Source organism: Metabacillus sp. 84 (assembly GCF_050107715.1).
GTDB lineage: Bacteria > Bacillota > Bacilli > Bacillales > Bacillaceae > Metabacillus_B.
Genome location: NZ_JBNILN010000008.1, coordinates 1 through 113,948 on the forward strand (window position 1 = coordinate 1; position 113,948 = coordinate 113,948).

At 44.2% G+C, this 113,948-nt stretch carries 122 protein-coding genes, 10 tRNA genes, 1 rRNA gene and 1 riboswitch (1 of these 134 running past the window's edge); of the genes, 26 read left to right on the plus strand and 107 right to left on the minus strand.

Features of this window, described 5'->3' with window-relative positions; translation table 11 throughout:
• The 17 genes from ACQCV8_RS13930 to ACQCV8_RS14010 all read right to left on the minus strand — a co-directional run.
• A 16S ribosomal RNA gene (locus tag ACQCV8_RS13930) occupies positions 1-98 on the minus strand; the annotation flags it as partial.
• Between the two features lie 87 nt (positions 99-185).
• A tRNA-Gly gene (locus ACQCV8_RS13935) sits at positions 186-259 on the minus strand.
• A 19-nt stretch (positions 260-278) separates the two neighbouring features.
• A tRNA-Pro gene (locus ACQCV8_RS13940) sits at positions 279-355 on the minus strand.
• 25 nt (positions 356-380) lie between these two features.
• Positions 381-457: transfer RNA gene (locus ACQCV8_RS13945), tRNA-Arg, on the minus strand.
• Between the two features lie 480 nt (positions 458-937).
• Entirely contained in the window at positions 938-1,909 is a 972-nt protein-coding gene (locus ACQCV8_RS13950) for a TraB/GumN family protein (RefSeq protein WP_426845334.1), read from the minus strand.
• Between the two features lie 106 nt (positions 1,910-2,015).
• Positions 2,016-2,675 carry a hypothetical protein gene (locus tag ACQCV8_RS13955; RefSeq protein WP_426845336.1) on the minus strand — a complete coding sequence of 220 codons (660 nt, stop codon included), beginning with the start codon at positions 2,673-2,675 and terminating at the stop codon, positions 2,016-2,018.
• 23 nt (positions 2,676-2,698) lie between these two features.
• The gene (locus tag ACQCV8_RS13960; protein ID WP_426845338.1) at positions 2,699-3,244 is read right to left on the minus strand and encodes a DUF4097 family beta strand repeat-containing protein; all 546 of its coding nucleotides are present in this window, start codon (positions 3,242-3,244) and stop codon (positions 2,699-2,701) included.
• Between the two features lie 20 nt (positions 3,245-3,264).
• Positions 3,265-3,549, minus strand: a complete 285-nt coding sequence (locus tag ACQCV8_RS13965) for a hypothetical protein (protein WP_426845340.1) — start codon at positions 3,547-3,549, stop codon at positions 3,265-3,267.
• 179 nt (positions 3,550-3,728) lie between these two features.
• Positions 3,729-4,328, minus strand: coding sequence for a TetR/AcrR family transcriptional regulator (locus ACQCV8_RS13970; protein WP_426845342.1), 600 nt, complete (start codon positions 4,326-4,328; stop codon positions 3,729-3,731).
• Positions 4,329-4,517: 189 nt separating this feature from the next.
• Positions 4,518-4,600: transfer RNA gene (locus ACQCV8_RS13975), tRNA-Leu, on the minus strand.
• A 20-nt stretch (positions 4,601-4,620) separates the two neighbouring features.
• Positions 4,621-4,702: transfer RNA gene (locus tag ACQCV8_RS13980), tRNA-Leu, on the minus strand.
• A 14-nt stretch (positions 4,703-4,716) separates the two neighbouring features.
• A tRNA-Lys gene (locus tag ACQCV8_RS13985) sits at positions 4,717-4,792 on the minus strand.
• Positions 4,793-4,795: 3 nt separating this feature from the next.
• Positions 4,796-4,870 (minus strand) — tRNA-Gln (locus ACQCV8_RS13990).
• 81 nt (positions 4,871-4,951) lie between these two features.
• A tRNA-Glu gene (locus ACQCV8_RS13995) sits at positions 4,952-5,023 on the minus strand.
• Positions 5,024-5,037: 14 nt separating this feature from the next.
• Positions 5,038-5,128, minus strand: a tRNA-Ser gene (locus tag ACQCV8_RS14000).
• Between the two features lie 24 nt (positions 5,129-5,152).
• Positions 5,153-5,227 (minus strand) — tRNA-Asn (locus ACQCV8_RS14005).
• A 139-nt stretch (positions 5,228-5,366) separates the two neighbouring features.
• On the minus strand, positions 5,367-5,816 hold the full coding sequence (locus ACQCV8_RS14010; protein ID WP_426845344.1) for a SprT family protein: 450 nt from the start codon (positions 5,814-5,816) through the stop codon (positions 5,367-5,369).
• 108 nt (positions 5,817-5,924) lie between these two features.
• On the opposite strand from ACQCV8_RS14010, the gene cmpA reads away from it, so the two are divergent.
• Entirely contained in the window at positions 5,925-6,035 is a 111-nt protein-coding gene (gene cmpA / locus ACQCV8_RS14015) for a cortex morphogenetic protein CmpA (RefSeq protein ID WP_426845345.1), read from the plus strand.
• Between the two features lie 223 nt (positions 6,036-6,258).
• On the opposite strand, the gene ACQCV8_RS14020 is transcribed toward cmpA, so the two are convergent.
• The 14 genes from ACQCV8_RS14020 to acpS all read right to left on the minus strand — a co-directional run bounded on the left by ACQCV8_RS14020 (position 6,259) and on the right by acpS (position 17,557).
• A complete protein-coding gene (locus ACQCV8_RS14020) occupies positions 6,259-8,421 on the minus strand; it encodes a Tex family protein (RefSeq protein WP_426845577.1) in 2,163 nt (720 codons plus the stop codon).
• Positions 8,422-8,524: 103 nt separating this feature from the next.
• Positions 8,525-9,124 carry a PP2C family serine/threonine-protein phosphatase gene (locus ACQCV8_RS14025; RefSeq protein WP_426845347.1) on the minus strand — a complete coding sequence of 200 codons (600 nt, stop codon included), beginning with the start codon at positions 9,122-9,124 and terminating at the stop codon, positions 8,525-8,527.
• Positions 9,121-9,912: an RNA polymerase sigma factor SigB gene (gene sigB, locus ACQCV8_RS14030; protein ID WP_426845349.1), complete on the minus strand. Its 792-nt coding sequence runs from the start codon at positions 9,910-9,912 to the stop codon at positions 9,121-9,123. Before sigB ends, ACQCV8_RS14025 begins: the two co-directional genes overlap by 4 nt.
• Complete coding sequence (rsbW, locus tag ACQCV8_RS14035) at positions 9,878-10,360, minus strand: anti-sigma B factor RsbW (RefSeq protein ID WP_426845351.1); 483 nt, start codon at positions 10,358-10,360, stop codon at positions 9,878-9,880. Before rsbW ends, sigB begins: the two co-directional genes overlap by 35 nt.
• A complete protein-coding gene (locus ACQCV8_RS14040; RefSeq protein ID WP_426845353.1) occupies positions 10,357-10,689 on the minus strand; it encodes an anti-sigma factor antagonist in 333 nt (110 codons plus the stop codon). Before ACQCV8_RS14040 ends, rsbW begins: the two co-directional genes overlap by 4 nt.
• 62 nt (positions 10,690-10,751) lie before the next feature.
• Positions 10,752-11,759: a PP2C family protein-serine/threonine phosphatase gene (locus tag ACQCV8_RS14045; protein WP_426845355.1), complete on the minus strand. Its 1,008-nt coding sequence runs from the start codon at positions 11,757-11,759 to the stop codon at positions 10,752-10,754.
• 10 nt (positions 11,760-11,769) lie between these two features.
• Positions 11,770-12,171, minus strand: coding sequence for an anti-sigma regulatory factor (locus ACQCV8_RS14050; RefSeq protein ID WP_123913334.1), 402 nt, complete (start codon positions 12,169-12,171; stop codon positions 11,770-11,772).
• A 3-nt stretch (positions 12,172-12,174) separates the two neighbouring features.
• Complete coding sequence (locus ACQCV8_RS14055; RefSeq protein ID WP_123913333.1) at positions 12,175-12,540, minus strand: STAS domain-containing protein; 366 nt, start codon at positions 12,538-12,540, stop codon at positions 12,175-12,177.
• A complete protein-coding gene (locus ACQCV8_RS14060) occupies positions 12,537-13,373 on the minus strand; it encodes an STAS domain-containing protein (RefSeq protein ID WP_426845358.1) in 837 nt (278 codons plus the stop codon). Before ACQCV8_RS14060 ends, ACQCV8_RS14055 begins: the two co-directional genes overlap by 4 nt.
• Positions 13,374-13,595: 222 nt before the next feature.
• On the minus strand, positions 13,596-13,946 hold the full coding sequence (gene ndoA / locus ACQCV8_RS14065; protein WP_035404386.1) for a type II toxin-antitoxin system endoribonuclease NdoA: 351 nt from the start codon (positions 13,944-13,946) through the stop codon (positions 13,596-13,598).
• 4 nt (positions 13,947-13,950) lie between these two features.
• Entirely contained in the window at positions 13,951-14,232 is a 282-nt protein-coding gene (locus tag ACQCV8_RS14070; RefSeq protein ID WP_035404384.1) for a CopG family ribbon-helix-helix protein, read from the minus strand.
• Between the two features lie 133 nt (positions 14,233-14,365).
• Positions 14,366-15,544, minus strand: a complete 1,179-nt coding sequence (gene alr, locus ACQCV8_RS14075) for an alanine racemase (protein ID WP_426845360.1) — start codon at positions 15,542-15,544, stop codon at positions 14,366-14,368.
• A gap of 530 nt (positions 15,545-16,074) precedes the next feature.
• Positions 16,075-17,088, minus strand: coding sequence for a LolA family protein (locus tag ACQCV8_RS14080; RefSeq protein WP_426845362.1), 1,014 nt, complete (start codon positions 17,086-17,088; stop codon positions 16,075-16,077).
• 103 nt (positions 17,089-17,191) lie between these two features.
• Positions 17,192-17,557 carry a holo-ACP synthase gene (gene acpS / locus ACQCV8_RS14085; RefSeq protein ID WP_426845364.1) on the minus strand — a complete coding sequence of 122 codons (366 nt, stop codon included), beginning with the start codon at positions 17,555-17,557 and terminating at the stop codon, positions 17,192-17,194.
• Between the two features lie 70 nt (positions 17,558-17,627).
• Here acpS and ACQCV8_RS14090 point away from each other — a divergent pair, with 70 nt between their 5' ends.
• Positions 17,628-18,218 carry a rhomboid family intramembrane serine protease gene (locus ACQCV8_RS14090; RefSeq protein ID WP_426845366.1) on the plus strand — a complete coding sequence of 197 codons (591 nt, stop codon included), beginning with the start codon at positions 17,628-17,630 and terminating at the stop codon, positions 18,216-18,218.
• A 49-nt stretch (positions 18,219-18,267) separates the two neighbouring features.
• Here the strand turns inward: ACQCV8_RS14090 and ACQCV8_RS14095 are convergent, their stop codons facing one another.
• The 7 genes from ACQCV8_RS14095 to ACQCV8_RS14125 form a co-directional block, all read right to left on the minus strand.
• Complete coding sequence (locus ACQCV8_RS14095; RefSeq protein ID WP_426845368.1) at positions 18,268-19,761, minus strand: PH domain-containing protein; 1,494 nt, start codon at positions 19,759-19,761, stop codon at positions 18,268-18,270.
• Positions 19,748-20,227 (minus strand): PH domain-containing protein, encoded by a 480-nt coding sequence (locus ACQCV8_RS14100; protein ID WP_426845370.1) that lies wholly within the window; start codon positions 20,225-20,227, stop codon positions 19,748-19,750. The genes ACQCV8_RS14095 and ACQCV8_RS14100 overlap by 14 nt, the downstream gene beginning before the upstream one ends.
• Positions 20,228-20,306: 79 nt before the next feature.
• Positions 20,307-21,269 (minus strand): UV DNA damage repair endonuclease UvsE, encoded by a 963-nt coding sequence (gene uvsE, locus ACQCV8_RS14105; RefSeq protein ID WP_426845372.1) that lies wholly within the window; start codon positions 21,267-21,269, stop codon positions 20,307-20,309.
• A gap of 265 nt (positions 21,270-21,534) precedes the next feature.
• On the minus strand, positions 21,535-23,031 hold the full coding sequence (locus ACQCV8_RS14110; RefSeq protein ID WP_426845374.1) for a DEAD/DEAH box helicase: 1,497 nt from the start codon (positions 23,029-23,031) through the stop codon (positions 21,535-21,537).
• Between the two features lie 161 nt (positions 23,032-23,192).
• Positions 23,193-23,918: an alpha/beta hydrolase gene (locus ACQCV8_RS14115; protein WP_426845376.1), complete on the minus strand. Its 726-nt coding sequence runs from the start codon at positions 23,916-23,918 to the stop codon at positions 23,193-23,195.
• Positions 23,919-23,996: 78 nt separating this feature from the next.
• Positions 23,997-25,376: a UDP-N-acetylmuramoyl-tripeptide--D-alanyl-D-alanine ligase gene (locus ACQCV8_RS14120; protein WP_426845378.1), complete on the minus strand. Its 1,380-nt coding sequence runs from the start codon at positions 25,374-25,376 to the stop codon at positions 23,997-23,999.
• Between the two features lie 97 nt (positions 25,377-25,473).
• On the minus strand, positions 25,474-26,565 hold the full coding sequence (locus tag ACQCV8_RS14125) for a D-alanine--D-alanine ligase (RefSeq protein ID WP_426845380.1): 1,092 nt from the start codon (positions 26,563-26,565) through the stop codon (positions 25,474-25,476).
• Positions 26,566-26,762: 197 nt separating this feature from the next.
• Between ACQCV8_RS14125 and ACQCV8_RS14130 the strand changes: the two genes are divergently transcribed.
• The 6 genes from ACQCV8_RS14130 (at position 26,763) to ACQCV8_RS14155 (ending at position 31,069) form a co-directional block, all read left to right on the plus strand.
• Complete coding sequence (locus ACQCV8_RS14130; protein WP_426845382.1) at positions 26,763-27,080, plus strand: thioredoxin family protein; 318 nt, start codon at positions 26,763-26,765, stop codon at positions 27,078-27,080.
• Positions 27,081-27,204: 124 nt separating this feature from the next.
• A riboswitch (SAM riboswitch) is annotated at positions 27,205-27,320 on the plus strand.
• Between the two features lie 89 nt (positions 27,321-27,409).
• On the plus strand, positions 27,410-27,946 hold the full coding sequence (gene msrA, locus ACQCV8_RS14135) for a peptide-methionine (S)-S-oxide reductase MsrA (RefSeq protein ID WP_426845384.1): 537 nt from the start codon (positions 27,410-27,412) through the stop codon (positions 27,944-27,946).
• Between the two features lie 93 nt (positions 27,947-28,039).
• Positions 28,040-29,572: an FAD-dependent oxidoreductase gene (locus ACQCV8_RS14140; RefSeq protein WP_426845386.1), complete on the plus strand. Its 1,533-nt coding sequence runs from the start codon at positions 28,040-28,042 to the stop codon at positions 29,570-29,572.
• Positions 29,573-29,645: 73 nt separating this feature from the next.
• Positions 29,646-30,095: a MarR family winged helix-turn-helix transcriptional regulator gene (locus tag ACQCV8_RS14145; RefSeq protein WP_426845388.1), complete on the plus strand. Its 450-nt coding sequence runs from the start codon at positions 29,646-29,648 to the stop codon at positions 30,093-30,095.
• The gene (locus tag ACQCV8_RS14150; RefSeq protein WP_426845390.1) at positions 30,092-30,517 is read left to right on the plus strand and encodes an organic hydroperoxide resistance protein; all 426 of its coding nucleotides are present in this window, start codon (positions 30,092-30,094) and stop codon (positions 30,515-30,517) included. The genes ACQCV8_RS14145 and ACQCV8_RS14150 overlap by 4 nt, the downstream gene beginning before the upstream one ends.
• A 90-nt stretch (positions 30,518-30,607) precedes the next feature.
• Positions 30,608-31,069: a hypothetical protein gene (locus ACQCV8_RS14155; RefSeq protein WP_426845392.1), complete on the plus strand. Its 462-nt coding sequence runs from the start codon at positions 30,608-30,610 to the stop codon at positions 31,067-31,069.
• Positions 31,070-31,602: 533 nt separating this feature from the next.
• Here ACQCV8_RS14155 and ACQCV8_RS14160 read toward each other — a convergent pair.
• Both ACQCV8_RS14160 and ACQCV8_RS14165 read right to left on the minus strand, forming a co-directional pair.
• Positions 31,603-32,211, minus strand: a complete 609-nt coding sequence (locus ACQCV8_RS14160; RefSeq protein ID WP_426845394.1) for a class I SAM-dependent methyltransferase — start codon at positions 32,209-32,211, stop codon at positions 31,603-31,605.
• Between the two features lie 72 nt (positions 32,212-32,283).
• Positions 32,284-32,757 carry a GNAT family N-acetyltransferase gene (locus ACQCV8_RS14165; RefSeq protein ID WP_426845579.1) on the minus strand — a complete coding sequence of 158 codons (474 nt, stop codon included), beginning with the start codon at positions 32,755-32,757 and terminating at the stop codon, positions 32,284-32,286.
• A 77-nt stretch (positions 32,758-32,834) separates the two neighbouring features.
• Here ACQCV8_RS14165 and ACQCV8_RS14170 point away from each other — a divergent pair, with 77 nt between their 5' ends.
• Positions 32,835-33,881 (plus strand): NAD(P)/FAD-dependent oxidoreductase, encoded by a 1,047-nt coding sequence (locus ACQCV8_RS14170; protein ID WP_426845396.1) that lies wholly within the window; start codon positions 32,835-32,837, stop codon positions 33,879-33,881.
• On the opposite strand, the gene ACQCV8_RS14175 is transcribed toward ACQCV8_RS14170, so the two are convergent.
• The 17 genes from ACQCV8_RS14175 to ACQCV8_RS14255 all read right to left on the minus strand — a co-directional run bounded on the left by ACQCV8_RS14175 (position 33,850) and on the right by ACQCV8_RS14255 (position 50,511).
• Positions 33,850-34,425, minus strand: a complete 576-nt coding sequence (locus tag ACQCV8_RS14175; protein ID WP_426845398.1) for a DUF4184 family protein — start codon at positions 34,423-34,425, stop codon at positions 33,850-33,852. The genes ACQCV8_RS14170 and ACQCV8_RS14175 overlap by 32 nt on opposite strands.
• A gap of 205 nt (positions 34,426-34,630) precedes the next feature.
• Positions 34,631-35,296, minus strand: a complete 666-nt coding sequence (locus ACQCV8_RS14180; RefSeq protein ID WP_426845400.1) for a vWA domain-containing protein — start codon at positions 35,294-35,296, stop codon at positions 34,631-34,633.
• Positions 35,297-35,314: 18 nt separating this feature from the next.
• Complete coding sequence (locus tag ACQCV8_RS14185) at positions 35,315-36,412, minus strand: toxic anion resistance protein (protein ID WP_426845401.1); 1,098 nt, start codon at positions 36,410-36,412, stop codon at positions 35,315-35,317.
• Between the two features lie 9 nt (positions 36,413-36,421).
• Complete coding sequence (locus tag ACQCV8_RS14190; protein WP_426845403.1) at positions 36,422-38,029, minus strand: YceG family protein; 1,608 nt, start codon at positions 38,027-38,029, stop codon at positions 36,422-36,424.
• A gap of 36 nt (positions 38,030-38,065) precedes the next feature.
• Positions 38,066-38,881, minus strand: coding sequence for an HAD hydrolase family protein (locus tag ACQCV8_RS14195; RefSeq protein WP_426845405.1), 816 nt, complete (start codon positions 38,879-38,881; stop codon positions 38,066-38,068).
• Entirely contained in the window at positions 38,881-39,996 is a 1,116-nt protein-coding gene (locus tag ACQCV8_RS14200) for a cysteine protease StiP family protein (protein ID WP_426845407.1), read from the minus strand. Before ACQCV8_RS14200 ends, ACQCV8_RS14195 begins: the two co-directional genes overlap by 1 nt.
• The gene (locus ACQCV8_RS14205; protein ID WP_426845409.1) at positions 39,986-41,392 is read right to left on the minus strand and encodes a phosphoribosyltransferase family protein; all 1,407 of its coding nucleotides are present in this window, start codon (positions 41,390-41,392) and stop codon (positions 39,986-39,988) included. Before ACQCV8_RS14205 ends, ACQCV8_RS14200 begins: the two co-directional genes overlap by 11 nt.
• Complete coding sequence (locus tag ACQCV8_RS14210; protein ID WP_426845411.1) at positions 41,319-42,548, minus strand: HpcH/HpaI aldolase/citrate lyase family protein; 1,230 nt, start codon at positions 42,546-42,548, stop codon at positions 41,319-41,321. The genes ACQCV8_RS14205 and ACQCV8_RS14210 overlap by 74 nt, the downstream gene beginning before the upstream one ends.
• 86 nt (positions 42,549-42,634) lie before the next feature.
• Positions 42,635-43,213, minus strand: a complete 579-nt coding sequence (locus ACQCV8_RS14215) for a TerD family protein (RefSeq protein WP_426845413.1) — start codon at positions 43,211-43,213, stop codon at positions 42,635-42,637.
• A gap of 166 nt (positions 43,214-43,379) precedes the next feature.
• Positions 43,380-43,958, minus strand: coding sequence for a TerD family protein (locus ACQCV8_RS14220; RefSeq protein ID WP_426845415.1), 579 nt, complete (start codon positions 43,956-43,958; stop codon positions 43,380-43,382).
• Positions 43,959-44,004: 46 nt separating this feature from the next.
• Positions 44,005-44,601, minus strand: coding sequence for a TerD family protein (locus tag ACQCV8_RS14225; protein ID WP_426845417.1), 597 nt, complete (start codon positions 44,599-44,601; stop codon positions 44,005-44,007).
• A gap of 943 nt (positions 44,602-45,544) precedes the next feature.
• Positions 45,545-46,618 (minus strand): ABC transporter substrate-binding protein, encoded by a 1,074-nt coding sequence (locus tag ACQCV8_RS14230; RefSeq protein ID WP_426845418.1) that lies wholly within the window; start codon positions 46,616-46,618, stop codon positions 45,545-45,547.
• The gene (locus ACQCV8_RS14235; RefSeq protein WP_426845420.1) at positions 46,615-47,418 is read right to left on the minus strand and encodes an ABC transporter permease; all 804 of its coding nucleotides are present in this window, start codon (positions 47,416-47,418) and stop codon (positions 46,615-46,617) included. The genes ACQCV8_RS14230 and ACQCV8_RS14235 overlap by 4 nt, the downstream gene beginning before the upstream one ends.
• Entirely contained in the window at positions 47,415-48,218 is an 804-nt protein-coding gene (locus tag ACQCV8_RS14240) for an ABC transporter permease (RefSeq protein ID WP_426845422.1), read from the minus strand. The genes ACQCV8_RS14235 and ACQCV8_RS14240 overlap by 4 nt, the downstream gene beginning before the upstream one ends.
• A complete protein-coding gene (locus tag ACQCV8_RS14245; protein ID WP_426845424.1) occupies positions 48,208-49,311 on the minus strand; it encodes an ABC transporter ATP-binding protein in 1,104 nt (367 codons plus the stop codon). The genes ACQCV8_RS14240 and ACQCV8_RS14245 overlap by 11 nt, the downstream gene beginning before the upstream one ends.
• A 35-nt stretch (positions 49,312-49,346) precedes the next feature.
• Positions 49,347-49,889, minus strand: coding sequence for a helix-turn-helix domain-containing protein (locus ACQCV8_RS14250; protein WP_426845426.1), 543 nt, complete (start codon positions 49,887-49,889; stop codon positions 49,347-49,349).
• A gap of 334 nt (positions 49,890-50,223) precedes the next feature.
• Positions 50,224-50,511 (minus strand): putative quinol monooxygenase, encoded by a 288-nt coding sequence (locus tag ACQCV8_RS14255; protein WP_426845428.1) that lies wholly within the window; start codon positions 50,509-50,511, stop codon positions 50,224-50,226.
• Between the two features lie 153 nt (positions 50,512-50,664).
• Here ACQCV8_RS14255 and ACQCV8_RS14260 point away from each other — a divergent pair, with 153 nt between their 5' ends.
• Positions 50,665-51,831, plus strand: a complete 1,167-nt coding sequence (locus ACQCV8_RS14260; protein WP_426845430.1) for an iron-containing alcohol dehydrogenase — start codon at positions 50,665-50,667, stop codon at positions 51,829-51,831.
• A gap of 43 nt (positions 51,832-51,874) precedes the next feature.
• Here the strand turns inward: ACQCV8_RS14260 and ACQCV8_RS14265 are convergent, their stop codons facing one another.
• Positions 51,875-52,612, minus strand: coding sequence for an AAA family ATPase (locus ACQCV8_RS14265; RefSeq protein ID WP_426845432.1), 738 nt, complete (start codon positions 52,610-52,612; stop codon positions 51,875-51,877).
• A 163-nt stretch (positions 52,613-52,775) separates the two neighbouring features.
• Here ACQCV8_RS14265 and ACQCV8_RS14270 point away from each other — a divergent pair, with 163 nt between their 5' ends.
• From ACQCV8_RS14270 to ACQCV8_RS14280, 3 genes are all read left to right on the plus strand, one after another.
• The gene (locus tag ACQCV8_RS14270) at positions 52,776-53,270 is read left to right on the plus strand and encodes a DinB family protein (RefSeq protein WP_426845433.1); all 495 of its coding nucleotides are present in this window, start codon (positions 52,776-52,778) and stop codon (positions 53,268-53,270) included.
• A gap of 45 nt (positions 53,271-53,315) precedes the next feature.
• A complete protein-coding gene (locus tag ACQCV8_RS14275; protein WP_426845435.1) occupies positions 53,316-53,813 on the plus strand; it encodes a metallophosphoesterase family protein in 498 nt (165 codons plus the stop codon).
• A gap of 71 nt (positions 53,814-53,884) precedes the next feature.
• On the plus strand, positions 53,885-54,286 hold the full coding sequence (locus tag ACQCV8_RS14280) for a cytosolic protein (protein ID WP_426845437.1): 402 nt from the start codon (positions 53,885-53,887) through the stop codon (positions 54,284-54,286).
• Between the two features lie 33 nt (positions 54,287-54,319).
• Here the strand turns inward: ACQCV8_RS14280 and ACQCV8_RS14285 are convergent, their stop codons facing one another.
• A complete protein-coding gene (locus tag ACQCV8_RS14285) occupies positions 54,320-54,622 on the minus strand; it encodes a DUF6509 family protein (protein WP_426845439.1) in 303 nt (100 codons plus the stop codon).
• 139 nt (positions 54,623-54,761) lie between these two features.
• Here ACQCV8_RS14285 and ACQCV8_RS14290 point away from each other — a divergent pair, with 139 nt between their 5' ends.
• Positions 54,762-54,935, plus strand: coding sequence for a YozQ family protein (locus ACQCV8_RS14290; protein ID WP_426845441.1), 174 nt, complete (start codon positions 54,762-54,764; stop codon positions 54,933-54,935).
• A 125-nt stretch (positions 54,936-55,060) separates the two neighbouring features.
• Positions 55,061-56,383 carry a short-chain fatty acid transporter gene (locus ACQCV8_RS14295; RefSeq protein ID WP_426845443.1) on the plus strand — a complete coding sequence of 441 codons (1,323 nt, stop codon included), beginning with the start codon at positions 55,061-55,063 and terminating at the stop codon, positions 56,381-56,383.
• 545 nt (positions 56,384-56,928) lie between these two features.
• On the opposite strand, the gene ACQCV8_RS14300 is transcribed toward ACQCV8_RS14295, so the two are convergent.
• The 6 genes from ACQCV8_RS14300 to ACQCV8_RS14325 all read right to left on the minus strand — a co-directional run bounded on the left by ACQCV8_RS14300 (position 56,929) and on the right by ACQCV8_RS14325 (position 59,864).
• Positions 56,929-57,084, minus strand: coding sequence for a DUF1540 domain-containing protein (locus ACQCV8_RS14300; RefSeq protein WP_426845445.1), 156 nt, complete (start codon positions 57,082-57,084; stop codon positions 56,929-56,931).
• A gap of 245 nt (positions 57,085-57,329) precedes the next feature.
• Positions 57,330-57,767, minus strand: coding sequence for an OsmC family protein (locus ACQCV8_RS14305; RefSeq protein ID WP_426845446.1), 438 nt, complete (start codon positions 57,765-57,767; stop codon positions 57,330-57,332).
• An 88-nt stretch (positions 57,768-57,855) separates the two neighbouring features.
• The gene (locus ACQCV8_RS14310; RefSeq protein WP_426845448.1) at positions 57,856-58,038 is read right to left on the minus strand and encodes a hypothetical protein; all 183 of its coding nucleotides are present in this window, start codon (positions 58,036-58,038) and stop codon (positions 57,856-57,858) included.
• A complete protein-coding gene (locus tag ACQCV8_RS14315) occupies positions 58,032-58,394 on the minus strand; it encodes a TetR/AcrR family transcriptional regulator (RefSeq protein ID WP_426845581.1) in 363 nt (120 codons plus the stop codon). Before ACQCV8_RS14315 ends, ACQCV8_RS14310 begins: the two co-directional genes overlap by 7 nt.
• 52 nt (positions 58,395-58,446) lie before the next feature.
• Positions 58,447-59,094 (minus strand): DsbA family oxidoreductase, encoded by a 648-nt coding sequence (locus tag ACQCV8_RS14320; RefSeq protein WP_426845450.1) that lies wholly within the window; start codon positions 59,092-59,094, stop codon positions 58,447-58,449.
• A gap of 125 nt (positions 59,095-59,219) precedes the next feature.
• Positions 59,220-59,864: an SDR family oxidoreductase gene (locus ACQCV8_RS14325; RefSeq protein ID WP_426845451.1), complete on the minus strand. Its 645-nt coding sequence runs from the start codon at positions 59,862-59,864 to the stop codon at positions 59,220-59,222.
• A gap of 155 nt (positions 59,865-60,019) precedes the next feature.
• On the opposite strand from ACQCV8_RS14325, the gene ACQCV8_RS14330 reads away from it, so the two are divergent.
• A complete protein-coding gene (locus tag ACQCV8_RS14330) occupies positions 60,020-61,363 on the plus strand; it encodes an MDR family MFS transporter (RefSeq protein WP_426845453.1) in 1,344 nt (447 codons plus the stop codon).
• A gap of 24 nt (positions 61,364-61,387) precedes the next feature.
• Here the strand turns inward: ACQCV8_RS14330 and ACQCV8_RS14335 are convergent, their stop codons facing one another.
• On the minus strand, positions 61,388-63,463 hold the full coding sequence (locus tag ACQCV8_RS14335) for a class I SAM-dependent methyltransferase (protein ID WP_426845455.1): 2,076 nt from the start codon (positions 63,461-63,463) through the stop codon (positions 61,388-61,390).
• A gap of 120 nt (positions 63,464-63,583) precedes the next feature.
• Between ACQCV8_RS14335 and ACQCV8_RS14340 the strand changes: the two genes are divergently transcribed.
• Entirely contained in the window at positions 63,584-63,943 is a 360-nt protein-coding gene (locus tag ACQCV8_RS14340; protein WP_426845457.1) for a DUF948 domain-containing protein, read from the plus strand.
• 178 nt (positions 63,944-64,121) lie between these two features.
• On the opposite strand, the gene ACQCV8_RS14345 is transcribed toward ACQCV8_RS14340, so the two are convergent.
• The 3 genes from ACQCV8_RS14345 to ACQCV8_RS14355 form a co-directional block, all read right to left on the minus strand.
• A complete protein-coding gene (locus ACQCV8_RS14345; protein ID WP_426845459.1) occupies positions 64,122-67,277 on the minus strand; it encodes an efflux RND transporter permease subunit in 3,156 nt (1,051 codons plus the stop codon).
• Positions 67,278-67,378: 101 nt separating this feature from the next.
• Positions 67,379-68,740 (minus strand): sensor histidine kinase, encoded by a 1,362-nt coding sequence (locus ACQCV8_RS14350; RefSeq protein ID WP_426845461.1) that lies wholly within the window; start codon positions 68,738-68,740, stop codon positions 67,379-67,381.
• A complete protein-coding gene (locus ACQCV8_RS14355) occupies positions 68,737-69,411 on the minus strand; it encodes a response regulator transcription factor (protein WP_426845463.1) in 675 nt (224 codons plus the stop codon). The genes ACQCV8_RS14350 and ACQCV8_RS14355 overlap by 4 nt, the downstream gene beginning before the upstream one ends.
• A gap of 197 nt (positions 69,412-69,608) precedes the next feature.
• Here ACQCV8_RS14355 and ACQCV8_RS14360 point away from each other — a divergent pair, with 197 nt between their 5' ends.
• Positions 69,609-70,940 carry an FAD-dependent oxidoreductase gene (locus ACQCV8_RS14360; protein WP_426845465.1) on the plus strand — a complete coding sequence of 444 codons (1,332 nt, stop codon included), beginning with the start codon at positions 69,609-69,611 and terminating at the stop codon, positions 70,938-70,940.
• Between the two features lie 433 nt (positions 70,941-71,373).
• On the opposite strand, the gene ACQCV8_RS14365 is transcribed toward ACQCV8_RS14360, so the two are convergent.
• From ACQCV8_RS14365 to ACQCV8_RS14375, 3 genes are read right to left on the minus strand one after another with little or no spacing between them, the layout of a single operon-like run.
• Positions 71,374-72,561, minus strand: coding sequence for a methyl-accepting chemotaxis protein (locus ACQCV8_RS14365; RefSeq protein ID WP_426845466.1), 1,188 nt, complete (start codon positions 72,559-72,561; stop codon positions 71,374-71,376).
• A complete protein-coding gene (locus ACQCV8_RS14370; protein ID WP_426845468.1) occupies positions 72,558-73,154 on the minus strand; it encodes an ECF transporter S component in 597 nt (198 codons plus the stop codon). Before ACQCV8_RS14370 ends, ACQCV8_RS14365 begins: the two co-directional genes overlap by 4 nt.
• Before the next feature lie 49 nt (positions 73,155-73,203).
• Complete coding sequence (locus tag ACQCV8_RS14375; protein WP_426845470.1) at positions 73,204-73,755, minus strand: DICT sensory domain-containing protein; 552 nt, start codon at positions 73,753-73,755, stop codon at positions 73,204-73,206.
• A 241-nt stretch (positions 73,756-73,996) separates the two neighbouring features.
• Between ACQCV8_RS14375 and ACQCV8_RS14380 the strand changes: the two genes are divergently transcribed.
• Positions 73,997-75,229 (plus strand): glycosyl hydrolase family 28-related protein, encoded by a 1,233-nt coding sequence (locus tag ACQCV8_RS14380; RefSeq protein WP_426845472.1) that lies wholly within the window; start codon positions 73,997-73,999, stop codon positions 75,227-75,229.
• A gap of 108 nt (positions 75,230-75,337) precedes the next feature.
• On the opposite strand, the gene ACQCV8_RS14385 is transcribed toward ACQCV8_RS14380, so the two are convergent.
• The 3 genes from ACQCV8_RS14385 to ACQCV8_RS14395 are packed head-to-tail and all read right to left on the minus strand — an operon-like array spanning position 75,338 to position 78,383.
• Positions 75,338-75,691, minus strand: coding sequence for a VOC family protein (locus tag ACQCV8_RS14385; RefSeq protein ID WP_426845474.1), 354 nt, complete (start codon positions 75,689-75,691; stop codon positions 75,338-75,340).
• 36 nt (positions 75,692-75,727) lie between these two features.
• Positions 75,728-76,489 (minus strand): ABC transporter ATP-binding protein, encoded by a 762-nt coding sequence (locus ACQCV8_RS14390; RefSeq protein WP_426845475.1) that lies wholly within the window; start codon positions 76,487-76,489, stop codon positions 75,728-75,730.
• Between the two features lie 13 nt (positions 76,490-76,502).
• Positions 76,503-78,383 carry an FtsX-like permease family protein gene (locus tag ACQCV8_RS14395; RefSeq protein ID WP_426845477.1) on the minus strand — a complete coding sequence of 627 codons (1,881 nt, stop codon included), beginning with the start codon at positions 78,381-78,383 and terminating at the stop codon, positions 76,503-76,505.
• 252 nt (positions 78,384-78,635) lie between these two features.
• Here ACQCV8_RS14395 and hmpA point away from each other — a divergent pair, with 252 nt between their 5' ends.
• Entirely contained in the window at positions 78,636-79,829 is a 1,194-nt protein-coding gene (gene hmpA / locus ACQCV8_RS14400; protein ID WP_426845479.1) for an NO-inducible flavohemoprotein, read from the plus strand.
• 320 nt (positions 79,830-80,149) lie between these two features.
• Here hmpA and ACQCV8_RS14405 read toward each other — a convergent pair whose 3' ends face one another.
• The 19 genes from ACQCV8_RS14405 to ACQCV8_RS14495 form a co-directional block, all read right to left on the minus strand.
• Entirely contained in the window at positions 80,150-80,815 is a 666-nt protein-coding gene (locus ACQCV8_RS14405; RefSeq protein ID WP_426845481.1) for a type 1 glutamine amidotransferase domain-containing protein, read from the minus strand.
• A 302-nt stretch (positions 80,816-81,117) separates the two neighbouring features.
• A complete protein-coding gene (locus tag ACQCV8_RS14410; protein WP_426845483.1) occupies positions 81,118-81,633 on the minus strand; it encodes an AAA family ATPase in 516 nt (171 codons plus the stop codon).
• Positions 81,630-82,016 (minus strand): VOC family protein, encoded by a 387-nt coding sequence (locus tag ACQCV8_RS14415; protein WP_426845485.1) that lies wholly within the window; start codon positions 82,014-82,016, stop codon positions 81,630-81,632. The genes ACQCV8_RS14410 and ACQCV8_RS14415 overlap by 4 nt, the downstream gene beginning before the upstream one ends.
• A gap of 290 nt (positions 82,017-82,306) precedes the next feature.
• Positions 82,307-83,722, minus strand: a complete 1,416-nt coding sequence (locus ACQCV8_RS14420; RefSeq protein WP_426845487.1) for a Na+/H+ antiporter NhaC family protein — start codon at positions 83,720-83,722, stop codon at positions 82,307-82,309.
• 29 nt (positions 83,723-83,751) lie between these two features.
• On the minus strand, positions 83,752-84,498 hold the full coding sequence (locus ACQCV8_RS14425) for a hypothetical protein (protein WP_426845489.1): 747 nt from the start codon (positions 84,496-84,498) through the stop codon (positions 83,752-83,754).
• 13 nt (positions 84,499-84,511) lie between these two features.
• Positions 84,512-84,937, minus strand: coding sequence for a hypothetical protein (locus ACQCV8_RS14430; protein WP_426845491.1), 426 nt, complete (start codon positions 84,935-84,937; stop codon positions 84,512-84,514).
• 3 nt (positions 84,938-84,940) lie between these two features.
• A complete protein-coding gene (locus ACQCV8_RS14435; protein WP_426845492.1) occupies positions 84,941-85,144 on the minus strand; it encodes a helix-turn-helix transcriptional regulator in 204 nt (67 codons plus the stop codon).
• A gap of 130 nt (positions 85,145-85,274) precedes the next feature.
• Complete coding sequence (locus ACQCV8_RS14440) at positions 85,275-85,865, minus strand: TlpA family protein disulfide reductase (RefSeq protein WP_426845494.1); 591 nt, start codon at positions 85,863-85,865, stop codon at positions 85,275-85,277.
• Complete coding sequence (locus ACQCV8_RS14445; RefSeq protein ID WP_426845496.1) at positions 85,862-86,473, minus strand: hypothetical protein; 612 nt, start codon at positions 86,471-86,473, stop codon at positions 85,862-85,864. Before ACQCV8_RS14445 ends, ACQCV8_RS14440 begins: the two co-directional genes overlap by 4 nt.
• Positions 86,470-86,865: an OsmC family protein gene (locus tag ACQCV8_RS14450; protein ID WP_426845498.1), complete on the minus strand. Its 396-nt coding sequence runs from the start codon at positions 86,863-86,865 to the stop codon at positions 86,470-86,472. Before ACQCV8_RS14450 ends, ACQCV8_RS14445 begins: the two co-directional genes overlap by 4 nt.
• A gap of 65 nt (positions 86,866-86,930) precedes the next feature.
• Entirely contained in the window at positions 86,931-87,992 is a 1,062-nt protein-coding gene (locus ACQCV8_RS14455; protein WP_426845500.1) for a sensor histidine kinase, read from the minus strand.
• Positions 87,979-88,674, minus strand: a complete 696-nt coding sequence (locus ACQCV8_RS14460) for a response regulator transcription factor (RefSeq protein WP_426845502.1) — start codon at positions 88,672-88,674, stop codon at positions 87,979-87,981. The genes ACQCV8_RS14455 and ACQCV8_RS14460 overlap by 14 nt, the downstream gene beginning before the upstream one ends.
• Positions 88,675-88,688: 14 nt before the next feature.
• A complete protein-coding gene (locus ACQCV8_RS14465; RefSeq protein WP_426845504.1) occupies positions 88,689-89,402 on the minus strand; it encodes a cytochrome c biogenesis CcdA family protein in 714 nt (237 codons plus the stop codon).
• Positions 89,403-89,441: 39 nt separating this feature from the next.
• Positions 89,442-90,056: a class I SAM-dependent methyltransferase gene (locus tag ACQCV8_RS14470; RefSeq protein WP_426845506.1), complete on the minus strand. Its 615-nt coding sequence runs from the start codon at positions 90,054-90,056 to the stop codon at positions 89,442-89,444.
• A 113-nt stretch (positions 90,057-90,169) separates the two neighbouring features.
• A complete protein-coding gene (locus ACQCV8_RS14475) occupies positions 90,170-91,576 on the minus strand; it encodes a rhodanese-like domain-containing protein (protein ID WP_426845508.1) in 1,407 nt (468 codons plus the stop codon).
• Positions 91,577-91,643: 67 nt separating this feature from the next.
• Positions 91,644-92,429, minus strand: a complete 786-nt coding sequence (locus tag ACQCV8_RS14480; protein WP_426845510.1) for a sulfite exporter TauE/SafE family protein — start codon at positions 92,427-92,429, stop codon at positions 91,644-91,646.
• A gap of 48 nt (positions 92,430-92,477) precedes the next feature.
• On the minus strand, positions 92,478-92,777 hold the full coding sequence (locus tag ACQCV8_RS14485) for a rhodanese-like domain-containing protein (RefSeq protein WP_426845512.1): 300 nt from the start codon (positions 92,775-92,777) through the stop codon (positions 92,478-92,480).
• A 13-nt stretch (positions 92,778-92,790) separates the two neighbouring features.
• Positions 92,791-93,150 (minus strand): rhodanese-like domain-containing protein, encoded by a 360-nt coding sequence (locus ACQCV8_RS14490; protein WP_426845514.1) that lies wholly within the window; start codon positions 93,148-93,150, stop codon positions 92,791-92,793.
• 429 nt (positions 93,151-93,579) lie between these two features.
• Complete coding sequence (locus ACQCV8_RS14495) at positions 93,580-93,978, minus strand: hypothetical protein (RefSeq protein WP_426845516.1); 399 nt, start codon at positions 93,976-93,978, stop codon at positions 93,580-93,582.
• A gap of 259 nt (positions 93,979-94,237) precedes the next feature.
• Here ACQCV8_RS14495 and ACQCV8_RS14500 point away from each other — a divergent pair, with 259 nt between their 5' ends.
• The 3 genes from ACQCV8_RS14500 (at position 94,238) to ACQCV8_RS14510 (ending at position 97,126) form a co-directional block, all read left to right on the plus strand.
• Positions 94,238-94,495: a general stress protein gene (locus tag ACQCV8_RS14500; RefSeq protein WP_426845518.1), complete on the plus strand. Its 258-nt coding sequence runs from the start codon at positions 94,238-94,240 to the stop codon at positions 94,493-94,495.
• Positions 94,496-94,641: 146 nt separating this feature from the next.
• A complete protein-coding gene (gvpT, locus tag ACQCV8_RS14505) occupies positions 94,642-95,559 on the plus strand; it encodes a GvpT/GvpP family gas vesicle accessory protein (protein WP_426845520.1) in 918 nt (305 codons plus the stop codon).
• A gap of 271 nt (positions 95,560-95,830) precedes the next feature.
• The gene (locus tag ACQCV8_RS14510; protein WP_426845522.1) at positions 95,831-97,126 is read left to right on the plus strand and encodes a DUF5068 domain-containing protein; all 1,296 of its coding nucleotides are present in this window, start codon (positions 95,831-95,833) and stop codon (positions 97,124-97,126) included.
• A 93-nt stretch (positions 97,127-97,219) separates the two neighbouring features.
• Here the strand turns inward: ACQCV8_RS14510 and ACQCV8_RS14515 are convergent, their stop codons facing one another.
• Both ACQCV8_RS14515 and ACQCV8_RS14520 read right to left on the minus strand, forming a co-directional pair.
• Complete coding sequence (locus tag ACQCV8_RS14515; protein ID WP_426845523.1) at positions 97,220-97,399, minus strand: hypothetical protein; 180 nt, start codon at positions 97,397-97,399, stop codon at positions 97,220-97,222.
• Between the two features lie 293 nt (positions 97,400-97,692).
• Positions 97,693-98,115 carry a YbaN family protein gene (locus tag ACQCV8_RS14520; RefSeq protein WP_426845525.1) on the minus strand — a complete coding sequence of 141 codons (423 nt, stop codon included), beginning with the start codon at positions 98,113-98,115 and terminating at the stop codon, positions 97,693-97,695.
• Positions 98,116-98,797: 682 nt separating this feature from the next.
• On the opposite strand from ACQCV8_RS14520, the gene ACQCV8_RS14525 reads away from it, so the two are divergent.
• Complete coding sequence (locus tag ACQCV8_RS14525; RefSeq protein ID WP_426845527.1) at positions 98,798-99,274, plus strand: DUF2975 domain-containing protein; 477 nt, start codon at positions 98,798-98,800, stop codon at positions 99,272-99,274.
• Between the two features lie 9 nt (positions 99,275-99,283).
• Positions 99,284-99,493, plus strand: coding sequence for a helix-turn-helix domain-containing protein (locus ACQCV8_RS14530; RefSeq protein ID WP_155113881.1), 210 nt, complete (start codon positions 99,284-99,286; stop codon positions 99,491-99,493).
• Between the two features lie 708 nt (positions 99,494-100,201).
• Here ACQCV8_RS14530 and ACQCV8_RS14535 read toward each other — a convergent pair.
• The 5 genes from ACQCV8_RS14535 to ACQCV8_RS14555 all read right to left on the minus strand — a co-directional run bounded on the left by ACQCV8_RS14535 (position 100,202) and on the right by ACQCV8_RS14555 (position 107,935).
• Entirely contained in the window at positions 100,202-101,824 is a 1,623-nt protein-coding gene (locus tag ACQCV8_RS14535) for a UvrD-helicase domain-containing protein (protein WP_426845529.1), read from the minus strand.
• Entirely contained in the window at positions 101,808-103,586 is a 1,779-nt protein-coding gene (locus ACQCV8_RS14540; protein ID WP_426845531.1) for an ATP-dependent nuclease, read from the minus strand. Before ACQCV8_RS14540 ends, ACQCV8_RS14535 begins: the two co-directional genes overlap by 17 nt.
• 45 nt (positions 103,587-103,631) lie before the next feature.
• Positions 103,632-104,462 carry an abortive infection family protein gene (locus ACQCV8_RS14545; RefSeq protein WP_426845533.1) on the minus strand — a complete coding sequence of 277 codons (831 nt, stop codon included), beginning with the start codon at positions 104,460-104,462 and terminating at the stop codon, positions 103,632-103,634.
• Between the two features lie 103 nt (positions 104,463-104,565).
• The gene (locus ACQCV8_RS14550; protein ID WP_426845535.1) at positions 104,566-106,095 is read right to left on the minus strand and encodes a Tn7-like element transposition protein TnsE; all 1,530 of its coding nucleotides are present in this window, start codon (positions 106,093-106,095) and stop codon (positions 104,566-104,568) included.
• A complete protein-coding gene (locus tag ACQCV8_RS14555) occupies positions 106,076-107,935 on the minus strand; it encodes a TnsD family transposase (protein ID WP_426845583.1) in 1,860 nt (619 codons plus the stop codon). The genes ACQCV8_RS14550 and ACQCV8_RS14555 overlap by 20 nt, the downstream gene beginning before the upstream one ends.
• A gap of 256 nt (positions 107,936-108,191) precedes the next feature.
• Here ACQCV8_RS14555 and ACQCV8_RS14560 point away from each other — a divergent pair, with 256 nt between their 5' ends.
• Positions 108,192-109,355 carry an iron-containing alcohol dehydrogenase gene (locus ACQCV8_RS14560; RefSeq protein ID WP_426845537.1) on the plus strand — a complete coding sequence of 388 codons (1,164 nt, stop codon included), beginning with the start codon at positions 108,192-108,194 and terminating at the stop codon, positions 109,353-109,355.
• A 103-nt stretch (positions 109,356-109,458) separates the two neighbouring features.
• On the opposite strand, the gene ACQCV8_RS14565 is transcribed toward ACQCV8_RS14560, so the two are convergent.
• From ACQCV8_RS14565 to ACQCV8_RS14590, 6 genes are all read right to left on the minus strand, one after another.
• A complete protein-coding gene (locus ACQCV8_RS14565) occupies positions 109,459-110,625 on the minus strand; it encodes an iron-containing alcohol dehydrogenase (protein ID WP_426845539.1) in 1,167 nt (388 codons plus the stop codon).
• Between the two features lie 96 nt (positions 110,626-110,721).
• Complete coding sequence (locus ACQCV8_RS14570) at positions 110,722-111,123, minus strand: MerR family transcriptional regulator (RefSeq protein WP_426845541.1); 402 nt, start codon at positions 111,121-111,123, stop codon at positions 110,722-110,724.
• A gap of 5 nt (positions 111,124-111,128) precedes the next feature.
• A complete protein-coding gene (locus ACQCV8_RS14575; protein WP_426845543.1) occupies positions 111,129-112,439 on the minus strand; it encodes a lysine N(6)-hydroxylase/L-ornithine N(5)-oxygenase family protein in 1,311 nt (436 codons plus the stop codon).
• On the minus strand, positions 112,436-112,921 hold the full coding sequence (locus ACQCV8_RS14580; protein WP_426845545.1) for a DMT family transporter: 486 nt from the start codon (positions 112,919-112,921) through the stop codon (positions 112,436-112,438). The genes ACQCV8_RS14575 and ACQCV8_RS14580 overlap by 4 nt, the downstream gene beginning before the upstream one ends.
• Positions 112,922-112,934: 13 nt before the next feature.
• The gene (locus tag ACQCV8_RS14585; protein ID WP_426845547.1) at positions 112,935-113,366 is read right to left on the minus strand and encodes a DMT family transporter; all 432 of its coding nucleotides are present in this window, start codon (positions 113,364-113,366) and stop codon (positions 112,935-112,937) included.
• 500 nt (positions 113,367-113,866) lie between these two features.
• Positions 113,867-113,948 carry the end of a LysR family transcriptional regulator gene (locus tag ACQCV8_RS14590; RefSeq protein ID WP_426845549.1) on the minus strand. 761 nt of this gene lie beyond the right edge of the window, so the window shows 82 of its 843 coding nt (coding positions 762-843); its start codon lies off the right edge, out of view; it ends in the stop codon at positions 113,867-113,869.

Genomic DNA, 113,948 nt, shown 5'->3' on the forward strand with positions numbered 1-113,948 from the left:
ACCCGTCCGCCGCTGACCTCCGAAGAGGTCCGCTCGACTTGCATGTATTAGGCACGCCGCCAGCGTTCGTCCTGAGCCAGGATCAAACTCTCCAAAAAGTAGTTTGACTAGCTCTTGTTTAAAACTTCAGAATTAACGTTGGCACTTCGATTTGTTTAGTTTTCAAAGATCATTTTTAAGTAAATTGGAGCGGGTGATGGGAATCGAACCCACGACATCAGCTTGGAAGGCTGAGGTTTTACCATTAAACTACACCCGCATATAATATGTATACTTTCTGGTCGGGAAGACAGGATTCGAACCTGCGACCCCTTGGTCCCAAACCAAGTGCTCTACCAAGCTGAGCTACTTCCCGCTACCGCAAGTTTAAAAATTTATATTGGCGCGCCCGAGAGGAGTCGAACCCCTAACCTTTTGATCCGTAGTCAAACGCTCTATCCAATTGAGCTACGGGCGCATCGGCGACTTATACATAATATCAATTTTTCGATTTCTTGTCAACATTTTTTTAAAATGCTTTTTTCGTCTGGCCGAGAATAGGTAAAACTCTAACCTTCTAATCAAAAGCCAAAAGCGCTGTGTGCGCATCGGCGACTTACATATAATATCAAATCGCTTTTTACTTGTCAACATCAATTTTCAAAATGTTTTTAGCGCGGCCAGGAATAGCCGAACCCTCCCTCCGCTTCCACACCATCTCTATTATGATAACCATCATAGAATCTGACAGCACCGCTCCATTCAATTATCATTCTTTGTCTGTGTACTTACATTATTAAAAAACCCTCTCTTCTGGAACTTACTTTAGCAAGAAGCGCTGCGGCCGGCACATCCTGAATGATGAAAATTCAATCTATGTTCGTCTTAGGCAATTATTATATTGATAGCTTAAAAAGACTGCATCCTATGAATGATCCAGTCTTTTCCCCATTAACCGTTAATAGATTCGTTCAATATTATATCCTTTGTCTTCAAGCTCACCCGGAACGCTCGGATTAATCAAAACATGAGCTGAACCAATCATAGCAAAGTAGGTCTGCCCGTCATCTTTCTTTAAGATTTCATCAAGCTTATTTGCCATATTGATATTACGGGTATCATTCATCTCCCGTTTATATTCTTCTCCAATTTCCCTGAAACTTTCCGAAACCTGATCAGTAAAAGCATCCTCTTTGCCTTGAATCCAGTTATACCCTAATCGGTTTAATGAAGCTGCTGCCTCGTCGTGACCGTTTATGGAACTCTCCAGCATCCGCACTTGTGTTTCCATACTAAAATTACTAAGCACTTTATTTTGAATTTCAACGCTTTCTAATTCAACGATATCTTTTTTATCCACTAAAGAACGTTTAAGAAAATATAAATCAACCCCCTGCTCTGGAGCCAGATCACTTTTCTTCACACTAATCTGACTTAACAAACTCTCCACAAACCACGGCTGAAAGCTGTTATAATCTTCTATCGCCATATCATTCTCTTCAAATATATCAGAGAGCCCGGCATAAGACTTCTCAGATAAAACGCCTTTCAGAGTCGTGGCATCCTTGAACATAGCGAGTTTGTTCATTTCTTCTTCCTCTACTTTCACCTCAAGCATATTGACCTCCGGAAGGACAACATCTGAACTCTCGTAGGCTTCTTCAATTTCAGCAGCAAGCGGATAAAAGTCTTCATGACCCAAGTGTGAGGTTCCTTGCACATATATGGTTGTCTCTCCATTCGTTACTTTCCATAAGAACCCCCCATCGGCATCATAATCTGGTGCAGTTTCCCTTACTTTCTTAGTGATCGATTGCTGATTTAATTCTTCTTTTTCTAATGGAACATCATTATTACTGGCACACCCAGCAAGTAATACTGTACCCAATAGAAAGTAAATTAGCGATGTGAATTTTGACATGTCGTTCATCACTCTCTCCTTTTTTTCATAGGAAAGCTCAAGGCCCTTCTACAAGGCTGAGCCTTGAAGAACCCCTGGATGCGTAAATAAATTGACTCACACGTGCTCCTGCCTTCTACAAGTTCCCGTCTAGCAATGCATTCCAGCGCAGTCTCGTTGCACGCTCCACGCTCCCTGCCGCGGCGCATAAACCGAGTCCAATGTTGATCCACACCGGCAGGGTAATAGGTGAGTTGAAGGTCCCGAAGCGCTGAGCGATCTCGGGTACCTGAGTGACCGCATCGAGGATCTGAGGGATGGCTAGAACCATCGGAACAATGAGCATAATCAGCGAAATGAAACGGATCCAGCGGCTCAAACCGGGGTGTTCGCGATCGAGACGCGCACGCCGTCCTTCAGCAGAACTCTCATCCGGGATAAGCTGGTGCACCGTACCTTCGTCGGTTACGAAATGGCAGCGTCTAAGGCCAAAAACCGTGGACGCTACTTCGATCGTTCCTCCAGCCACGGGGAAGGCGGCAGGTAGTTTAGACTCGGCGTAATGTTTGCCATCGAGGTAAAGGTGGGCAGTTCCTTTATCATCATTTGCAGAGAAAAACTGCTGCCAATACGGGACGTCAACTGCGAACACTTCTTGCCGGCCGGCATCGTTTGTCAATGTGAGGTAAAACAGTGCACGGGATAGCGGCTGCCACCAGCGGAACTCCTTTAGCGGACGCCCATTACCGACCTTGACCCGTCGCGCTGCTTTACGTCTGCGTATCTCTTTGAACATTTCTTCAACTCCCTTTTGTATATTTATATTGGCGAAACCCTGCCAATCCGAATATCACCCGAAACTGTCCTTACCTTAATAACGTCTGTCGTCCCTTGAGGGGATTCGGGCGCTGTGATGTTTCCGGAAGTGGTCTTCAAGACAAAAAATCCTTTGAACTCCGGATCGGGTGACAAAGTCACATCTCCGCTGCGAGCGGAGATATCCATGCTATCCGAACGCTGCCCCGTTACATTAACGTTGCCGGAAGTGGACTGCACTGCCAGAGTGCCCTTCAGCCCATCCACCTTGATATCGCCGGAGTGCATCTGGATTTTCGCATCCCCCTGGATTCGCTCCGCCGTAATATCCCCGGACTTCGAGGTTAACTTCAACCGCCCGGCGCTGATAGCTTCCGTGCGCAGTTTCCCCGAAGAAACGGACAGGTCGATATTTTCTGCCTTTAAACCAGTAAAGCTGGTGTCGCCGAAGTTCGCTTTATAGCCGATCTGCAGCAGTCTGGTTTTATCCGACAGCGCTACAATTACCTTCGTCTTAATAGACTTATAGGCAGGTGCTACTAATTTCACATCCTTTTGCAGTTGAAGTTCTAAAGTATTTCCTGTGATCTCTGTTTTTTTAACTCATCGATCGTGTTTTGCTGCATATTGCCGCTGACTTCCACATAGTTGGTGTCATTGGGGCTGGCGATGAACTCCATGTTCACGTCATATTCGCTCTCGATGGTGAGCGCACTCAATTTGTCCTGTGTAAACTTCCATTTTTGCTCGTGCGCGGCCAACTTGTCGACATAATTTAGCGGCTGACAAGCCGTTCCAGCGAAGCTCAAGACAATCAGTGCGATCCCCAGCAGGCACCTCTTTTTATTGCTCAAGAAAAACTCTCTCCTTTAAAATCACTTTCTATAGTCTGTTTAGTGAATAACTAATTTAAATATTGGTTAACCAATCAGTTTTTAGGGATAAATAGATAGTCAATCCTTCTGTTCATAAAGAGTGTAAGAAAGCCTTACACTCTATCTGGATTAAAATGAGCTTTCTTTATCAAACAAATTTATTTAATCATTTTCAAAATGTTTTCCTTTACCTTTTCACTGTAATCTTTAAATCCTAAATCATTTTCATTTCGAGGCAAGGACACGGCTAATGAAATAGCCCCCCTGATCATCATCCCAACTGCCCTGCTATCAAAATCACTAAATTCATTTGATTTTTTTCCTTCAGAAAGGATCTCCTCTAACCAAACTTGCACTTCTTCCTCTGGATTCATTTCCATCCGAAAATATGGGACATTGTCCGGTGTGCGTACATTAAAAACGATCTCAAATAATGCAGTGATATTTCCGCGGTATTTATCCCGGTACTCTATGCCCGCTTCTACAAACGCCATTAATTTCCCCAAATACGTTTGTTCATTTTCTACTCTTCCCTTAATAAAAGCTTTCTCATCTTCAACCAAATAGACGAGGATATTGTTCATTAAATCCTCTTTACCTGAGAAATGATATGAAATCAGTCCTGTACTGGTCTTTGCTTTACTGGCTATTTTAGAGAGGCTTGTGTTTACATAACCACTATCTCTCAATACCTCTATAGCAGCTTTAATAATTTGCTCTTTGCGCGCATCAGCTATTAAATACTGTTTGTTTTTCATCCATTCTCCGCCTTAGTGAATTTGATTGCTTATTTTTTATCTTGATTGACTGTTCAGTTTTTATTTTAAACGCACCTGATACTCCTGTCAAGATTACAACAGGGTCAGCTTGTTCGGAAATAAAAAAGTACCAAAGCTTATAGAAGCCCTGGTACTTAGTGTTTTGATAAAATTTTAACACGTTTATGATGCGGCCGAGAAGAGTCGAACTTCCACGGGGTTGCCCCCACTAGGCCCTCAACCTAGCGCGTCTGCCATTCCGCCACGACCGCTTGAATTAGTAAGAGTAAAATGCGGGTGAAGGGAGTCGAACCCCCACGCCCGAAGGCGCCAGATCCTAAGTCTGGTGCGTCTGCCAATTCCGCCACACCCGCGTATAAAAATAAAATGGTGAGCCATGAAGGACTCGAACCTTCGACCCTCTGATTAAAAGTCAGATGCTCTACCGACTGAGCTAATGGCTCGGATGGCTGGGCTAGCTGGATTCGAACCAACGCATGACGGAGTCAAAGTCCGTTGCCTTACCGCTTGGCTATAGCCCATTGCTTATAGATGGCTCAGGCTGAGAACAATGCCTCAATTTCCCGGCCGGCTTTGAAAAATAGCTGCCATAAAATAAAAAATGACCCGTACGGGATTCGAACCCGTGTTACCGCCGTGAAAGGGCGGTGTCTTAACCGCTTGACCAACGGGCCGTATTAATAATAGATGGCGGAGAAGGAGGGATTTGAACCCTCGCGCCGCTTACGCGACCTACACCCTTAGCAGGGGCGCCTCTTCAGCCACTTGAGTACTTCCCCATCCGTGTGCTGACTGAAATAATATGGCTCCGCAGGCAGGACTCGAACCTGCGACCGATCGGTTAACAGCCGATAGCTCTACCACTGAGCTACTGCGGAATAATAAACAGCAGACTTCTTTGATTATAGACAAATTATGACTAAAAGTCAATGCTCGTAAGAAAATTACTTTTAAATGAAGCTCGTCTTCCCCGACGGCTTTTATAATTTATCATATAACCCCGCTTCCAGTCAACCTTTAAATCATGTGTCTGATTGGACCGCCGCATTTCCCGCAAACATACTTTCGCGTATCCATTCTCCTTTTTCGCTCATAGCGCTGGAGACAGGAATTGCATTTATATAAATGGATGGTTTTCACCGCTTTTGCAGCTTGAATAGGGGTACAAAATCTCGGAGCTCCAACTTCTGCGAGCAGGTGTCTGAAGTCTCTATCCCGATGGCGGTACCCTTTTCCTTCAAGATGAAGGTGGTAATGGCACAGCTCATGTTTAATGATCCCCTCGAGCTCTTCTTCGCCATGCTCAATAAGTTGCTTCGGGTTGATCTCTATGTCATGGGAGGAGAGCATATATCTTCCCCCGGTTGAACGCAGTCTGTTATTGAAGACAGCTTTATGGGTAAATGGTTTATTAAAACAGCTGGAAGAGATTTCTTCCACTAACGCCTGAAGCTTTTGCTGATCCATTGATAACACCTTTCTATTACCGGTCTTGGGCTAAGAACAGGACATTTCCTCCATGCATACACTAGCTAATACCCATACTCCATTATAACGATTAAGGAGGTATGAGCAATGCCGTCCTGGCTTAAAAATCAGATGATGAGAGCCTTTTATGAAAAAAATCATTACCAGATCAAGCTCCTGAATCAATGCTGGTATTTTTACAGAAAAAAACACTGCTGAAAGGAAGCAGTGTTGGCCTTGCGATAAAAATAAGGTGATCGGCCAAAAATCGCCGGCTGAAAGTGGCTGGTCATCCAGCCGGGAAAAGTTTTTCGGGTGGGAACCTCGACTGTTTGGCTGGCAGAGTACTTGGGTCATATGGAAGAGCCCTTTAGCGACGAACCGTGCAGGTGTTCTTGTTCCGGGTACAATTGATGCCGACGAAAATCATGCACTCTATTTGCTATTGACCGGAGAGCATCGTCAGTGAAACCCTGCCCTTTTGAACATCCACCGAGTCCACCCATACAGTTACGACATCGCCAACGCTTACCACATCCAGCGGATGCTTTACATATTGCCGGCTAAGCTTCGAAATATGGACCAATCCGTCCTGTTTTACCCCAATATCGATAAATGCGCCGAAATCCACGACATTTCTAACAGTACCCTGGAGCTCCAGCCCTTTGCTCAAATCTTCAAGCTTTAAAACGTTCTTCTTCAGCAATGGTTTTGCCGCCTCATCCCTCGGGTCACGGCCGGGCTGAATTAAAGCGTCACATATATCTTTAAGAGTAAGCTCGCCTATTCCAAATTCTGCTGCCGTCTCCTTAAGATTCAAACCTTGTATTTGTTCTTTTAGATTTGCGCTTCCCAAATCTTCAGCGGAAGCACCGAGGCGCTTAAGCAGGCCTGATACTTCTTTATAGCTCTCCGGATGAATGGACGTGCGGTCCAAAGGCTGGTCTCCGTCTATAATTCTCAGGAACCCTACCGCCTGTTCGTATGTTTTCGCTCCCAGTCGGGGAATTCCTTTCAGCTGGGTCCTGTTTGTAATTTTTCCAAGCTCTTCTCTTTTCTTCACAATGTTCTGTGCCACTGTTTTTGACAGCCCTGATACATATTGAAGAAGAGCAGGGGATGCGGTGTTTACGTTGACACCTACTCTGTTAACTACAGTTTCCACGACAAATGTAAGGGAGTCATTCAGGTTTTTCTGACTGACATCATGCTGGTATTGACCGACTCCAACAGACTTTGGATCGATTTTCACCAGCTCTGCAAGGGGATCCTGGAGCCTTCGGGCTATTGATACAGCACTTCTTTCTTCTACTTTTAAATCAGGGAATTCTTCTCTTGCTAAATCAGATGCGGAATAAACACTTGCTCCTGCCTCATTGACAATCAGATAGGCAACGTCTTTGCCGGACTGTTCAATCGCATCTGCCACAAGCTGTTCGCTTTCTCTTGAAGCTGTTCCATTTCCTACAGCTATCACTTCAACGTTATGGGCATCGATTAATTTAAGTATGGCTTTGAGCGCTTCCTCCCGCTTATTCACTGGTGCATGAGGATAGATGACGCCAATATGCTCCACTTTACCGGTCTCTGTAACTACGGCCAGCTTGCAGCCAGTACGATAAGCGGGATCCAGCCCAAGTACGACTCTCCCTTTTAAAGGCGGCTGCAAAAGGAGATTTCGTAAGTTTTCTGAAAAAATGTGGATAGCCTGTGCGTCCGCTTTTTCGGTCAGCTCTTTTCTGATTTCTCTTTCCACGGATGGTTCGATCAGGCGCTTATATGCATCCTCTATCGCTTCTTCCATGAGCTGTTTAACAGAGGTTTGTTTAGATCCGAGCTGTTTTTTGAATAAGTAGGAAAGGATTTGGTCGGCTGGCGGATTGACCACTACTCTTAGTATCCCTTCTTTTTCCCCGCGGTTCATGGCTAATACCCGATGCGGTGCAGCCTTATGTACAGGTTCCTCGTACTCATAATACATTTCGTATACATTTTTTTCGTCTTTCGCCGGGTCTTTAGCAGATGTAGCAAGGATGCCCTTTTTTAAGGTTTGCTCCCGGATCCAATTTCGGTAAACCGGTTCATCTGCAACCTTTTCCGCTACAATATCCTTCGCACCTTCTAAGGCAGCTTCAGCTGTTTCAACTTCTTTATCAGGATTAATAAAGCTTTTCGCCTTTTCCAGCGGCTCTTCAGAGGCTGGAAGCTGGATTAGCCATTCAGCCAGCGGTTCCAGCCCCTTTTCCTTTGCAACTGTGGCCTTTGTGCGCCGTTTTTGCTTAAAAGGCCGGTACAGATCTTCCACTTGCTGAAGCTTGACTGCGGACGAGATTTCGCTCTTCAATTCACCAGTGAGCTTTCCCTGCTCCTCGATTAGCCGGATTACCTCTTCCTTACGGTTTTCGAGGTTCAGCATGTATTGCCATGACTCAGATATGTCGCGGATTTGCACTTCATCAAGCGCACCCGTTTTTTCTTTCCGGTAGCGTGCTATAAAAGGAACTGTATTCCCTTCCTCCAACAAATCAATCACACTTTTCACTTGTTTATAAGGGATTCCCAAATTTTCATTTAATACTTTCAGTAAACGTTCCTGATTTTCCAGTTCCATAATACATCCTCCGATAACTGAGATGGTTCTATCATATCAAAAATAGCAGGGACTTAAGCAATTGCAAAATAAATAGCCGGTAAATTTTTTAAGCTCGTTAAAAAATTTGACCGGCTATATAAGTGAGATCATCATCGCGATCTTCCGTATGGGACATTAACGCTTCAGAAATGTCTTCTACCGTCGCATAGTCACGCAGAAGTGACTTTATGGCAGATACCTTTAAGCCATCTGAATGGACAATGAATTTTGCACCTGGCTGATATTGGTAGGAGTTTACTTTAAATTTTTGAGGTTTGCCGGACATGTAACCGAGGACGGGCAGTGGATAGACGAAGTCTCCTGCAGGATTGTACATGACAAAACGTATATTGCCAATCGATCCATAAGCTAGCCGCTGATCGGAAAACGTCATTTTAAATATGGATACCGTAGCGCCCCGCTTCGTTTTCAGTTCCTCATTGCAGCGGATTAGCAGCTGGTTTATGTCTTCTTCATGGTATCTTTCCACTATATCACTGATGGCCTGCGAAGATTCATGAGCCAGTTCCCCGCTTCCCAGTCCATCCGCCAATACACAAACGAAGTACTTATCCGTTGTTTTCATAAAAAAACTGTCGCCGCACTGGGACTTTCCTTTTTTCTGCAGCTGAAAAGCCAGAGCTTGAATGCGTTCGTTCGTTTCACGGACGATCATTGATAATACTCCACTGACTTATCAGCTGCCAGAGCTTCCTTCAGCTTATGAATGGCTCTCCTTTGAAGGCGTGAAACATGCATTTGCGAGATACCCAGTTCTTCGCCAGCTTCTTTTTGGCTTTTATTGTCGATAAACGTAAGCTGGATAATTTGTTTTTCCCGTTCAGATAAAACGTGAAGAACGCTTTCCAGCATCATTCGCTGATTAACCCGTTCAAATCCGTCATCCTGAGAACCGACGATATCCAGGATGGTAACGGTGCTGCCGTCAGGATCCGCTTCAATGGAGTGATCAACGGAAAGCGCCTGATAGCTTTTTCCCATCTCCATCGTTTCAAGGACCTCTTCCTCTGTCACCTGAAGATAATCTGCTATTTCATAAACTTTCGGTGAGCGCTGCAGACTGTTTGTCAGTTCATCTACAGCTGCTTTAATCTTCGGTCCGAGCTCTTTTATTCTTCTTGGCACATGAACGCTCCACGTCTTATCGCGCAGAAACCGCTTGATTTCCCCGATAATGGTTGGAATCGCAAAAGCCTCGAAGGATTTTCCGACCTCTGAGTCGTATCTTCTGATAGCGCCTAAAAGACCGATCATTCCTACCTGCAGCAGGTCTTCGTGAAAACTTTTACCGCGGGAATATTTCTTAGCCAGCGTTTCCACAAGCCCTCTGTAGTGATGGACAAGATCCGTCTGAGCCTGGTCATCCTGTGTTTCCTGGTAAGCGGTTATCAGTTCGTTTACTTGCTCCTTAGTTAGCTTCGTAGTTTGTGATGGTTGTGTCATGATTCACCCGCTCCCCATTTAAGAACTTGGTTAAAAATACGGTGACTCCTGTGCTGATTTGCACCCGGACCTCATCCATGAGCGTTTCCATCAAGTAAAGGCCTAACCCTCCTTCCGGCAGGGAATCTACACTGGAACCTGAAGAATAAGGCCCTAACTCCTTTTTCTTCTCTTCAAAATTGAAGCTTTGTCCAGTATCAGAAACCATTACTTCAAGCCGGTCTTCATATAACCCAAAACCAATGGTTACTTCACCTTTATCTACATTTTTATAAGCATGCTGCACTGCGTTCGTGCACGCTTCGCTTGTGGCAATTTTCAAATCTTCAATTTCATCATATGAGTAACCCATGCGGCTCGCAATGCCGGAAAGTGTAAGCCTTACAATGCCAACATATTCTGGTCTTGCAGGAATCTTCATTTCAATGTAGTCCACAATTGAATTCATTGTACCCCACCCTCTGCTTTTGATGAAATATCGATGATGTCATTAAGACCTGTGATTGTGAATAGTCTTTCCAGACGTTCTGATAACTCGACAAGCTGCAGTTCGCCGTTATTCTTGCGCACATTTTTGAGGAGTCCAACAAATACTCCGAGCCCTGTGCTGTCCATATACGAAACATCCCGGAGATTGATGACAAGCTTCGGTTCGCTTTCATCTGCTAGCGGGAGGAGTTCCTCTCTAAGCTTTGGAGCTGTATAAGCGTCAATTTCACCAGCAACCGTTACCTTCGTGTGCTGATCCATATTTTCAATAACTGTCTTTAAATTCATCTATAGTCACCTCAGACCAATACAATTTATGCTACTAGTTTCCTACCCTTTGCCATAAACTATTAAACATTTCTGCGGATAATAATAAAGGTAAAATCATCCCTTAATTGAAAGTCCTGCATAGATAAGAATTCCTTATAAATCGTGTCTGCAATTTTCTGAGCCGGCAGATGCTCATATTTTCTGATCATGTCAGTAATATGACTTCTCTCAACAAACTCTTCCTCCGATTTGCTTTCGGAGACGCCATCTGACAGCAGAACGACCATATCTCCTTTTTCTACCTTAAGGTCATACTGCATGTACTTCACATTCTGGTCAACGCCAAGCACAAGACCTTTTGCATCCAGATCAGCAAAACGGTCTTTTTCCTTGCAGTAATAAAATCCCGGCTCATGGCCGGCTGAAGCATAGGAAAACTCGTGGGAGTGAAGATCATACATTCCATAGAACATCGTGATAAACATACTCGGGTCCACATTCTGTTCTACTACCCGGTTTAAATTTTCCAAAACATACCCAGGATCTTTCCTTGATTCGGGAAGACTGTCCATTGTGTATTTGATCATCGACATACAAAGGGCAGCCGGGATGCCTTTCCCAATCACATCCGCCAGCGCTATACTAATATGTTTGTCATCCTGGACAAAATGATGATAATCTCCGTTCATCTGTTTGGACGGAATGCTTACAGCTCCGATATCGAGAGCATCGCACACAGGAATTTTCGTTTCAAGCAGGGTCTGCTGAACATTGGCAGCAATCTCAATCTCAGATTTAATCTCCAGCTGCTTATCCCTTAAAATCTGATGCTCCTGATAAGCAAGCCCGTATCCTATCATCACTTCAAGAAGGAAATCCAGGGAATTCAGGACATCATTTTGGATGTCCGGATACAGTTCCTGAAGGACCTTCCTGTGTATGCTGACAATCTCTTCAGGCGGAATTTGCTGCTGCAGCGTCTGCCTGCTGAATTTCTGCCCCTGATAAAGTGCCGTCTCTGTCATCTCATTTATATAATTATGAAGCAATTCACGATACTTCGTTTCTACAACTTCCTTGAATTCCATAATCAGCCTCCTAGCGAAGCCATTTGACCGCCCTTATGTCGGTCCCTTCTCCAGCAGCAGACTGAATGTTAAACTCATCCATCAGCCGTTTCACACCTGGCAACCCGGCGCCAAGTCCTCCTGAGGTCGAAAATCCATCTTCCATTACCTTTCTGATATCAGGAATTCCAGGACCGCTATCAATGGCTATTATTTTCAGTCCTCTTTTGCCGTATTCTTCTATTTGTTCTATACAAAGCTGGCCCTGGCCGGCATATAGATAAATGTTTCTTGCCAATTCAGAGATGGCGGTGGTTATTCTTGCCTGGTCGACCGTTCCGAAGCCAAGCTCCTTCGCTACATTGCGCCCCAGCTGCCGCGCTGCAACGATATCCCACTCAGTCACTATTTTCACGCAGGATTGGTTGTCCATTGGCTATTCCCCCAATTCCTGCTGAAGTGTCTCAAGTCCTTTTTCTAAATCTAGTGCGGTTTTTACATCCTCCAGCTGAATGCCGAGCTCAATCAGCGTTATAGCTACAGCAGGCTGGATGCCTGTAAGAACAACCGCTGCGCCCATTAATTTGGACATGCTGATCACATCTCCAAGAACCTTGGCGATAAACGAATCAATCACATCAACAGAAGTCAGATCAATGACGACTCCATTTGCTCCTGTTTCGTGAATTTTGTGAAGCAGATCTTCCTGGAATTGCAGAGCGGTTTGATCATCCAGCTCCCATTGTATGGAAATGAGCAGACAATCTTTTAATTTAAGGATAGGTATTCTAGGCGTTCTCATTCTGATTCCCCCGTTGAAACAATATTTCTATTGGTCATTTCCAATGCCGCTTCAATACCTTTTTGAAGTGAATTTTTCGTCGTAATCTGATTTAGGCTGATTCCGAGATTCACAATTGTCTGAGCGATTTCCGGGCGAATACCGACAAGAAGGCACTTTGCCCCTACCAGCCGAACCGCTTCTGATGCCTGAATGATATGGTGAGCGACCATTGTATCCACTACCGGTACGCCGGTTATATCGATCAGCACGACTTGCGAGCGGTGCTTTACAACGCCATCGAGCAGATTTTCCATGATTCGTTTCGCTCTTTCAGTATCAATCGTGCCGACTAAAGGCATGACCGTTATATGTTCGAAAACAGGAATAAGAGGGGCGGATAATTCCTGCAGGGCAATTTTCTGCAGTGAGACCGTCCTTTCCCATGAAGATGCATATTCAAAAAGCAGTTCTTCTGACAATGGGGAGAATTCCCGGTCAAATTCCCAGACCAATTGCATCTTGCGGTCTTCTGAAGCGTCCTTTGTCATGCCGGAAAAAATAATGATGCCGAGCTTCTTCATTCCTTTTGTGATAAAAGTAAGCGACCAGCCTGCCTGAACCAGGCGCGCAGTGAACCCGGAAAGAAGATCATCCAGGCTTTCAGCGGACCCTTCCATATACTGAAGAAGAATACTCAAAAACTCCTGCGCTGTTTTACGGTAGGCTGATTCAGACATAAGCTCTGAATATTTACGGTCATCCAGCTCTTTAAGCGCTTCATGCCATTCTTCAAGGATTTCCGTCTGGTTCCCGCGTATATAATCTGCAATTGATTGGTCCTTCTGCGCCATGTTAAACCCCCCTTATTCCCGATAGGTTAAATAACCATACTGCTCATATTATACCTATTTATGTAAACAAAAAAAAGGAATCTGCCGGTAAAACTTGTTTCCAACTTGTGGGCTTTTGGCTAATCCCAGTCGTAGCCCGGCCCCGCTTCCCTTAATAGAATAAAATATAGTAAAAAGGAAGCTGCCGGATAGAGCAGCTCCCTTTTTTCCATTCGTATGTGCTTAAAAGTCAATAAGTCCGAGGCTAATCTGTAAGGCTTCGTCCACTTTATCCATCATTTCATCATCAAGATGAGTAATCTTATCCGTTAGTCTCTGTTTATCTATGGTACGGATTTGCTCAAGCAAAATGACAGAATCCCGTTCAAACCCATAGCGCTTTGCATCAATCTCGACATGAGTCGGCAATTTTGCCTTTTGAATCTGAGCAGTTATCGCTGCAACAATGACAGTAGGACTAAACCGGTTCCCGATATCGTTTTGAATGATTAAAACTGGACGAACGCCACCCTGTTCAGAACCCACCACAGGAGATAAATCAGCAAAATAAACGTCGCCGCGTTTAACAATCAAAGGATCAACCTCCGCTTACTAAGCGGTCTACGGTATGATCAGCCTCTGATTCTGCCATGAAAGCTTCGGAAGCAATATTGAGGTTAATCTTGGCCATTTCCATGTATCCGCGTCTCATGGATTCACGGATTTGGCGTTTTTTGCGTTCACGAAGATACATTTTTGTCGCCTGATAAATAAGCTCGCTTCGATTTCCGTTCTCTTGTTTGACAAGACTGTCCAATTCTGACACTAATGTCTGCGGTAAGCGGATCATAATTTCAGTCGTTGCGCTGGATTCAGACACAAACATACACCTCCACCAAACTTGCACACCCGTTATTCAATTCCATAGTCAATCATACCACTATTCATGAGAGAAGCAAACTATTTTCTAAATTGTCTCTTAATGGAAAGCAGCCATGACCAAGCCCTATCCATCAGCCTTTCGAAGCTGAATGTGATTGGATAATGGGGTTCCTAACTTCCATTATACTCTTATTCCGCAAAAACATACGGGGGACTCGGGCCGACAAAATACAAGGGATTTCGTAATTAATCGTTTCGAGGCGGTCTGCTATTTCGTCAATCGGAATATATTCTTCTGCCTGTCTTCCAATCAGCGTAACTTTAGTCCCCTCCGGCATTTTTTCCGGAAGCCTGATCATACACTGATCCATGCAAATTCTGCCGATTATTTGAACCCGCTTTCCCCCTGCAATTACCTCCGACTCTTTCAGCTGCCGCAGCCAGCCGTCCGCATAGCCGACCGGCAGCGTCCCGATCCACTCATCTTCCTGCGCTGTATAAGTGGCACCGTAGCTTACCTTTCCGCCCTTTGGAAGCTTTTTAACATGAACGATTTTCGTATGGAGCGAAAGGGCCTCTTGCAGCGAATAGGGAAGCTCTTTATTCATTTCCTTTGAAGGGGACAGGCCATACATCGCAATTCCAAGTCTGACAGTATTAAAAATACGGTCCTTAAACCGGAGACCGGCCGCACTGTTGGCACAGTGAATCAGCCATTCTTTATTGCTGATCCCTCCCAAAAGCTTTTTAAAAGCAGCAAATTGGCAGTCGGTATAATCTGATTCCAGCTCATCCGCTGCAGCAAAGTGAGTAAAGATTCCACGGACGCTGAGACTCGAAGAATCGGCAGCAAACTGAATGAGTTCGTCCAATTCCTCTTTTTCAGTAATCCCAAGCCTCCCCATGCCTGTATCCAGCTTAATATGAAATTGAAGAACTCCTTCTTTTGCAAACTGCTCTGCCTTTTTTACCCATTCCAGTGAGATTGCTGTGAGTGTGATGTCATAGTCTATGCTTACCTGAACATCCTCTGGTCTTGAAGCACCCAGAACAAGAATCGGCACCTTCATCCCTTTTTCTCTTAAGGAAATAGCTTCATCTACGAATGCTACAGCAAGCATATCAGCCCCTGCTTCAAGAGCGGCACAGGCAACTTCATAATCTCCATGCCCATATGCATTTGCCTTAACAACCGCAATGACCGTCCCTTCCCCTCCAAGATGCTCCACCATGCTCTTTACATTGTATTCAATGGCGTCCAAATTAATTTCTGCCCAAGTATCACGGTAAAAAGAAACATTCTCATTCATTCCCTGCTCATCCTCCGCCAAAATTTAACCTATTAACGATTATCCGATTCCGGCACTGCACTTGTCAAACAGAGGGCTGGAACGGAAATGATTTTCCGGCGAAGGCGTTTACTGAGATTACCCGGCCTTGTTTATGAACCAAACGTTTTAAGAACAGTGCAGCAGAATGACTGAACGATTGGCTGGCCAGATCGCCCTGTCTGATGCCTCCGACCCCTGCTGCGTTAAAGGACAGGGGGACAGAGGCAGAATCGCCGCATCCTTACTCCCACAGCTATATTTGGTCATGGGGGACAGAGGAATTCAAGCAGACATAAGCCGGGTCGGAGGCAGCCTCCGACCCCATTTTTCAGGCTTTTCAGGGACAGAGCATAGACTTCGCAAACCCCAGTCCTGCAAGGTGCACATCAAAGCGGTGTCGGAGGTTTGGCGCTTTAGTGGGGCGGGGGACGGAGGAAAGGCCATTTATTAAACCCTCCAGCAGGCGTAAAAAAAGTGCCTAGAGCCAGCTCTAAGCACTTTTTCGCACGTTATTTCGCTGCCTGACCTTGTACGGACCTCGCCGCATCCATCATTTCATCCTGTGTCATATCCTCGGAGGCAATCATGTATTCCACCCCGTCGGCAATCCAGGAGATGGAGTTTTCTGTAATCGTCCCGACTGTAAATCCGAGATCAGCCGGGTCCCCGCTTACTGCAACCGCCTTCGCGGAAGCCGGGGATACACGGGCTCTTTCCTGAATCATCGTAAAGGACTTCTCACCGCCAAATGTCATGACAATGCGCTTCCCGTTGCTTGTTTCAAGCTCTTTTTCCTGAATGAGCTTGACCCCTTCAGGGAATTCCATCGGATATTTGACAGCAAAAGGCTCTTTGTTCACTGGCGCTGCTGCCGGCATATCCATCATTCCGTAGGACATGTTTTTCTCCATATTAAAGGAATCTTTATCAAAGGAAGGATTAAATTCAAAGTTTTTGAACTCTACGGTCATAAGAGCGTTGCGGTCCGGGTCCATCACCTTTACACTCGCTGGTGACAGATCCTTCTTATTGAAGGTGATTTCCTGCATTGGAAGCATTGAATTGTTTTGATAATTGGTTTTTGTTTCGAATACATACTGCTTATCTGTTGCCTTGAAAACTGCTTTTTTATCGGCGATCACATCTTTTACGAGGGATTCAAACAGATAGGCCTGGCTGCTGTTTTTCGGCCACTCGCTTTGGAAACGGAAGCTTTTGTTCAGTGCCGGCGTCAAAACATAGACACCTTCTTCATTCCGGAGAATCATCTGGCTCTGTTCTTTAGCCGGGTTTTTCAAATTGACGCGGTAAAAGGATGGCTCTTTAAACCAGATTTCCACATCATATACCTGCGGCTCGCTTCCCGTCTGCAGCGTCATTTTCGCATTGGTTTTGTAGCTTTTCAGCTCCTCTACCTTCTTATCCAGCCCCTTGACCACGTCATTCTGGGATTTGTCCCCGCATGCAGACAATAGAAAAACAGCCATAAGTCCTGCAAGCAATAACCATAAGCTTCTTTTCACCCTTTTTCAGCCCCTTTGTTTTATCTCACAGAAAAACAGTGTTTAACACTTGTCTCTCTCATTCCGATACAAATATATGAGGCGGAGCGGGTGAATATGCAGACTAGCTTGACAGGCTCTCGAGGATAATCTGTGCGGCAGCATATTCTTTCGTATGGGTAATGGAAACGTGAACGGCTGTTCCGCCTAAGTGCGGGGATTCAGCAACCGGTTTGCCGCTTTTTTCTTTTGTGATTTGAATATCCTGAAAGCTTAGCGATTTTCCAATGCCGAGGCCGGATGCTTTAGCAAAAGCTTCTTTTCCCGCAAACCGGCCTGCCAGAAATTCTGTCCTCCGCAAACCTTTTAACCCCCGGTAAATCTTCAGCTCTTTTTCGCCTAGAATACGTTCTGCGAAACGGGGCTGCCGATCCTCCAAAGCCCGTATTCTGTTGATTTCCACTATATCCAGTCCAATTCCTGTAATCATCGGGTCCCCCTGTACTATTCAGCCAATCGCTCCATATAAATGAAGTAACCCTCGAAAGGAGCGAGTCCGATTGTTTATTCGTAACGAAAGCTTTTCATCCTATCTTTCCAAATTTCCGTTAACCTCTTTTATAATAGGTCTGCACATTCTGATCTGGGGATTCTTTTCCCTCCCTTTTCAGGACAGCCCTTATTGGTTTTCACAGGCAGATGGGTTCAACTCTGCCATTGCACACGGCCAGTGGTGGAGGCTGATCACTCCAATTTTTCTTCACGCAGGCTTTACCCATCTCCTGTTTAATTCGTTTTCACTTGCTGTTGCAGCACCGCCGCTTGAAGAGATGCTTGGCAAGGCGAGGCTCGCTTTACTCTATGCCGGATCCGGGATCGCCGCAAATGCAGCGACCTTTATCCTTCTCCCGCCGGAGTACAGCCATGTCGGTGCATCCGGAGCCATTTTCGGACTGTTCGGATGCTGGCTGTTTATGGCATTAAACCGTAAAAACCGGATCAGCCCTGCACAATCACAAATCCTTTTTATCATTTTAGCCATGAGCCTTGCCGCATCATTCCTCTCTCCGTCCGTTAATGTGACTGCTCATATCTTTGGATTGGCAGCAGGGTTTGGGCTCTCTGCGCTTTTGTTGAAAAGAGATATTTGAAGAAAAAAAGCGTTTGCCCGCTTGCGGAAACAAACGCTGCTATCTTCTCTCAATCCTTTCCGCTGTCCGCATTGCCGCCCGCCCGCTCCGGGGGTCTGTTCGAATACCAGTCATAGAGGACGATTCCATCCTCAAGATCCAGATCTTTCACCGAAAAATGAGCCCCGAGCACATTTGCCATGGCCGAAGTCTTCACTGTTACAAGCTTCTGCCGTTTTTGAAAAACGGTTTGATTCACTTGAAGCTGCTGCATCCTTTTAATAGGGAGAATCACAGAGGATCTGGATATCGCCCTCATATAAAGAATCAGCTGCTCCTCTTCCAGCCGGTAGCCCGAATCCCTGTGGGCGAAATAGCCGAATAGCGCAGAAAGCGGAAGCAGGATGAGAGAAAGCCATCCCCAAGGCGGAAACATATAAATGATGATGCCCGCAGGGATAATAAAAGGCCATCCGTATCGAAGCAAATACTTTCTGAGCGCTCTTTTCGGAACCGGGACTTTTTCAGTCCGGTACGCGTATTGCGGCAAAAATGACTCCAGCAAGGAACCAATTTGATTGGTTTTGACGAACGGAAAGATAGCGGCGGATAAACCGTCAGCGTCCTGCTTTCCCCCTGCACAAATCAGCTGGACAGTTGCATAGCCAAGCGGCTGCCGCAAAGGATTCTCGGTAATTTTAACAGCTTGAATCCTTTTGATGGGAATGGTCAGCTGGTTTTTTTCCAGAAGTCCTCTTGAGATGATAAAATCATCGCCTCTTCGTTCCATTGTGAAATTCGCATACTTCAATAAAATACCTGCCATACTCAATAGCCAGGCCAGGAGAAATCCAAGAAAAATCAGAAAGGCTAGAAAGGGGATTCCCGCAGAGGTCAATGATTCAAACCGCTTCAGGATGGACTCAACCGGCAGCAATTCATCGATCTGGGAGCCGAACGCAAAAACCGCTGAGACAACAACCCCTATTCCGCTGCTGGTAGCCGCCCCAATCAGCAATTCTTTACCGGTCATTTTATACGTCTTCCGTTTTTCCTCTCCGGCATTGCATTCAGGTGCAGCATCCTCCATTTCCTCGGGCCCAGCCTTAATTTTTATCTTTCTCTCGCTCAGCTCCTTCTGAATGGCCGCTGCTTCGGATTTTGATATGGCTGTAAGCTCTATTTCCGCTTCAGCCCCGCCGCTCGCCGTTTCAATTTCAAGCTTGACAAGACCGAACAGCTGCTGAATAATTCCCGCACGGGTGTTAATGGTTTGCACTCTTTCAATCGGCACAAAACGCTTCTGCTTTACAAACAGCCCCTGCTCAACCCGGAGCTCGTCCTCTTCAATTCTATATGTAAACTTCAGCCACTTAATCACACTGAACACGATGAGCACCACCAGAAACAGTCCTGCCCCGGCATATAAAAGGAGGCCGAGCATGCCAGGTGCGCGGTTAACAAAGATAAAGATTACAAGCGGAATAATCATATCCTTCAAAAGCTTTAAAAAGTTGATGATCGCTGCTGCCGGATGGAGCCGCTTCGGTTCAGACATCATCATCGGTCACCCTGGCGAGCCTCGAAATAAAGTCCCTCAGACGGTCCGCCTCCTCCATGTCCAATGCCGGAATTTCATGCTTCGTAGCAGCGGTGGAAATTTCTACAGTGGCAAGTTCGTATTTCCTCAAAAGCGGCCCCTGCTTCGTATCCACATGCTGAACACGCACCATCGGAATTATGGTTCTTTGCACATTAAGCCATCCATGCTGCAAATCGATTTCATGCTCATGAACCTCGTACCTCCAAAAACGCTGTCGGTACATAGGCACGAGCCACACTCCGATCACCAAATACAGCAGCGTACCTGCTGCTCCTATCATAGCCGTCCAAAACGGCCATACGCCGTAGGCAATTAAAAAACCAATTCCAACATCCGCCAAGATGAAGACTAAAGCTGTTAACAGGCCGGTTATCTGCCAGACCGTCCTGGCCTTTCTGCTGATTTGATGCTGCGGTCTCTCTCTCATTTCCGATTCCCCCTCCTGTATGAAATACGGTTTAAAAAAGAAAAAAGTTCCTCATTTTCCATTGTACGGGCAAAGGCCTTCACTTCCAATAAAAACTGCTTCCATCCACTTTTTCAAAGGATGACTCGGATTTTAAATCCTCCATCAGTCTGAACAGAGCCCCATCCTTCTGTTTGGCCTCAACCATACAGTCAATGTGGCTCGCACTCCCCTTTACACCATTTAAAAAATCAGCAAACATTTGAGGATCGACAAAATCAGAATGAGCCCTGAATTCTTTCTCACTCCTCGGACTTGAGATATGCATCTTTACAGGAAGACTCGAATGCTTCCAGGTTTCCAAGCCTCGAAGCCAGTCCTCTTCCCATTCGGGTGATTCATGATGAGCAAGATGATGATGGTAGTCGAACACGAACGGGATTCCAAGCTTTTCGCATAAATAAAGAACATCTTTCGCATGGAAAGCTGAATCATCGTTCTCAAGCATAATCAGTTTTTGAAGGGAATGCGGAACAAACCCCCAGTTGTGAATAAACTGCTCCAAAGCCTTGTCCTTGTCTTTATGTGCTCCACCTGTATGCAGAACACACCGGTGCTCTTCATTAATGCCCATCGCCTTAAGCATGTCCCGGTGCATCTTCAGCGTCTGCAGCGCATTTTTCAAAATCTCCGGTTTAGAGGAATTCATCAGCACAAAATGATCCGGATGAAAGTCTGTTCTCATCGGATGCTTTGACAAAAATCGGGACACGTCCGCAAACTCGGGCAGCAAGGGCGTCATAAAATCCCAATCCTTTAGCTCAGGATGATTCGCAAGCGGCACAAGCCTTGAGCTGAAACGAAAAAAATGAATCTCACTCCAAGCGTTATGCTTCAGCAGCCTCAAACAGTTCCGAATGTTCTCAAGCGCAATCCTTTCGAGCTTTAGCAGCGCTGCCTCCCGATTCTTCAATCGGCTAAATTGAGCATACGTCATCGTTTTGGATGGGGAAGCGTTGTGAAGCTCAGAACTCATGGCTGCGTAACCTAACCGGATATACATACGGAAACCGGCCTCCTCTTATCTGATTTTAGTTAGTATGTCCAGAAAGGAGTGACGTCAGGAGTCTGGAGGCGAGTTTAAAAACAGAAGGATGATAGCGGGTGACAGCCTTCCGGTACTTTCCAGCAGTGGACCATATATCCAGCCGGCCTGCTGCTGTAAGGGCACTCAAGTAAAAGCGCCCTGGTGCTGATGAAGACCCACACTCCGCTTACTGATCAAAAAAAAACAGCACCCGTCAATCGGAGTGCTGTTTTACTGGTGATTAGTTAGAGTAAGCTTTGTTTTTGCTGCCGCTTGTGCCGCTTCTTCTTTGCTGGGAACGGCCTTTATCATTGTAAGAACGGTTGCCTTTTTTCGCTCCGCTGCGCTGGCTGTTGTAGCCGTCGCGGCGATTGCGGTTGCCTCCGCCTGAGCCTTTTCCGCCGCCGCGTTTAGAGAATGCAGGCGGTTCGTCTGTCAATTTGATCGGAGTTTGATCCGGCTCTTTTGTCATAAGTTTGATGACTGCTGATACAACTGCTTCTGCATCGAATTCTTCGAGAAGCTGAGTTGCTGCTTTTGAATAGTAGGAAAGGTTTCCTTCTTCAATAACAGAACGAATTTTCTCGGAGGTCATCGTTTGCTGGCCTTCAAGTGCCTGGTCAAGAGTTGGAGGATTCATTTTGTCCATTTTGCGTTTTGTTGTACGCTCAATGCTTTTCAGCATATCCATTTCTCTTGATGTAATGAATGTCATGGCCATACCGGTTTTTCCTGCACGTCCGGTACGTCCGATACGGTGAACATAGCTTTCAGGATCCTGAGGCACATCGAAGTTGTAAACGTGAGTAACGCCGGAAATATCCAATCCGCGCGCTGCTACATCCGTTGCAACGAGTACGTCAATATTTCCTGTTTTAAATTTGCGGAGCGCGGACATTCTGCGTGCCTGGCTCAGGTCACCATGAATGCCTTCAGCTGTATATCCGCGAAGGTTAAGAGCTTCTGTCAGTTCATCTACACGGCGCTTCGTACGTCCGAAAACGATCGCAAGCTCCGGAGACTGGATGTCCAAAAGGCGTGTCAGAACATCAAATTTCTGTTTTTCATGTGTATTAATGTAAAATTGCTGAATGTTTGGAGTCGTTACTTCTTTCGCTTGTACTTTCACAACTTCAGGATCTTTCATGAATCGTTCCGCAATGCGGCGGATTGGATCCGGCATTGTCGCTGAGAAAAGAAGAGTTTGATGATTATCAGGAACATTGGAAAGGATGGATTCGATATCTTCAATGAATCCCATGTTCAGCATTTCATCTGCTTCGTCAAGAACGACTGTATGCACGCCGTCCAATTTTAATGTTTTGCGGTTGATGTGATCAAGCAAACGTCCAGGTGTTCCCACGATGATATGAGGATTTTTCTTCAGCGCACGGATTTGACGGCTGATGTCCTGTCCTCCATAGATAGGAAGAACGCGGGAGCGCTTGTAGTAGCTTAGCTTGTAAAGCTCTTCAGATACTTGAACCGCAAGCTCGCGAGTCGGTGCGATAATGATCGCTTGGATGTTTTGGTTTTCAGGCTCGATTTTTTCGATTAACGGTAAGCCGAATGCTGCAGTTTTACCTGTACCGGTTTGCGCCTGTCCAATAATGTCTTTCCCTTGAAGGCCTAGAGGAATGGTTTGGGCTTGAATCGGGGTCGCCTCTTCGAAACCCATTTTGTTAATTGCCTTCATTAGACTTTCGCTTAAACCTAGATCTTGAAACTTTGTATTCAAATTTATTCATACTCCTTTATTTATCCAGTCTTCTCAGACTTAGTTATAGTCTTCACAGACTTAAGTTCCAGTTCATATCTTCTTTTAAGAAGCCCGTAAACACTTAAATTTAATCATACCATGATATGACACTGAATACAATCAGGTAAAAAATCCAATATTTATCCCTCTTGTTTTTGGTGCTCTCGTCTGTGAGAGGGTGTGATTCCGAGGAACTCCCCGGCTTCTTCTGCCAATGCTTCAAAGTCCCCCCCGTGGCAGACTAAATGCTTTGAGGAAGGGAGGAAACACAGTTTTTTCTTTTGTGAGCCGATTTTTTTGTACAGAAAATGGGCGCTTTTCACCGGCACAATCCCGTCGCATTCGCCTTGAACAATCAATACGGGGATGCGAATACCAGGAAGCCTTGGCTTTACATAGTTTACCAGTTTTCGGAATTGCAGGGTAGCCATAATCGGAGTTTCCAGTATTTTTTTTCGATAGCGCAAGTAGATTTCATTTTCATGGAGGAGGCCTTTGAAGCGATCCTGGACCATTCCCCGGATATCTTTAATGAACTGCCGAGGATTCACATAATAAGCGGCTGCACTAAGGAGAATGAGTTTTTTAACCGGATATTTCTCAGCCAGATAGGAAGCGATCATGCCTCCCATGGAAAAACCAATAACATATACTTCCCCGCAATGCTCCAAAAGGCTCTTCAATTCTTCTTCCGCACAGTCAATCCAGTTTTCAAAAGCAATTCCTTTGAGCGAGTCCGAATCGCCGTGCCCCGGAAGGCATGGCGTTCGAACCTCCCAATCGGTATTCTTTCTGACATAATCAGCAAGCGGCTCTACCTCATAGGGGGCACCCGTAAATCCATGTATGAACAGACAGCCATTCATCCTATCCCTCCCATAATAAACCTCATATACAGGTTTACCCGTCCGGGGAGAAAATAAAAATGTTTTCCGGGGCTTTTTTTATTCCTTCTCTTCTTTTAGTGCATCTACCGCTTCTTCCAGCCTCATGCCTCTTGATGCCTTGACAAGGAACAGGTCACCTGGCCGGGCAAATCGTTTTACGGCAGCAATCAGATCCGACTTATCTGTAAAGCTTTCTACCTCTCCAGCAGATAATTTCCTTGCCGCTCCCTCTGCTATCTTTTCGCCGAGGACTCCATAGGTGAACACACGGTCGATTTTGCCTTTGGTGATATGTTCGCCTGTTTCCAGATGAAATTCAGCCTCATTTTCACCCAGCTCAAGCATATCCCCAAGAATCAGGATTTTACGTGCATATCCCTCAAGATCTTCTGTTAACGTAATCGCAGCCTTCATCGAGGTGGGGCTTGCATTGTATGCATCATTGATGACGGTCCAGCCTTTAGCACATTTAGTCAGCTCAAGTCTCATAGAAGTCATGGCAAGCTTGCTTAATCCGCTTTTGATATCCGAATCACTAACCCCCAAATGACGGGCGGCCGCAATCGCGGCAAGCGCATTCCATACGTTATGCTTTCCCAGAACCGGAATCATAAACCGTTCTCCCCCGGGCTGTGCGGTAAACGCCACACCTTCATCTGACTGAACGATGTCTGCCGGATATAAGCTGTTGGTGGCCTTATCTCCGAAGGTGACGGTTTTTATCTCCATTAAAGGCACTCTTTCCTGAAGCAAAGGTTCATCTCCAAAATAAAAAAGAATTCCATCCTCCTTTAAGCCGGAAACTATTTCAAGCTTTGCTTCTGCAATGCCTTCTCTGGAACCAAGTTCCATCATGTGGGATTCTCCGATATTGGTGATTATGGCTGCATCCGGGCAGGCAAGATTTGATAAAAACTCAATTTCGCCCCGGGAGCTCATCCCCATCTCCAGCACGGCCACTTCCGTATCCTCCGGCATGGAAAGCAGGGTGAGAGGAAGTCCGATATGGTTGTTAAAATTCCCTTTAGTTTTATGTACTTTATACGCTGAAGAAAGTGCAGAGGCGAGCAGATCCTTGGTGGTCGTTTTTCCATTGCTCCCCGTTACTCCGGCTATCTTGACGTTAAGCTGTTCTTTGTAGGATTTAGCCAATGTCTGGAGTGCTACGAGCGTATCGTCCACAAAAATCACAGGGGCATTTTCAGGCGGATTCGGCTCGTTCCTATCCCAAAGGACAGCTTCTGCACCTTCACTGAGAGCCTTGCCGGCAAAGCGGTGGCCGTTAAAGTTTTCCCCTGTAATCGGTACAAACAGCGAGCCGGGGAGGATGCTCCGCGAATCGGTCGAAACACCGTTTACGGATTTTTCTTCAAAAGAATCAGACAGGCCTTCTCCGCCCGCCATCCTTTGAATATCTTTTAATGTTCTTTGTATCATACGGTTATCTCCCTTCAGAAAGAGGCCGGCTTCCCTCTGCCTCAATGAACCTCCTGAAGCAGACTCAATAGGCAGCGGGCAGCCAGCCGCTCAATGATTAAAATGTATGCTTAATCTGCTGTTTCTCTTCATGCCGTTCAATGGCCAGGGAAACGAGTTTTTCTATAAGCTGAGGGTATTCAAGACCCGTGTGCTTCCAAAGCAGCGGGAACATGCTGAACGGGGTGAAGCCCGGCATCGTATTAACCTCATTTATTAAAGCTCTGCCATCCTCAGTCAAAAAGAAGTCGGCACGCACAAGACCTGAGCCATCGATCGCTTTAAAGGCTGCAACGGCCATTTTTTCAATCATCTCGTATTCACTGTCCGTCACTTTAGCCGGAATCATCATATCGGTGTCACCGTCAACGTATTTCGCTTTATAATCGTAGAATTCCTTTTTAGGAGCGATTTCTCCTGTTACGGAACATTGCGGTTCATCATTTCCGATTACCCCTACTTCAATTTCGCGTCCAATGATTCCTTCTTCAATGATAATTTTACGGTCATAGGAGAAAGCTTCCTCAAAAGCCGCTTCCAGCTCTTCACGGTTTTTGCATTTGCTGATTCCAACGCTTGAGCCAAGATTAGCGGGTTTTACAAAGCATGGGTAGCCGAGGTTGTTTTCAACCTTCGCATAAACAGTTTCCGGATCTTTTTTCCATTCGCTGCGGATCAGCCATACATAATCGGCTTGCGCAAGACCAGCCTGGGCAAATAGATTTTTCATAACGACTTTATCCATGCCCGCCGCTGAAGCAAGCACTCCGTTTCCAACGTACGGAAGGTTCATCAGTTCAAGCATGCCCTGGATCGTTCCATCTTCCCCATTAGGTCCATGAAGAAGCGGAAAAATGACATCAAACGGCTTCTCCTCCTGGTCAGCAGATGCAGACGGAAACAGCTCTGCATTCAGAGCAGACGGCATAATCGCCTTCCCTTCAGAATCGCCAAGCTTCAGGGCAGATACACTGGATGCCGGCTCATACAGCTGTGCACCGCGGATCCATTCTCCCTTTTCTGTAATATAAATAGGATGTATATCAAATTGCTTGAGATCCAGCGCTTTAATAACAGCAAGTGCTGTTTGCAATGAGACTTGATGTTCTGCGGATTTTCCACCGTATACAAGCCCGAGTTTAATTTTCATGTTTTATTTCCCCCTCAATCTTTCACGTACACGTTTTTTTCATCACTCTTCCTATTTTATCATTTTCCAGCCTGTTTGTTATCTTTGGCCCTGCAATTCTTTTATAGCATTCGAACATCTGTAAACTTTTGTGCGAAATCAAAATGTCGTTTATTTCTGCAGTTTGTATTAAAATAGGGGCAGGAGGGATTATGCATATGGAAAAAATTACATCAACCGAACAATTCGAAAAGCTCATTTCATCTGATAAGGAAGTTCTCGTTAAATTCTTCGCTGACTGGTGTCCCGATTGCACGCGAATGAACTTTTTCATTGATGAAATTCTTGAAGAATATAAGGACTTTCAATGGTTCGAGATCAATAAGGATGAGTTCCCTGAAATAGCTGAAAAATATCAGGTTATGGGAATTCCAAGCATTCTTATTTTCAAAAACGGCGAAAAGCTCGGTCACTTGCACAGCGCCAATGCCAAAACACCTGATCAGGTTCGTGAATTTCTTACAGAAAAACTTTAAGCACAAGCTCCGGCTTGTGTTTTTTGCTTTCCGATCAAACAACCTTTTGCGCGGGTTGGGCAGCACGAGTAAGAATCCTTGACTTTCCTTTCAATCAGTTTTATGCTCGTTTTAATTTCATTCACTCTTATCGAGAGAGGCGGAGGGACATGGCCCTGCGAAGCCTCGGCAGCGGATCACGGCAAATGTGAAACCGTGCTAATTCCTGCGGGCATATGCTTTTTGCCCGGCAGATGAGAGAAGAGCCGGTCTGCTTTTCAGATTATTCCCCCCTCTTCTGCTCAGGAAGAGGGGTTTTTACAGTTTCTTAAATCAAAGGAGGAAAAGACATGACTGCCATTCAAATTGAAACGGCAACATTTGCGGGAGGCTGCTTTTGGTGCATGGTAAAACCATTTGATGAACTTCCCGGAATTCACGGGATCGTTTCCGGATACACAGGCGGGCACATCGATAACCCATCATACGAGCAAGTAAAATCCGGAACATCAGGGCACGCCGAAGCCGTTCAAATCCGGTACAATCCAGAGGTTTTCCCATACGAAAAACTGCTTGAGCTCTACTGGCAGCAAATTGACCCTACGGATGATGAGGGCCAATTTATCGACCGCGGGGAATCTTACCGGGCCATTATTTTCTATCATACGGAAGAACAGCGCCAGGCTGCCGAAGCTTCAAAACAGCTCCTGGCTGAAAGCGGAAAATTTAAAGAACCGATCGTAACCCCAATCAAGGAAGCAAGTGCCTTCTATCCGGCTGAAGAGCATCATCAGGGCTTTTACAAAAAAAACCCTGAAAAATACAAGCAGGAGCGTGAGGAATCCGGACGCGAGGCTTTTATCAATCAGAATTGGAAAAATCGTTAAGAGTGCGGAAATCCGCACTCTTTTTATTTTGGTACATGATTTTCTTGATGTTGGAAAAATTATCTTAGAGTACATATCGAAGGAGGCTTTCCCTTGTCTACTAAATCAATCCCTTCATCCCCTGAACCTTTTTGGAGAGAATCAGCCGGGCTTCCCTCCTTTCCAAAGCTTGATAAAAATCTCGATACGGATGCAGTTGTTGTCGGAGGCGGCATCACCGGAATCACAGCTGCCTACTTACTTGCCAAAGAAGGAGTTAACGTCGTCCTGCTTGAAGCCGATGGGCTGCTGAACGGAACAACCGGCCATACAACAGCCAAAATCACCACCCAGCATGACCTGATCTATGATGAGCTGATTCAGCAAATCGGGGAAGAAAAAGCAAAAAAATACTTTGCTGCGAACCATGAGGCGCTCGAGTTTATGAGAGATTATGCAGCAGGTGTTTCCTGTGATTTTTCAAACCAGGATGCCTATATTTATACAGCAGAGAGCAAAAATGCCACGAAGCTTGAAAAAGAATACAAAGCCTACGTCAAACTCGGAATCGATTGCGGGATGGCAGACTCAATCCCTTTTGACCTGCCTATTAAAAATGCCATTCTGATAAAAAATCAGGCCCAGTTCCACCCTCTTTCCTATTTAGGCCACATGACAGGTGAGCTGCAAAAGATGGGAGTGGAAATCTACGAAAATACAGTTGCCGTAGATGCGGAGGTTTTTGAGGGAGGAGCAAAGGTCAGAACGAGGGACGGCTTCGAAGTCAAGGCCAAGCACGCTCTTTCCTGCTCCCATTTTCCTTTTTTTGATGGAAACGGCTTTTATTTCGCACGAATGTATGCGGAAAGATCCTATGTCCTGGGCGTTAAAACAAGGAAGCCTTATCCGGGCGGAATGTATTTAAGTGCGGACAATCCGACCCGCTCAATCCGCTCAACTCCAATGGACGGTGAGGATCTCATTCTCATTGGCGGGGATAGCCATAAAACCGGCCAGGGATTCGATACGCAAAAACATTACGAAGCCCTTGAGCTGTTTGGAAAAGTCCATTTAGGGCTAAAAGAAGCTGTGTATAAGTGGTCTGCACAGGATTTAATTACCCTGGATAAAATTCCTTATGTCGGTCCGGTGACAAAAGGGAAGCCGTCCGTTCTGGCTGCATCAGGCTACCGCAAATGGGGAATGACAAACGGCACGGCCGCTGCCATGATGATGAGGGATATGGTGCTCGAGAGAGAGAATCCTTATCAGGAGGTGTTCTGCCCTTCCCGATTCATTGCAGACCCAAGCATCAAAACATTTCTTGTCCAAAATGCCAATGTAGCCGGACACTTAATTGGAGGAAAGCTGGACTTTGGTTCACGAAAAAAAATCGAAGAACTGCGCAATGATGAAGGCGCCCTCGTCTCCTATAAAGGCCAAAAAGCCGCCGCCTACAAGGATCAGCAAGGCTGCCTGCATCTGGTGGACTCAACCTGCACCCACTTAGGCTGCGAGGTTGAATGGAACCGCGGGGACAGGTCCTGGGATTGTCCATGCCACGGCTCACGCTTTTCCACTGACGGAGAAGTCATGGAGGGCCCCGCAGACAAGCCTCTTAAAAAATTGCAGATGGACGAAGCATAATAATTGTGCTTTCTATCTAAATCGGATACAATTCGATTGTGCACAACTTATTTAACGAAGGAAGACCATGATCATGGAGAACAGCCAAAAACTCAAGCTTGAAAACCAATTGTGCTTTGCTCTGTATGCCAGCTCAAAGGAAATTTCAAGCCTTTACAGACCGATCCTAGAACCTCTCAACCTAACCTTTCCGCAATACCTGGTCATGCTGGTTTTATGGGAACATCCAAGCCTGACGGTTAAAGAAATCGGCGGGCACCTTATGCTCGACTCCGGTACTCTGACCCCCATGCTTAAACGGCTGGAAGCAGCCGGACTTGTAGCAAGAACCAGGGCAAAAGAGGACGAGCGCAAAGTGACGATTAGTTTGACGGCGAAAGGGGAAAGTCTAAAAACAGAAGCAGCCTGCATCCCGGATGAGGTAGCCCCGAAACTTGGACTATCTGTTGAGGAATATCAGCTACTTCTGAAAACCTTAAAAAACCTGACGATTCATCTAAAACAAGGAGGAAACGAATTATGAATGCACTTTATACGGCAACTGCAACGGCAACAGGCGGACGCGAAGGACGAATCCAATCTTCAGACGGACAGCTTGATTTCCCTGTCTCAATGCCAAAAGGCCTCGGAGGCCAAGGCGGAGAAGGCACAAACCCTGAGCAGCTTTTCGCAGCCGGATATTCTGCCTGCTTCGACAGCGCCCTAAACCTCGTCATCCGTCAAAAGAAAATCAAAACGGAAGGCACAAAGGTTACAGCTAACGTTTCCATCGGCAAAGATGAAGCAGACGGCGGATTTAAACTAGAGGTTGAATTGGAAGCAATCGTCAAAGGTGTGGACGATGCAACCGCACAGGAGCTAATTGAAGCTGCTCACCAGGTTTGCCCATACTCTAAAGCTACCCGCGGCAACATTGATGTAAATTTATCCGGCAAAGCTGAATAATCAGCAGATTGCCATGCAAAAGCTGAACCCTCTGAACGGGTTCAGCTTTTTTGCTGTTGCTGGGGTTTGGGGTTGGCTGGGGGTGTGGCTTTGATTGGGGCTGTGGCTTTGATTGGGGCTGTGCCTCCGACTGGGGATGCGGCCTTGATTGGGGCTGCGGTTGCGATTGGGGATGCGGCTTTGATTGGGGCTGTGGGTGCGATTGGGGATGCGGCTTTGATTGGGGCTGTGCCTCCGACTGGGGATGCGGCCTTGATTGGAACTGTGCATCCGACTGGGGGTGTGGCCTTGATTGGGGCTGCGGTTGCGATTGGGGATGCGGCCTTGATTGGAGCTGTGGTTGCGATTGGGGATGCGGCCTTGATTGGGGCTGTGGTTGCGATTGGGGATGCGGCCTTGATTGGGGCTGCGGTTGCGATTGGGGATGCGGCCTTGATTGGAGCTGTGCCTCCGTCCCCTGTTACGGTAAAGCACCAGGGGGCGGAGGCAGAACCTTCTCACACTTACTCTCCCAGCGGTTTTGACGCTAAGGGGTCAGAGCAAAACTGGTAGACATAATTGGGGACGGAGGCGTGCTCCGACCCCTTTTTTTGTCTTTTCGGGGACGGAGAGGAAACCTTGTGATCCATTGGGCTGCAAGGCGTCTTACAAACTGGGGACGGAGGTTTAGTGCTTTAGCAGAGTGAGGGTCGGAGGTCAGGAGGTTAAAATATAAGTTAACCAGGCGCGGCGGTGCCGGAGCTTTTCCACTGTAAAGGAACGGGGGACAGAGACTTGATGCTGTCAGCCCTTGTACTTCAAGCCTCTGCGGATCAGGTGCCGGAGCTTTAGTACGGCAGCGAAAGTGGGGCCAGGCACGGTGCCTGGCCCCTGCTGCTTTAACGCAGAGCGGGACGGAGACTGCTCCTTCTAAAACCTTGCCGGACAATGGATTGGAAAGATGGTGCCGAAGCTTTAGTTCTTTATCAGAGTGCGGGCCAGACCCCGCCAAGTGCTCTGCCCCCGCCAATTCAAGGATTCTCCCTATATACAGCGCGCAGACCCCGCCACCATATACGTACGTAGCCACAGGCCACCCCTTCCCTTTACCGCAGCGGTTTCCGGGCCGTCACACAGACGGTCATCTCTGGCTTCACCCGTTTGAATTTCATTGACATTTTTTCGAATCCGCACGCACGCATGTCGTCATAGATTTGTTTTCCGAACATTTTTGTTTTGTTGGGGCTCGCGTTTTCCTCCCGGGGCTGCATGGTTATGGCAATGCTGCCTCCCGGAATGAGGGCCTCGTATAATGAAGCCAGCCCTGTTCTCGGTTCATCCCAAATGGTGTAGTTATTAACTGATAGAATCTTGTGATAGGAGTGATCCGGCAGATTCGCTTTTCCCACATCCGCTGCCATGAGTTCGCTTTTGCCTGCATCTATATATTCTTTTAGCCTCACTGATGCCTGCTCTTTCATTGTTTCAGAAATATCGAGACCATCCGCTTTAAGGACAGGATATCTGGATAGAATGTATTCGAGCGCATAACCGGGCCCGTATCCCACTTCCAGCACTTTGTCCCCCCGGCGGATTCCGAGGCGGGAAATGGTCCATTTGTTGATGAATTTATTTTCCTGGGCCATAATCTTTCCAGTCACGACCCCAATCCATCCTTTAGGCTTGCTGAAGTTCTTTTTAATTATGCTGAACATGAACGCACCTCTTCGTTTCGTTTTACTTATTACTATCACGAAACGGCTCCGTTTAAACAAAAGCGCGAATACTTAAACGAGAATTTTGTGCATGCGGAAGTTTTTCAGCTGAACTCCCTGTCTTTCTGCGATGCGGGGCTGAAGAACATGAAAGCCGCTTTTTTCAAAAAAGGGCCGGGCCGTTATGCTGGCATCCGTTGTGATCCGGCTCACTCCAAGCTCCTCGGCGCTTTTCTCCAGCTCTCTCAATAACGCTCCTGCCGTCCCCTTTCTCTGGAACGAGCTTCCCACATACATATGGTCCAAATATCCCTGGCTCGTCATATCGCAAAAGCCCATTATCCCATCCCGTCCTTCAGCTACCCGAACGATATTGGCGGAAAACGCCTTCCTCAACCGTTCCGTTACTGCGTTGCGTTCGCTTTCAGGCGCCCATGCCTCAAGCTGGTCAGCCGAATAGTCAGATGACGGAATGCTATGGACAGCATCATAGAACAAAGAAACGATATTCGTTAAATCATCGTGTTGATAGGCTCTTATTTTCATCAAATAAAACCTTCTTTCTTGCTATGAATTTAAGATTCAGCCAAAATGAAGAGATGATCTTGCAGAGGGGGCAGTATATGAAAAGGATTATTCTCGCAGGCGGGGGACATGCCCATCTGGCCGGTATTTCAAAAGGAGCCTTATCCTCATTGGCAGACTCCGAGGTTATTCTGATTTCTCCTTCCCGTTACCAATACTACTCCGGTATGTTTTCCGGTTTTACTGAAGGAATTTATACGGAAGAAGAAATCCGCATTGATTTGGCAGCCCTCGCCGAGAAGCATAAGTTTACGTTTTTAGAAGAAAAGGTGACTTTCATTTCTGCAGCCGGCAAAAAAGTCCACACTGATTCAGGCAATCAATACGCTTACGATTGGCTTTCGATCGATATTGGTTCCAGTCAGAAAACCGCTTCCTCCATTCTGCCGGTAAAACCGAACTATTCCTTTCCTGACACCATCCGGTCTTTCCGTGAAGGCCGGTCTCCGGTGATTGCCGGAGCAGGCGCTTCCGGAGTGGAGCTTTCTTTAGCGGCTGCAGCATACAGGAGAAAATCCGGTAACAGGTCTCCTGTTACACTGATCAGCGGCGGCTCCCTCCTGTCCCCTTCACACTCTGACCGGCTGCAGAAGATTTGCGAATCAAAAGGAGTGCGCGTTCTGTTAAACAAGAAAGCCAGCTTGAGTTCAGCTGGAGCTGTTGAAGCAGATGGTGAGAGGATTCCATTTTCGGACTTGCTGTGGCTTAGCGGTCCTGAAGCACCAGCTCTTTTCAGAGAATCCAAGATGAGGGTGGACGAGCGCGGGTTTATCCTCGTGGATAAACAGTTATCTTACAATGAATCGATTTTTGCAGCCGGAGACTGTGCGTCCATCGACTGTTACCCTAAGCTTCCGAAAAACGGGGTGTATGCGGTCCGGCAATCGGAAGTTCTTTGGAAAAATCTGTACAGGGCGATTCAAGGCGAGGAGCTGGTTTCCTTTAAACCCCAGAAGCGGTTTCTCGGAATAGTATCCACCGGTGACCGGGAAGGCTTTCTCACGTACGGCGGGCTTCATTATCATGGAAAAACCGCATGGAAGCTCAAGCACGCTATTGACCGGAGGTATATGAATTCTTTTTAATCCGCCGTTTTTCCCGGATTTTTCCGATAAGTAAATAGAGAACTGCAATGGCAATCAGGACGCTGTTCATCAGGCTGAATTCACGGCCGAAAAAATCGCGGTCGTAATAGGAAATAGGGCCTCTAAAAATATAATCACTGATTGGATAAAAAACCGGAACCGCGTCCTGCACATGCGTAAGCAGATCAATCAGAATATGACCGAGCCAGCCGTAAGCAAAGGCAAGCCAGCCATTCAGCCATATTTTGCGGGAAATGGCAGCAATGATCACAAAGGCAGCCGTCCAGATGAAAAGGGAATGGCCACCCTGTCTCAAGACAATCGTAACAGGCTCATCGAACAGTCCATGAACCGCCTCTCTAAGGGAAAAAGCGGTCTCGTTCAGTCCAAGCCAGTTCATCAGAATATTTTTGAGCAGCAAATAAAAAAACATAATGAAGTAAATAAAGTCCGGGGCCATGCTCCCAATCACAAAATACTTTAAAGCCTGCTTTTTTTTGCGGAATATCATGTATGTCCAAAAGCCGTGGTGGAGCGTATTCAACGGGAAGGACCTCCTGATTCGTATTTATAATCATTTTAAGACTTGCTGCTGAGGTAGACAAATTTCAGAAGGTTTCTGCAGCTTATCGAATGCTCCTGGCCTAAGACCTGTTTTCAGCAGCAGTCAACGCGGTTCGGAATCCAGGAGGCATATGGGACATCTACAGAAAAACGCCCGGGTGCATCCCCAAGCGCTTTGCTTCTCCCTATAGCACGCCTTTCCTTTTTGCCTCTTCAATCCAGGAAGGAAATTCGTGGAGCAGCTGATTGTACAGCTGTTCGTCTGAAATGCTTTCAGGATCCTGGATATGAAAAAAGTTGGCGTTGTCGATAAAACGGCCTTCCATGGAATCAAGGTTTTCAAGCACTTCAAAATTGCTGTCGCCGATTCCGACAAATTGCCAGAAGATTGGCTGGTCAGAGGATTCGATGACCGGTTTTTTTATGGTCTTTTTGCACCCGCCATCATTAATGAACACGACAAATGCCGGATCCTTACTTGATTCCTCCCTCGTATATTTCCGGATTACATCCTCCATAACGGGGGGTTCATCGTTTCGGCCAAACTTATGAATAAGGGAATCGGATAAAATGACGTTTTCAACGTATTGATTAAAATCTCTTTCGGTAACCGGCTTCAGTCTGGCAAACTCGTTGTCATAAACCCATACATCGAGCATGCCATCGTCGTCGAACTGGCTCGCTACCGCAAGGATCCGTTCAACTACTTTTTGAACCGTCCCATTCCTATACAGCTTCCTCATGGATCCTGAGATATCAAGCACAAGGCCGACTCTGGCTGTTACACCGCTCAGCTGCTTTTTTTCAAGGACAATTTGGACATTTTTCTTCAGCAGGTTAATAGAGTTCATCCGATTTTCCCCTTCCCTTTAGCGCTGCTGTTCGAGGCGCTTAAAATTTTCCTGAAGCTGCTCGATCCGGACTTTTCCTTCCTCCCGCATCTTTTTATTTTCATCTTCAATGGCTTTCGTTTCCTGCATCCCTTTCATGATGATGCTCCACGTTTCTTCCATTGTTTCGATCTTAATGCTCGGGCTGCCGGCCATTCTGGCAATGTCGGTGCTTTGCTTGGAAATGTTCTGGGCGTTTTTCAAAAGCATTTCATTGGTTCTCTTGTCCAATTCACTCATGGATTGGGCTACGAGATTTTGCCTTTTTGCTGCGATTGCATTGATCAAACCGGTTTTGAAAATCGGAATGGTCGTCACGAATGCGGAATTGATTTTTGCAATCAGCTTCGTATTTCCTCTTTGAAGGAGACGGATTTGAGGGGCGGCCTGATAGGCAACCTGCTTGGCCATCTCCAGATCATATACTCGCTGCTCCATCAGTTCGATCGCGTTTTTCAGCGTATCCAGTTCCATGCCCGCGAGCTGGTTCCCGGTAGCTGCTTTGCTCTCGAGCTCAGGCACTCTGGCGCGCAGCTCTTCCGTTTTCATTTCTCCTGCCACAATGTACTTCTCAAGTTCTGTGTAATATTGAAAGTTCTGCTCATACAGCTGTTCCAGCGTCTGTGTAGAGCCTTTCATTTCATTTTCGTATTTCATGATTTCAACATACACCTTGTCAATTTCAGAGCCCATTGTCTGATATTTTGAAAACAGCTTGTCCATCACCTTCTGGCCCCGGTTAAAAACTTTCGCCATCAGGCCTTTTTTCTCCACGAAATCCTTGCTGTCAAAGCGGTCCATGATTTTCCCAAGATGCTTTAGCAGGGCGCTGGATTCTTCCATGCTGCTTGATTTGATCGTATTCAGAATCCTTCCGGAAAACGCTGATATTTCGTTCGCGGGCTCTTTTCCGTACTCAAGGAGTGCCAGCTGGTTTTTATGATCGATGTTCTTGGCGAGCTTCTGTACCTCGGGTTCTTTTCTCAGCGTTGCTTTTATTTCATTCGTTCCCTTTTCAAGAAGCTCTTCTTTTTTTTCCAGGTTCATCGTCTGCAATTCGTTCGTATTCACAGTCATTCCTCCATTCTAAAACCATTTTTTAAACATCTTTTTAATCAGAGAAGCTTCTTTAAACTCTTCTTCAAAGCTGACGTCCTCCAGCCAGTGGATATCAAAGCAGCCTTCTTGAATATATAGCTCCAGATCATTTTGTCCCGGCGGATTAAATACGATGATATCCATCCCCAGCTCATTCATTAACAAAACGAGTGCAGCGTCAGATCGGCTGAAGGGTCCGTTTTTTTCCATGTTGTAAAGGACCATCTTCGGTATATCCTGAGCATAGTCAAATTTCTGGACGAGCTTTAACAGATCCGGGGGAAGGTATAGAGCCTGGTTAAACAAATAAAGCTGTGTCTGGTATTCGGTTTCGTGATCAGGTGCCTTCAGCTTTGGATAGGCGCAGCAACGGGAAATGGCGGCGGCCAGGCCTTGCTGCAGCCCGGTGGGAAGCTCCTTATAGGACCACCAGTTACTCGACATCATCTTCTCCGGATCCAGTCGCCCGTCGCTGCCGAGGGCAGCCTGGAAATGAAAATGGTTATTCCCGGGAATCGTTTTGGTGAAGGGAAAGGACCGGATTGTCCAGGCCAGCTCATGATCGGTGACGTCTTGTACTCTGGCCCAATATTCCTTTCTGTTCTTAGAAACACCTGCTACTTTTGCGAAGAGAGCCGGAATTTGCACCGTTTGACCCGAAGCTTCAAAATTCGGCCGGATAAATGCTTTTTCCTTCATCAGAATAAATAATTCGTCATACGTTGTTTTAAGCGTGATGGATTGAGGGATGTAAGAGCGGAATTGCCATGGTTTATAAAGCATTGAATCATCTGAATGGAGCATCTGCTCAATTTCCTTTGAAGCGCGGAAGGCAACCGTACCTTTTCGGACTGGCTTTTGATGCGGAAAAGGAAGCGGTTTTCCTTTGGAACCGAGCCGGATTTTGCTGGTCTGCTTTTCATCCGGATCGTATGGAGCGAGTATATCCGAGCCTTCCGGATGGAAAACGAGCACATCCGCACCAATTAGAATCAAATAGTAAAGAAAATACGCTTCGCTTTTGGACGCATCGCCATACCAGATCATTTTCGGCGGCTCCTCTGTCAGGCCTGCATTCCAGGAAGCAAGATGGTTATGGCTCCATTTTATCAGATCCGTAAACACCCTTCTGAACTCAGGGTGCAAAAAACCGCTGTCATGGCTTGCCTTAAAATGCTCAAGCAAGGTTTTCCAGCTCTCGCGATAGTGGACAGCCAGAGCCTGATTTTCCGCTTTTGGCATCAGACTCTCCCCTTGCATAAAGGCGACGAGGCGATTGACAGAGAGGCCATTTTCTTCAGTATTGATCATTAATACCCGTTGAATGGCCTGAAAGAGCTCCTGCTGAATGGACTTATCCAGCCCTTCGCTCAGCAATACGACGGAAAGCTCTTCCTCATGAACGAGGCCGTAGAGGACTTCCTGATACTCATCTTCATCGGGATACGTTCCGAGAATACGGAAAGCTGTCTGAGTAAAGGACAGCTCTTCTTCAGAATGCAGGAAGGAATTCCGGCGGGATAATGGCGTTTTGAACAAACTAAGCCAGTCCTTCTCATTTATATCGGCTTTGATTGGTCTGATTTTTTTTACCATTTCCCTCATCCTTTCCTGTCCTTTTGAATCTGCCCGTTATCGCTGGACAGCGTTTAAATGATGATCCGTTTTTTCCAGAACGCCGGCGAGAATTTCTTCTGATGCTAAAATGCCTTCCCGTTCCGTTCTGGTGATCTTCCCTTGCGAATCCTGTCCCTTTTCCTGCAGCTCTCCATGCCTTGGGGCAAACGCATAATCAGCATTCTCAAGCAGGCACAAATCGAGAAGAGAATCTCCCGCTGCCGAGACCGTATCTTCCCCGACCAGATTTTTAATGTACTCAATTGCCGCCCACTTGCTGACCGGCTTTGGCACAAAATACAGCTTTCTTCCCTGCATGGAATGGGTCCAGCCTGCTTCACTAAGCCACTGTGTAAAGGACTCGAGTTCAGCGGGTATTTTTTCTCTGTCGATGATGCAGTAGCTGAACAGGTCATCAGCTGTTCTCTGCTTTAATACCCACTCTTCATGAACGATTTCCTGAAATTTTTCAAGCATTTCTTCTCGCGGCATACCGTCTTTCAGCTGTTCGGCAATCCTCGCATTCCAGCCGGAATCAGGAGTGCCGTTTATCAGGATGTTTCCGCCATTGCTCGTGACTGCATATTCGGCTGCAAGCTCTGACTGAAAAATGGATATGCGTTTAAACTGCTCGATTGTCCTTGTCGTCACAGGAACGAACAAAGCTTTTTCAGAAACCTGCTTAAGCAGGGAGATCGCCTTATGAGTCATAAAGGAAATTTCTTTGCCGTCAAGCACTTCAATAAGGCGGATGTCCTCTTCTGCAGCCTCGTGTCTGAAAGACCTTCTTGAATAAATCAGGGTCTGGTCAAGATCGCTTGCGAATAACATCAGCTTTCCTCCTTCAGAGGCTTAATTAGTCCGCAGCACGAGTAGGACATGTCCGGATAAACCTCAATGGGTACATTCCGTTCCTCCGCAAGCAGGCGAATATGCCCAAGCTCCGGATTTTCAGCGCTTTTCACAAGAATTTTCCAAGGGACCCTGCGCAGGAGCACTCTTGTCGTTTCCCCTACACCCGGTTTGATCAGATTGATGTTTTCAATCCCATAGTCATCCTGAATTTTTTTGATATCCGCAAGCCCCTTCCAGGTTGGCTCGCTGACATGATGGCTATCCAGATGCCTGTCTACTTCTTCTTTTACAAGCGGATATTGCTTAGTAATCGTCTCAATAAAATACAAGGACAAGTCTTCTTCTTCCAGCTCGCGGTAATATTTGGCACCGTGGTAATCATCGGGTCCGATGTATGCGCTGTTCAATACGGTACGGCTGACAAGCCCGGATACGGTCGAATTCAGGCAGGCACTCGGAATAAGGAAATCACCTCTCGTTCCGTAAATGGAAACGCAATACCCCGGGTCCGCAAGAACGGCCATGGTGTCGCTTACGTTCGTTCCGTACTTTTTGTTTAAATGGGCGGCAGCCTCGTTCAATTCTTTTTTAATTGCGCCTTTTCCCGTCCAGCCGTCCACAAACTGAATGGATTCTGAAGGGTGATTTTCAAAAATGTATTTCATCGCGTTCTCATCGATTCCGCGTCCGCGGATGATCGAAACACTGTAATGGGGGACATCAATCTCATATTTAAATTGAATATACCGTTTAATAAGAATTCCAATCGGTGTTCCTGCCCTGGCAAGGGAGACAAGGACGGCGCCTTTTCCTCTTTCTCTGATAATCTGCTCAGCTACGACACCGGCAGCTATGGCGAGCCTCTCTTTATATTGCGCAAGTGAAAGGTGGAAGAGATTAATATAGTCCTCTGAAGGCTTATATTCAATCGGAAGCATTTCTGAATAATGTGTTCCGGATTGAACCGCTTCCTCCCTGTCCTGTGTGGAGCTCTCAGGCATAACGCTGCTGATATCTTTCAGTAAAAAGATGACATCTTTTTCGGAGTAGCTCCCCATTGGAGTGGGGGGAAGCATTGTTTTAACGGACATGCTGATCACCTTTCCTTCTGCAGAAGTATACAACCTGAATAATCGGAACAACCGTTTTCAGCTGCTTGAGCATCGGCTCAAGCTGCTCCATTGGAACCTCTCTTTCAAGAAAAACAAAGACTTCATCGTACATGCCCTGCTCGATATTATAAAAGAAATGCTGCACGGCTGGCTGCTCTGGATTCGGATAGGCAAACTTTGAAAAAATCGGATACCCCTCTTTTTTAGTGCAGTGAATTGGACTCCTTGTGGAAGACTGGTAGCGGATCCCTTCGCCCATTTCCGCCGCTATTCTCATCGGTATGTACATAAATTCACCGGTTCCAAGACAGAGTGTACGCACCCCTTTTCTTCTCATCCGCAGTTCCTCTGCAGCCCGGTTCACAAATTGTCCGGCTTCCTTTTCGAACCGGTCACTCATCCCGAATCTGCCGGTCACAGAAAGATAGGAAGGGGCTTCCGGACCTTCGCCTCTGGATACCCACTCCGTTTGATAAGCGGCGGCTGCGTCCAGCCCGGTGACGGTCACTTCTGCATCTCCAGGCTTTCCTTCCGAGGCATCAGATGTGAAGACAAATTCCTCCTCGATCGAATTGCCTTCCGCTTCCATTGAACCGGATAACAGCGAGATGGCAGTAATCGTAATTCCGTGCTTTTCTTCCATTTTCTTAAAGGCTTCCCGATGCTTCTCCGTCCGCCAGTCCAGAAGCGTCAGGATGGCGTATTCTTTTCTCGGATACACCTCCTGTATCGATTCAATGATATTCAAAGCTGTTTTCCCCGTTGTGGATTCATCATCGACAAGCACGATCGGGTGGTGATGATCAAAAAATTCCGTTCCTGCATAGCATCTGTGGGAAGTCGCATGGGAGTGCTCTTCTTCAAAGTTTATTGCGGAGCGCAGCCCCTCTATCTCTTCACGGGTCGTGTGGAGAAATTTCGCATTTTCAAAGCACCGAAAAACGGCATGTCCTAGTGCGGTTGCAGTTTCAGCAAACCCGATAAAAACGGTCTCTTCCGGCAAAGCATACGTTTCCTCCAAAACAGTCTGCAGCAGCTGTTCTCCCGCTTCGCCCGCTTCAATTGCCCCGTGCATTTCCTGCCTGGCGGGATGAACAGCACCATGCACTTCTTCCATATACCTGGAGGCAAGCGCCGCTCCCGCAATGAGAGAAACCTTTGGAGAAACAGGCAAATGCTTGCCCAGGACTTTGCTGATGAACAAAAAGCTTCTTTTTTTATTGATTCTCGCACCCATTTGAAAGAGGCTGGACAGTGAAAGCTGAAGAGGGTTTTCGTTCATTTCGATGCTCACCTGAATTTTATTTAAGATTTCCAGCGAAACCATGCTCTCCTTGTCTTGTGTTAAGTAGGTCAATGAAGGATTGTTGTTCATGGAGCACCCCGTAAATGGAAGATTTGAGCAGCACTTTCCGCGCCCAGTTTGTATGTGGCTTGACTTCATTCATCTTGTTGGCATAAGCACTCTTGAAAACCCCGTTCAAACCATCATGGCTGTCAAGGATGGACTTCGCGTCCATATATTCTTCATGGGTGACAACATTAAGAGCATGTACAACTTTACTGTGCGAAGGATGAATAACCGTTTTGCCGACTAGCCCATTTGTCTTGTCCAGCATGATTTCATGAATCAGGGCGTCCTCAAACCGATTAATCATTTCCGTCCGCACTTGCAGGCCGTTCCTGCCAAAGGCCTGCTGAAAGGGCGACAGCCTGATCTGGGGCTTCATAATTCTTTTTGAACCGGAAAAGTATTCCCATACGGGGCCGGAAATGACATACTCGCTGGCACTGCGCCCGAGCACGTTGATGATATCCGAAATGCAGTCACGGATCACGGAAATATCATAAACCGTCGTATCACTGCTTCTTCTTATTCCGAACAGTCCGGAAAAATCAGTGGCTCCGATCCGGACATTAAGAATAAGGGAATAATACTCATCCAGCAGCTGTTTAATACTCAGCAGCGATTCCATTCTCGTTTCTTTATAAATAATTTCATAGGATTCAAGAATTGGCATTCCGTAAAGGTTCATAGAAAAAGCTTCATTTATTTGAGAAAGTGCCTCCAAATAAACCCTTCCGTTTACTGCTGTGAATTTCGGAAAAATAAAGCCGCAAAGAAGTGAGGCTGCATCGCCAAGCCGGCTGACCATCTCCGTCATTTGCTGAACAGTTCTTACCCTTATAAAGATAAGCGGCAGAAAATCTGTATTGAAAGCACCATTTTTCGTACTGGTGTGAATGGTTTTAAGCTGCAGAACGGTGTTAGCTTCTGCCGTCTTCACCTCGTCATCCCCGATCGAATCCTCGAGACAGATGGCCATGCTTGTCAACCCTTCGTGTTTGCCTTCAAGAAATTTTCCAGATAGCACATCACTAGAAATTTGCTCTCTTGTTCCCGGCATGTACAGTGTAGCGCCCAGTGCATAAGCCAGCTGTTCTTTAGAGGAGGAATAATTGAAAGAAACCGGCTTGCGGAAAAAAATCTCATCCAGCGCCGGGGACGGCAAATATTGAAAATGTCTCATTGAATCCCTCCTCTTCTAATGATCTGCTATTTGAAAAACGCTTTTAAAAGGCAGAAGGGAAGACATGCTGTCTCCCCGCATACATCTTAAACTTCTAAACCATAATTTCGGCAAAGAGATGCCAGCCCCCCTGAAAACCCGCTGCCGATTGCATTGAATTTCCAGTCAGAACCATGTTTATAAAGCTCGCAAATAACAACAGCTGTTTCAATGGAAAAATCTTCTCCTAAATCGTAGCGGAGGATTTCTTTATCCGTTTGGGCATCCACAATCCTGACAAACGCGTTGGAAACCTGTCCGAAATTCTGTCTGCGGGACTCTGCATCGTGAATGGTAACGGCAATTCCAATTTTTTGGATATGGGCAGGCATTAGCGAGAAGTCTACGAGAATCTGCTCATCATCCCCGTCCCCTTCACCTGTACGATTATCTCCTGTGTGCTCTACTGCACCATTCGGGCTTTTCAGCTGATTGTAAAAAATAAATTCACTGTCATTTTGAACTTTTCCTGAAGCATCCGCCATAAATGCAGTTGCATCCAAATCAAAATCATTGCCTCCGCTATAACGGTTCGTATCCCAGCCAAGCCCAACCACTACTTTAGTCAGCCCTGGATTGGTTTTCGTCAAGTCAATGCGCTGTCCCTTAGATAACGAGAGTGTCATGGGTATCCTCCATTCATTTTTAATGTTCGCTCTGCAGTTTAAAAAAGGGGAGACCTGCAAACAGCAGCCCCCCCTTTGCTGTACACCTGTCAGATCCGTGATGCCCAGCTTAATAGAGAAGGCTGACCGCTCGCGTAAAGTCACCCCTGTTTCATGCAATCGCCGTTTAGACGTTCAAGCCGTAGTCGCTTACCAGTGAACCAAGGCCACCCTGATAGCCGCTGCCGATTGCACTGAACTTCCACTCGCTGCCATGACGGTATAGCTCACCTACAACAACAGCTGTTTCAATAGAGAAGTCCTCGCCAAGATCGTAGCGGATCAGCTCTTCGCCATTTGTTTCGTTTAAGATACGCACATAAGAATTGCTGACTTGTCCAAAATTCTGGCTGCGTGTTTCCGCATCATGAATCGTAATCGTAAATGCGATTTTCTGAATGTTTTCCGGAACGCCAGGCAGGTTCACTTTTACCTGCTCATCATCGCCTTCCCCTTCGCCAGTACGGTTGTCTCCTGTATGCTCAACCGCACCGTTCGCACCTTTTGTATTGTTGTAGAAAACAAAATCTGCTTCGGAAGAGCATTTTCCTTCCGCGTTTAAAAGGAATACAGAGGAATCAAGGTCAAAGTCCTGTCCGCCGTCATACTTATTTACGTCCCATCCAAGACCTACAACAATATTCGTCAGACCCGGATTTGATTTAGTTAAATCTACTTTTTGTCCTTTTGCTAAACTGATTGCCATTTTAATAACCTCGCTTTAATTGGATTTTTATCAGACTGTTATTCTATTAAACGTAACGGTTCGCAATCTCGCTGATCGACGCATCTTTTGTTCCATCGCCAACCGCGTTGAACTTCCACTCCCCGTTATGACGGTAAATCTCGCCTGGAACAAGAGCCATCAGCCCGGAAAAATTGTCTGTCAGGTTAAAATGAACAAGCTCACTGCTGTTTGAGTTGTCCAGGACACGGATAAACGCATTTTGAATCATCCCAAAGTCCTGCTTGCGCTGAACACCCTGATAAATATTTACAACGAAAACCAGCCTATGTATATGTGCAGGGATGCGGCCAAGGTCCACTCTGATTTGCTCATCGTCGCCTTCCCCTTCTCCAGTCAGGTTGTCCCCTGAGTGCTGGACGCTCCCGCAGCTGCTTGTTTTATTTCCAAAATAAACTAAATCCTTTTTATCCGCCAGCTTGCCGTTCTCATTCAGCATCAGCACAGATGCATCACAATCGATATTGCTGCTTCCTCCGCCGAAACCAAAGAACCCGCCGCTTTTCTTAACTGGATCCCAGCCTAGCCCAACCGTTATGGAAGATAAACCGGCTCTGCCTTTTGTTAAATCAATCTTCTGTCCTTTTTGCAAGGATATAGCCATTCTTCAACACTCCTTCCCAGTTATAAAGCCTTTAAAACCTTGTCCAGCAAGCATGCAAACTGTAATGAAGCTGCATACAGCATTCCAAGAAAATGATACCACATATTTTCCAAAGCATTCAACTTTGAGCGACAATCCTCCCGTTCTTTCCTGCGGGTGAAAACGCCTATAGGTTGATTATACGCTCAAGCCCGCCGAAAGGTTTCGTTTTTTGGTGAAATGGGGTTTGCGGTAAATTTTTCTAGGTTTTGGAGCGGGATTTTTCGGGTGGGGTCTGGCCCGGCTTTCGCTAAAGTATTAAAGCTCCGGCACCATTTCTCTTAAACGTTGGCGGACAAGGGATTGCGAAGTCACGCCTCTGTCCCCTGATGCGGTGAAGCAGCAGGGGACAGGCACCGCGCCTGACCCCGCTTTCGCTGGCTCGTACTAAAGCTCCGGCACCAGACCTGCCAGTTCTTGGTGAGAAAGGCCCGACCCCGTGACGCCTCCATCCCTCGCCCCTCTACAGCAGTAAAGTTTCGGTACCGTTCTGTGCTATCTCTTTGCCAGGCGTCTGACTTCGTTTGATAACTCCGGATGCCATTACTGCCTCCGGCCCCCACTCTGCTAAAGCACTAAACCTCCGTCCCCAATCTGATTGACATGCTGCAGCACAAGGATTCCCAAGGTCTCTGCTCTGTCCCCCAAAAGGCAGAAAAACAGGGTCGGAGCATGGCTCCGACCCCAATTATGTCTACTAATCCAGCTCCGTCCCCTAACCCTTAAAAGCGCTGGGGGAGTAGGAATCAGGGGTTTCTCCCTCCAGCCCCCAATGCTTTACCGCGCCGGGGGTCGGAGGAGCCACATGCCCTGTTTGCAGAAGAAACCTGCCTGCTGTTTAATGTCTGCAAAAACGAGCCATAAAAAAGTTTCCGTAAAGCTCACGTTCTGCCGCCCGGACTCTTTACTTCCTGTGCATCTTAAATTCCAGGAACAGTTCGTTGTAATGAGCGAGCATTTTTTTGCCGAGGTTGTCGTAGACTTCGAGCTTAGCTGTTGTTTCCGGATCCGGGTAGAAGCGCTTATCTCCTGAAATGTCCTCGGGAAGAAGCGGGAGGGCTTCTCTGTTCGGTGTGGAATAACCGACATATTCAGCATTTTGAGCAGCGATTTCGGGCTGAAGCATGAAGTTGATGAATTGATGGGCTGCTTCCGTATTGGCGGCGGTGCTTGGAATGACCATGTTGTCGAACCACAAGTTGGAGCCTTCTTCCGGTACGACATAGTCAAGCTTCTCATTCTCGCTCATGATTTCTGAGGCATCTCCTGACCAGACGACGCCTGCAGCGGCTTCTTCGCTGGCGAGGAGCATTTTGATTTCGTCACCGACGATGGCTTTGACGTTAGGGGTGAGCTCAGTCAGCTTCGTTTTCGCTTCTTGAAGATGAGCTTCATTGGTGTCGTTAAGTGAATAGCCGAGGCTGTTTAAGCCCATTCCCATCACTTCTCTTGCTCCGTCAGCCAGCAGGATTTGATTTTCCAAATCTTTTCTCCACAAGTCATCCCAGCTCGTGATTTGTTTTCCTCCGAGCATGCCGGGATTGTAAACGATGCCGACCGTTCCCCAAAAATAAGGGATGGAGTACTGATTGTCGGGATCAAAGGATAAATTCAGAAACCGCTCATCGATGTTTTTCAGATTAGGAATCTTCGTATGGTCGAGCGGGAGCAGCAGGTTCTCTTCCTTCATTTTGCTGATGGCGTATTCGGACGGGACCGCGATATCAAACGTTGTTCCGCCTTGGGAGATTTTTGTCATCATAGCTTCGTTGGAATCGAAGGTTTGGTAGACTACTTTAATACCTGACTCTTTTTCAAACCGATCCACGAGCTCGGGATCAATGTAGTCCCCCCAGTTGTAGATGGTGAGCGTGTTTCCGCCTGAATAGCCTTGGGAACGGTTCAGCTGATTAATGGAAATTAATAAAACGGCAGAAAGGATGGAAATGATAAGAAAAGCACGCAGAAGCTGATTCATTTTCGGATTTCCACCCCTTTCATGCGATTGCTGCGCTGAGTAATGAAATAATAGCCGATGACCAGACTAATGGTTACCAGGAAAATTAAAGTGGAGAGCGCATTAATGGTTAGTGAAATCCCTTGCCTTGCCAGCGAGTAGATTTCGACCGACAAGGTAGAGAAGCCGCTGCCGGTTACAAAGAATGTGACGGCAAAGTCATCCAGCGAGTAGGTCAGCGCCATAAAAAAGCCAGCGAAAATGCCTGGTGTGATGTAGGGGATCACGACTTTGGACAGGACCTCCCATTTACTTGCTCCCAAGTCCCTTGCCGCATCGACAAGGCTTGAGCTCATTTCTTCAAGCTTTGGCAGGACCATGATGACAACGATGGGAACGCTGAATGCGATGTGGGAAAGCAGAACGGATGTAAATCCAAGCCTGATGCCGATCATGGTGAACAAAATCAGGAAGGAAGCACCGATGATAACGTCCGGACTAACGATCAAGACATTATTTAAGGTAAGCAGTGTGTTTTTTATACGCCTTCTTTTCACATAGGTGATCGCTAATGCTCCCAGTACCCCGATGATTGTAGAGATGGCAGATGAAAGCAAAGCGATGATCAGTGTGTTCAGAACGATGATCAGAAGCCTCGTATCCTGGAAAACCTCTTTATACCAATCAAGTGTAAAGCCTTCAAATTCTCTCATTGTTCCGCCGCTGTTAAAGGAGTAGTACATAAGGTAAAAAATAGGCGCATAGAGGATGGCAAAGACCAGGACTAAGTAAAGGTTTGAAAGCTTGCTGTTTTTCCTCATCTTGCGCTCCTCCTTCCCGTGTTGGTAAATAGAATGATAATCGCCATTGCGAGGATCAGGAATACGGCAATGGTGGCTCCCATCCCCCAGTCCTGGGTCACAAGGAAATGCTGCTCAATGGCCGTTCCAAGAGTAATGACACGGTTGCCTGCAATCAGCCTTGTAATCATAAACAGCGAGAGGGCTGGAATGAATACAGCCTGGCAGCCTGATTTCACACCGGAAATGGTTAACGGGAAAATGATCCGTTTAAACGTTGTCCATGAGGAAGAACCGAGGTCCCTCGCTGCATCCAGGAAGGATGGATTCAATTTCTCAATCGAATTATAAATCGGCAAAATCATGAAAGGGATAAAGATATAGACGGAAACGAAGACAAAGCTGAAATCAGTAAACAGAATCTGCTGTCTTCCGGCTCCTAGCCATTCCAGCAAATTGTTGGCCGTTCCATATGTGCCGAAGATTCCCAGGAACGCATAAGCTTTCAGCAGAAGATTAATCCAGGTAGGCAGAATGATGAGCAGCAGCCAAAGCTGTTTGTGCTTCGTTTTTGTAAGGAAATAGGCTGTCGGGTAAGCAATGAGCAGCGAGAACAATGTAATCAGGAATGCATACCAGAAAGAGCTCAGTGTCATTTGCATGTAAACAGGCGTAAAGAATTTCGCATAGTTGGATAGCGTCAGATTTCCTTCAATATCAAAGAGGGAATAATAAAAAATGAGAACGACCGGCGCTGCTACAAACAGCACCATCCATAGAATGTAAGGGATTAAATACAGGTTGCGGGTGTTAGTTTGCATAGCCGTCTCCCTCGTAGGATTCGAGACGCTTATCAAATTCTTCTTCCGTTTCATTAAACCGCATGACATGAATGGCTTCAGGCTCAAAGTCCAGTCCGATTTCTTCTCCTACAGACGCTTTTTTCGTAGAATGAACGAGCCATTCATTGCCGGCTTCATCGTAGCAGCAAATTTCATAATGAACGCCTCTGAATAATTGGGAATCTACCTGAACCTGAAGCTTCCCGGCATTTTTTACCGTAATGGCTAAATCCTCCGGCCTTACTACAATTTCCACTTTTTCATTCGGATGAAATCCGCGATCCACGCATTCAAAGACCTTATCTGCAAATTCCACCCGGTAATCTTCCACCATTGTTCCAGGGACAATATTGGATTCGCCGATAAAATCTGCAACAAACCGATTGATCGGTTCATCGTATATATCTGTCGGTGTTCCGCTCTGCTGGATTTTCCCTTTGTTCAGAACAAAGATTTCATCGGACATTGCGAGCGCTTCTTCCTGGTCATGTGTAACAAAAATGAACGTAATGCCAAGTCTTCGCTGCAGCTCTTTCAATTCGTACTGCATCTCTGTCCGAAGCTTAAGATCAAGGGCAGATAGCGGCTCATCAAGTAAAATGACCTCCGGCTCGTTGACGATAGCCCGTGCAATGGCTACACGCTGCCTTTGCCCACCGGACATCTCTGCAATTTCCCGGGTTTCATAGCCTTCTAAATTAACAAATTTTAAGGCTTCCTTCACTTTTTCTGTAATCTTCTCTTTTTTAACCTTTTTAATCCGTAATCCGAACGCAACGTTTTCAAATACGTTCAAGTGCGGGAAAAGGGCGTAATCTTGAAAAACCGTGTTTACCTGGCGCTTGTTGGCCGGTATCTTGTTGATTAATTTATCGTTAAAATAGATGCTGCCGCCAGTCGGCTCGGTAAATCCGGCAATCAGGCGGAGAATGGTTGTTTTCCCGCATGCTGATGGTCCAAGCAGTGTATAAAATTTGCCCCGCTCAATTTCAAAGCTGACATGATTTAGCACAGCCGCTTCATCAAATTGCTTTGTTACTCCCTCAAATCGTATGATCGTCTCGTTATTCATAGCAGCCTCCCTTTAGTGGTTAAACAAACGTTTGATTATAAGTAGGATTCAGTTGCGACGAGGATGATCTCTGTCTCGCCACTAAAATCATTGATAAATTGATGGGAATCGGAAGCAGAAAAATAGATGGATTCCCCTGCTTCTGCCTGATAGGAGCGGGTGCCAATTCGTATGGATACCCTTCCTTTCAGCACATATCCGAATGTTTCAGAGGAAGACGCTTCGAATTGTTTAAACTCTCCTTTTTCTTCAAAAGAGAGGATAATCGGGTCCATTTCTTTTTCGTTGGATTCAGGAACCAGCCATCTTATGGAATAGCCCTTTTCTTCATCCTTATATTCGGTTTGTTCCTCTTCAGCATAAACGACTTTTTGAACGTCATCTCCTGCATGAAAGAACTTTTCCGGGCTGCACCCCAAAACTTCCAGTATATTAAAAAATGTATCCAGCGAAGGTGAACTTAAATCTCTTTCCAGCTGCGAAATATACCCTTTGCTTAAATCTGTGCGTTCCCCAAGCTCCCCTTGAGTCAATCCGCTTTTTAATCGCAGGTTCTTTATTTTCTTCCCAATTTGCATACAGGATCCTTCTTTTCTTTTTAGAATGGCTTGAAGAAGTTTTGTATTCCCTTACTAAAAGTTTACTTTAAGCATTTCTTATTATAATCTTTTCATTTAATTTTTCAACAGGACGGGACAAACCGCAAGCGCCTGGAAGGAATGAAGTTCTGCTAAATGCGCGACGTCCTTCTGCAGTAAAGAACTAACTGACCAGCATCCTGAGGTCCTCAGCACTTCGAGGGGCTAGTCCCTTGAACTGGATCAGGAAATGCGATGCATCCGCTAGGACCTGTTTCATCCTTTCCTACACAACAAAAAAACACACCGTATCCAATACGGTGTGCGAATCTCACTATACTTTTTCCAGAAAATACACATTTCTCGTTTCGATAAGAGGTGCGATGGTTTCCCGGTAAGCTTTGTAATGATCTGAAGCGATGTGGGCGTCTACTGCCTTTTGATCTTTCCAGTTTTCATAAAAGACAAAAATGGCCGGGTCGTCCTTTGAGCGGTGAAGATCGTAGCTGATGCAGCCTTCTTCTGCTCTGGAAGGGGCAATCACTTTTTTCATTTCTTTAAAAAGATTCTCTTCCATTCCAGGTTTTGCCTTCATGATGGCGTTGATCGTGATTTGGGACATGCTCATTCCTCCTAGCTTTTACGATTTCACTATAAAACAAAATACTCCGGGTTAGGTAACCATCTGCTTGTACATTCCAATGTTTAATCTTTCACCAACTCGGTTATTCAAACACTATGGCTAAAAGTCACTTAATAAAAAGGAGTTTTATACATGAATCGGTTTACTATACCCCGCGACATCTTTTTTGGAGAAAATGCTCTTGAAAAACTGAAGGAGCTTGAGGGGAAAAAAGCAGCCGTTGTCATCGGCGGAGGCTCCGTTAAAGAAAACGGGCACCTGGATAAAATTCTATCCTATCTTTCTGAGAAAGATATTGAAACAAAAGTCATTGAAGGCTTTTCAGGCGAACCTGAAGTTGAGATGGCACGCGAAAAGGCGAAAGAGCTTGACGGCTTTGACCCGGATTGGATCATTGGTGTCGGCGGCGGATCCCCTATGGATGCTGCCAAAGCCATATGGATTTTCTATGAATATCCGGAAATAGAATTTGAAGAAACCATTAAACTGTTCAATCTGCCTCCGCTTCGGAAGAAGGCTAAATTCATCGGCATACCGACCACGAGCGGTACGGCATCTGAAATTTCAAATCTATCCGTCATTACGGATGGAAAAACCGGAATCAAATATCCGATTGCAAGCTTTGAGCTGACTCCGGATATGGCAATTATTGATCCGGTCATGGTAGAAGATTTACCTGAAAAACTGATTGCTTACAGTGGAATGGATGCTGTTACCCATAGTATTGAATCGTATGTGGCGAAGCCCAGAACGGTTTTCACCGATTCCCTTGCCATTGAAGCAGCTGAAATATTGAAGGATCATCTTGTGTCTTCCTATAAAGGCAATAAGGAATCCCGGGAGCAGGTACACTATGCACAGGCAATGGCTGGAATGGCTTTTTCCAACGCCGTCCTCGGAAACGTGCACAGCATGGCGCATAAAAGCGGCCCGACCTTTGAAGTCCCGCATGGCTGTGCAAACGGCATTTATTTGCCATATGTCATTCAGTTTAACCGTACGGTTTCTGCAGACCGGTTTGCGGCCATCGCAAAACGGCTCGGCTTAAACGGCGAAACGGGCGAAGAATTGACGGATGCACTTGTAAACTGGGTTCGTTCATTGAATGAAGCAATGAATGTCCCTAACTCTTTGAAAGAATACGGCATCTCAGAAGAGCTGTTCACTAAACATGTGGATGAAATGGCTAAAAATGCACTAGAGGATCCATGCACGTCAACAAATCCTCGCGAAACATCAGAAAACGAAATGAAGAAGCTTTTCCAGGCTGCTTATTATGGAGAAGACGTAACCTTTTAATTCAAAGTCCCGAGAGCATAGGCTCTTGGGACTTTTTTTCATTTTATTCTTCATCCTTAAAGATTTCTGCGAGCAGCTTCTCCCGGTGATCCAGGAAATACTTGGTCAGCTGATAATGCTCCGTTCGCTCATACTCCGTTTCAACAATTTCCCCACCACCAAAAAGACGGATTGAGGCATTAGGGTAACCGAGCAGAATAGGAGAATGGGTCGCAATGATAAACTGCGCTTCTCCTTCTCTGGTCAGATCATGGATGATCCTTATTAAGCTGAGCTGCCGTTGAGGGGATAATGCGGCCTCCGGTTCATCTAAGAGGTAAATGGCATTTCCGCTCCCGAACCTGTTCGTGAAAAGAGACAGGAAAGACTCCCCGTGGGATTGATGATGAAGGGATTTGCCGCCATAGCTTTCCAGTGCGGACGGATGCATTTTTGCCTGCTCATCGATGTGGCTTGCAAATTGAAAAAACGATTCCGCTCTAAAAAAGAACCCGCTGCTCGTTTTCGGAAACCATGACAGCTGAAGGTGCTCCCCGAGATCCGATTGGGAAGCATCCGCATCGTAAAAGTTGCTGCGGCTTCCCCCTGCTGTATTAAATCCGCATTGATAGGCAATGGCTTCGAGCAGCGTTGACTTCCCGGATCCATTTTCACCGCAGAAAAAAGTCACACTGGAGTCAAATACAAGCTCTTTTATATTCCGGATTGCCGGGATCGAGTATGGATAGGCATTCGGTAAGCTGCTGTTGGAATGCCTTAGTCGGATGCTTCTCAAAAACAAACGGATGCCCTCCCTTTCTTTTTTCTCCCATTATAACTTACTTGGGCATTCCGGCTTAAATTTGGTTCTGCTTGCCTTTTTTCGCAGCAAACGGGTATAAAGAGAGTATGAGCTTAAAATCTGACCACTCTGCACAGAGTTTATCTTAAAGGAGGAATGCTGGATGTTTACAGCAAAGCAGGAGTTTATAGATGAATGGAACCGGGAAGCTCAGGCGACAGAACGAATTTTGAACACGCTTACCGATGAGTCATTGGCACAGGAAATTTCTCCGGGCTACAATCATCTCGGGGGACTGGGATGGCACATAACCGTAGCCATACACAGCTTGCTTTCTCAAACAGGACTTCAATTCCAGCATCCCGCCCATATTGAAACGGTGCCGGAATCGGCTGAAGAAATTGCTTCCGCCTACAGCAGCACCAGCAAGTCAATGGTTAAAGCCGTTCAGGAACAATGGTCTGACGAAACATTAAATGAAACCCGGGAGTTCTTCGGAAACGAGCGTCCTGTTCAATCCATCCTCCGTGATTTAATTCAGCACCAGGCCCATCACAGAGGACAAATGACCGTTCTGATGCGCCAGGCAGGCCTTAAAGTGCCGGGGGTATATGGCCCAAGCAAAGAAGAATGGGCCAATTTAAATTCTCTTGGCTAAAGCTAAGCTGACAGTTTTGTCAGCTTTTTGCATGCAGGTGAAGAAATGAACCTTTTCGTCATTTCCGATACTCATATACCGAAACGGGCCAAAGCTCTCCCGGACCACGTTAAAGCTCAGGCTAAATCTGCTGATGCGATTATTCATGCTGGGGATTTCCTTAACCTGGATGCGTACTATGATCTGTGCAGATATGGACCTCCCGTATATGCTGTTTATGGGAACGCCGATGATAAAGAACTGAAAGAAGTGCTTCCATCCCGGCTGATTTTGAACCTAAATGGTTTTGCTCTCGGTGTTGTCCACGGGCATGAGGGAAAAGGGGCAACTACCGAAAAGCGGGCATTGAATGCCTTCGGTAACGAGAAGCTGGACAGTTTGATTTTTGGCCATTCCCATATTCCCATCAGCAAGCAGCAGGATGGGGTTCTTCTTTTTAATCCCGGCTCTCCTACGGATAAAAGAAGACAGGCCCTTTTTTCATATGGGATCATAAGGCTGGAAGAAGAAATATATGCTAAACACGTTTTTTTCAAGCCCTGAGAAGTGAACTGATCTGCAGTACTTGAAAAGGGTATACTACACAAGAAAAAACAATGATGGAGGCTGAAAAAATGAAACCATTTACGGTAACGTTCCACAAAGAAGATCAAACAGAGGATATGACGGTTTACCATTTATCAGAGGAAGACTTCAGCACGCAAACGGAGGGCGGCACCCGCCATTTATTCGATTTGGATACTAATGTAGGGTATTTCGTATTTTTTGATGCGGCAGACCAAAATGGCAAGGAATCCTACCTGGTCCTTCATTATGAGGAAAACGAAGAGGACCCATCTGCATGCTATGGCTTTGAGCTTAAAGACTTTTATCAGTTCACCGCTCTTTATCTGAACGACCTGGAGTTTAACGAAGAACAGGAAGCAGCCGGCGAAGATGAGGAAGTGTACGGACCGATTCATCATCTGGCTCATCTGATGTTTCATATTGTGGAAGAAGCAAATAAATCCATCTAAGCAAAAAGGCTGCACAAATCGGGCAGCCTTTTTCTATTCTTCTCCCGGTTCCTCAGGCAAATGCTGAAGACAGTATGCGGCAACTATTGCTTCCTCTTCCTCATCGAGAGCAAAGTCAAAGCTTTGTCCGGTTTCTTTTTCATAAAATTGATAGTGGGTTATGCGTCCTTGTTCATCCTCTATCAGATAAATAACCCGTAAGTAAATTCCGTTTTCAGAGAAGAGCTCATCGTCCTCAGGAACCTCCAGATCAAGCAAAAATTCATACCGTTCACCTGGTAAAATCCCAAACGGATCCTTAAGCAATTCGGCTTCATGGCTTTTAATCGCAAGCATTTTTTGCACCATCCTTTCACCCGGATTATACACAACTTCCACTGACAATGAAATATCGTGTGTATGAGGAAGGCAAAAAGGGAATGGTTTACTATGCATCTTAGCAACGGTGCATGGACATCGAAAGGAGCGATTCAGCTTGAGCACCAAACTTACCGAATTGGCAGAAGAGGTAGCAGGCAAGTCATTCGATCCGGCAGAGAAAACGCAGGAGCATACGTCAACAGGTTTAGAGATTACCCACGATCAAATCAGTGACCACTATTCAGCCGGAACCATCGATCAGGGAATAAAAGATAAAACTGAAAAATGAAAAGCAGAACGAGGGCCTTGGCTCTCGTTCTTTTGTATTTCAGGTGCTGAAGATTTAATAAACAACAAGGAAATCCACTTTTGTAAGCGAATACATTAGAGAATGCCTATAGGAGGGATGCTACCTTGAAAACAATGATTTCATTATCCAACCGATTGATGCAGCGCTATTTGCCCGACCCATTCTTGTTTGTCGTCATCCTGACTTTCGCTGTCTTTTTGCTGGGACTCCTGTTCACCCCAAGCTCTCCTTTGCAAATGGTTCAGTTTTGGGGAGACGGTTTTTGGGCGCTTCTCAGTTTTTCCATGCAAATGGTTTTGGTTTTAGTGACCGGGCATGTTCTTGCCAGCAGCCCATTTTTCAAAAAGGTGTTGAGTGCGATGGCCAGTACCGCAAAAACGCCTGGCCAGGCCATTGTATATGTAACCCTCGTTTCTATGGCCGCCAGCTGGATCAACTGGGGATTTGGATTAGTCATCGGGGCCCTTTATGCAAAAGAGCTGGCCAAAAAAGTAGAGAAAGTAGACTATCGCCTGCTGATTGCCAGTGCTTACAGCGGCTTTGTAATCTGGCATGGGGGCTTCTCCGGTTCGATTCCGCTTACGATTGCAACAGAAGGCCACTTTTCTGAAAATCTAATCGGAGTCATCCCGACAAGTGAAACGATTTTCGCCCCATTTAATCTGATGATAATGGCTGCGCTATTCATTACTCTCCCCATCGTTAACAGGCTTATGATGCCGGGCAGAGATGAAACCGTATCGGTTGATCCTGCTCTTTTGGAGGAATCGTCATATGAAGCCGCAGCCATAGAAAAAGAGGCCATGACTCCCGCTCTTCGTCTTGAAAACAGCCGGCTCCTCTCCCTTCTGATTGGGGGGTTAGGTCTGGTTTTCCTAATCAGCTACTTCATCAGCAAAGGGTTCTTGATTAATCTCGATATAGTAAACTTTCTTTTCCTGTTCCTCGGGATTCTCTTTCACGGTACACCTAAACAGTACCTTCTTGCTGTAAATGAAGCAGTAAAAGGAGCAGCCGGGATTATCATTCAGTTCCCTTTTTACGCGGGTATTATGGGTATGATGGTGACATCGGGCCTGGCAGCTGTCATCTCTGAAGGCTTTGTGTCCATCTCAAATCCTCAGACATTTCCGCTATTCGCATTTTGGAGTGCAGGAATTGTGAACATCTTCGTTCCGTCCGGTGGAGGGCAATGGGCTGTACAGGCACCGGTTATGCTGGATGCGGCGAAAACCCTTGATGTTTCTATGGCGAAAACGGCTATGGCTGTTGCTTGGGGCGACGCCTGGACCAATATGATCCAGCCATTCTGGGCACTCCCAGCCCTTGCCATAGCGGGACTGAAAGCAAAAGACATTATGGGGTTCTGCGTCTTTGTTCTTCTCGCAAGCGGAATCATCATCTCCCTCGGATTGCTGTTTTTATAAATGGTTAGAGGCTTCCTGGTCAAGGAAGCCTCTTTTCTATTAGCTGACGATTTTTGCGGGGTTTTGAAACGTGCCCCACTGTTGCTGTATACCCGCTGAATGGTGAGAACGCTGTCAAGGAGTTTTTGAACACTTCGAGACTGCTTATCTTGGGTCATTGGGATACGGGGGATGCCTATTTATCAGAAAGGGTGGTGTCTCTTATTTTTCGAAGTTTTTTCTTGAAGAATGGGCTTTTTTTATTTTAAAGGGCTTTTTCAGCTGCACGAGTACCCAATCCAACTGATATCAGCGGATTTGCCCCGGGATGACAGAAATTCGACCGGTTCTTGTTCCTATTTCAGAAGGAATTTTTCATTTATTGTCCGTATTGCAGGATATATTGTCCGAACTCGAATTTTATTGTCCGTACTTTGCTTTTATTGTCTCAACTTCCTTTTTATTGTCGGTACTTTCAATATAAAGACTTTTCGACAAAATTCGTCATTTCTTTCCTTTTGGAACCAAAAAGGAGCTGACATCATCAGCTCCTTCTTTCCCGAATATTATTCTTCCGGTTTAAATGTTTGGCAATCCGTTTCATGACTTGAATCGGCTTTGGTTCCTTTATGACTGACTACGTAGATTTGCTTAGCACCGCACTTGCTGCCTTTCATGTTGTAGACACAATTGCTGACTTCACACAATACGTCCTGAGCCACAGTTCCCACCTCCAAAACCGTTTTTAAGAGATCATGACAATAGCTTATTATATAGATACCCCATTCTAAATTTTGAAAACGAATAAACCCGAACTTCATTGCAGCCGGGCTGATGGGCTGATTAGATAAGATGACACCGCCGTTAAGGACATAAGCTCAGCGCTTCTTTTCATCCGGCGTAACGTAAAAAGGGACCAGAGCGTAAGGCTCTGATCCCTTTTTTATTTCCTGATATCCGATAATGATTACTCTTTGACCCAATTTGCGATCATTTCAATATCCGCTGCTTTGAGGGTTGTAAATACCGGACATCTTGAATCTGTTTTTTCTTTTAATTCCTGAATGCGGTCATCGGATTCAGTTGTTTTAACTTTCGCATTAATTGTAATTTTGTTGAAGTAAGGGCGTACGTTTTCATCACCCATCATGCCTCTTGGGTCCAATTCACCGCTGATATCAAAATCAATGCCCTGCAAGTCAAAGTTCATTTCTTTTGCCACCATTCCTGCAACGACTGTTTCACAGCCTGATAGTGCACCAAGAAGTGTTGCCAGTGGATTAGGTCCTTCGTCTTTTCCTCCCATTGAGGCAGGCTCATCTATAATCAAGGTATGGTTTTTTGAGGTTACTTTCGTTTGTACACCTTCAGAAACGGATGTTATACGTTCGATCATTTTACTCATTATTCTTCCTCCTTAACATCACATTGTACCAACTGGTAGGTACAATGTGAGAATATCATATTTGTTTCTCTCCGAGCGAAGAAAATGCTTATACTTTCTTAAGCTCTAGGTGGCTGCGAATAACAGAAACTACCTCTTCTAAGGTTTTCAAATCTCTGTCATTTTTCATCAGCATAATCCCGCCTTCTATTTGCGCTACAATTGATAAGGCATGACTGCGAAGATTGACAAAAGGCTTAAATAAAGTGCACTCAGACAAATCTTTTAGCACGGCCTCCAGAGCTTTAGCCCACTTTCGGAAAAAACGTAGAATTCTTCATCTTGCTCACTCATTTCTAATGCAAGATTCCCAATTGGACACTCCGAATAGTCGTTTGCCTGCTTATGATATCCAATAATCCAGTTTAGCATTCCACTCAATTTTTCTTGAGGAGCACCATCCGCTTGAATGATTCCCACAATCTTCTCTTCCCACTTCCGTGTAAGCTGTTCAACGACAGCCAGCCCTAAATCATGTTTCGAAGAATAAAACTGGCCCTTTCCAATGTGGGCGTAAGTCATAATATCATTTACCCCGGCAGCCTTATAGCCCTTTGAATGGATGACTTCTCTTGCCTGCCTGATGATCTCTTATCTTTTAGACATTTGTTTCACTCCCCAAGAAGCAATAAACAGCTATTTAACACCCCTCAGGACCGCAAGCTGGCGCTGCATCATCAGAGTTTTTAGCTTGTTTTAAGTCATCTACCGCCTCAACGAAGCGTTTCAATCTCTCTGGTGACTGAGCACCCATTGTCATTTCACCTTCATACTCGTAGGTTGGTACACCCTGCACCCCAATTTTGTGAGCATGTTCAATTTCTTCCAGTACAGCCGGCAAATATTTTTCCTGTCTGAGTGCTTCTAAAAATTCACTTTCGTCCATACCCAATGAGGAAACCACACCGCCTAGTACGTCAAGATTTCCTATATCATGCCCTTCAATCCAGTAAGCATGAAAAACGGCATTGCGGTATTCAGCTGATTTCCCTTTTTCTTCAGCATAATGAAGTCCCATCATAGCTATTCTGGAATCGCTCGTTACCGTTGTCAGTACATCCGGCTTCATGTCAATTCCGTACTTTTCAGCCAAATGATTTACACTATCCTGGGCTTGCTTCATATAAGGACTGCCTGGATCCGGCTGACCTTCAGGATGGAGTTCAAATTCCTTCCATTCAATTTCAAGATCTGGAACCATTTCCTGGACACGTTCTGCATTTACTTTTCCTATATAGCAAAACGGGCAGATAAAATCTGAATAAATCGTTAATTTTTTAGCAGCCAATTTCTCTTCCTCCTTATTCCCGGATTGTGTTACCGGGCAATAAACTTATTGTAAAAAGGATGGTGGAGCCTGTCTAATCATCTGTTTTTGAATGTAAAAAGCCGGGAAATGTCCCGGCTTTAGCTTTATATATCCCGCAGCGCTTCTTTTATATCTTTGCTGCCGCTGATTAAATCAAAAGACCGGTTAATCGTGGTTTCAGCAGTCAGCGATTCTGCAATCACTCTCGCTACATCTGCGCGCGGAATGGAACCGCGCTCCAGGTTTTCAGCAGCGGCTATTTTTCCGGTCCCTGCTTCATTGAGCAGGCCTCCGGGACGGACGATTGTATAGTCCAAACCGCTCCGCTCAAGCTCCTTGTCCGCATAATGCTTAGCCGCATAGTAAGGAAGAAGCTTGTCATTCCAGTTCTCACGGTTATGGGCCTGTAAGGCACTCACCATGATAAACCGCTGAACTCCGCTGTTTTTTGCGGCTTCAATCAGCTTTCCCGCACCATCAAGATCAATTAGAAGCGTTTTATCCGAGCCTGTGCTTCCTCCTGAGCCCGCTGTAAAGATGACTGCGTCATGCCCCTTTACCGCATTTTCAAGTTCTCCGACTGTTCCTTCCAGATCAGCCAGTACCGTTTCTACGCCGTTTTCAGCAAAAGCGTCTGCCTGTTCCTGTTTTCTAACCATCGCCACCGGGGTGTGCTCCCCTTCGTTTTTAAGGATGTCGACAACCTGCTTTCCAATTTGTCCATTTGCACCTGCGATTAATACTTTCATCTTATTCCTCTCCCTTCAGCTGTTTTTAGCTTGTCCCTATTTTGGCAAAAACGAGCATTGCGTTCAAACAACCTGTTTGACGGATGCGTTAATTGAACGTTTGTTTAAACGATTTAAGCTTGTGATGCCAGTCCTTTCGGGCGAAAAAATCCTGTATGATCCTCCACTTATTTTCCGTCAGCCTCTCCATCGCTGAATGGATGACGGGGATAAATCGGTCTGCTAGAATAGAGTCAGGAGTTGGAAAGGAAGTTTTTTACATGAATGTGAGCAGGCTGAGATTGGTTCACCCGATTGCATGGAATATTATTTTGGGCACGCTGTTCAGCCGAATGGCGACGTCTATGAGCATTCCGTTTCTGGCCATCTATTTAACCGGCAAATTGGGGGTTTCCCCTTCAATGACAGGGACCATTATCGCCGCCAGCTCGCTTGTCGGGATTGGAGCCAGTTTTTATGGGGGGTATTTGGCGGACCGGTTTGGCCAGAAGCCTGTGCTGCTGATTTCTATTTTCTTATGGAGCTTCGTGTTTGCGGGCTTTGCCCAGTCTTCAGGTGTGTGGATGTTTTTTATCATGAATATGCTGAATGGATTGTGCCGGGCCGTATTTGAGCCGACCTCAAGGGCCATTTTATCGGAAATTACAGAGGAGAAAAACAGGCTGGTGATTTTTAATCTTCGCTATACGGCTATTAATGTCGGGGTTGTATTCGGTCCGATCATCGGACTGCACCTTGGCGCTTCTACGGATCTCACACCCTTTTATTATGCAGCCGGAACCAGTTTTCTTTACGGGCTGACTCTTGTTTATATGCTGACTGCTTACAAAATCGGGTCACCTTCCGCAGGAAAACCTATTGTAACAGTGAAGGAAGCAGTCGGCGTCCTGAGAAAAGATACGGTTTATTTACTCGGATTGATTGGGATCATTTTATCGATTGCGGGATTTTCACAGTTCAGCTCTACTTTGCCGCAATTTTTCGCGAGCTCGCCTAAAATAGAGGATGGCGCCCAGTTCTTTTCGTATATGCTGACATTCAATGCGGTCATTGTGATTTTGATTCAGTATCCGCTGATCCGGTTCGGGAAAAAATACAGCCCTGTTGTTTCGATCATGGCCGGCAACCTTCTCATATCGATTAGCCTTATCTGCTTCAGCTTAACGGATCAGCTTGCTGGAATCCTTGGCATTGTTGTTTTGTTTACTATTGGAGAGGTCTTAATGTTTTCGATGACCGATCTTTTTGTAGACCAGCTCGCGAAACCCGGGCTCAAGGGCTCTTATTTTGGAGCCATGGGCTTCACAGGACTGGGTGGAGTGATCGGCCCTTTTGCGGGAGGAGTACTGCTTGATTTTTTCGGAGCTGCGCAGCCATTTCTCCTTTTTGGATTACTTGCTTTGATGACGGCCATTGGCGTTCCGCTGCTTTACAGAGCCCATCAAATAAGCGTTCGGCACGCTGCTGTACCGATTGAAGCAAAAGCCGTCCAGCGCTAGAAGACAGGACGGCTTTTTGTTCTGCTATTTTTTCTCAATGACGATAAAACAGGTGCTGTCTGGAAGACTGACCCGGTTCATGCCGTTATCAAAAATCTCAATCTTTTTAAGTAAATGCTCTTCATAGCCTTCCTGCAAATAATGCTCAAAAACCAGGATTTCAGCTTCGCTCCCGAGCGTTTCGGCAATGAACTGCCGAAAACCGGACGGTGTAAAGTAACCGAATTGTTCCTGCACTTCATGGGGATACGCTTCTTCTCCCCATGTGTACGTGTAGAGAAACTCCATTGCATCGTTTATATTCAAGAGGATGGTGTCTTTTCCAGCTCCGCGGTAATCGATCTGCCTTCCTTTGAAATCCTGAACATACCTTTCGAAAAAGGGAAAGCCATCCGGCTCCAGCAAACGAATGATCCTTTCCTGATTTTCAGGCTCTGACATGATGCCGTCACGAATAATAATCCGGCCTTTGCTGCTAAGGGTCCTGAACGAGCTCCGCAAGGTTTCGGCAATCACCTCATGATTGAATTTCCTTCCATTATAGGGAATATAGGAAAACATTTCGTGGAGTATAGATGAGAAAACAATGGTATCTACTCCCTGTTCCCATACATTTTGCTCAAGCTTCAGGGCATCCCCCTGCATAACTTCCCATGCTGCGTTCTCTCTTTGCTTTTTCCGCTTCAGCTCTTCAACGACATTGACGGCAATATCGATTCCAATCACCCTTGCTTCAGGATGATGGCGGGTGAGAAGGTCCAGCATCACCCCACCCCCAGGGCCAATGTCAATCATTGTCCTTCCGACTGCGTAATCTGAAATTTTCTTTTTAAAATCATGGGAGCTGTTCATATCATTCAAGTACGTCTGCTCATTGTTAAGGCGGTCATACGCATCCTTCCTAAAACGAAACAAATCATACAGGAGAACAATGGCACGATCATATAGCGGTGATTTCTCGGCCTCCTGGCAAAACTCGATCAGCTTCTCTCCTGCTGATGAGAAAGCAAAACGGACGGCCATCATTTCATTCCCGGGATGCAAAGGAACAGCCGAGAGCTGGACATGGGCATTTGCGGGCCAGCTGCCGGCAAGGATGTCCTCAATCGAACGCTCGGCCAAAAAGGATTCGATGATTCTTTTTTTGTAGATGTTCACGGTCTTCTTCCCTTTGTAATCATAGTAAAGCTCCTTCATCATGAGCTCAAAGGAAAGCTGCTTAACGATGTAGCCGCGCGTCTGGCTTTCAGACAGCAGAAAGATTTTCACGAATTCTTCAAAGGTAAAATCATGGAGTGCCGCTTCTACATACCACAAGTCCACATCTTTAAAAAAAGCCGAGAGCCGGTCTTCCGCGTGAGGGATTTCTTTTATGTACGTTTGATAAACGGCAGAAAAGTCTTCGCCGGAATGAGATGCTTTTGTTCTCAGTCTTCCCATTCTTTCTTCAAGGCTCTGCTCCCTGTCCGTTTCCCCCGCACTAATCCAGCCGATAACCTGTTCCATTTCCCCCTCGGCCGATTTCCAGATTTCTTTTGCCACTCCCTCAACAATGCAGCGATTTAAAGCAAAAAGAAGGTCTTTCATATTTTCCTTGCTCTCCGTCACCCGTTGTGCCAGCGGAATAATAGAGGTATAGCGGACCTCTCCCCGGATGTACTGGCCAGCCAAACCGTGAGTCAATATTAGAAGGTAAACCAGTTCTTCCCGTTCTCTGTTTCTTTTCCATGCAGGGAGCTTTTCCATTTCATCCGCGTAAATTTGAGCAGATCCGATATTATGGATAGCCAGCTGAAAGCCTTTCTCCAGCCACTCCCTTCGCTGATGGGGGAGGCCGCATTTTGCGGTTTCACTCCAGACGAGGACCTCCTCGATTATCCTTTTTTCCTCTTCCTTCAATGCGAGGCTGTTTAAAATCTTCAAGGTTTGCTCGACGTAATCCAGCACTGGATTTTCGGCAATGGATCCCAATGATTCCACTTGCTCGAGGTTCACATTTTTTTCTTTAGTCAAAGAAAGGTATTTTAGCCATGGATACTCCCGCAGCAATAGGGTATGACCGGATTTCAGGCTGCTGATAGCGTTTAAGGAAGAAAGCACTGTGTTCGCTCCTTTATCTAGAAAGATACTTCTTTATCATACCTTTTCCTGAAAGCAGGTAAAAGGAATGTCTAAGATGCTGTCCTCATAGACTGAGAGTACAGAAGGGAGCTGGGACAGATGCTTGAGTGGAGTGCTGCTATAGCGGCGGCCGCCTTTACGATTCTGGTACTCTACCTGATTCGTACGCTGCGCAAGGTCATGAAAACCCTTGCCGAAACAGAAAAGACGCTATCTGATGCACGGGGCGCTGTAAACAGTCTGACGGGAGAAGCGGAAGGTTTAATCCATTCTGCGAACCAGATTTCGGATGATTTAAAAGGAAAAATGAAAGCAGTGGATCCATTAGTGGAATCAGCACATGACGTTGGCGAGGTCATCCAGAATGTAACAAGCTCCGTAAAGAGGGCTACGGCTCAGAAGCCAAAGCCGAAAACCATTAATCAGGAATCGAAGCCTGTTCAGATTAAACTGAAGTAATCGATTTCAGGGGTGAAATCCGGCAGTTTTCAAACGTGGGGGGCGCCTCCACCCCGGTCTTCCGATGCAAAAAAAGTGCTCAGAGTATTCTGAGCACTTTTTCCGTATTTGCGGGGTCCCCTCACTCCTATACAGCACGAAATCTCCGGCACCCTCCGATCAAGAGTTAAATGAAATGTTATCTGTCTTCAAGTTCATCCTCAGCAGAAATGGTTCTCCATTTTCCAACCGCATTGTAAAGGGCGGGAATAAAGACAAGCGTCAGGAGAGTGGATGTTGTCAATCCTCCGATGACCGCAATAGCGAGTCCTTTCGAGATGACTCCTGATGCAGAATCAGATAAGGAAAGGGGCACGAGCGCAAATATCGTTGCAAGTGCAGTCATTAGAATCGGGCGAAGACGGGTTACAGAAGCTTCTATAATGGAATCAGTCAGCCCCATTCCGTCTTTCCTGTTGCTTTCCGCCCTGTCGAGCAGCACCACGGCGTTTGTCACAACAATTCCAATGAGCATCAGCATACCAATCATTGCCGGCATGGATAACGTTTCTCCGGTAATGAGCAGTGCTGTAAGTGACCCCACCGGAATAAAAATTAGGGATGACAGAATGACTAGCGGAGTGAGTATTCCTCCGAATGTTATCCCAAGCACCAGAAAGACGAGGACAACTGCTGCAAGCATCGCAAGTCCGAGGTCTTCAAGCCCTTCAGAAATCATTTCCTGTCCGCCGCCTACCTCTAAATCTACATTGTCGGGGAGCTTCAGAGATTGAAGATCCTGCTGAAGGTCCTCTGTGACCCGGGCAGTGTCTCCTGTTTTGATGATACCGGAAACCATGGCCTGGGTACGTCCATCTTCATGACGGATCGAAACTGGCACTTCAGCCTCAGTGATCTCCATTAATACCCCCAGTTCTTTTTCTCCTTCCTGTGTCTGGATCGTCAAGCTCTGTATGTCTTCTTTTGAAGCGGGAGTTTCGTCAAAGGCCAGTTCTAAATCCCATTCTTCTTCATTGATGGTCACCGTGCCATCCTTGATGCCATTAACGCGCTCACTGATTGGCTGTGAGATTTGGGTTGGCTGGATGTTCAGATTCCTGCCCTCTTCACTCAAGGCGAAACTATATTTTGTCTGGGTTTCTTCCATATCATTTTGAATGGTTTTTAAACGTCCGTCTTCTGCAAGCAAGTCTTCCACTTGTCCGGATGCGCTGCGGAGGCTTTCGAGATGATTACCGTAAAGGCTGACCTCAACACTGTTGCCGGATGGCGGTCCATCTTCCTGGACTTCTGCAGCGGTAACGATTGCTTCTTTAGCATCTTCTTTTGCCAGGCTGCTGATTTTATTTTCATATTTTTCAAGAGCCTGGTTCATATCTGTTCCTTCTTTTAATTCAATGAAAAAGACCGCTGTGTTTTCGGAGCTTCCTTTTCCAGCATCTTCAAAGGAACGTATTTCCGAGAATCCGATTGATGCCTGGCTGTAGGCGATATCCTTTTCATCGTTTAAATCCTCTTCGATTTTCTTTGCTGTTTCATTCGTTTGCTCAAGGGTTGCACTCTCTGGCAATTCCACTTTCACCTCTAGCGATGTTGCCTGACCGGTCGGGATAAAGGAAAGCCCGATTACAGGGATCGCTGCGAATGAACCAATTAGAAGCACAATAGACGCCGCAAATACAAGCACTTTCCGCTTTAGCGCACCACGAAGAAATTTCTCATATGCTCCGGCCCACTTCGCTTTATGCTCTAATGGCTTCACTTTTTTAAACAGCCCGCTTCCGAGAACCGGAATAAGCATGATGGCGACAATAAGAGAAATGGAGATGGAAAATACGACGGCCAGACTAAACGGCCGGAAAAACTCTCCCAGAATTCCGCCGACAAAAGCGAGCGGCAGAAAAACAATCAAGGTTGCTATTGTAGAGGAAGCGATTGGTCCCATTACTTCTTTAACGGCCTTGAAAACGAGAGGCTTCTGAGGCATATCCGGATGCTTTTGTTTCCATCGGTATATATTTTCGATGACAACGATACTGTCATCTACAATCCGTCCGATGGCAACCGCCATTCCTCCAAGCGTCATGATGTTCAAGGTGTAGTCGAATTGATTGAGCAAAAGAATTGTACCGAGAATGGAGACCGGCAATGATACAACCGCTATAATGGTTGCCCTGAAATTACGGAGGAACAGCAGAATGATGAGAACCGTAAACAGCGCTCCGTATCCGCCTTCCTTTAGAAGGGACTCGATTGATTCTTCCACCTCCGCACCTTGATCGGCTACGGTATGAAGGGTGTAGTCCTGATCGGCTGCGGCTTTTTCTGCCGTTTCTCTTACAAGCTTTGCGGTTTCCGCGGTATTGCCTTCCTGCGTCTTTGTTACCTGCAGAATAATACTGTCTTTACCGTTATAACGGGCTATATTTGATTTATTTTTTACCGTGGTAATGTCCGCTATGTCCGATAAAAGAACAGGGGCTGACTCACCCTGGGCCTGTTCTGAACCTTGGCTCTGCTGCCGGGCTTGGCCGGTTTCCGTACCTTGAGCAGGAGCTTGCTGAGGGGGCTGAGCTTGCCGGCTGAGGGAGGCGCTGCTTTTCACTTCAATATTTTTCAGCTCCTCCAAATCCCCGATGCTGCCTTCGACCTGCAGCGGTGTTTTTTCTCCATCCTCTGTAAGGGTCCCTGCGGGTATTTTGTATTGCTGATTTTCCACTGCAGACTGTACGTCTGCAAGGCTGATACCTTTCTCGGCCGCTTTTTCTTCGTCCACTTCAATCTTTAAGGAGTCAGTCTCCACACCGGTCAGCGTCACCTGCTGGACTCCCTCTTTCTCCTCCAATTCTGGAACGACTGTGTCCTCTATATAGGCTTGCATTTCCCTCAGGTCATTCCCTGAGAAGGCGGCTTTATAGATTGGCTGCATATCGATTGAAAGCGTTCGGACTTCTGGTTCATTGGCCTTTTCAGGAAGGCTGGCCTGTCCGATTGCTTCCTCTATTTCTGCTTTTGCTTCATCCAGGTCTTTCCCGTATTCGTACATGATTTGGAAGACAGCTGCATTTTCAGAGCTTTCACTCGAAACCGATTCATAGCCTTTTACGTTGAGAAGCTTTTCCTCAATCGGCTTCGTTACGGATTCCTCAACCTCCTCAGTCGAAGCGTTTGGGTAAACGGCCTGTACTGATATGACCGGGAACGTGACATCAGGGTACGTTTCTGTTTTTATGCTTTGAGTTGCCGCCAAGCCGCTTGCCAGTACAAGCACGGTTAGGATCAGGACGGCAATTGCATTTTTTAGACTGAATTTTGTAAACCGGTTCAAGTTCATGTTCTTTCCTCCTCTATATTTGGGAACATCTTCAATATAGTCCGGAAATATGAACTGGATATGAACTTGTGATCCTTTTTATCAGCTGCAGCCTTCAGTGATTAATTCTTATCCTTCGGCAATCTTACTGTAACCAGCGTCCCTTCTCCAGGCTCACTTTCAATTTGAATGCCGCCATCATGCAGCTCCACAATCCGCTTGACAATCGATAGCCCGAGTCCGCTGCCACCATTTTCACGGGTCCGCGCTGGATCAGCTTTGTAAAAGCGGCGGAATATTTTTTCCTGATGCTCTTTGGAAATACCCGCTCCATTGTCCGAAATCCGGATTATGGCCTGCTTTTCACCTGATTCAGCAGTGACACAGATAGTTCCCCTTTCGTCAGTATACCGAATCGCATTTGTCAGCAAATTCATCCATACTTGATTCAGCTGCCGGGAATCTCCTGAAATCGCCACCGGATTAAGCCTCAAATCTACGTTCTGCTGCTTCGCCTTCCATTGCGGCTCAAGGGATGCGGCCGTTCTCCGGATGTGTTCATCCAGCTGGATCTTCTCTGGTTCAAAAGGCGGATGCTCGCTTTCCAATGCTGCGAGCTTCAGCAGGTTTTGGCTTAATTCCGACAGCCTCCTGCTTTCCGTTTCAATAATAGTAAGATATTCTTTCTGCTCCTGCTCATTCTCTATGACGCCATCTTTCAGGGCTTGTGCAAAGCCGCGGATTGATGTCAGAGGGGACTGTATTTCATGCGATACATCTGCTACAAACTGCTTTCTCATGGAATCAAGCTTTCCAAGCTCCCGGGTCATCTGATTAAAGCTTGCCGTAAGATTGCCGAGTTCATCCTTTCTTCTTGAACCGAGCTGAATAGCAAAGTTCCCTCTGGAAAGTTCGTTTGAGGCGGCTGTTAGCTGCTGGATCGGTTTTGTGATGAAGCGGCTGGTGATTAAAAACAGCATACTCCCGATGGCTAGGATCGAGATAAGAATAATGCTGAGCACCCTTCTAAAGTCACTAAGAAGCGTAACCAAATTGGGAGAAATAAAGAGGGCAAAGCGCTCCTCGCCCATCCAAATCGGATAGCCATTATATACGAGCGGAGAAGGCGGAGCCGGCCGCCTGTTCGAGTCACTTTTGTAAACGCCCCCGTTTAACACTTTTTTTACCGCTTTTTCTTCCGGTCTCCATGACGAACTGCTGTATTCTACGCTCCCGTCCTTCCTGTAAATCACAGATTTCACATCCAGCTTGGCGAGCAAATCGAGGGATTGTTTCCCCTGGCTGGTGTCCCCGTCTTCATAAGCACCGGCGACTTCCTTAGCCAGAGAAGTAACCTGTCCGTTAAGCTGATCCACCCTGTTTTGCAAATAAAGGTGATCGGCTATGGCAAACGCCAGAACAAGGCTTAATAAAATGGATCCTATAAAGGTTAAAACGATTTGCCAATACAGCTTTTTAATCATTCCCAAGCCTCCAGCCTGTAGCCGAGTCCTCTAACTGTTGCTATTTTCACTGAGGAACCCGCTTCACGAAGCCGATCCCGGACCCTTTTCACATGAACATCCACGGTCCGATCATCCCCCTCATAATCAGCTCCCCAGAATTGTTCGATCATCTCTCCCCGGGTAAAAATCCGATTCGGATAGCTCGCCATTTTAAAAAGAATTTCAAATTCTTTTAAAGGGAGCATCATTTTGCGCCCATCCATCCAAACTTCCTTACTTAAAGCATCCATCGTGATATCTGCTGCTTCAAGTTTGTGTGAGGATTGAATGGCTGCCCGCCTCAATAGTGCCCTTACCCTCAGCACGAGCTCGATTGGATCAAAGGGTTTAACAACGTAATCATCTGTACCGAGCTGAAAGCCTTTAATTTTATCCTCCGGCTCCCCCTTGGCAGTAAGCATCAAAATCGGCATATCATAATAGGTGCGGATTTCGCGGCACAGCTCATACCCATCCATTTTCGGCATCATTAAATCGATAATGGCCAAATCCGCCTTTTCTTTTTCCAGAAGCTGAAGGGCTTCAGCCCCATCTCTCGCAGGCAAAACAACAAAGCCTTCGTTTTTTAAATACACGGTGATTAGTTTTAGAATATGAGCATCATCATCTGCTGCTAAAATGCGGATCATCGGTTCCTTCCTCCTGTGCTGTTCTACTTTTTATGATGCCTTAACATAAAAAATTAAACAATATGTCTATTATGTGAAACTCTTCACATGGTGTTGCATTTTTTGTCTGAAGGAGTATACTGTAAGTAAGACATGTGAAACTCTTCACATATACTTGTGAAAAACTTCACAACATACACTTTAGGAGGTTTTCTTTTATGAAAGTTATTGTCATTGGGTGCACTCATGCTGGTACTGCAGCGGTTTCGAATATGAAAAAGCAATACCCGGAAGCAGAAATCACGGTTTATGAGAAAAATGATAATGTCTCCTTCCTTTCCTGCGGAATTGCCCTTTATGTGGGCGGGGTTGTAGAAAAAGCGGAAAGTTTATTCTACTCTTCTCCTGAACAGCTGGCATCGCAGGGAATTCAAATGAAATTAAAACATGAGGTTACAAATATAAACCGGACGAACAAGGAAATTACCGTAACGAATATGGAGACAGGCGAATCAAGGAAGGATGTTTACGATAAGCTTGTTGTGACAACCGGATCATGGCCTATTATTCCTCCGCTTGAGGGAATTCGTCTGGAAAACATCCAGCTGTGCAAAAATTATTCACACGCCAGAACCATTATTGAAAAAGCAAAGGATGCAAAGAACATTACCGTTGTTGGAGCAGGGTACATCGGCATTGAGCTTGTAGAAGCATTCGAACAAGCCGGAAAACAGGTTACGCTCATTGATGGAGAAGATCGTATATTAAACAAATATCTGGATCCTGAATATACAGATCTTATTGAAGAGAAGCTCGTATCTAAGGGAATAAACCTTGCCCTTAGCCAAACCGTCCAGCGTTTTGAAGGAATGGAAGGCCGCGTATCCAAGGTCATTACGTCAGCGGGAGAATATGAAGCGGACCTTGTCATTCTCTGCATCGGGTTTAAACCGAATACCGGACTTTTAAAAGGCGAAGTGGATATGCTTCCAAACGGCGCCATTATCGTGGATGAATACATGAGAACGAGCGATCCCAGCATTTTTGCCGCAGGCGACAGCTGTGCTATCCGTTATAATCCGACGAAGCAGCCTGCGTATATTCCGCTTGCCACAAACGCCGTCCGCATGGGGACGCTTGTTGCGAAGAACATTATGAAACCAACGGTCCGCTATATGGGGACCCAGGGAACGTCAGGCATAAAAATTTACGATCTGAACATTGCCTCTACCGGTGTAACAGAGGCAGCGGCTTCTCATTTAGATATGAATGTGAGATCCATCACAATTAAAGAAAATGATAAGCCGGAATTCATGCCTGAATACAAAGAGATTATGCTGAAGGTTGTGTACGAAGAAGGGACAAACCGCATCGTCGGCGCTCAAGTGATGTCGGAGGCGGATGTCACCCAGGCGGTCAATACGCTCTCCGTCTGTATCCAAAACGAGATGACCATTGATGAACTCGGCTTTGTCGACTTTTTCTTCCAGCCTCACTATAACAAGCCTTGGAATTTCCTGAACCAGGCCGGGCTGCAGGCGATTGGGTAAATTTTAAGGAGGCGGTTCCTGCTTTATAATCGGTTTCGCTTACGCCTCCGTCCCCCGCTACGGTAAAGGACCGGGGGCAGGAGGGACCTGCTCCTTATCCTTACTCTCCCAATACTTCCGATGCTTAGGGGACAGAGCTTGAATAGTAGACATAATCGGGGACGGAGGTTTAGTGCTTTAGCAGAGTGAGGGTCGGAGGTAAAGGCTGTGCTTCCCTCCACCAGGAGCTGGAAAAGGTCTGCTATCCATCAAAGCGAACCTCCCTTTCCTTATTCCGGGAGGCCTGACCTGGATGCTGTTCGATCATTCAAAGCAAAAAGTGCTCAGAGCAATGGCTCAGAGCACTTTTTTACTGTTCGCCGGCAGGAGGCGGCAAAGCCTCTGTCTGTAACAGCCCGGCCGCCTTCCCTTCTACTTGGCTGATTCTGCTGAATTAGTTTGCGATCTGGGTTCGCTTCACCAGGTCCGCCGGCCTTATCCAGGCAACTTCCCCTTCCACGCCTGCCCTTTTCTCCAGATGCTGCTGGATGGTTTGGATGTGCTGCTGGATGGAGGATGCGGTCATTTCCAATTCCATCAGATTGGATTGCTGCTCCATGGTGAGTTCAGCTGAACCTTCTGTTCGCAGGCTCAGGTTTTCGGTGAGATTCAATATCTCATTCATACGGTCAATAAGCTGCTGATTTTCCGCACCTACTTCGTTGGAGTCTTTTTTCACTTCGTGCGACTGCTCAGCAATAACATGTATGGCAGAAAGAACTTCCTGAAAAATTTCATTCATCTCTGCCCCCTTGAGTTTGCCTTCCTCAAGCACCTCTTTATTCAAATCAAAGGATGTTTCCTGAACCATTATGCTCTCATGAACTTCCTCCACAATCGATTCAATCGCGACGGCACTTTCCTTTACCTGTGCCGAGAGCTTGCGGATTTCATCGGCAACGATTCCAAAACCTGCACCGTGCTGCCCTGCACGCGCCGCTTCAATCGCAGCATTTAAAGAAAGCAGATTGGTCTGGGTGGAAATGTAGTCAATGGCGCCAAGGGCCTTTGTCACTTCCTTCATTTTTACAGCAAGCTCTTCGTTATAAGTCCCAAACTCGTTTGTGATTTCAATAATTTTATTAAAAACCAGATTGAAAGCTTCTGTTTTCTGCTTCCCGCTGTTCGATAACTCTGTTACGTCTGCCGCGGATTTGGAGGTTACTTCGATAAGGGAATCCAGATTTTGAATCATTCCATTAATTTTCCCTAAACGGTCTCCAAAGGAATGTATGATTTCCTTCTGCTGTCCAATATCTTCTGACATTTCGATCAGCTGGCCTCCGACCTGCTCTGAGGACGAACTGACCTGTGTGTTCATCAGCTGGAGATGACCGCCATGCGCCTCCAGATGACGAAGCTCTTCAAGGGAAGCTTGGAGGCCCGAATCCGATGGGGTCTCAGCAGCTTCAATCTGAACCTCAGCAGATTGGGACAATTTTTTATACACAGCCGCCAGAATACCGGCTGCCGCAATCGTCCCTCCAAGAGCCGCAATTAAAGAAGGCACATAATAATTGTATAGCGAAACGGCAGCTGCCAGGATGATGACCCCGGCTATACTCCATATATCCTTCTTCATAAAACAAGTCTCCTTTTATGCAAAATTCCCTGAAGTTTTACCGCAAAAGGAATTCCAATTGAATACACGAGTGTAATTTTCACTAAATTAAATGGCACAATAATGAAAAGAACAGCTGTCTCCATATTTTGGACGAGCGGGTTAAATGGAGTGAATGAAGCCGTATATTGCTCAGCACTCAACCCAAGGAGATTCATAATCGCCGGCAAAATGAAGAAATAGTTGAGAGCGTACATAGCGGTTAAAAACAGGACGATAGAGAGCGTTATGCTTTTCCAGGTGATGGTTTTTTTTGCATGATAGAAAAAACCGATCAGGCCAACCATTAATGAACCGGAAAGAAAGTTGGCCGTTTGTCCGACCGGGAACCCGACGTAGCTGCCATGAAGCACATACTCCAGTATGTTTTTTATGAACTGGACAAGAATCCCCGCTGCCGGTCCAAGAGTAATGGCGCTTATTAAAGCTGGAATATCACTCAAATCCAAGGTTAGAAAGGCTGGGAAAATCGGGAGAGGAAATTTAAAATAATAGAGCACCAGGCTGCACGATGCCATAATGGAAATTGAGGTCATTTTTTGTAATTTAGACACGTTCACACACCTCTCTGATTCAAAAGAAAGGCAGCTTTTCAGCTGCCGGTTATCGAGTTTCCAACGGCGTTTTAATATGAGGGGCAAGAAGTCCGACAGCCTGTTTAACAACAGCCGGGCTGGATGTTTTAATGCCCTTGAATTTACGGCTTTCTTCTACTTCATGAACTCCGAAGCCTTCCATATCATAGGCTGTCATCATGGACTTGAACATAGGGGAATCAATGATTAAAAACCATTCTCTCATCAGTTCGCTGTTTGGAGGAAGGGCGATATAGCTGATGCCGTCAGAAGAATCCATTTTGACATCCTCTTCCCCAAAAATATGGACATTGGCAAACTCTGTCATCGCCTGAAACCGGTCAAGTACATTTTTAGTGCGGGAAAACTTTTGAAATCCAGCGTACACATTTCCTTTGAGCTTCTTCGTCAGCACCATATTCTCCATCATCAGACACATATACTCCAGCTGAGGGACGCTTGTTTCATACTTAAAAGATGATGCATTCATTCTTGAAAGCGGCGCATTTTCCAGTTTTTCCACTTCACCGTCGACAGCTCCAAAACACTCGTTAAATAGGGATAATTTCTTCAGTTCCATAACAAATCACTCCTTCAATCTAATTTATAGTACATTTTATCTACTCCATTAGAATTATAAACTAGTAAATCATAGCTGTCTAACTACAAAATTCAAAAATTATAGATATTTTAACCTGGTACTTTTTGTCGAACTCCCAAAATATGTGCATGGTCCTCCCCCATCCTATGACTTAGTTTGGATTCGCCGCACTGGGGAATGAGGTAAACTGGGGATGAGCAAACCGCAAGGAGGGTTCGTTTTGAAGAAGAAAGCAGGGCTGATTATTATATCTGCTGCGATCCTGACGCTGATTGTACTTGTTATGCAAAAAGATGATGAAAAGAAAACGTATATCCTCAATGTAAAAGAGTATGGTGCTGCAGGCGACGGGAAGAAGGATGATACGAAACCCATTCAGGAAGCTTTAAAAGACGGAGCGCATAAAAGGGTTTATTTTCCGAAAGGAACCTATAAAGTAAGCAAGGATTTATTGGTCTCTTCCCATACAGAAGTATACGGCGACCATGCCGGCATTTTCCCTTCATCCGGCATGGAATCGGTCATGCGGGTTAAAGGCAGCAGCGTGCACATACATGATTTAACGATTGATGGAAAAGAAAAATCGCTTAGAGGGATCACGGTCGAGCCCGGCTCTTCCCGCGTTCACGTTTCTAAAAGTATTCTCAAAAATTTCAACCAGCCGAACGGCCCTGAATTATCACAGCAGACGGTCAGTGCTTTCCGGGTGGAAGGCGGCACCAGCGATATCACGCTTGATCAAAGCCGGATCTCCAACGCGGCTGCCAGAAATCCGATTAAAGGCTGGAACCATAAAGTAGCCCGCGGAGTATTGATCAGCCCCGGCTCAGACGATCAGCCTCCTGCCCGGAACATCACCATCTCCAACTCAACCATAACAAGCATCGGACCAAAGGATGATGGAGACGGAATTGTTGTTCAAGGCTTTAAAGAACGGGTAGGCTTGATAATTTCAGGCAACACCTTTACGAATGTTCATAAGCGGGCAATCAAAATCCAGTCCCCCGGAGCGGTAATCAAGAAAAACATCATCTACAACAGTTTTCGGAAAAACAATCACTATACAACCTATTATGACCCTCACAAATACGACATGTGGGCGGCGATATCGGTATACGCTGATCATACGGTAATTCAGCAAAACTCAATCAGCGGCTCAGGGGACTATGGAAGAATCATTGATGTGGCCAACGCAAGCCACGTAAAAATAGACGCAAACTATATCCAGAACGGTCACCGGGCAAATTACAGGGACTCGTCTGTGGTATCGATTACATCTGACAAGCCAAGAACCGGCGCCAATATCACCGTTTCAAACAATACTCTGGCAAATGGCCGGTATGGGATCTTCGCAGAGAAAAAGATTAAAGGAATCGAAGTGCTGAACAACCATCCGATTAATGTAGCAGACTATCAGAATAAGGCTTTGAAGGAAACACTGAGAGAAAGCTGAGAAGAGGACAGGCCCCGTGTGCCTGTCCTCAAATCCTGCTAAGTTCCCTCCAGACCCCATTGACTCCTTCTGTGTCTAAGCCGGGCAATACTTTTGCTTTCCGCCAGGTTATTTTTTGTTTTCTATCAGCCCGATTCCTAAACCCGTCGGATCCTCCAGATACGCCAGATAAAACCCATCAAACTCCATTCTATCCCTGACGATTGCCGCTCCATGTTTCACCGCTTGCCCGATGGTTTGATCGATTGACTCTACCTCAATCTGAAGACGGATGCCGTTCGGAAATTCTGCCGGACCTTTAGCAATTCCCCCGTCGATGCCCGTGCTGTTGCCACTGCCGGTCGTGACAGCACGGTAATCCCACTTCGCCTTCCCGACTTTCCAGCCAAACATCCGTTCATAGAATGAAGCCGTGACCTCAGGCTCCTGACTGTTCAATTCAAAACCGATGACTCTCCCCATAATGGTTCCCCCTTATTGCCTTTTATAAGGCATCATCTAATCATTCACCACAGAATCTGCAGCCCCTGCTTCCAGCTGTCCAAGAACCTTCATAATCTTTTTATAGAATTGTTCCTTGCTTTCACCTTTCTTTATTTCGTTGTGCAGCTTGCCGTCTTTAATAAAAACAACGCGGTCGCAATAGCTGGCGGCTGAAGCATCGTGGGTAACCATCATCATAGTGGCATTCGCTTCTTTATGAATGGCTTCCATAATTCCAAGGACATCTTTAGCTGATTTCGAATCCAGGTTTCCAGTAGGTTCATCCGCAAGAATCAGCTTGGGCTGATAGATGACAGCCCTCGCAATCGCTGTTCTCTGGGCCTGCCCGCCGGAAATCTCATAGGTTCGTTTATCAAGAATCGATGCGATTCCAAGTTTTTCGGCGATCCTTTCTGCTTTTTGGTTCATTTCTTTAACAGGAATTCCATCAAGCGTAAGGCTTAACACGATATTTTCTTTAACCGTCAGTGTCGGGAGCAGGTTAAAGTGCTGAAAAATAAAACCGAGCTCTCTTCTGCGGAACAGCGCGAGCTTCTTTGAGGACAATTGATTCGGATTTGCCCCGTCAATCAGGATTTCCCCGGATGTCGGAGCATCGATTGTGGACACCATATTCAAAAGCGTTGTTTTTCCGCTTCCCGATGGACCCATGACCCCGACAAATTCTCCGTTCTGAACAGTCAGATCAATTTTGGAAAGTGCCCGATAGGAAACCTTCCCTTCATATAGTTTTGAGACATTTTTCACTTCCAGCATAATAGCTCCTCCTTTAAATAGCATGCCTTACTTTATTTACATAACCGAAGCGGATGATGAGGAAATAAACAAGCTGGATCAGCATGAAGCTTCCAAGCACCATCGCAATCTCTGTCCAAATACTCGTACCGAACATATTGCCAAGGGCAATCAGCGCTACAAATCCATGCAAGGCCGCTACTCCAACCGGGACAAAAAACAGCAGCGAGATCTGGACAGTGACAATTCGTTTCATTTCTTTGCCTGTCAGACCAATCTTCGAGATGGCCTGATACTTTTTCACATCTTCTTCAAAATCTGAATAAAGGCGGAAGTAAAGGAAGCTTCCGGCTGCAGCGAAAAACACCAGACCGATAAACAGCCCGACAAATAAAAATAGATTGATGGACTGTTTCACTTGGTCAACCTGTACGGCTGAAGAAGTAAAAAGAAAGGCTGTATCCTCTTCCAGGTTAAAAGATTGTACAAGCTTTTTCCCGGCTGCCAGAGATTCAGAAGGTTTTTCTGTCCGATACGCCGTGTAGAATTTTTCATCTGCTTTTATTTGTGCAAATTTCCGGTCTGGCAAAATGACTAAGTCTCCTTTAAACAATCCCATTGAAAAAAGAAGCTTATCCAATACTTGAGGATTGGCCGTCTCACCCGGAAGTCCATTGATTTTTACCGGCCCAGGCTCCTCCTTCTGACTTACGCCCCTGGGATATAAAAGATCATCCTGCATAATGGCGGCTTCCCCTCCTTGAAGGGACAGGCTGGGTTCTTTCCATAATGCAGCCGCACGATTGTAATCAGATTGGCTCATGAACGTATACGCTTGGTTTTCATCTTCAAGATGCTTGTAGGTAACGCTCAGCTTTTCATAATCCAGCCCGCTCAGCCCATTCTCAATCGCCCTGATCCGCTCTGATTTTTTCTGATCCAATGGAGTGGATTGATAGACAAATGTATAAGGCTCCTGCTGTATGACCGAGTTTGTCATCAGCGCACGGAAGCCAACAAGCGATCCGATTGCCGCAAAAGCAACCGTTGAAACGATGGAGACAATAAAAAACATTCGTGCGTTGTCTTTCATCCGGTAGGAGAGATCTGAAAAGGTCAGGATATTCGTTCGGTTCAAATAGATGCGTTCGTTCTTTTTCACCTTGGTCAGAACCCATACACTGGCTTTTGTAAAAAGAAAGTACGTGCCAATGACGACCACGATCGTAACTGGAATCATCGCCGTTACGACCATGACTCCTTTTACAGCAATTGCCGCTCCATAGCCTCCCAGAAGCAAGACAACAGCAAGACATGTCCGAAATCTGGATGCCCTCGGTTCAGGTCTCGGTTTTTCAGTTCCGGTCAGCAAGTCAATCAGCTTATTCCCCCGCAGAACGGCAGCGGTAAAAAGCGAAATTGTAAAAAACAAAAGGGTAAAGGCCGACAGGGTCAGTACAATGGCACTTTGAGGAAAATAATACGGAAGTTCCGGAGTGAGGCCAATCACGTATGACCCGAGCATGAGAAGCCCCTTCGAAGCGAGCATTCCAGCCCCGATTCCAAATAAAGTGGAAAGAATTCCGATCACAATGTTTTCAAGAAAGACGAGCTTTCTGAGCTGAAGCTTTGTCATTCCGTGCATGATCAGCAGCCCGAACTCTTTCTTTCTTGTTTTCAAAAACGCACTCATGGAATATAGGATGAAGAAAAAAGTAAACACATAGATAATGGATTCTGCAAAATGCATGCCTGTGGAAGCATCTCTCAGCCTGGATGCAGTCAGCTCTGGATGAAAGGCAAGAACCGCATAAATAAAGAATACAAATACCGAAAACGCACTGCTCAAAAAATAGGCGGCATACGTCCTCCAGTTGCGGAGCACGTTATTCAGCGCCAGCTTGCGAAACGTCACACCAAACACTCCTTATGGTTTTATTTGAATTACGTGTATTAACACAATTAGTACACTTAATACATTATTGGATTGTCTTTATTCTGTCAATAACCAATTGGTCAATTTTCCTAAATAACTGATTTTTCACAAAAACGTCATAGCTTTATGACAAAGCACTTAAAGATGTATTCTTGATATTGTTTTAACTCCGGCAAAGCATTACCTTTAAGATGTATAAAAAATACTTCTTTAATTAAGGAGCGGGTCCTTTTGCTGAACGAAAAAACGAAGCAGCTTGTAAAATCCACTGTCCCTGCACTGATGCAGCATGGCTTAGACATTACGGCTTCCTTCTACAAGAATATGTTTAACGACCATCCAGATCTTTTAAATCTTTTTAATCAATCCAATCAAAAGCAAGGAAGGCAGCAGGCCGCCCTGGCCCAGGCTGTGCTTGCTGCAGCGGCAAATATCGATAGACTTGAGGCCATTTTGCCTGCTGTTGAAAAAATCGCCCACAAACATCGAAGCCTTGGAGTTAAGAAAGAACATTATCCAATAGTAGGCGATTATTTGCTGAAAGCGATGAAGGAAATTCTTCAGGAAAAAGCAACAGATGAGATTCTTTCAGCCTGGGAAGAGGCGTATGGAGTAATCGCCGGGGTATTTATTCAAGCGGAGGAAGAGCTTTACGCGAGTGCGGAGAATCAAAACGGCGGATGGAGCGGCTTTAAAGCCTTCCGGGTCATAAAGAAAGTAAAGGAAAGCAGCGTCATCACTTCCTTTTACTTAGCTCCTGCAGATGACCGGCCCATTCCTCATTTTCTTCCCGGACAATACGTAACCATCCGTGTAAAGCCGCCGGGAGAAGAATATTGGCATAATCGCCAGTACAGTCTTTCCAATGCACCGGGAACAGGCTGCTTGCGGATATCAGTAAAAAAAGAAGAAAACGGAACGGTATCTGCCTATTTGCACGAACACATCCATGCTGGAAGTCTGCTGGAAGCAAGTCCTCCCGCTGGTGATTTTGTGCTCATCGAACAGACGGTGCAGCCTGCTACTTTTATTAGCGGTGGGGTAGGGACAACTCCGTTTCTCAGTATGCTGCACCGGCTTGCCGAAACTCAGCCAGAAAAGCCCGTCCAATATATTCATGCCGCGCAAAACGAAGAAGTCCATGCCTTTAAAGACGAAATTAACGGGATTCTTCAAAGAATGCCAAATTCCAGTGCAGCCATTTTTTACGAAAACCGGCAAGGGAGAATCAGCGCCGAACGTCTGCACAGAACTCTTGAGACGACAGCCGGGGATTTTTATGTGTGCGGTCCGATTCCCTTTATGGAGGTAATGATTGCAGCTCTCCATGAGATGGGGATTCCGGATAATCGAATCCACTATGAATTTTTCGGGCCTGCAGCCAGTATTAAGAGGGGCCAGTCCCCCACTCTGCTAGAGAGCTAAAGCTCTGGCACCATCTCTCCTAGCCGTTGTGCCGCAAGGTTTACAGGGACTGGTCTCTGACCCGCACCGCGTTAATACAGTGCGGGCCAGGCACCGTGCCTGGCCCCACTTTCGCTGCCGTACTAAAGCTCCGGCACCTGATCCGGCAGGCCTTGGCGCACAAGGGCTGACAACACAAAGTCTCTGACCCTCTTCCCTTTACAGCAGTAAAGCTCCGGCACCATCCAGGAAAATATCAAATAAAAAAAGCACTCAGAGACATGCTCTGAGTGCTTTTATACAGCCGGCCTCCTGCTATAACCAGAAGGTCCCGGGAACTATTATCCCAATTGTTTAACGACTTCTTTTGCCACACTCGTTGTGGATTGCGGATTTTGACCTGTGATCAATTTTCCGTCAGCTTGAAGATGGTCGACCCAGTTCTCTTTTACCACAACATTCGCACCTAGCTCGCGAAGGCGAGTTTCAAGAAGGAATGGCATAAACTGGTCGAGTGTTGTTTCTCTTTCCTCTTCGTCGGTAAAAGCTGTAACGGTTTTTCCAGCGACAAGCGGAGTTCCATCAGAAAGCTTCACTCCTACAAGACCCGCTGGCCCGTGGCAGACAGCAGCGACAATTTTATCCGCTTCATAAAGACTGCGGACAATTTCATGGAGCTTAACGTTGTCCGGCAGATCAAACATCGTACCGTGTCCGCCAGGCATGAAAACTGCGTCGTAGATGGAAAGGTCCTCAATGTCTTCAAGCTTCATTGTGTTTTCAAGGTGTTTCGCTGTATCAAGGATTTCCTGCGGAGTTTCTCCGCCTTCCAGACTGCGATCGTCAACTGGAGCTTTGCCTCCAAGCGGACTTGCCACTGTTACATCGTATCCTGCATTTTTGAATTCGACATACGCTTCACCGAATTCTGAAAGCCAAAGACCCGTTTTGTGATCCTCATTCATTTTATCAGCCGTTGTTACGACCATTAATATATGTTTCGCCATGATTTGGTTCCTCCTCATGTGAATAGTTGAATTTGTTTTACAGGACCTATTTTAGACCCATTTGATCCATAATACAAATTAGAAAATCGAAGAGTATGTATAAGGAATTTTATAAATATAAAGGCTCTGTCAAATTTGGCTGTTGATTTCCGCTGCAGACGCTCGCTTTCCGCGGGGCGGGTGGTGAGCCTCCTCAGCGCCAAGCGCTTGCGGGGTCTCACGTCTTCCACTTCAATCAACAGGTGTTAAAAAACAACACCAAGCTTTAACATAGCTAATACAAAAAAAGCCCAATTCAGGGCCTACGGTTCAATCACGATTTCCCCTTCCCCTGACGGTACTTCGAACCCATTTAAAAAATCAGTTAAAATCTCTTCCGTAATCGGAAAGGCTGCGTTGGCATCAAAGCGCTTGCTTCGTATCTTCAGCCTTTTTCTCAGTTCATCCGGGTGCACCTTCAAATAAATGAGCTTCCACTCACCGCCTGCTTCTTCAATCAGCTGTTTATATGTATTTCTCCTAGCACGCTGCCAAAAACTAAAATCAATGACAACCGATTGTCCATTTTGTATTAGCTCCTCTAGTTGTTTACGAAGCTTTATTTCTGCTTCCTCTTTGAACTTCTCGTACTTATCTTCACGGTAGTCAATTCCAAACCTACCATGAACGGCCCATATTTCTTCATCAATAGAAACTCTGGTAAAACCTCCCTTTTCAAGCTGTTGGGCAAAGGTCGTCTTTCCTGAGCCCGCGACTCCGCACATCATGACCGCTATTGGTCCGCTATGCTTTAAGAGGCTCTCTATTACTGTGCTCATCGTTTTTTCTCCAGATTCAGCTGCCATGAGACACCATATTTGTCCTCCACCCAGCCGAACTTCTCGCTCACGGGTGTTGGGGCAAGCTGCATCAGCACCTGTCCATGATCAGATAGCTTTTGAAAAACGGTCTCGATTTCCTCATCAGATTCGCAGGCCACAAACAACGACAAAGCCGGGGTAAAAGCATGATGGTCGCCATTCGTGTTGTCGATGCACATAAACGTTTGACCCTTAAGTGTGAAAATAGCATACATCACTTTGCCATCTTCATGATGGAAAATCTGCTGAATAATTGAATCATCAAAGATGGAGAGGTAGTGGTTCATCGCCTCCTCTGCCTGGCCGGAAAACCTGAAGAATGGTGTAATTGGATTGGACATGCACATACACTCCTTTCATTATTAATCATTTCAAGAGTGGCTTCCAAAAGTCCTTTTTAAAAAGGGAATTCTCTTCTCCCGCCAATACTGAAGGCCTCGCTCAGCCAGTACACCAGCGAGGCCTCGAGTTTTTAGATATGTGTGCCAGACCCGCAGTCTGCTAAAGAAAGAAAGCTCCGGCACCGACTCTTGAAGCCGTTGGCACACAAGGTTCCAATGACTTAGACCTCTGTCGCCTTCTGCGGTGAAGGATTTGGGGACTGACCCCAACCACAATTACACCCACTACTTTACAAAAAAAATGATACCGCACCGTACAAAACAACCGTTATTCCTGCTGCAATAAGCGCAGGCTTTAGCTTATACCGTGCATATTTTATAACGGACAAGTTCAAAATCCGGGCAATGGTGTTGGTATCGTCGCTTAAGGGTGAGGCAAAGGCTCCAAATGTGCCGCTGGCGAATACCGTTCCTATAACAAGCGGCAGGGATAAATCCGAAGCGACTGCGATCGATACACCGAGCGGCATCAAAATCCCCCATGTTCCCCAGGCGGATCCGATAAAATAAGAGACGGCCGCCCCGAAAACAAAGAGAATCGGAACGAGGAGAGAGGGCGGTATCCATTGCGAATGGCTTGTGACAAAACGCGAAAACCCGAGTTCCTCACTTGCAGAGGAAAGCCCCCATACAAAGGAAAGCAAAATAATGACAGACATCAAATCATTTCCGCCAAGGATAAAGCTGTTAAGCAGCTCTCCTGTTTTGATTTTCTGGAAGCGGAAAAACAGAAAGGTCAGGATCAAAGCGACCAGGAGAGCCGTCAGCATAGCTGTCATGACATCTGCTTTAATAAATGCCGTAAAAAAGCCTTTCTCTTTTTGAAACCCGTCCCACCATGTAAAGATAAAGGTCAGACCAATGACGAGAATCAGCGGGAGAAACAAGTTCCACGGCTTTTCAGGCAAATCTTTCCCCACAGAAGGATCGCAGTTATGCCAATCCTCCTGCTGTCCAGAAGCATCGCCAATCTTCTCAGGGTCGCTCTCTTCTGTAGATTTAGAATGGTGAAAAAAGCTTAAATAGATGCCGACGAGAATCAGCACGTAGGAAAAAAAATTAAATGGGATGCTTTGGAGGAACAATTGATAGGAGTCCTCCTTGATTTTTTCGTTTTCAATGGCAAGATCGATAAGGGAGGTCATGTAGCCGACAAACGCAGTAGCAATTGGAATCAGGACGATGATCGGGGTGGCCGTCGTTTCAATGACAAAGCCAAGCTCCTGGGTAGACATTTTTACCTTTTTTAACAGGGCTCTCATTATCGGGGCAATCGTGACAAACCGGAAGCTCGGAGCGGCAAACGTTCCAATCGTGGAAATGTAGGTTAGAAACAGCGCTTCTTTCTTCGTTTTAATTCTTGCCGATGCAGCTTCCACAAAACCGCGGATTCCGCCGGCGATTTTTATCATGCCGATTAAGCCTGTGAAAGCATAGAGGAACATAAAAATCTTAATATTTCCAGGGTCAATAATCCCTTTGACTAAAATCGCAATCATCTTTTCCAATCCCCCAGCAAAAGAGGGCTCAAGCAAAAACGAACCGGCGAGGAGACCTGCAAACAAACCAGGCAGCACTTGTTTTGTTTTAACTGCAATAGGAATTGCAATTAAAAAGGGGATAACCGAAAGCCAATCATTCTGCACATACCTCACCCTATCCTAAATGGTCCCCTTTAGGATACGGAAGTGCCCCCAGCTTTATTCCCGAGCCCTGCCCTTTGTGTCTGCAGAAGCCGGACCAGCCCGTCTGATTGATCCAGATAAAGGAGCGCTTTCGTTACGGTCTTTTTCGTGCCGAAATAACCGATTGCCTGCTGAGGCTCATGAAAAACAATCTCATACTTCAAGGGGTCGCTCATCCCAAAGATCAACGTCAGGATTCTTGGGAAGCCCGTCGCATGGAACACTTGCTTTTCATGAATCATTTCGCCGCTTTTCCGGTATTGGATTGAGGCTTTGTCAATTGTTGCAATATCCTCCAGATTAAACACCAGTTCCCTCCTGGCTCCAATTTTCATCTCCACCCGGTTATGATTGAGGCGGACTGGAGAGTTTCTCATCCAGTTGTAATCACCAAGCATATAGAGGATGCTGTACAGGTGCAAGGCTGTAAAGATATAGGCGAAGGCTGGGTCTTCATGGTGAAGGTAAATGTGGAAGATGACCATTTCAATCACCTGCTCGTGGAGAAGAGCGAGAAACAAAAAGAAATAGCCTGAATTTTTATGTAAACAAAACGATTCCGCTGGTTTGTTCTTCTTTCTTTTCCAGCGGAAAAAGGCATAAAATAAGATACTTCCTTCTTTTATCAAGATTGTCTTGAACGGGTTTCGGATGAGCTTTCCCTGCTTATACTTTATGAAGAGCAAGATGAGAAATCCGTTCATTGCTGCTGCCAGAAAAACTACAGAATATAGCATGTGCTCTTCCTCCTCAAGAATATCTGCGCAATTCCCTCCAGTAAATCAAATACTGAGCAATCCCCATTACAGCAAGCAAAATAACCGGCATGTAAGGCAGGTGGCTCAAATAAGCCGTGACCGCTATTGCAACCGGAATAAAGGATGCAAAGAAAATGTACACCTTTCTGGTTGCTTTAAACGTAATCCATTGCTGCCCCTCATCCGCTTCCCTGAATTCCATCGGAAGAATACTTGGCTTGATTGGATTTTCAGGGTTTTTTCGATTGTAAAAAGGGATCACACCGAGAAGCACTAAGATAGGAATTCCAAGCACCATCGGATCCAGAATGATCCAGGGCGGCACATACTCCGAATAATGATTGCCAACCATAATAATGCCTAATCCTGCAAGAAGAAGGGCGTTAAATAAGGGAGATTGAAAGATTTTTTTCAGCATTTGCTAGTTTTCTCCTTCCAGATAAAAGACTTCCTCTACCGAAACGCCGAAGGTTTGGGCAATTTTAAGCGCAAGCGTGATAGACGGAGCATAATCCCCTTTTTCAATCAGCCCGACCGTCTGTCTGGAGATCCCCGCATTATCTGCCAATTCCTGCTGGGTTAGCCGGTATCTTGCCCGCAGCTCACGAACGGAATTTTTCAGCATTCCACATTCTTCCTTTCATTTCACTAACCAGATTGTATATGATCCATTGCAAAATGTAAATGATTGTTGTCATTTTGTTTTGCTAAAAAAGCAGCCCTTATTATAAGAGCTGCTTCATAAACCAGCTAATTTACTCCATGTTTAGTATCAAGTCCTCCATCATTTCTTCACTCATCGGGCCTGTAATTCGATTTCGGATGATTCCTTCCTCATCCAGGACATAGCTGGTTGGAATGGCATGTGCCTGATACTCTGCGCCTATTTCCCCTTTTTCATCGAGGAGGATAGGAAAGGTGAGCTGATAGTCCTCGACAAAGCTCTTAATGCTGTCTTCGCCCCGGTCCATATTGGTGAGATTAACAGCAAGGATGGTGAATTTGCTGTCCTTGTTTTTTTCATAAAACTCTTCCATATGGGGCATTTCTGCTTTGCATGGCGGGCACCAGCTTGCCCAGAAATTGAGGATGATCTTTTGGCCTTTGTAATCTGAAAGCTTAGCACTCTCACCACTTAAGGTTTTCAATTCAAAGTCGGGTGCCGCCTCCCCTTCCGCGATCCCTGAAGCAGCCGGGCCTGTATCCGTCGTTTCCGTTACAGCTGGTTTCGTTTCAGCCTGTTCAGCAGGCATTGTCTCTTCTTTTGAGAATTCTTTTCCGATATTAAAAGCTAAAATACCAATGAGCAAAATAACAAGGGCCATTGAAAACCACGTTTTTTTCAATTTTTTGCCTCCCTTTTATATAAAATCAAAAACAATGCAACCATCCATATGTGAGTATAGGATGGGACAGCAAGGATTAAATCCCTGAAACTGTAAAACAGGAGATTAACCAGTCCAAAAAGGACAACAAGCTGGAGCAAATATTCCTTTCCGGATTTTCTATTGCTTGTCTTTATCAGCCGCCAGCCGATGAGAATGACGGCGGACTGGATGATCGGAACAGCGCCCGGCCTTCCGGATAAAATAAGAGAGGATATTTCATAGAAAAACATGAAGAGAGCATAGCTCTGTGCAAAATCGTATAAATTTATCCTCTCTCTCTTGTCATTTAGCCATATATATACGGAAGCGCCCAAAGCACCGGCTGCCAGTCCAGCTTTCCCTCCGTGAAAATAAAGAACGGAGAGCGGATTTTTCCAGGCTATTTCCCAATCGATTATGAAATAACTGAGCTTCCAGATCAGAATAAAAAGCAGAAAGGCGTTGATCAGCCAATTCAATTCCTTTTTATAAAACCATTGAAAAATAAGGCTGACCGCAAAAACACCAATGAGTACGCTGATCCAGCCTGATGGCAGCGTCACAGGCCCAAACTGAATGTAATTCATTTACTGACTCCCTTGCATTCGATGGAAAACTTCACATCAACTCTTGGAAGAATGGTCTGAATCATTCCGCAGTTTTTAAGGACAAGCTCACATATTTTGGTGAGCTGCTCTGGTGAATGGGCGGCAGTTGTATCTAGAACGGCGACAAGTTTTAAAGCTTTTATTGCCTTCCCACCGCGTTCCCTTTCTGCCTTCGCTGAGAGGCGGAGGTGTTCTACGGGAATTCGTTTCTTATTTAATAGGGCTGCCAGAATAGTCCCGCTGCAGCCTGCAATGGAGGAAACAAATAATTGAAGCGGCTTGAGTCCACGTTCTTCTTCTGTAGAAATAGACAGCGTTCCACAGGGAAAATCTCCTGCTATTTCACCATTTTCTTTCATCACAAAGTCCATTCTGTTCACTCCCTGTATGTATCTTCTTCCATTAATGTTAAGAATGGATTAAAAATGGGGGAAATCTAAGAGTTTTCCAATGGGAGCCTGATATAGAATGTATGGATCTTTCCATCTGTTTCCAAATAGATGGTTCCTCCGTGTTTTTCGGTAATTTCTTTAGCAATGGCTAAACCCAGCCCTGCCCCATCAGTTTTTTCAATCCGGGAAATGTCTGTGCGGTAAAAACGATCAAAAACCGCTTCAGATTCTGCAGGTGGAATCCGTTTTCCTTCCTGCTGAAATGCAAACAGATAGAAGCCATCCTTTACGTACCCTTTTACAGAGAGCCACCTGCCTGTATCATAGTCAGCTGCATTTTGAAGAATATTGCTGATGACTTGCTTTATGCCATCTTCATGGACACGGATCATTGCAGGCTGGACCGAGACCGTTGTCTTGATTCGGGACCGGAATTTAAGCTCAAATCCGTAGAGAGACTGTCTGATTAACTTTTCAGCAGAAATGGGGTGAAAGGATGGAATGTTAAATCCTTCGCGGGCATGCCATGCATTGAATTCCGAGACCTGTTCTGCCAGTCTTGTAATCCGTTTTGATTCATCAAGCAATGACTGATACAGGTAAGCATCTCCTTCAATGATTCCTTTCATCAATCCCTCTAGGTATCCATTTAAATTTGTAAGCGGAGTGCGCAGTTCATGAGATAGATCTTTTAGCATCTGATCCTGATTTTTCTGAATGTCGACGAGCGATTCAATCAGTGCATTGTAGCTTTCTGTCAGCTCTCCAATTTCATCCTGTTTAGAGGGTTTAATTTTACGGGGCAAGGATCCGTTCTGAATACTCTGAATAGACTCCTTTAATTTGTGTAACGGGGCAAATATTCTTTTTAAAATAAACAGATGCACCAAGCCTGCGATAACAAAAGCCAGGATTGACACCTGAACGAGAAAATGATCAAGTATGGCATTCAGCTGAGGCCCTGTTACATTTCCGGAATTGACGACGTAACAGGCGTACTCCTTTACGGTATAGCCTGAAATAAAAATAACCAGCCCGATGACAATACTATTCAAGATCACCAATTTGAACGAAAGACTTAGGCTGCTGCTCCTAGCATGCTGCAAATCTATACCCCATTCCCCTTACTGTCTGGATGAATTCAATATCTGTATAACCGGCAAGCTTTTCCCGAATATGTTTAATATGAACGTCAATTGTCCTCTCTGTAACGGACTTTTCATGATTGGCATAGATGATATTCAGCAGTTGTTCCCTTGTAAGAACCTGACCCGGATGTTTCATGAAGGTTAATAGAAGATTAAATTCAAAGCCTGTTAGCTCGAGCGGAAACTCCTGAAAGCGCGCTTCTCTTTTATATGGTCTGATAGTCAAACCCATGTAGCTGATTTTGTTGCAGCGATTCTCAGTCCGCTTTAATACTGTCTCGATTCTCGCTACAAGTTCACTTGGACTAAATGGTTTGACAATATAGTCATCCGCACCCAGCCTAAGCCCTCTAATTCTTTCTTGTTCCGAGGATTTAGCAGTCAGCATAATGAGCGGTACATTGCTCCTTATATCATTCCGAATCCAAGTACACAGTTCCTCTCCGCTCATATAAGGGAGCATAAGATCGAGTACAATGAAACAGGGATCGAACTTTTCAATCATTTCCTTTCCTTCCAGTCCATCCTTTGCCTCAAGAACCTCATAGCCGTCATTAGAAAGAAAAATTCCGATCAGATTCCGGATCTTTTCATTGTCCTCAATAATTAAAATGGTTTTCCCTTTTAGTTTTTGCTCCATCAGCATCACAATCCTTATAAAGAAAATAATGAATAAGAAGACAGCCAAGCACTGATTACTTGCATTTGTCCGCTAAACACAAGAATTCCAAGCAGAATCATAATGCCTCCATTTATGTAGGCCAGTTTGTTCAGCTGCCGGTTGATTTTTTTCATAATGGCAAGGGAATGAGAGAGAACAAACGATATGATGACAAACGGGATAGCAAGACCGAGGGAATAAACAGAAAGAAGCAGGATTCCATGGTTAAGGGTATCCGTTGAACTCGCCAGCAAAAGGATGGAAGACAAGGCAAGACCGACACAAGGGGACCAGCCGCTCGCAAACGCCATTCCAAGAAAAATGGAGCCCGTCAAATTCCTGCTCGGTTTGTCCGTCATCACTCTTTTTTCCGTCATTAACAGCCTGATCTTCAGCAATCCAGCCATTTGCAAACCGAAGACGACAATCAGTATCCCTGCCAATTGTTCAATAAGCTTCCGATAGTCAGAAAAGAATTGTCCTACTACGCTCGCTGAGGCTCCCATTATGATGAAGATGGCAGAAAAGCCAATAATAAAGCCCGCTGACCGGCTTAATAAAATCCCTCTCCCAGCGGCAGCTTTATTATCTCTCAGGCCGCTTCCTCCCGTTAAGTGGCTGACATACGCGGGCAGAAGCGGGAACACACATGGTGAAAAGAAAGACAAAACACCTGCAGCGAAGGCAAACCATAGGCTGACATCCATACAATCACTCCTTTTTCCTTCTATCATTTCAGATCAATGTTAACGGTTCATTAAGGAGTTATTTTTTTGTCCGGCAAATTGAATCACGTGGGACAATCCGTTATGCAGGTCCCCTTCATGGCGCTCAGCTTCCCCCATAAAAAAATGGACAATCCGCCAATCATGAAACACCTGCAGAAATTCCTCCGGCTTATATAGAAACTGTTCATCCTTAGGACCTCCAGTTCCATAGGATAGCTGATATGGAGAGTAGACCTCCGCCACAAGAAACCCCCCTGGCTTCACAGCATCCTTTACACCAGCCAGCGTTTTTCTGCGAAGTTTTTCAGGAAAGTGCCCGAAGATACAAGTAATGGCATCCCATTTTCCCTTCTCCCACACCGCATCATTTAAGTCTACTTTTTCCGTTTTGACCTCGACGCCTTTTTCCTGAGCTAGCCGCTCCGTTTTAGTCAGACCGGAAGCAGCGTAGTCCCAAGCTGTAACCTTCATTCCCTGCTGGGCTAAAAAGACCGCATTCCGCCCTTCTCCTTCCGCTAGGGCTAAAGCGTTTCCATCACTCTTTAGCAATGGCTGCATTTCTTTCAGAAAGGCGTTCGCTTCTGTTCCGTATATGTAATGGTCCGCCTTAAATCTCTCTTCCCAGCTGCTCATAATCTTTCTCCTTTTATCATAGTTTACAAGCTATAAACATAGAAGGTATTTTCTATAGTGTGAATTGCATACAGCAACGGGGCTGATTCCTGTAAGAATCAGCCCCGGCTGCATCACTTCTCAATCGTTTCAGAATCGGTTTCTTTTTTCCATTTAGTGAAGCCGCCTGTTAAATTTTTTACGTTCTTCATTCCATGTGCCTGCAGAACGCTGACCCCGATTGCGGAACGCATTCCTGATCCGCATTGGACGATGACTTCTTTATCATCCTTCACTTCGTTCACGCGGTCAGGAAGGGTACCGAGCATAATATGCTGGGCCCCTTTAATGTGTCCTGCCTGCCATTCGGACTGGCTTCTCACGTCAAGCACATGAACAGAGCCCTCTTTTACTTTTTGTTCGATTTCTTTTGGGGAAACCTCGTCATAGGATTCCAGCGATGAAGCTTTCGCCACGATATCACCAGCATGGCCATAGCCATGTACTTCATCCACTCCTATTGAACGAAGAGCTTTTGTTATTTCAGAAGGGTTTTCCATATCCGTAAGGAATACCATGGGCTTCCTGTAATCGATCAGCCATCCTGCCCAATTCGTAAATGATTGGTTGAATGGGATGTTGATGGTCCCCTTCAGATGACCCTTGGCAAATTCTGCGGACGTTCTTGTGTCAATAATTTGAATGCCCTCGTCTTCAAGCTCGGATTTTCCGGTAAGCTTCACTTCAGAAAGAGTGCGAAGGAGCGCAGGCCCCACTTTATTGACCCTTTTCATCTCAGCGAAATAGACGGGCGGTTCCGGCTGATCCTCGAGCAAGGCCCGCGTAAAATCAGATTCGCTCTCATAGTTTAAAGCCCAGTTCACCATCTTTTCGTATCCTGCAGTAGTTGAAGGAACCGCACCGAGCGATTTACCGCAGGCTGATCCAGCGCCATGTCCGGGCCAGACCTGCAAATAATCCGGCAGCTCTTTAAACTTTTTAAGGGATTGAAACATTTGCTTTGCTCCATTTTCAGCCGTTCCTTGTTTTCCAGCAGCTTTTTCAAGAAGATCCGGACGCCCGATGTCCCCTGCAAACACAAAATCCCCCGTGAAGATCCCGATAGGTTCACTTGCTCCGCCGCCTTTATCCGTGAGCAAATAAGAAATGCTTTCCGGTGTATGTCCAGGCGTATGAATGACTTCAAAAAGCAGATTTCCGACTGTGAATGTATCTTTATCCTTCAAGAGATGGTGATTGACTCCAGAAAGGTTTTCGTACTTCCATTCCTGATCACCTTCGTCCGACAGATACATCTTAGCCTTAAATGCATCCTCAAGCTCTCTAGCACCTGAAACAAAATCGGCATGAATGTGTGTTTCTGCAGCACCGGTGATCCGAAAGCTTTGCTCTTCAGCCGTTTTCACATAGGGAGAGATGTCTCTTGCCGGATCGATAATGATGGCTTCTCCAGTTTTTTGACAGCCGACCATATAAGATGCCTGCGCCAGCTTTTCATCGTAAAAATAACGTAAAAACATATTCATTGCCTCCTTGGTTTTCTGTGATATTATAAGGAATCATCTTCCATCCGCTTCACGGACAACACTAAGATTGAATAAAAATATCGGCCCAGATTTTTAGAGCTGAAGCCAAAATCAATAGCGATAGAATAACCTTCAGCACCTTTGGATTTGCCTTTTTGCCGGCCATTGCCCCGAGCGGAGAAGCGAGGAGACTTGCTGCAATAACGATACTGGCTGGTCCCCACTCTACTTGATCAGTGAAAATTTTCCCCGCCGCTGATCCTATCGAAGCGATAAGCGTAATCGCAAGAGACGACGCGATGGTCATTTTGGCAGGGATTTTCAAAACAGCCAGCATAACAGGAACAAGCAAAAAGGCTCCACCCGCTCCAACAATCCCCGCCGCAGCTCCAATTACAAAAGAAATAACAGCTGCCAGCCAGCGATTGAATATCACACCCTCTAAAGGCTGTTCATTCTGCCTGCTTCCAGGAACAACCATCATCACTACAGCAAGCAGTGCCAGAATCCCATAGATGAAGTTAATGACTGTCTCCGGCATTCCAGCTGATACCAACCCGCCTGCAGTACTCCCAAGTAAAACACTGATGCCCATCCAGATAATTAGCTGTTTGTTCAGAAAACTGCTCTTTCTGTATACCCATACTCCGCCAATGGAAGCAAACAAAACCTGTACAGATGTAATACCTGATACTTCATGTGCTGTAAAATGGGCAGCCCCCACAGCAGCCGGAACAAACAGCAGGAGCGGATAGGTAATGATGGAACCGCCGATTCCGAGCAGACCTGACATAAAAGACCCAATCCCTCCGAGAAGGAAAATTGCCGTGATAAAGAAAATATCCATATTGGCCTCCTTTCTAAAAAAGGATCCCGGTAATAGGCCATTCCTTTATTATTTCTCTGTGCGACCTTCCCATGCAAGCATTCCGCCGGTCATATTGATCACATTGAAGCCCTGGCTTTCAAGGAATTGATGGGCCCGGCCGCTTCTTCCGCCTGACCGGCATACAAGCACATATTCCTTGGATTTATCCAGTTCGTTCATGCGGAATTCAAGAAGGCCAAGCGGGATATTCACCGCATTTGGAATTTTCCCTTCTGCCACTTCATCCGTTTCTCTTACATCCACAATGTTTAGATTGGTGCCTTCTTCTAATTTCGCTTTAACTTCGGCTGCTGTCATTTCTTTCATTTCCCATTCCTCCTTATGACCAGGCGTTCATGCCGCCTTTAACATTTGTTATCTTCGTAAAGCCTTGTTTTTTCAGTACCGATGCCGCCTTGCTGCTTCTCATCCCGCTTTGGCAGATGATGACGACTTCTTTATCTTTATAAAGGGATTTTGACTTTTCTCCAAGCTGATGAAGCGGCAGGTTTCGAAAGCTTGGGATATGATTGCCTTTAAACTCACTTTGCGTCCGCACATCAATATACTGTTTGTCTTTATCGTTCAATTCATTCTTCAGCTCGCTTGCAGTGATTTGTCTCACTCCTTTAACAGGAGCTAAAAAACGAATCAGCAGAATAACCGCAATCAGGATAAAAAAATAATTAAGATATTCCATTCACTCTCTCCTTAAACATTAAGTTTTAGCAGCTGCTTCCCGAATAGCTTCCATATTCCTGCCATCGGGTTCAATACGTTCATAATATACCTTAGGGGGTATAAAGTCAAGGAGGGTGATCTCGGGAAAAGTTCAGTTCTTAAGAATACTTAGCGGACGGTTATGCGGGAATATCTTTACAGCTGTAAAAGGCAGGGGAATGGAGAACGGACACTGTCAGGCCTTATGCAGCATGGGCCGGCAGAGCTGAAATTGCCCTACATTTAGCAGGGCTGCGAAAATGGAGACAGGCTCCGCATTAATGCAAGCGGGGTCAGAGACCTTCGAAACATCGTGGTGTCTCTATTATGCAATTTATTTGCCTCGGATTGCCGTTTCTGCACATTCAGCAAGTCATTCTGGACTTACGGTGCATGGTTTGGCCTGATTTTAATGATTCTCTAGCCGGACCAGGGTGTGAATAATTAGGATATCGGCCGAAATTTCATTATATCGACCGTTCCTGATCATATTTCGACCAAATTTTTCATATATCGGCCAAAATTTTATTATATCGGCCGTATCTCTCGTGATATCGACTTTTCGACAAATTTCGATAAATCTCTCCTCATGGAACCTTAACTTCACCCGCTCTTTTTCATAGCGGAACACATGAATAAGATACATGACTTTGTCGCGAAGAAGGGCGTCATAACTTTTTTTGTATCCGGTTTGCGCAATTGTGCATGTTCTGCCTTTGGAAGAGGCATCGCCGCAATCCGCTTTTGATAAGCCAACCAGCATAGCCAGACAGCTGAATACGGCCAAAACCCAAGCAGAGGCTGCCATTGCAGTGCCCCATTATCATCGAAACACCGCTGAGCTTGTCTATTGCACCTATGGGCTGAGTAAATCCCGATCGGGAATACTGCGGGCAGGATGAAGTCTTTCCCCAATCAGTTTAGCACAGCTGAATTCTTCGACTAGGAATAGCCCCAACTCTCACCCTCCTTTTTCCCCTGTACCCGCAGGTTCTTTTATAAAAAGGAAAGGACTTTGTCCTCATTTCTATCATTCATGTACTCTAAATACTGCTTTAATGGTTTACATGCGAGGCATTCGGGAAACTCTTTTTCAGGAGGCGATAATAACGAGCCCAAAACTCAAGCTATTCCATATTGATGAACATTTGAAAGAGGCAATCGATTTAATTCGGAATGACGGGGTCCGTGATGAGGACATCTATATCCTCTCTCACGGCAATGACCTTGTTAGACGCTCTCGAAAAGAAACGGATGCAAATATAGCAGGTGTGCACGTAACCGATCTTGGCACCGTACGAAAATATATTCCGCAGCAAAGATGACAAGCTTGTCGTATTGCTTTGATACAGTAATGGCAGAGCAGCTGGAAGAAGAGCTGGAAAAGGAAAGACGCTTTTAATTGTAACCAGCACAGATGAAGCTGCATTTTAAGCGAATAAGGTTTAGCAAACAAACGGAGGCGAATACAATGGATAAATCAAAACTTGCTAAAAACATGTTTAAGGGCGGCACCGTTAAGCGGACAGTCGCCGGGGGAATCCTTGGAGCAACAGTTGGCTACTTTGCAACTCCCGAGCGAAGCAAAAAACTTATCGCTCTTATGGGAAATGAAGCACTTAAAAATGCTGGAATCAATACAGATGTCAGCCAAGTTACGAAAAAGCTTGAAGGCGCAGGCGAAAAATCAAGAAAAGCACTCGGCAAGCTCAACTTTATGAAAAAACGCAAAAAGAACAAGAATGAAACCCCTGAAGCTGCTGATGAAAAAGAAATGAGCTCAGAGGATGAGCATCAGGATACCAAAAACCAAAGCGCACATGACCAAAACCAAGAAGAATACAATGAGCTAAAAGAAGAAAAGAAAAGGCTTCAGGAACAAATGAAAGCACTTGAAGAAAAAATGGAAACGTACAGCAATGAAACACCTGAGGATGAAGACGAGGAAGAAGAGGAATACACCGGACACCAAGAAGAAAGCATCCAGGCCACTGAAAATGATGGAGAAACTGATCAGGACCATGAGGATGAAGAGGAGCAGCAGGACGAGTTAGATGAAGTGAACAGCGAGGAAGAAGATCAGCAAAAGCATGAAATACAAGATGAGAACAAGTCTGAGAAGGACGAACAAGCTGAGGAAGAAGAACCGAAAAATGAAGAGCAGGACCAAGAATCAGAAGAACGAGAAGAGCCAAAAAACGATGCTGAAAAGGAGCAGGAAGAGCCTAAAAGCAAAAGAAGAAAATCTCCTGCCCCCCGCAGCAGCAAAAGCCAGACCAATCAGGAACAAAATCATGAAAGCAGCCCGGAGGAAGACGCAGATGGTGAAGATGAGGATCAATCCGATACCGTCCTTTCCAGCAACGATGATACGTCGAGAACGGGATAAAGTTCTGACACTGCCTGACTCAATTGGAGATCAGGTTTTTTTACGCTAATCGTTATTTCAAAACTCTAAAATCCTATCAAAGCATCCTGCGGGATGTTTTTTCTATGTTAATCAAACATTACCAGGTCATTGCTGTACAAATATATAGCCCTTAAAAGAATATTCGCCTGCATTTTAAAATAAAGGTTTGAAAAATCCTAAATAAGGAAATTAAAGAAAAGTATTCTTATATATGGAAAAAAACGTAAAACAAGAAAGGGAAGTGGTTTATGTGACAACTGCAAAATTATTCGTTTTATCAACTATGGTTTCTACCGCGCTTTTGCTGAGTGCGTGCGGGAACAAAGAGGAAACCTCTGCTGAAAAAAAAGAAGAAAAGCCTAAATCAGAAGAGGCTGCTGCTTCGGCACCGGAAGAAAACAAGGAAGCTGAAGCTCCAGCAGAAGAAACTCCGGAAGAAGCGCCGGCTGAAGAAGCGGAGCCCGAAGTAAAAGATGGGGAAATGCTGAATACATACATTGAAGAGGACACAGGCGGTAAAGCGGAAGTTTTATACACCAACCCGGATCCCGGCTATGAAGCAGAAGGCAACGGGTTTAAAGTAACATTCGATGGATACCAGATTGTAAAGGTGACGGATGCGGATCAGAATACTTCCATTCGATTTGATGATTCGCCGACCGGATATGTCATTACCGCACAAGTAACCGTAGATAATCAGTCTGGAAAGCCTGTTTTTTATGGCGGCTCTGCCAACATTCGCCTGCAAGATGAATTCACCTTTGTGAGTTCAAGCCTGAGCAATTTTATTAAAGACGGCGAGGGACTGCGTCCGAAAGGATTTAAGCCTGGAGAGAGCGGCACTATGAACAAATATGAAGACGGGGAGAAGGCTTCTGGTTTTGTCACTTTCGCGATGAGTCCTGCAGAGTTTGAAATGATGAACTCAGTTAAACCGAAATTTGTCATCGAGTCTTCCGCTTCTCCAAGTGAGGATTATAACGGAGCTTCCACTTTCATGGAGGAAAAGATTTTTGAATTCACCTACAGTGATGATCAGGCTGCAGCATCTGAGAAAGATGTAAAATTTTATCCTGACTTAATGACCGTTAACAACCTGGCTGACAAGGAAATGATTTTTGAAAAGACAGGCATTAATAAAACGGAAAAGGTTGGAGACGCAGAAATCACCATTGAAGGCGTCCAATATACGAATGTTAAGCCGACAGCCGGAAACGAAGAACAATTCGGAGAGGAACCGCTCGTTGCGCTGACAGTCAAAATGAAGGTAAAAAACAATTCTGACCAGACCATTCAGCTCAATAACCTATCATCTAAGGTCACCATAGATGAAGACCGCGGTTATTCGTTAAACAATCCATTCGCAGAACCGGATGACCCTCAAGAGGCAAAGCCAGGGGAAGAGAAAGAAAAGTACTCGGTCTTCCTGTTCCGTGCAGATGAGTTTGAACTGTACAAGAAATTTGATATGGAAGTCGGACCCTTCTTTGGAGGGAAAGAGTACCTATTTAATGAAAAGACGGCTACATTCTCACTGCCAAGGTAAATAGCGATCCCCCCTTTGGAGCGTTTCAAACGTTCTAAAGGGGGTTTTTACTAGTTGGATATTTCTTTAGGACGGAAGGAATACCAGCCGCTATTAATGACGTTTTCTATTCGCTATGAATTCTCTGCTGTAAGCAGCTACGCCAATGAAGAACAAAACATTCGAGAACATGATGACAAACCCATTCAATTGCCCATCAAAAATCGTAACGTTTATTAAAGTCATGGTGTGCATAATGATGATGACAGCTGTCAAAACCGTGATCGTTTTCACTTTGTATTCAACTCCTTTAGCGGTATTCTTCTATTTCTCTTTACCCCTTGCCCGCTGGAACTGTATAGATGTAAACGAATCCCCTTTCGCCCATCCGGCTTTGTTAAAGCTGGCGTTCATACAGGGATGCTGCGCTGAATACGTCCCCTCTTTTATTCAAACGTTTGTTTAAAAATGGAGCACTCCGTTTTTGTTATTCACAGCTTCACGTTTCTCCATTTAAAAAACCTCTTTACCTTAATGGTGAAAGAGGCTTCCCACTGCTCTTTAACGTTCCTCGGCATATTTCACCATCAAGTTCCGGTACTCTTAGAATCCATGCTTTCCTCAGTATTCGGATGAATCGTCTTAATCTTATATATGAAATAATAATGTTTATAGAGAGCGAGAATAACGAGAACAATTTGCACGACAAGGATATTCACATATAGAACCGAAGCAAGAATAAAACTATCTGCGATCAGATTAATCCTGATTTTCTCGGCCCGCTTCATCCCTCTTTTCTGCAGGAAGGCCAACACATATTTTTTATAAACCCAGGTGTTTTTAAACCACCGGTCCACCCTCTTCGAACTCTTCGCAAAGCAGAAAGCCGCAAGTAAATAAAACGGGCCGCCTGGCAGAACAGGCAGGAACGTTCCTGCAATCCCGATAACGAGGGCGACCGATCCGATTGAAACCAACAGGATGGTTTTTAACATTTTAATAGCGTTCATGTGATCTCCCCTGCCGTTTAATCATATTCCCTGTCTTCACTTTATCAAAGAAAGCCGAATCCTCCAAAGCTTATACATGGTTAAAAATATGGAAATTCAGTGACTTTATATGTTTATGCCAGTCCTTTTGTTTCAGAAACTAAAAAAAGAACGAATCTTAGAGACTCGTTCGGATTAGATTCTTGCCAAGGAATGACTTAATTTTGCTGGTACGACTTTAAAAAGGAGAGCTGCATCTGATTCTCATAAAAAACGCAGATCGATTCGGTCACTTTAGATCCGTTCGTTTGGCTATAAAATAACTTCATTAGACCGCTATAATCCATTCCTTTGTTTTCAAATCAATTCTCTTTAGGATTGATTCAACTGCTCACTGCTAATCTAAAGGTATATAGAATAAACTGTTTTGCTTTCCTCTGCTACATTCTCTTAATCGAAACAGTAAAATCCTTCTTCATCGTTTCAAGCAAATTCTACTCCGGATTCATAACAAGTCCAGCCGAATAGCTATGCTGATCATAGAACATCGACTTCCCCGCTTTCAAGCGTGACGGCTATTTTTCTTCTCATATTAATAAAGGATTTGCATTAACAACAAGAATTCAATAATAAATAATAAATATTTATTGATAAACAACAAATAATACACTATAATTAACAAAAAATGGAGGAGGGACTGCTTGTGAAACCACATAAAACCACTTTTTTAAAAGGAACGATCTTTATCATCGGTCTTACCATACTTTCATTATGTATATTTTTCTTACCGAACCTGGCGAGAGAGACTGCAGTGACGAACCCTGAGTATGCTTATTTGAAAATGCCGCTTCTGATGGGATTATATCTAACAGCCATACCATTTTTCCTGGCTTTGTACCAAGCCTTAAAAATTTTAAATTATATAAAAGGTAAGGATGCCTTTACCGATTTATCAGTACGATCTCTGGGATATATAAGGAATTGCGCGATAGCCATTATCGTTTTATATATAATAGGGATAGTTTTGCTGGCCGTACTAAATGTTTTACACCCCGGGCTCGCCCTTGTTGGGCTGGTCATCATTTTTTCTTCACTTGTGATTGCCGTTTTTTCTGCCATTCTCCAAGAACTTTTAAGACGCGCAATTGAAATGAAATCGGAAAATGAGTTAACGGTATGAGGTGCTAATATGGCGATAATCATTAACATTGATGTAATGCTTGCTAAAAGAAAAATGAGTGTATCAGAACTAACGGAGAAAGTTGGAATCACAATGTCTAACCTTTCTATATTGAAAAACGGAAAGGCAAAAGCCATCAGGTTTTCCACTTTAGAAGCAATATGCAAGGCTTTGGAATGTCAGCCTGGTGATATTCTTGAATATAGAAGTGAAGATTGAACAGTTATGAAGGGAAATGGCTTGGAGAATTCTATCAGATGAACCAACTGCGTCTCGAAAGGAATGAATAAAATGGGATTCTATATCATGATCATGTCATTCATACTTGGCCTATTCTTTACCATTCTTGGTGTTTCTCGCAGGAAACGTACCTTTTTATACAGGTTTTTCATAGTGCTGGGAGTAATTCTGATTCTATTTGCTGTTTATCTAGCAAGGCCTCATTAAGAATCATAGTCATATCTAGGTCTTAAATGAGTTATATTTGGTATCTGAGTATGAATTTGCTTCTGCACCATCCTTTAAATGTTTTCTATTATAGAAACTGACCTTTTTAACACAAACTGCTCATATCTATTGTTCTATTTATATTTTTTATATAAATAAAGCCCATCTTCATTTTTGAAGATGGGCTTTATTAAAAAAACAATTCTTACTTCTAACTTATTTACTGGGTTTTATGGTGCGCCTGAGTTGTCCGCAGACAAAAGAGTGTAGATTTGAAATAAAGTTTGATTAAAAGATGGCTAAAAAGGTTGATTTTGTAACGGATGAAACCCACGTGTTTAAAACAAAGATTGACCAAAATGTATGGGTTTCATTTTTAGATTATGAAAGATTTTATAAAAAAGATTGATTAAAACTTAACACTTTTATTAGAGAATAAAACTTTTCCTTTCTAACACAATTCAATTTTTATATTTATATTCAATACCAATTTAATTCTTCACGTAAATTTTGTGTATTGTGTCTAGATAAAAAAGGCGATTCAATAGCCTCGAAATATCTTGCACGCGATTCATTATATCTCATAGTTCCTTGCATAATGTAACAAGCTTCTATTGCCCTAGTAACCCCAACATAGTGTAAATTTAACGCTTGTATATAGTCTTCATCAGATACCCAATCACCTTCTGGAGGTAATATCCATTTATATAAATCCATTAAAAATACACATTTAAATTCTAAACCTTTAGACTTATGTAACGTCATAATATTTATTTCGTTTTCTGTTGCAGGTTTGAAGCTATATAATGCTTCTTCGCTTTTTAAAATTTCTTTAAGCAAATGAATTATTCTTTCATCTTTTTGTTCGGGATAGATTATCTGGGCTATCTTAATAAAAACCTTTATATTTTTTTCTAAATGACTATCCTCTAGGCTAAATAAGGTATTTATTAATTCTAGTCCTTTTCTAAAATCTTTATAATATAACTCTTCATTTATATACTTACTTACAAAATCCAGAACAGTAATCTTATTAAGTTTATATAAATAATAGGAGATTAATATCTCATTAAATAAAGTTGCCCAATTACCATTAATTTTATCTAAGGGTGTGTCTACAAATAATTTATTATTTACGGATAAAAATTTAGCAGCTCTTCTAGCAGTACCATTTCCTCGACATAAAATCGCAAAATCACTATTTTTACTTATATTAAATTTCGCTTTTATTTCCTCTAGATTATTTTCAATAGCATAGATAATTTGTTCGTCTGTTCCAGTAACATTAACCTTAAATACTCTCTTATTTTGTTCTATGTGCTCCCTCTTTACACCCATTAATTCTAATGAATAATCTGATATTGTTTTATGACATCTGTGGTTACGCGTAATTTCTAAATGAGTAAAATCATTATCACCGATCAAAGATAATAAATATTTTGAGTATCTATCACTGAATGCGTAAATCGCTTGGTCTAAATCTCCAACAGCTATTCCTATAATACCGTTATTAACTAGCTTCAAGAATATTTCATGTTGAATCTCCCCACAATCTTGATATTCATCAATAAAAATATGGGTATATCTAGCATTAAGGTATATTAAACACTGAGGTACTTTATTTAAAATAAATAAGGCTGTTTCACCACTAATCTCTAAGAATATCAAACCTTCTTGGAGCGATTCCTCTAGTAGTTCAAAAATTTCTTTATCAGTTCTATCTTCTTTCAACCTTTTTAAATCTTTAAATTTAGGGTAATCGTCTATTGAATCTTTAACTTTTAACGGCTCTCCTTTGCCAAATAAAAGTCTTGAAAAAGGGATAATGATTTCGGAAATATAAAATTTATCTATAGTACCAAAAAAGTGAAAATTACTTGTAATACTCTTTCTTTTGTAACGTTGCTCTAGCTCCTGGCTTGCTTTTCTTGTAAATGAAATAGCTATAACACCTTGATAACTTAACAAACTTTTCGAAATATCAATTATCTTTTCTACAATAGTAAATGTTTTACCACTACCTGGTTTAGCAGTCGCTACTAAATTCCCCTGTTCTTCAATAATTCTGAATTGTTCAGAAGTAGGTTTAGTTACTTTCTTCATTCTCATTAACAACCTTTTCAGCTGTATTTTTTATTTGTTTAAGTGGTTCTGAAATTTTATCATCTATTAAACATTTTAACTCATCGAAATGAGCTTTTAAAAATTTCAACATATTCTCGGCCTTTGCCTCTTGCATCTTACCTACAGTGCTTTTTATTGCTCTAGTATTATAGAACTTTTTTAGTGAACTAAATAAACTACTGTTGGCTAAGTCATTCTCCAAATCAACTTGTGAAATATATATATTGTCTTTTTCTACTTCATTAATAATATGAATCGCAAGATCTTTAGCTACTTGTGGCTGCTGCCTGGTTTTTAGCCATTCATTCTTTAAATGATGCGCTTTCCAATATTCGATTAACTCTCGATTATTATCTGTTTGTAGAAGTTCTGTATAAATTCCCATAACCCGTGATATGCCAGCTTGGAAAGAAAACTCGACGTTCTTAGTTTCAATTTTTTTTGTTTTATTAAAAATATCGTTATCTGTTCTTAATACAAATGGAATGTCTAAAGCCAAACAAATTTTTATATATGGTTTAAATCCTACACCGTTAACAGATATAATTGACACATTCAACCTATCTAAATCAATATCTAATTGTTTAGCTAAAGCTGTATAGAACAGCTTTTCAGAAGGTCCTTCTACTAGAAATACTGCATTTACAAAAAATACATCGGATGTAATAGCATCTAGTCTATAACCAAAATCGTTAAAGTTCATTTTTAATTCTTCGCTACATCCACCTTTTGCAGCTTTAGTAGATTTGCCTTTAGAATATAGTTTGACAATCCTATCTGGTTTAAACTCTGTTGCAATATACGGAGAGTGCGTTGAAATAAAAACTTGCTCTTCAAATTTTTCCAATAAATAACTAGAGAGTTTACGCTGTTGCTGTGGATGTAAATGTGCCTCTGGTTCTTCTATAGCATAAAAAGTTACTTTCTCTAAAGAACTTGTGTTTTTTTGTTTAGAAACCCAGGTAGCTAAAAAGATTTGATTATTTCTACCATCACCACCTAAAGTTAAAGCGCCTTCATCTGTACTATATGTTAATTCTAAGTTATCTAACATTCTCGTAACATCAGAATTAATGTTCTTATAAGTTAATAATTTACCTTCATTATGTACAGCTAGTGAACCTAATTCATCATTTACTTTAGTTAAAGATTCTTGAATATAATTTAAACGGTCCACTCTTTTATTTACAAGTTCTAAATTACGCTTAATTTTAAGAACAGATTGCTCATCTGATTGGGTTTGTTCTTCTGATAATATTAATTTAGCGTCTTCTAAAATTTGGGTTTTTTCCCTTTTCATAAAAGAGTCTAAATTACGGTTTGTATTTACATACTCCATATTTAAACGCTTAATATAAAATCGAGAATTTTTTTCTTCTAAAGTTTCTTCTGTTGCTCCTGAGAGAATACTATAATCACTACTTTTTGAATTTTTATATTGTATATAAACAGTTGCCTCATTCAAATCTCCTTTAAATACAGTTACTAAGCAGTCCTCCCTAACGTCTACAATTTTCACTGTGATCTCAATAGAATCTGACTTAGTATACACATTATAATCACTATTAAATAAATCCAAATCTCTATCACTTAAACTACGATCAAAAAGAAGACGTAATGCATATATTAAGTTAGTTTTCCCAACATCATTAGCCCCAATTATTAAAGTTTGTTCTGCAAAATTGATTTTTTCATTATCAAAATTTCTAAATCCTTTTATTTTTATCCATTCTATTTTCATTCTCTAAAGTCATCCTTTTCCAGTTTATAATCTTACGGATACCACTTAATGCCTAATTTTTTCTTTTAACTTACTTAATAAAAATTCGGAGATTAACCCCATACTCTCAATAGCAGCTTTAGCTTCTATATAAGTTACCGTAGGTAAGAAGGGCCGTCCATGCCCCGTTCCTTGCTTATTTCGCAAATTGTTTACCGAACATCCTAGCTCGTACATGCTTATTTCCAAACGAGATGTTATATCCTTATTGCCTTTTGTATTGGCGGTAGACAACCCTAAAAGATGAAAGGCAAGTCCCAATAACGTTGGGAAATTACTTTGCTGATACTTTCCTAACAACCTCGTGATAACATGTGCGGCAACGGCTTCTAACAGGTCTTTACTAGTCCCCGTTAACAATGCTGCATCTGACGCACCTTTTTTAGCACGACGAATATAACTCGCTAACGCTTCTTCCATTTCTAAATCAGATAAGTTTTCCAATACAACCGGTGTGACCACTCCATCACTTGATAATATGACCCCCTCAGCTTTTAACGAGCTTTGTAGGTTCCTAATGGATTCATGACCGACAAAGTTAGGAGAATCTTCCCGAAATCCTCCATGTCCTCTGATTAGAGATAGAAGGGAGTTAAGAAAAATTTCTCCAACTTCTTGATCGTGTTCCAATGCCCAATTCAATACCGCACTCACCCTTTTTGCTTTACCAACATTAGTATTTTGGCCATTTAACTTCGGATCACCTTTATCAATTTTGTTACGAAGGATGATGTTATCAAGGTCTCCATGACTGGGTTTACGAGTTACTACTAAAGCATCGTCAACTACTTGCGAAATCGCAACTGCAATTTCATCATTTAATGGTATTTTCCTCATGTGTATTTTTCTCCCTTTAATAAAAAAATCGGGGTATTTATAGTAAAACCAACACTATATAACATCAGTAGGTCTAATTCTTCCAAATTGAATAAGAAGACAATTAACACAGTTTACTTAGTATAAGTCTCGCTCTATGTTGGATATCATTCTTCCCATGTCTCAGAGTCAGAAAATCTGTTTTCAAAAATTGCAGCCGTTCTTTATCCCATGTTCCATTACTTTCTATTAATCCGCTTAAAATCTGTTGATAATAATAACGATTACCTTGTTGATTATTAAAAAAACATATTAAAGTTGATAAAGCTCTATCTTCACGCTCTGCTTCAATTACACTGACTACATTATTTGGAAATAACTCAATCTCAGCAATCACATACTTTCTCTCCTTAACACCATCCCTTAAATAAACAAATCGTTTCGTGTCAGAAAACTCTTTTAACCTCCCTTGTATCAATTTTACTGACTGTACTTCAGGGTAATTATCTAATACCTTAAGAACATTAATAAACTCTCCTAATTCACCTTGTACTTGGATATCATAAAGTGATTCGTTTTCTAATCCTCTAACAACCTTACTACCACCAACATCTGAAGTAGCTCTTATACCTTGATCATTAACAAAATGTTTCTTCGTAGTTTCATCTTCAAAGTCACGCTGCTTATTTGAATTTCTACGTATTTTTGTAACTTTCGGTAGCTTTATATACTCATGAACTTGATTATTCATTTCAATCAAATCAAAATTATCTGTTGCACCTTCAACTGCTTCATCAAGCGTTAATTCATTTTGATTGCTTCTATTACTACTTTTTCTATGTAGCGTATACTTTTTAGCTTCTCCTGATCTTTCAGTTTGTACAATTTCAGGATGTGAAAATGAAATTTCATTATATGGAATTTGCTTGTTCTTGACATTGGTGATTCTAAGGATTGTTCCACCATTTAAACTTGGTTTAACAATGGCTTTAATTGTAATTGGCTCTGGAAATAACCAATCAAACTTTACGATCCCTGTATTGATAAATGAGTAGGCTACGTTTTCAAAGACTTTTCTTAAACCTTGATTTGAAAGTAACCAAATTAATTGAAAGAGAAAACTGTCTTTGGTATATTTGCGATGATACAGCGATGAAAAATCTAAATGAATTTTATTCGCGTCTGTCTGCTCAAGAAAATATTGTGGAAATGAGTTTGTTTCAAACAGTCGATAAAGTAAAAAACGATTTGGTGCTAAAATACTTCGTACGACTTCGATTAACGGGAGAATATAGTTTTTATTATTAAAAGAAACGATAAAGCTACGTGACATATCTTTATCACTTGTGCCGTAAATGCTCCATTCTTTCTCGAAATAGCCTACAGCACTTGGATAAATAGTCATTTCAATTTCCCTTGTTCCTTCTGGCGCGATACTTTTACTAACATCACCGTTCATATAATAATGTTGAATCGCTAAAGCTGGTAATGTACCCCAATCAACCAAAAGCTTTTCTGTTCTGCCTTTAGCTCTGAAATAAGCATGATTCATGATTTTCTTATCGTGTGAAAAAGGCGAACTAATCCATATTAATTGTACTCGTTCTCCATCTTTAAAAGGCCAATGTTTTAACTTAACTTGTTGTTTGCTCATCGTTTGGCACATCCTGCTTACGCTTTATGTATGACTCAAGTTGTGGTTTAATTTCATGGAAATGATGCGATTTCACAGCTGCAATTCGCTGGACTTTCCACAACTGAAGGGGTTGATCTTCTAGCCACATGTTGTCAATCACTATGCAGCAACGTCGAATTTGAAATTGCTGAACAGGTTCTGTAATCTCTGAAAGTAGTTTTTTAGTTCTTGGTAACTCATCCAAATGTCTCTCTAACTTCGCTAAAATACCAAGTCTTTTACCGATTAATGACATTGTAATACGGATAGGCTTTTCTAGCTCTAATAATTCACAATGTTGCTTTATTATATTAGCTGCATATTCTTTATCACGCTTAACCCAATCAACTACCTTGGTAGGTTCCAGTTTTTTTTTATTAAAAGGTAATTTATTCATTAACCAGTCTTTATCATGGCGGTATAAAAAAATATACTGTTTTTTACATTTCTCTCTCAAGGAAGAACGGGAGAGGCGAGGAAATTGATTCATTATATCCGAAATATTTTGTTTATATTCTTCCATTAACGCCTGATTTACTACTTGCTCTTTTTTACTAATTTCGACACCTTCCGATAATTTCCTTTTAATTGTTTTAAAATCGACTCCTAGCTCTCTAGCAATTGTTCTTATACTTACCCCTCCTTTTGATAATCGCTTTAATTTTTCGTGCCATACATGACCAAATTGCTTTACTCTACCTATACGAAATTGGTCTTTTACTGAATGGTCAGGCCCTTTTCGCGCATAGATAAATCCGCAAGAGCAAGTAAAAGTACCAATTGGGGCATTTGTTTTAAAATCTCTGGTTACTTTAACAATTGGAATAACTGACTTTTTATAATGCACAGCCGCACGATTCAAACATGGGAAGGGCCCTTTGCCAAAAGGACCTCTATCTGCTTTTAAGCCTATAAAATCATCCACATCTTTCTCTAACACGTATAACATTAATAGATGTCGAAAAGGGTGCACGTGCCTCTTAATGTTTCTTGTAATCATTTTTAACCAATTGTATTCATCTGTAACATCCAACACACTTTCAAATCGCTCTAGAAAAGCAGAAGGTAACTTCTGTTCAAATCTCTCGTAAAGCTCCTTTTGTCGAATCCGATTGGAAGTGGTAACCAAATTTAAATTTCTTAATAAACCACGATATTTCATCGTAACATCTTGTAGTGATAATGTTTGCAATGGTTGCTGCAATAGTTTATATGCTTGTTTTGCTAAATAGATATTGATTTCTGCATGAGGGTCAACCTCGTATTTATATGTTAAATCGATCTTTCCTATTTCAAATCTTATAAATTTGATTCGACTCGTTACATTCGGTGTTATTGGATATTTCTTTAAAGGCAATTCATGATGCGGGCAATAAACAACTCCTTGTAGCTGATGCTCTCGATGGATATATAGCTCACCATACCAATCTATATCTGTTTTAGCACATTCAGCACAATAATACATATCATTTTTCCTACAGATACTTCCAGCCACCATTCCTAACCTTGCGTAAAGACCTTTACCATCTCCGACAACATCTTGTAAAATTTCCTGCTGCCGTAGATTAGAAAAAAACATATCATAGTAAGGATAAATTGTATGATTAGCTAATAGATCTTTAATTGAATAATGAGATCCTAACTTTTGCGCCAAAACAGAAAAATGGCTCCCAATCTCTAAACTCGGTATCACGGAACGATTGCCAAACATCTCTTCTAACGTATCTTTACAATCATGATTGCCATTATAAAAGTGATAACGTGAAATCGCTGAATACATTAATTCATCTGGGTATGGATTTGTAAAGAACGGTAGCATCACTTAATGTCCCCCTACTAATTGACTTGTTAATATCCTGTCAATTCAATTAGGGTTTTAGACATTAAACGAATATTTAATTTAGCAATGACTGTTGCTTGTATAAGGCAAGGGAAACCTCACCTAAAATAAAAAGTAGGCCTTCTTCCCTTTTTTGAAGAGCGACGAAGTTCTTGCTTTCAACTTAACTCTAACCTTTAAAATTGATATTGATTAACTACTTAGGTAAATACACATTATTCAGGAGGCAAGACAAATGAACGGATTTCAACTTTATAACACAACTCGCCTTGTTTTTGGCAAAGGGAAAGTGAATCGACTTGGAGAACTGATTTCACCTTATATCGACAACATTTTGCTAGTTTACGGTGGAGGTAGCATCAAAAAATCGGGTTTATATAATCAAGTAAAGCAAGAGCTTGCTTCCATAGGAGCTACTATAGAAGAGTTGGCTGGCATAGAGCCTAATCCTAGGTTATCAACCATAAATAAAGGAATTCAAATATGCCGTGATAAAAATATACAATTTATATTGGCTGTTGGTGGAGGCAGTGTCATTGATGCTGCTAAAGCAATAGCAGCAGGAGCCCTATATCCGGGTGACGTTTGGGATTTTACTATTCAAAAAGCAACGATAACTCAAGCTCTGCCGATTGGAACGATTTTAACCCTGGCTGCTACAGGGTCTGAGATGAACGGTGGATCCGTCATTACAAATTGGGAGACAAATCAAAAAAGAACGATGGGCAGCAAGCTTTTATATCCAGAATTTTCAATTATTGATCCAGCTCTTACTTTTACCGTTCCAAGAAATCAAACAGTGAATGGCATTGTTGATATCATGTCCCATGTTTTTGAACAGTACTTTAGTCAAACTACCAGTACACCACTGCAAGAGAGATTTGCAGAAGGTATTCTACAAACGGTTATTGAAAATGGGGAGAAAGCACTTGAAAATGGCGAGGACTATGATGCCCGTGCAAATCTACTTCTTGCAGGAACTTATGCTATGAATGGTACTTTACCAACAGGAGTAGAAGCTGATTGGGCCACTCATGTTATAGAACATGAAGTTAGTGCTATTTATGACCTACCTCATGGAGAGGGTTTGGCGATCTTGTTCCCAAATTGGATGAAGCATGTTTATCAAGAACGGGTTGAGAAGTTTGTTCAATACGCTGTTCGAGTATGGAGTATAGATTCTGTAGACAAATCGGATGATGAAATTGCGCTGGAAGGTATTCAAGCTACTAGAGATTACTTTACACGAATTGGGGCTCCCGCTACACTTTCAGAAGTTGGAATTGACCATTCGCATTTTGAACGTATGGCGGATGAAGCCACTCAATTTGGTGATATTGGTTATTTTAAGAAGCTAACTAAAGAAGATGTGTTGAGTATTTTACATGCAAGTATATAAAGGTATGCATTCGATTACATTAAAATTTGCAAGTTGATTGCTTTAATTAAAATAAAAGGAGTTAACCCAAAATAACCGGTTAACTCCTTTTTGCTTACCCCTGTTACAAAGCACGCTCTAGAATTTGTCTTACATCATCCTTGGCTAAGGATACATAGTTTCCGATTGTTTCATTTACAATGGATCGCTCGACCATAAGATCAATTTCTTTACTGTCGATACCATAGTCGGACAGTCTAGTAGGTGCTCCAATAGATTTCCAGAACTCTCTAAATTGTTGAATCGTTTCTTTCGCCAATTTCGTAGTTTCTGTAGTCGCATCAAGATCAAACACTCTTATACCTAACTGTGCGACTTTTTCAGGCTTTGTTTCAGAGACGTATTCCATCCAATGTGGGAAGAGGATAGCGAGTCCTCCTCCATGTGGAATGTCATGAACAGCAGAAACAGCATGTTCCATCATGTGAGAGGCCCAGTCAGTTTTGACACCCATTGTAAGAATCTTGTTGAGAGCAAATGTTGCGTTCAGCATGATGACCTCTCGGTGAGCGTAAGATTGGAGATCGTTAAGAAGTTTAGGCGCTACTTCTATCGTCGTTTTTAAAATGGATTCTCCAAAACGTTCTTGAATGGGAGCATTTTCGGAAATATGGAAATACTGCTCCAACACATGCGACATTAAGTCAACGATTCCGTAAACAGTTTGATCCATGGGTACAGAGAATGTATTCTGGGGATCAAGAATACTAAATTTAGGATATGTGTGAATAGAGCTGAATGCCCTTTTATCTTTTTCATCCCAATTGGTAATAACAGAGTTACCGTTCATTTCTGAACCGGTAGCTGCCATGGTCAAGATGGTCCCCAGTGGAAGAGAAGAAGAGGGAGTAGCCTTACCGATCACAATGTCCCACACATTCCCATCATAATGAGCGCCAACAGAAATTGCTTTCGCACAGTCAATGACACTCCCCCCACCGACAGCTAGGATAAAGTCAAGCTGGTTTTCTTTAATTAGTCTAATGCCTTTTTGAACAGTAGAAAGTCGTGGGTTAGGTTCTACCCCTGCAAGTTCGACAATTTGGACATTATTAATTTGATTCAATTGTTTCAGAACTTCTTCATATAGTCCGTTTTTCTTGATGCTCCCACTTCCATAAACTAAAAGCACCCGTGTTCCATAATACTCTACTTCTTTTGTAAGTGCATTCTTTACTTGGTCCTTACCAAATATTAATTTCGTCGGATTTACATATTGGAAATTATCCATTCTTATCCCTCCATAAAAGTTGTGTATATCAGCTCAGCTGAAATCTTTTTTATCTTACACTTTAGAGCTGAATCTAAAGCAAGTGACTTGATTCTATTATTCACATAGAAGCGAAGGATCTTCGCTGCCCGCCTGCTCTCTTTTTTCTAGATCATCGAAATATCGTAATTTTTTTTCGATTTTTTTAAAAGCAAGGTCTAACTCCCGTTGTTTTTCCAACATTTCTTCTCTATGTGTTAATAGAATATGTTTTCTCTCTTGAATGGTATGATTTCCTTCCAGTGTCAGGTCCATAATCTTTTTTAATTCTGTTATTGGAATATCGGTTTTACGCAAACAAGAAATAAAATCCAGCCACTCAATATCATGATTTGTAAATGACCGATAGCCTGTATCATTTCTCTTTAGTAAAGGAAGTAATCCTTGCTTTTCGTAAAAACGAATGGTGTGGGGACTCATTCCGACTTTCTGTGAAGCTTGCTTAATTGTAAAAGACATCTAAATTACCTCCCTATTGATGGTTCAAGAGCATGTTGCTTAATTGATGAAAAAGTTTGGAAAGATGTTTTATCTTCAATTTTAAATAATTCGAAACCTACTAGTGTATTAATGATCAATTGATTCCGGTACACAGAGAGCTTTAGATTCGTGGAAGCCGTCCCATGTGATTGATCAAGATCAGTTAATGCAAAAAAACGATAGGGTGTGTGCTCTTTGAAAGATAGAGAATAATTATTTTCAACTTTAAAGTGCTCTTCATTATCCCATTCAATTAAATGAGCAAAGTTGTTATGAAACCATTCAGGGATATATGGTTTGACCCCTGTAGCTAGAACAACGGCATCGGTTTGTATACTGAAATTTTTTTCTTCTTCAAGATGTTTTACATTCAAGTTAAATCCCTCTTCTATCGATGTTAATTCTGTATGAAGACGGATGTTTGCCTGTGAATCACTTGATGAAAGAGAGCGATGATAGAGTTTACGGTATATGTCATCTAAAGTCTTTGGATTAATCCCATTTCTCAATTGATAAAAGTAAGAAAGACCTTGTTTCCGTTTTTCAAGTGGTAGCTCCTCAAAGTACTTAACATATGAAGGAGTAAACATCTCCAGACGAAATTTCGTTGTTTCCAACTCTCTCAATGCCGGAGATCGGGTTAACCATTCAATTGTATAGGCATGGTTTGGCTGATGATTCAAAAGATCAAGGAAAATTTCCGCTGCACTTTGACCTGATCCCACCACCGTAATATGGTCTAAGTTCAATAGTTCTCCTCTTTTAAATGAATATCCCAACGCTGGAAAGACACGATTTTGCCATTCATCGTTTATAGTAACCGGAATATTTGGTTTTTGACCTGTTCCAAGGACTACATGATGAGAATAATATTGTTTTTCTATTTTCATTTTGGAGTCATAGACCGTTACAATATAGCCTTCCTCATCCAACTCAACATTAACCACTTTAGAACTGAATTGAGTATTTCCTAACTGGCTAGCTACCCAGGATAAATAATCATTATATTCCAATCTTGGGATGGTAAATTCATTGTAAGAGAAGAAGAGATAAAGTTTTCCTGTCATCTTTAAATAATTCAGAAAGGTATACTCACTTTTAGGATTCGCCATTGTTACTAAATCTGCCATAAATGGAACTTGCAGAGTGGTTTCTTCAAGTAAAAGACCTGGATGCCAGCTGAACGTTTCTTTTTCTTCGAAGAATAGGGCATCAATATCTGTATTCTCATCTAAAAGAGCTGCCAAGCCTAGGTTGGAAGGACCAAGTCCTATTCCAATAACATCATATTTCATTTTTTACCCACCTCAAATTTTAAATTTCGGTTCATTTTATTAGGGTGCTCATCCTTAAAAATGAAGACTAGGGCAATCAGCATAAATAGTAATCCTACGCCCTTCGACCAACTAAACGAAATAATATCAGCACCAAATAATCCGAACTGATCTATGACAAATCCTGCTCCAATTTGACCTACAATTGCTGTAATATTTGTTACTGCGACGCCTATTTTCGGTACCGTTAATATGGTTAAGAATAAGTATCCTGTTCCAAAGAACACACCTGATAACTGCCATTTAGGAGCTTGTGAAAGCGCCAATAGATTTCCTTGGCCAAAGAACAGGAGCCAAACCGAAAGAAATAATGCTCCGGTCATAAAAGTTACAAAAGTTGTTTCTAGCGTACCAATCCTGGGACTCATTTTTCCGTTGATTGAGGATTGAGCACTCAATATATAACCACCTGCGAATGTTAGTAAGACCATGATTAAACTCATGTTAATCCTCCTTTTAATAAATGAAATAGAGTGCAACCATCATACAGCTAACCGCAATTGTACGATTTCTAGTCATTCTTTTCTTAGGACTTCCAAGCCATTCGAAATGCTCTAGCATCATACTGGCTACAATCTGTCCAATAACTGCAGAGATCATGGATATCCCAACTCCCACCTTTGGAATGGCATAAACAAGAACCGTTAAGTAGATAACACAAAACAATCCACCTAGCAGATACCATTTTGGTACTTTTAACACCTGGTTCATTTGCCCTTTTCCAAAAAAGAGAACAATCATAAACAAGATGATGCTTCCAACGAAAAAGTTATAAAAACTGCTCTCGAACTTTCCGATAACCTTACCTAACTCACTGTATATTGCACCTTCAATACTCAATGCCATTCCAGCAGCTAGAGCAATCACATAATACATGCTTTTCTTCATAGTTTTTATCCTCCTTGTCTTGTATTTCTGCTATTACTTGAGTTAGTTTATAGGTTAGATATAACTCTAAGGCAAGGTATATGATTCGGGTTTATTTAAGGAAAATATTAGTAAGTTTTTTGAGATGTATAAAGCAGGCTGGAGAAAAATGTTAAGCCAAAGAAAATCCGAACTGTTATTCGAATTATGCGAAACATCGAATCAGTTCGGATTTTTATGATAAATATATAAAGTGCTATGTAGGTTCTGGCTTTTTATTGTAGAGCAAAATGAAGACTTATCCATAATTTGTCCCTGAATATAACTCATTCAGGGACAAGTCTTATATAGAAATCAACAGCGGTGTGATGGATATAGGTTTATCCTTTCCTCTTTCCTCAATTAGCCTGACAATATGGAATAAAAATTTTTCAATCAAAAAACACAGAGATCACTGTGTTTTTAGTCTGCAATAGGTTGGAAAAATTCGGAAAATTCATCAAGTTCCTGATGGCAAATCATTATCTAACCATTGCTAAGACCTTTCTTCCAACTTTTTCATCTCGAGCAATGATGGTCACCTTTCGCTTTACATCAAAGTTT

Coding starts and splice junctions, on each gene's coding strand:
- ACQCV8_RS13950 (WP_426845334.1), bottom strand. CDS start 1,909: ATGAACGACATGTCAAAATTCACATCGCTAATTTACTTTCTATTGGGT.
- ACQCV8_RS13955 (WP_426845336.1), bottom strand. CDS start 2,675: ATGTTCAAAGAGATACGCAGACGTAAAGCAGCGCGACGGGTCAAGGTC.
- ACQCV8_RS13970 (WP_426845342.1), bottom strand. CDS start 4,328: ATGAAAAACAAACAGTATTTAATAGCTGATGCGCGCAAAGAGCAAATT.
- ACQCV8_RS14010 (WP_426845344.1), bottom strand. CDS start 5,816: ATGGATCAGCAAAAGCTTCAGGCGTTAGTGGAAGAAATCTCTTCCAGC.
- cmpA (WP_426845345.1), top strand. CDS start 5,925: ATGCCGTCCTGGCTTAAAAATCAGATGATGAGAGCCTTTTATGAAAAA.
- ACQCV8_RS14025 (WP_426845347.1), bottom strand. CDS start 9,124: ATGATCGTCCGTGAAACGAACGAACGCATTCAAGCTCTGGCTTTTCAG.
- sigB (WP_426845349.1), bottom strand. CDS start 9,912: ATGACACAACCATCACAAACTACGAAGCTAACTAAGGAGCAAGTAAAC.
- rsbW (WP_426845351.1), bottom strand. CDS start 10,360: ATGAATTCAATTGTGGACTACATTGAAATGAAGATTCCTGCAAGACCA.
- ACQCV8_RS14040 (WP_426845353.1), bottom strand. CDS start 10,689: ATGAATTTAAAGACAGTTATTGAAAATATGGATCAGCACACGAAGGTA.
- ACQCV8_RS14045 (WP_426845355.1), bottom strand. CDS start 11,759: ATGGAATTCAAGGAAGTTGTAGAAACGAAGTATCGTGAATTGCTTCAT.
- ACQCV8_RS14050 (WP_123913334.1), bottom strand. CDS start 12,171: ATGGACAACCAATCCTGCGTGAAAATAGTGACTGAGTGGGATATCGTT.
- ACQCV8_RS14055 (WP_123913333.1), bottom strand. CDS start 12,540: ATGAGAACGCCTAGAATACCTATCCTTAAATTAAAAGATTGTCTGCTC.
- ACQCV8_RS14060 (WP_426845358.1), bottom strand. CDS start 13,373: ATGGCGCAGAAGGACCAATCAATTGCAGATTATATACGCGGGAACCAG.
- alr (WP_426845360.1), bottom strand. CDS start 15,544: ATGAATGAGAATGTTTCTTTTTACCGTGATACTTGGGCAGAAATTAAT.
- acpS (WP_426845364.1), bottom strand. CDS start 17,557: ATGATTACAGGAATTGGACTGGATATAGTGGAAATCAACAGAATACGG.
- ACQCV8_RS14095 (WP_426845368.1), bottom strand. CDS start 19,761: ATGATGATGTCTGAACCGAAGCGGCTCCATCCGGCAGCAGCGATCATC.
- ACQCV8_RS14100 (WP_426845370.1), bottom strand. CDS start 20,227: ATGAGAGAGAGACCGCAGCATCAAATCAGCAGAAAGGCCAGGACGGTC.
- uvsE (WP_426845372.1), bottom strand. CDS start 21,269: ATGTATATCCGGTTAGGTTACGCAGCCATGAGTTCTGAGCTTCACAAC.
- ACQCV8_RS14115 (WP_426845376.1), bottom strand. CDS start 23,918: ATGAATGGCTGTCTGTTCATACATGGATTTACGGGTGCCCCCTATGAG.
- ACQCV8_RS14120 (WP_426845378.1), bottom strand. CDS start 25,376: ATGATACAAAGAACATTAAAAGATATTCAAAGGATGGCGGGCGGAGAA.
- ACQCV8_RS14125 (WP_426845380.1), bottom strand. CDS start 26,565: ATGAAAATTAAACTCGGGCTTGTATACGGTGGAAAATCCGCAGAACAT.
- ACQCV8_RS14130 (WP_426845382.1), top strand. CDS start 26,763: ATGGAAAAAATTACATCAACCGAACAATTCGAAAAGCTCATTTCATCT.
- msrA (WP_426845384.1), top strand. CDS start 27,410: ATGACTGCCATTCAAATTGAAACGGCAACATTTGCGGGAGGCTGCTTT.
- ACQCV8_RS14145 (WP_426845388.1), top strand. CDS start 29,646: ATGGAGAACAGCCAAAAACTCAAGCTTGAAAACCAATTGTGCTTTGCT.
- ACQCV8_RS14150 (WP_426845390.1), top strand. CDS start 30,092: ATGAATGCACTTTATACGGCAACTGCAACGGCAACAGGCGGACGCGAA.
- ACQCV8_RS14160 (WP_426845394.1), bottom strand. CDS start 32,211: ATGTTCAGCATAATTAAAAAGAACTTCAGCAAGCCTAAAGGATGGATT.
- ACQCV8_RS14165 (WP_426845579.1), bottom strand. CDS start 32,757: ATGAAAATAAGAGCCTATCAACACGATGATTTAACGAATATCGTTTCT.
- ACQCV8_RS14170 (WP_426845396.1), top strand. CDS start 32,835: ATGAAAAGGATTATTCTCGCAGGCGGGGGACATGCCCATCTGGCCGGT.
- ACQCV8_RS14180 (WP_426845400.1), bottom strand. CDS start 35,296: ATGAACTCTATTAACCTGCTGAAGAAAAATGTCCAAATTGTCCTTGAA.
- ACQCV8_RS14185 (WP_426845401.1), bottom strand. CDS start 36,412: ATGACTGTGAATACGAACGAATTGCAGACGATGAACCTGGAAAAAAAA.
- ACQCV8_RS14190 (WP_426845403.1), bottom strand. CDS start 38,029: ATGGTAAAAAAAATCAGACCAATCAAAGCCGATATAAATGAGAAGGAC.
- ACQCV8_RS14195 (WP_426845405.1), bottom strand. CDS start 38,881: ATGTTATTCGCAAGCGATCTTGACCAGACCCTGATTTATTCAAGAAGG.
- ACQCV8_RS14200 (WP_426845407.1), bottom strand. CDS start 39,996: ATGTCCGTTAAAACAATGCTTCCCCCCACTCCAATGGGGAGCTACTCC.
- ACQCV8_RS14205 (WP_426845409.1), bottom strand. CDS start 41,392: ATGAACAACAATCCTTCATTGACCTACTTAACACAAGACAAGGAGAGC.
- ACQCV8_RS14210 (WP_426845411.1), bottom strand. CDS start 42,548: ATGAGACATTTTCAATATTTGCCGTCCCCGGCGCTGGATGAGATTTTT.
- ACQCV8_RS14215 (WP_426845413.1), bottom strand. CDS start 43,213: ATGACACTCTCGTTATCTAAGGGACAGCGCATTGACTTGACGAAAACC.
- ACQCV8_RS14220 (WP_426845415.1), bottom strand. CDS start 43,958: ATGGCAATCAGTTTAGCAAAAGGACAAAAAGTAGATTTAACTAAATCA.
- ACQCV8_RS14225 (WP_426845417.1), bottom strand. CDS start 44,601: ATGGCTATATCCTTGCAAAAAGGACAGAAGATTGATTTAACAAAAGGC.
- ACQCV8_RS14230 (WP_426845418.1), bottom strand. CDS start 46,618: ATGAATCAGCTTCTGCGTGCTTTTCTTATCATTTCCATCCTTTCTGCC.
- ACQCV8_RS14235 (WP_426845420.1), bottom strand. CDS start 47,418: ATGAGGAAAAACAGCAAGCTTTCAAACCTTTACTTAGTCCTGGTCTTT.
- ACQCV8_RS14240 (WP_426845422.1), bottom strand. CDS start 48,218: ATGCAAACTAACACCCGCAACCTGTATTTAATCCCTTACATTCTATGG.
- ACQCV8_RS14245 (WP_426845424.1), bottom strand. CDS start 49,311: ATGAATAACGAGACGATCATACGATTTGAGGGAGTAACAAAGCAATTT.
- ACQCV8_RS14250 (WP_426845426.1), bottom strand. CDS start 49,889: ATGCAAATTGGGAAGAAAATAAAGAACCTGCGATTAAAAAGCGGATTG.
- ACQCV8_RS14255 (WP_426845428.1), bottom strand. CDS start 50,511: ATGTCCCAAATCACGATCAACGCCATCATGAAGGCAAAACCTGGAATG.
- ACQCV8_RS14260 (WP_426845430.1), top strand. CDS start 50,665: ATGAATCGGTTTACTATACCCCGCGACATCTTTTTTGGAGAAAATGCT.
- ACQCV8_RS14270 (WP_426845433.1), top strand. CDS start 52,776: ATGTTTACAGCAAAGCAGGAGTTTATAGATGAATGGAACCGGGAAGCT.
- ACQCV8_RS14275 (WP_426845435.1), top strand. CDS start 53,316: ATGAACCTTTTCGTCATTTCCGATACTCATATACCGAAACGGGCCAAA.
- ACQCV8_RS14280 (WP_426845437.1), top strand. CDS start 53,885: ATGAAACCATTTACGGTAACGTTCCACAAAGAAGATCAAACAGAGGAT.
- ACQCV8_RS14285 (WP_426845439.1), bottom strand. CDS start 54,622: ATGCTTGCGATTAAAAGCCATGAAGCCGAATTGCTTAAGGATCCGTTT.
- ACQCV8_RS14305 (WP_426845446.1), bottom strand. CDS start 57,767: ATGAGTAAAATGATCGAACGTATAACATCCGTTTCTGAAGGTGTACAA.
- ACQCV8_RS14325 (WP_426845451.1), bottom strand. CDS start 59,864: ATGAAAGTATTAATCGCAGGTGCAAATGGACAAATTGGAAAGCAGGTT.
- ACQCV8_RS14330 (WP_426845453.1), top strand. CDS start 60,020: ATGATCCTCCACTTATTTTCCGTCAGCCTCTCCATCGCTGAATGGATG.
- ACQCV8_RS14340 (WP_426845457.1), top strand. CDS start 63,584: ATGCTTGAGTGGAGTGCTGCTATAGCGGCGGCCGCCTTTACGATTCTG.
- ACQCV8_RS14345 (WP_426845459.1), bottom strand. CDS start 67,277: ATGAACTTGAACCGGTTTACAAAATTCAGTCTAAAAAATGCAATTGCC.
- ACQCV8_RS14350 (WP_426845461.1), bottom strand. CDS start 68,740: ATGATTAAAAAGCTGTATTGGCAAATCGTTTTAACCTTTATAGGATCC.
- ACQCV8_RS14355 (WP_426845463.1), bottom strand. CDS start 69,411: ATGATCCGCATTTTAGCAGCAGATGATGATGCTCATATTCTAAAACTA.
- ACQCV8_RS14360 (WP_426845465.1), top strand. CDS start 69,609: ATGAAAGTTATTGTCATTGGGTGCACTCATGCTGGTACTGCAGCGGTT.
- ACQCV8_RS14365 (WP_426845466.1), bottom strand. CDS start 72,561: ATGAAGAAGGATATATGGAGTATAGCCGGGGTCATCATCCTGGCAGCT.
- ACQCV8_RS14375 (WP_426845470.1), bottom strand. CDS start 73,755: ATGGAACTGAAGAAATTATCCCTATTTAACGAGTGTTTTGGAGCTGTC.
- ACQCV8_RS14385 (WP_426845474.1), bottom strand. CDS start 75,691: ATGGGGAGAGTCATCGGTTTTGAATTGAACAGTCAGGAGCCTGAGGTC.
- ACQCV8_RS14390 (WP_426845475.1), bottom strand. CDS start 76,489: ATGCTGGAAGTGAAAAATGTCTCAAAACTATATGAAGGGAAGGTTTCC.
- ACQCV8_RS14405 (WP_426845481.1), bottom strand. CDS start 80,815: ATGGCGAAACATATATTAATGGTCGTAACAACGGCTGATAAAATGAAT.
- ACQCV8_RS14410 (WP_426845483.1), bottom strand. CDS start 81,633: ATGAGCACAGTAATAGAGAGCCTCTTAAAGCATAGCGGACCAATAGCG.
- ACQCV8_RS14415 (WP_426845485.1), bottom strand. CDS start 82,016: ATGTCCAATCCAATTACACCATTCTTCAGGTTTTCCGGCCAGGCAGAG.
- ACQCV8_RS14425 (WP_426845489.1), bottom strand. CDS start 84,498: ATGCTATATTCTGTAGTTTTTCTGGCAGCAGCAATGAACGGATTTCTC.
- ACQCV8_RS14430 (WP_426845491.1), bottom strand. CDS start 84,937: ATGCTGAAAAAAATCTTTCAATCTCCCTTATTTAACGCCCTTCTTCTT.
- ACQCV8_RS14435 (WP_426845492.1), bottom strand. CDS start 85,144: ATGCTGAAAAATTCCGTTCGTGAGCTGCGGGCAAGATACCGGCTAACC.
- ACQCV8_RS14445 (WP_426845496.1), bottom strand. CDS start 86,473: ATGAATTACATTCAGTTTGGGCCTGTGACGCTGCCATCAGGCTGGATC.
- ACQCV8_RS14450 (WP_426845498.1), bottom strand. CDS start 86,865: ATGGACTTTGTGATGAAAGAAAATGGTGAAATAGCAGGAGATTTTCCC.
- ACQCV8_RS14460 (WP_426845502.1), bottom strand. CDS start 88,674: ATGGAGCAAAAACTAAAAGGGAAAACCATTTTAATTATTGAGGACAAT.
- ACQCV8_RS14465 (WP_426845504.1), bottom strand. CDS start 89,402: ATGGATGTCAGCCTATGGTTTGCCTTCGCTGCAGGTGTTTTGTCTTTC.
- ACQCV8_RS14470 (WP_426845506.1), bottom strand. CDS start 90,056: ATGAGCAGCTGGGAAGAGAGATTTAAGGCGGACCATTACATATACGGA.
- ACQCV8_RS14475 (WP_426845508.1), bottom strand. CDS start 91,576: ATGTTTTTACGTTATTTTTACGATGAAAAGCTGGCGCAGGCATCTTAT.
- ACQCV8_RS14480 (WP_426845510.1), bottom strand. CDS start 92,429: ATGGATATTTTCTTTATCACGGCAATTTTCCTTCTCGGAGGGATTGGG.
- ACQCV8_RS14485 (WP_426845512.1), bottom strand. CDS start 92,777: ATGAAAGAAATGACAGCAGCCGAAGTTAAAGCGAAATTAGAAGAAGGC.
- ACQCV8_RS14490 (WP_426845514.1), bottom strand. CDS start 93,150: ATGGAATATCTTAATTATTTTTTTATCCTGATTGCGGTTATTCTGCTG.
- ACQCV8_RS14495 (WP_426845516.1), bottom strand. CDS start 93,978: ATGGCAGCCTCTGCTTGGGTTTTGGCCGTATTCAGCTGTCTGGCTATG.
- ACQCV8_RS14500 (WP_426845518.1), top strand. CDS start 94,238: ATGCGAGGCATTCGGGAAACTCTTTTTCAGGAGGCGATAATAACGAGC.
- gvpT (WP_426845520.1), top strand. CDS start 94,642: ATGGATAAATCAAAACTTGCTAAAAACATGTTTAAGGGCGGCACCGTT.
- ACQCV8_RS14520 (WP_426845525.1), bottom strand. CDS start 98,115: ATGAACGCTATTAAAATGTTAAAAACCATCCTGTTGGTTTCAATCGGA.
- ACQCV8_RS14530 (WP_155113881.1), top strand. CDS start 99,284: ATGGCGATAATCATTAACATTGATGTAATGCTTGCTAAAAGAAAAATG.
- ACQCV8_RS14535 (WP_426845529.1), bottom strand. CDS start 101,824: ATGAAGAAAGTAACTAAACCTACTTCTGAACAATTCAGAATTATTGAA.
- ACQCV8_RS14540 (WP_426845531.1), bottom strand. CDS start 103,586: ATGAAAATAGAATGGATAAAAATAAAAGGATTTAGAAATTTTGATAAT.
- ACQCV8_RS14545 (WP_426845533.1), bottom strand. CDS start 104,462: ATGAGGAAAATACCATTAAATGATGAAATTGCAGTTGCGATTTCGCAA.
- ACQCV8_RS14550 (WP_426845535.1), bottom strand. CDS start 106,095: ATGAGCAAACAACAAGTTAAGTTAAAACATTGGCCTTTTAAAGATGGA.
- ACQCV8_RS14555 (WP_426845583.1), bottom strand. CDS start 107,935: ATGCTACCGTTCTTTACAAATCCATACCCAGATGAATTAATGTATTCA.
- ACQCV8_RS14560 (WP_426845537.1), top strand. CDS start 108,192: ATGAACGGATTTCAACTTTATAACACAACTCGCCTTGTTTTTGGCAAA.
- ACQCV8_RS14565 (WP_426845539.1), bottom strand. CDS start 110,625: ATGGATAATTTCCAATATGTAAATCCGACGAAATTAATATTTGGTAAG.
- ACQCV8_RS14570 (WP_426845541.1), bottom strand. CDS start 111,123: ATGTCTTTTACAATTAAGCAAGCTTCACAGAAAGTCGGAATGAGTCCC.
- ACQCV8_RS14575 (WP_426845543.1), bottom strand. CDS start 112,439: ATGAAATATGATGTTATTGGAATAGGACTTGGTCCTTCCAACCTAGGC.
- ACQCV8_RS14580 (WP_426845545.1), bottom strand. CDS start 112,921: ATGAGTTTAATCATGGTCTTACTAACATTCGCAGGTGGTTATATATTG.
- ACQCV8_RS14585 (WP_426845547.1), bottom strand. CDS start 113,366: ATGAAGAAAAGCATGTATTATGTGATTGCTCTAGCTGCTGGAATGGCA.